Source organism: Chryseobacterium sp. MFBS3-17, from assembly GCF_020687745.1.
Lineage (GTDB): Bacteria > Bacteroidota > Bacteroidia > Flavobacteriales > Weeksellaceae > Marnyiella.
The window spans coordinates 115,343-230,685 of record NZ_JAJEWK010000010.1; the positions used below are offsets into that span (position 1 = coordinate 115,343).

At 43.3% G+C, this 115,343-nt stretch carries 105 protein-coding genes and 5 tRNA genes (2 of these 110 running past the window's edge); 66 read left to right on the forward strand and 44 right to left on the reverse strand.

Annotated elements, in window-relative coordinates; translation table 11 throughout:
- From LKO26_RS08280 to dapA, 4 genes are all read right to left on the reverse strand, one after another.
- Positions 1-255 carry the 5' portion of a response regulator gene (locus tag LKO26_RS08280; RefSeq protein ID WP_227587387.1) on the reverse strand. It extends 192 nt beyond the left edge of the window, so only the first 255 of its 447 coding nucleotides appear in the window; the start codon lies at positions 253-255; its stop codon lies beyond the left edge, outside the window.
- A 14-nt stretch (positions 256-269) separates the two neighbouring features.
- Complete coding sequence (locus tag LKO26_RS08285) at positions 270-827, reverse strand: helix-turn-helix domain-containing protein (RefSeq protein WP_227587388.1); 558 nt, start codon at positions 825-827, stop codon at positions 270-272.
- 129 nt (positions 828-956) lie between these two features.
- On the reverse strand, positions 957-1,466 hold the full coding sequence (locus LKO26_RS08290; protein ID WP_227587389.1) for a GNAT family N-acetyltransferase: 510 nt from the start codon (positions 1,464-1,466) through the stop codon (positions 957-959).
- Between the two features lie 7 nt (positions 1,467-1,473).
- Positions 1,474-2,346 (reverse strand): 4-hydroxy-tetrahydrodipicolinate synthase, encoded by an 873-nt coding sequence (gene dapA, locus LKO26_RS08295; RefSeq protein WP_227587390.1) that lies wholly within the window; start codon positions 2,344-2,346, stop codon positions 1,474-1,476.
- A gap of 106 nt (positions 2,347-2,452) precedes the next feature.
- On the opposite strand from dapA, the gene LKO26_RS08300 reads away from it, so the two are divergent.
- The 4 genes from LKO26_RS08300 to recO are packed head-to-tail and all read left to right on the forward strand — an operon-like array spanning position 2,453 to position 7,147.
- Positions 2,453-3,214 (forward strand): 5'-nucleotidase C-terminal domain-containing protein, encoded by a 762-nt coding sequence (locus LKO26_RS08300; protein WP_227587391.1) that lies wholly within the window; start codon positions 2,453-2,455, stop codon positions 3,212-3,214.
- Positions 3,215-3,217: 3 nt separating this feature from the next.
- Positions 3,218-4,168, forward strand: a complete 951-nt coding sequence (locus LKO26_RS08305) for a bifunctional metallophosphatase/5'-nucleotidase (protein WP_227587392.1) — start codon at positions 3,218-3,220, stop codon at positions 4,166-4,168.
- 10 nt (positions 4,169-4,178) lie between these two features.
- On the forward strand, positions 4,179-6,458 hold the full coding sequence (locus LKO26_RS08310; protein WP_227587393.1) for a T9SS type A sorting domain-containing protein: 2,280 nt from the start codon (positions 4,179-4,181) through the stop codon (positions 6,456-6,458).
- Positions 6,459-6,460: 2 nt separating this feature from the next.
- The gene (recO, locus tag LKO26_RS08315; protein ID WP_227587394.1) at positions 6,461-7,147 is read left to right on the forward strand and encodes a DNA repair protein RecO; all 687 of its coding nucleotides are present in this window, start codon (positions 6,461-6,463) and stop codon (positions 7,145-7,147) included.
- Here the strand turns inward: recO and LKO26_RS08320 are convergent.
- The 3 genes from LKO26_RS08320 to LKO26_RS08330 are packed head-to-tail and all read right to left on the reverse strand — an operon-like array spanning position 7,144 to position 9,865.
- Positions 7,144-8,379 (reverse strand): glycosyltransferase family 39 protein, encoded by a 1,236-nt coding sequence (locus LKO26_RS08320; RefSeq protein WP_227587395.1) that lies wholly within the window; start codon positions 8,377-8,379, stop codon positions 7,144-7,146. The genes recO and LKO26_RS08320 overlap by 4 nt on opposite strands.
- 31 nt (positions 8,380-8,410) lie before the next feature.
- Positions 8,411-8,803, reverse strand: a complete 393-nt coding sequence (locus LKO26_RS08325) for a hypothetical protein (protein ID WP_227587396.1) — start codon at positions 8,801-8,803, stop codon at positions 8,411-8,413.
- Positions 8,804-8,824: 21 nt separating this feature from the next.
- Positions 8,825-9,865 (reverse strand): NAD(P)H-dependent glycerol-3-phosphate dehydrogenase, encoded by a 1,041-nt coding sequence (locus tag LKO26_RS08330; protein WP_227587397.1) that lies wholly within the window; start codon positions 9,863-9,865, stop codon positions 8,825-8,827.
- 210 nt (positions 9,866-10,075) lie between these two features.
- On the opposite strand from LKO26_RS08330, the gene LKO26_RS08335 reads away from it, so the two are divergent.
- From LKO26_RS08335 to LKO26_RS08360, 6 genes are all read left to right on the forward strand, one after another.
- Positions 10,076-11,095, forward strand: coding sequence for a M23 family metallopeptidase (locus tag LKO26_RS08335; RefSeq protein WP_227587398.1), 1,020 nt, complete (start codon positions 10,076-10,078; stop codon positions 11,093-11,095).
- 1,795 nt (positions 11,096-12,890) lie between these two features.
- Positions 12,891-13,289, forward strand: a complete 399-nt coding sequence (locus LKO26_RS08340; RefSeq protein ID WP_227587399.1) for a hypothetical protein — start codon at positions 12,891-12,893, stop codon at positions 13,287-13,289.
- Between the two features lie 241 nt (positions 13,290-13,530).
- Positions 13,531-16,398, forward strand: a complete 2,868-nt coding sequence (locus LKO26_RS08345; RefSeq protein WP_317206378.1) for an Eco57I restriction-modification methylase domain-containing protein — start codon at positions 13,531-13,533, stop codon at positions 16,396-16,398.
- 4 nt (positions 16,399-16,402) lie between these two features.
- Positions 16,403-17,164, forward strand: coding sequence for a DUF2971 domain-containing protein (locus LKO26_RS08350; RefSeq protein ID WP_227587401.1), 762 nt, complete (start codon positions 16,403-16,405; stop codon positions 17,162-17,164).
- A 114-nt stretch (positions 17,165-17,278) separates the two neighbouring features.
- The gene (locus LKO26_RS08355; RefSeq protein WP_227587402.1) at positions 17,279-20,362 is read left to right on the forward strand and encodes an McrB family protein; all 3,084 of its coding nucleotides are present in this window, start codon (positions 17,279-17,281) and stop codon (positions 20,360-20,362) included.
- On the forward strand, positions 20,352-21,611 hold the full coding sequence (locus tag LKO26_RS08360) for an McrC family protein (RefSeq protein WP_227587403.1): 1,260 nt from the start codon (positions 20,352-20,354) through the stop codon (positions 21,609-21,611). Before LKO26_RS08355 ends, LKO26_RS08360 begins: the two co-directional genes overlap by 11 nt.
- A gap of 222 nt (positions 21,612-21,833) precedes the next feature.
- On the opposite strand, the gene LKO26_RS08365 is transcribed toward LKO26_RS08360, so the two are convergent.
- Together LKO26_RS08365 and mce are read right to left on the reverse strand one after the other, a co-directional pair.
- Positions 21,834-21,907: transfer RNA gene (locus LKO26_RS08365), tRNA-Ile, on the reverse strand.
- A gap of 75 nt (positions 21,908-21,982) precedes the next feature.
- Entirely contained in the window at positions 21,983-22,381 is a 399-nt protein-coding gene (gene mce / locus LKO26_RS08370) for a methylmalonyl-CoA epimerase (protein WP_227587404.1), read from the reverse strand.
- Positions 22,382-22,474: 93 nt separating this feature from the next.
- Between mce and rbfA the strand changes: the two genes are divergently transcribed.
- From rbfA to LKO26_RS08410, 8 genes are all read left to right on the forward strand, one after another.
- Positions 22,475-22,837: a 30S ribosome-binding factor RbfA gene (rbfA, locus tag LKO26_RS08375; protein WP_227587405.1), complete on the forward strand. Its 363-nt coding sequence runs from the start codon at positions 22,475-22,477 to the stop codon at positions 22,835-22,837.
- A gap of 7 nt (positions 22,838-22,844) precedes the next feature.
- Complete coding sequence (locus LKO26_RS08380; RefSeq protein ID WP_227587406.1) at positions 22,845-24,056, forward strand: ABC transporter permease; 1,212 nt, start codon at positions 22,845-22,847, stop codon at positions 24,054-24,056.
- Between the two features lie 86 nt (positions 24,057-24,142).
- Positions 24,143-25,915, forward strand: a complete 1,773-nt coding sequence (locus LKO26_RS08385) for an endonuclease (protein ID WP_317206379.1) — start codon at positions 24,143-24,145, stop codon at positions 25,913-25,915.
- 64 nt (positions 25,916-25,979) lie between these two features.
- Entirely contained in the window at positions 25,980-26,708 is a 729-nt protein-coding gene (locus tag LKO26_RS08390) for a shikimate dehydrogenase family protein (RefSeq protein ID WP_227587408.1), read from the forward strand.
- Between the two features lie 148 nt (positions 26,709-26,856).
- Positions 26,857-28,824: a DUF349 domain-containing protein gene (locus tag LKO26_RS08395; RefSeq protein ID WP_227587409.1), complete on the forward strand. Its 1,968-nt coding sequence runs from the start codon at positions 26,857-26,859 to the stop codon at positions 28,822-28,824.
- Between the two features lie 17 nt (positions 28,825-28,841).
- Positions 28,842-29,375, forward strand: coding sequence for a hypothetical protein (locus LKO26_RS08400; protein WP_227587410.1), 534 nt, complete (start codon positions 28,842-28,844; stop codon positions 29,373-29,375).
- Positions 29,376-29,431: 56 nt separating this feature from the next.
- Complete coding sequence (ribD, locus tag LKO26_RS08405; protein ID WP_227587411.1) at positions 29,432-30,460, forward strand: bifunctional diaminohydroxyphosphoribosylaminopyrimidine deaminase/5-amino-6-(5-phosphoribosylamino)uracil reductase RibD; 1,029 nt, start codon at positions 29,432-29,434, stop codon at positions 30,458-30,460.
- 54 nt (positions 30,461-30,514) lie between these two features.
- Positions 30,515-31,123, forward strand: coding sequence for an IMPACT family protein (locus LKO26_RS08410; protein ID WP_227587412.1), 609 nt, complete (start codon positions 30,515-30,517; stop codon positions 31,121-31,123).
- A gap of 56 nt (positions 31,124-31,179) precedes the next feature.
- Here the strand turns inward: LKO26_RS08410 and LKO26_RS08415 are convergent, their stop codons facing one another.
- Entirely contained in the window at positions 31,180-31,887 is a 708-nt protein-coding gene (locus tag LKO26_RS08415) for a zinc metallopeptidase (RefSeq protein WP_227587413.1), read from the reverse strand.
- 120 nt (positions 31,888-32,007) lie between these two features.
- Between LKO26_RS08415 and LKO26_RS08420 the strand changes: the two genes are divergently transcribed.
- The 20 genes from LKO26_RS08420 to LKO26_RS08515 all read left to right on the forward strand — a co-directional run bounded on the left by LKO26_RS08420 (position 32,008) and on the right by LKO26_RS08515 (position 50,464).
- Complete coding sequence (locus LKO26_RS08420) at positions 32,008-33,138, forward strand: GNAT family N-acetyltransferase (RefSeq protein WP_227587414.1); 1,131 nt, start codon at positions 32,008-32,010, stop codon at positions 33,136-33,138.
- A gap of 381 nt (positions 33,139-33,519) precedes the next feature.
- Complete coding sequence (locus LKO26_RS08425) at positions 33,520-33,891, forward strand: NADH-quinone oxidoreductase subunit A (RefSeq protein WP_227587415.1); 372 nt, start codon at positions 33,520-33,522, stop codon at positions 33,889-33,891.
- 50 nt (positions 33,892-33,941) lie between these two features.
- Entirely contained in the window at positions 33,942-34,499 is a 558-nt protein-coding gene (locus LKO26_RS08430; RefSeq protein ID WP_227587416.1) for an NADH-quinone oxidoreductase subunit B, read from the forward strand.
- 60 nt (positions 34,500-34,559) lie between these two features.
- Complete coding sequence (locus LKO26_RS08435) at positions 34,560-35,054, forward strand: NADH-quinone oxidoreductase subunit C (protein ID WP_227587417.1); 495 nt, start codon at positions 34,560-34,562, stop codon at positions 35,052-35,054.
- 36 nt (positions 35,055-35,090) lie between these two features.
- On the forward strand, positions 35,091-36,314 hold the full coding sequence (locus LKO26_RS08440; protein ID WP_227587418.1) for an NADH-quinone oxidoreductase subunit D: 1,224 nt from the start codon (positions 35,091-35,093) through the stop codon (positions 36,312-36,314).
- 65 nt (positions 36,315-36,379) lie between these two features.
- Positions 36,380-36,889 (forward strand): NADH-quinone oxidoreductase subunit NuoE, encoded by a 510-nt coding sequence (gene nuoE, locus LKO26_RS08445; protein WP_227587419.1) that lies wholly within the window; start codon positions 36,380-36,382, stop codon positions 36,887-36,889.
- 83 nt (positions 36,890-36,972) lie between these two features.
- On the forward strand, positions 36,973-38,328 hold the full coding sequence (gene nuoF, locus LKO26_RS08450; protein WP_227587420.1) for an NADH-quinone oxidoreductase subunit NuoF: 1,356 nt from the start codon (positions 36,973-36,975) through the stop codon (positions 38,326-38,328).
- A gap of 73 nt (positions 38,329-38,401) precedes the next feature.
- Complete coding sequence (locus tag LKO26_RS08455; protein WP_227587421.1) at positions 38,402-39,415, forward strand: 2Fe-2S iron-sulfur cluster-binding protein; 1,014 nt, start codon at positions 38,402-38,404, stop codon at positions 39,413-39,415.
- A 47-nt stretch (positions 39,416-39,462) separates the two neighbouring features.
- Positions 39,463-40,524: an NADH-quinone oxidoreductase subunit NuoH gene (gene nuoH, locus LKO26_RS08460; RefSeq protein ID WP_227587422.1), complete on the forward strand. Its 1,062-nt coding sequence runs from the start codon at positions 39,463-39,465 to the stop codon at positions 40,522-40,524.
- Positions 40,525-40,568: 44 nt separating this feature from the next.
- Positions 40,569-41,117, forward strand: a complete 549-nt coding sequence (locus LKO26_RS08465; protein ID WP_227587423.1) for a NuoI/complex I 23 kDa subunit family protein — start codon at positions 40,569-40,571, stop codon at positions 41,115-41,117.
- A gap of 1 nt (position 41,118) precedes the next feature.
- Complete coding sequence (locus tag LKO26_RS08470) at positions 41,119-41,616, forward strand: NADH-quinone oxidoreductase subunit J (protein ID WP_227587424.1); 498 nt, start codon at positions 41,119-41,121, stop codon at positions 41,614-41,616.
- Between the two features lie 4 nt (positions 41,617-41,620).
- Positions 41,621-41,950 (forward strand): NADH-quinone oxidoreductase subunit NuoK, encoded by a 330-nt coding sequence (gene nuoK, locus LKO26_RS08475; protein ID WP_227587425.1) that lies wholly within the window; start codon positions 41,621-41,623, stop codon positions 41,948-41,950.
- 5 nt (positions 41,951-41,955) lie between these two features.
- On the forward strand, positions 41,956-43,869 hold the full coding sequence (gene nuoL, locus LKO26_RS08480) for an NADH-quinone oxidoreductase subunit L (RefSeq protein WP_227587426.1): 1,914 nt from the start codon (positions 41,956-41,958) through the stop codon (positions 43,867-43,869).
- Between the two features lie 2 nt (positions 43,870-43,871).
- Complete coding sequence (locus LKO26_RS08485; protein ID WP_227587427.1) at positions 43,872-45,365, forward strand: NuoM family protein; 1,494 nt, start codon at positions 43,872-43,874, stop codon at positions 45,363-45,365.
- Between the two features lie 15 nt (positions 45,366-45,380).
- The gene (locus LKO26_RS08490) at positions 45,381-46,760 is read left to right on the forward strand and encodes an NADH-quinone oxidoreductase subunit N (protein WP_227587428.1); all 1,380 of its coding nucleotides are present in this window, start codon (positions 45,381-45,383) and stop codon (positions 46,758-46,760) included.
- A 97-nt stretch (positions 46,761-46,857) separates the two neighbouring features.
- Positions 46,858-47,481: a Crp/Fnr family transcriptional regulator gene (locus tag LKO26_RS08495; protein ID WP_227587429.1), complete on the forward strand. Its 624-nt coding sequence runs from the start codon at positions 46,858-46,860 to the stop codon at positions 47,479-47,481.
- A 66-nt stretch (positions 47,482-47,547) separates the two neighbouring features.
- Positions 47,548-47,781 carry a DUF6132 family protein gene (locus LKO26_RS08500; protein WP_227587430.1) on the forward strand — a complete coding sequence of 78 codons (234 nt, stop codon included), beginning with the start codon at positions 47,548-47,550 and terminating at the stop codon, positions 47,779-47,781.
- Positions 47,750-48,043, forward strand: a complete 294-nt coding sequence (gene trxA / locus LKO26_RS08505) for a thioredoxin (protein WP_227587431.1) — start codon at positions 47,750-47,752, stop codon at positions 48,041-48,043. Before LKO26_RS08500 ends, trxA begins: the two co-directional genes overlap by 32 nt.
- Before the next feature lie 239 nt (positions 48,044-48,282).
- Positions 48,283-49,791 (forward strand): aldehyde dehydrogenase family protein, encoded by a 1,509-nt coding sequence (locus LKO26_RS08510; protein ID WP_227587432.1) that lies wholly within the window; start codon positions 48,283-48,285, stop codon positions 49,789-49,791.
- Between the two features lie 253 nt (positions 49,792-50,044).
- Positions 50,045-50,464 carry a DUF779 domain-containing protein gene (locus LKO26_RS08515; RefSeq protein WP_227587433.1) on the forward strand — a complete coding sequence of 140 codons (420 nt, stop codon included), beginning with the start codon at positions 50,045-50,047 and terminating at the stop codon, positions 50,462-50,464.
- 99 nt (positions 50,465-50,563) lie between these two features.
- Here LKO26_RS08515 and LKO26_RS08520 read toward each other — a convergent pair whose 3' ends face one another.
- From LKO26_RS08520 to LKO26_RS08535, 4 genes are all read right to left on the reverse strand, one after another.
- On the reverse strand, positions 50,564-51,460 hold the full coding sequence (locus LKO26_RS08520) for an FUSC family protein (RefSeq protein ID WP_227587434.1): 897 nt from the start codon (positions 51,458-51,460) through the stop codon (positions 50,564-50,566).
- Between the two features lie 236 nt (positions 51,461-51,696).
- Positions 51,697-52,464 carry a nucleoside triphosphate pyrophosphohydrolase gene (gene mazG / locus LKO26_RS08525; RefSeq protein WP_227587435.1) on the reverse strand — a complete coding sequence of 256 codons (768 nt, stop codon included), beginning with the start codon at positions 52,462-52,464 and terminating at the stop codon, positions 51,697-51,699.
- Positions 52,465-52,470: 6 nt separating this feature from the next.
- On the reverse strand, positions 52,471-53,595 hold the full coding sequence (ribB, locus tag LKO26_RS08530; RefSeq protein WP_227587436.1) for a 3,4-dihydroxy-2-butanone-4-phosphate synthase: 1,125 nt from the start codon (positions 53,593-53,595) through the stop codon (positions 52,471-52,473).
- 98 nt (positions 53,596-53,693) lie between these two features.
- On the reverse strand, positions 53,694-55,334 hold the full coding sequence (locus tag LKO26_RS08535; RefSeq protein WP_227587437.1) for an alpha-amylase family glycosyl hydrolase: 1,641 nt from the start codon (positions 55,332-55,334) through the stop codon (positions 53,694-53,696).
- Positions 55,335-55,533: 199 nt separating this feature from the next.
- On the opposite strand from LKO26_RS08535, the gene LKO26_RS08540 reads away from it, so the two are divergent.
- A complete protein-coding gene (locus LKO26_RS08540; protein ID WP_227587438.1) occupies positions 55,534-57,018 on the forward strand; it encodes a lipopolysaccharide biosynthesis protein in 1,485 nt (494 codons plus the stop codon).
- Between the two features lie 12 nt (positions 57,019-57,030).
- Here the strand turns inward: LKO26_RS08540 and LKO26_RS08545 are convergent, their stop codons facing one another.
- The 5 genes from LKO26_RS08545 to LKO26_RS08565 all read right to left on the reverse strand — a co-directional run bounded on the left by LKO26_RS08545 (position 57,031) and on the right by LKO26_RS08565 (position 63,205).
- The gene (locus tag LKO26_RS08545; RefSeq protein WP_227587439.1) at positions 57,031-58,080 is read right to left on the reverse strand and encodes a hypothetical protein; all 1,050 of its coding nucleotides are present in this window, start codon (positions 58,078-58,080) and stop codon (positions 57,031-57,033) included.
- Positions 58,081-58,091: 11 nt separating this feature from the next.
- Positions 58,092-59,780 carry an amidohydrolase gene (locus LKO26_RS08550; protein ID WP_227587440.1) on the reverse strand — a complete coding sequence of 563 codons (1,689 nt, stop codon included), beginning with the start codon at positions 59,778-59,780 and terminating at the stop codon, positions 58,092-58,094.
- Positions 59,781-59,784: 4 nt separating this feature from the next.
- Positions 59,785-60,663, reverse strand: a complete 879-nt coding sequence (locus tag LKO26_RS08555; RefSeq protein ID WP_227587441.1) for a glycosyltransferase family 2 protein — start codon at positions 60,661-60,663, stop codon at positions 59,785-59,787.
- Positions 60,664-60,676: 13 nt separating this feature from the next.
- The gene (gene aspA, locus LKO26_RS08560) at positions 60,677-62,071 is read right to left on the reverse strand and encodes an aspartate ammonia-lyase (protein WP_227587442.1); all 1,395 of its coding nucleotides are present in this window, start codon (positions 62,069-62,071) and stop codon (positions 60,677-60,679) included.
- A 102-nt stretch (positions 62,072-62,173) separates the two neighbouring features.
- Positions 62,174-63,205 carry an N-acetylmuramoyl-L-alanine amidase gene (locus tag LKO26_RS08565; RefSeq protein WP_227587443.1) on the reverse strand — a complete coding sequence of 344 codons (1,032 nt, stop codon included), beginning with the start codon at positions 63,203-63,205 and terminating at the stop codon, positions 62,174-62,176.
- A gap of 133 nt (positions 63,206-63,338) precedes the next feature.
- On the opposite strand from LKO26_RS08565, the gene LKO26_RS08570 reads away from it, so the two are divergent.
- The 5 genes from LKO26_RS08570 (at position 63,339) to LKO26_RS08590 (ending at position 65,296) form a co-directional block, all read left to right on the forward strand.
- Positions 63,339-63,423, forward strand: a tRNA-Ser gene (locus LKO26_RS08570).
- Positions 63,424-63,442: 19 nt separating this feature from the next.
- Positions 63,443-63,517: transfer RNA gene (locus LKO26_RS08575), tRNA-Pro, on the forward strand.
- A 103-nt stretch (positions 63,518-63,620) separates the two neighbouring features.
- Positions 63,621-63,694: transfer RNA gene (locus LKO26_RS08580), tRNA-Arg, on the forward strand.
- A gap of 93 nt (positions 63,695-63,787) precedes the next feature.
- A complete protein-coding gene (locus LKO26_RS08585) occupies positions 63,788-64,078 on the forward strand; it encodes an SHOCT domain-containing protein (protein ID WP_227587444.1) in 291 nt (96 codons plus the stop codon).
- Positions 64,079-64,081: 3 nt separating this feature from the next.
- On the forward strand, positions 64,082-65,296 hold the full coding sequence (locus tag LKO26_RS08590) for a glycosyltransferase (protein WP_227587445.1): 1,215 nt from the start codon (positions 64,082-64,084) through the stop codon (positions 65,294-65,296).
- A 26-nt stretch (positions 65,297-65,322) separates the two neighbouring features.
- On the opposite strand, the gene prmA is transcribed toward LKO26_RS08590, so the two are convergent.
- The gene (prmA, locus tag LKO26_RS08595; protein ID WP_227587446.1) at positions 65,323-66,159 is read right to left on the reverse strand and encodes a 50S ribosomal protein L11 methyltransferase; all 837 of its coding nucleotides are present in this window, start codon (positions 66,157-66,159) and stop codon (positions 65,323-65,325) included.
- A 116-nt stretch (positions 66,160-66,275) separates the two neighbouring features.
- On the opposite strand from prmA, the gene ligA reads away from it, so the two are divergent.
- The 6 genes from ligA to LKO26_RS08625 all read left to right on the forward strand — a co-directional run bounded on the left by ligA (position 66,276) and on the right by LKO26_RS08625 (position 73,623).
- Positions 66,276-68,285: an NAD-dependent DNA ligase LigA gene (gene ligA, locus LKO26_RS08600; RefSeq protein ID WP_227587447.1), complete on the forward strand. Its 2,010-nt coding sequence runs from the start codon at positions 66,276-66,278 to the stop codon at positions 68,283-68,285.
- A gap of 162 nt (positions 68,286-68,447) precedes the next feature.
- Positions 68,448-69,239, forward strand: coding sequence for a carboxypeptidase-like regulatory domain-containing protein (locus LKO26_RS08605; RefSeq protein ID WP_227587448.1), 792 nt, complete (start codon positions 68,448-68,450; stop codon positions 69,237-69,239).
- Positions 69,240-69,324: 85 nt separating this feature from the next.
- Positions 69,325-71,469, forward strand: coding sequence for a S46 family peptidase (locus LKO26_RS08610; RefSeq protein ID WP_227587449.1), 2,145 nt, complete (start codon positions 69,325-69,327; stop codon positions 71,467-71,469).
- A 113-nt stretch (positions 71,470-71,582) separates the two neighbouring features.
- The gene (locus tag LKO26_RS08615) at positions 71,583-72,080 is read left to right on the forward strand and encodes a hypothetical protein (RefSeq protein WP_227587450.1); all 498 of its coding nucleotides are present in this window, start codon (positions 71,583-71,585) and stop codon (positions 72,078-72,080) included.
- Positions 72,070-72,540, forward strand: coding sequence for a hypothetical protein (locus LKO26_RS08620; RefSeq protein ID WP_227587451.1), 471 nt, complete (start codon positions 72,070-72,072; stop codon positions 72,538-72,540). The genes LKO26_RS08615 and LKO26_RS08620 overlap by 11 nt, the downstream gene beginning before the upstream one ends.
- Before the next feature lie 81 nt (positions 72,541-72,621).
- The gene (locus LKO26_RS08625) at positions 72,622-73,623 is read left to right on the forward strand and encodes a polysaccharide deacetylase family protein (protein ID WP_227587452.1); all 1,002 of its coding nucleotides are present in this window, start codon (positions 72,622-72,624) and stop codon (positions 73,621-73,623) included.
- A 32-nt stretch (positions 73,624-73,655) separates the two neighbouring features.
- On the opposite strand, the gene LKO26_RS08630 is transcribed toward LKO26_RS08625, so the two are convergent.
- The 3 genes from LKO26_RS08630 to polA all read right to left on the reverse strand — a co-directional run bounded on the left by LKO26_RS08630 (position 73,656) and on the right by polA (position 80,206).
- Positions 73,656-76,529 (reverse strand): M16 family metallopeptidase, encoded by a 2,874-nt coding sequence (locus tag LKO26_RS08630; RefSeq protein WP_227587453.1) that lies wholly within the window; start codon positions 76,527-76,529, stop codon positions 73,656-73,658.
- Between the two features lie 560 nt (positions 76,530-77,089).
- Complete coding sequence (locus tag LKO26_RS08635) at positions 77,090-77,368, reverse strand: YciI family protein (protein ID WP_227587454.1); 279 nt, start codon at positions 77,366-77,368, stop codon at positions 77,090-77,092.
- Positions 77,369-77,392: 24 nt separating this feature from the next.
- A complete protein-coding gene (polA, locus tag LKO26_RS08640; RefSeq protein WP_227587455.1) occupies positions 77,393-80,206 on the reverse strand; it encodes a DNA polymerase I in 2,814 nt (937 codons plus the stop codon).
- A 172-nt stretch (positions 80,207-80,378) separates the two neighbouring features.
- Between polA and LKO26_RS08645 the strand changes: the two genes are divergently transcribed.
- Entirely contained in the window at positions 80,379-81,158 is a 780-nt protein-coding gene (locus tag LKO26_RS08645; protein ID WP_227587456.1) for a HipA family kinase, read from the forward strand.
- Entirely contained in the window at positions 81,145-81,528 is a 384-nt protein-coding gene (locus LKO26_RS08650) for a DUF3037 domain-containing protein (protein WP_227587457.1), read from the forward strand. Before LKO26_RS08645 ends, LKO26_RS08650 begins: the two co-directional genes overlap by 14 nt.
- Before the next feature lie 113 nt (positions 81,529-81,641).
- Here LKO26_RS08650 and LKO26_RS08655 read toward each other — a convergent pair whose 3' ends face one another.
- The 3 genes from LKO26_RS08655 to uvrC all read right to left on the reverse strand — a co-directional run bounded on the left by LKO26_RS08655 (position 81,642) and on the right by uvrC (position 86,699).
- Entirely contained in the window at positions 81,642-83,972 is a 2,331-nt protein-coding gene (locus LKO26_RS08655) for an ATP-dependent helicase (RefSeq protein WP_227587458.1), read from the reverse strand.
- A gap of 192 nt (positions 83,973-84,164) precedes the next feature.
- On the reverse strand, positions 84,165-84,599 hold the full coding sequence (locus LKO26_RS08660) for a cold shock domain-containing protein (RefSeq protein ID WP_227587459.1): 435 nt from the start codon (positions 84,597-84,599) through the stop codon (positions 84,165-84,167).
- 276 nt (positions 84,600-84,875) lie between these two features.
- The gene (gene uvrC, locus LKO26_RS08665) at positions 84,876-86,699 is read right to left on the reverse strand and encodes an excinuclease ABC subunit UvrC (RefSeq protein WP_227587460.1); all 1,824 of its coding nucleotides are present in this window, start codon (positions 86,697-86,699) and stop codon (positions 84,876-84,878) included.
- 81 nt (positions 86,700-86,780) lie between these two features.
- Between uvrC and hutH the strand changes: the two genes are divergently transcribed.
- The 4 genes from hutH (at position 86,781) to secG (ending at position 92,210) form a co-directional block, all read left to right on the forward strand.
- The gene (gene hutH, locus LKO26_RS08670) at positions 86,781-88,274 is read left to right on the forward strand and encodes a histidine ammonia-lyase (protein WP_227587461.1); all 1,494 of its coding nucleotides are present in this window, start codon (positions 86,781-86,783) and stop codon (positions 88,272-88,274) included.
- 84 nt (positions 88,275-88,358) lie between these two features.
- Positions 88,359-89,672, forward strand: a complete 1,314-nt coding sequence (locus LKO26_RS08675) for a M16 family metallopeptidase (protein WP_227587462.1) — start codon at positions 88,359-88,361, stop codon at positions 89,670-89,672.
- Between the two features lie 7 nt (positions 89,673-89,679).
- The gene (locus tag LKO26_RS08680) at positions 89,680-91,713 is read left to right on the forward strand and encodes a M16 family metallopeptidase (protein WP_227587463.1); all 2,034 of its coding nucleotides are present in this window, start codon (positions 89,680-89,682) and stop codon (positions 91,711-91,713) included.
- A 152-nt stretch (positions 91,714-91,865) separates the two neighbouring features.
- Entirely contained in the window at positions 91,866-92,210 is a 345-nt protein-coding gene (gene secG / locus LKO26_RS08685; RefSeq protein ID WP_227587464.1) for a preprotein translocase subunit SecG, read from the forward strand.
- A gap of 32 nt (positions 92,211-92,242) precedes the next feature.
- Here the strand turns inward: secG and LKO26_RS08690 are convergent, their stop codons facing one another.
- The 5 genes from LKO26_RS08690 to recR all read right to left on the reverse strand — a co-directional run bounded on the left by LKO26_RS08690 (position 92,243) and on the right by recR (position 96,385).
- Positions 92,243-93,280 carry a hypothetical protein gene (locus tag LKO26_RS08690; RefSeq protein ID WP_227587465.1) on the reverse strand — a complete coding sequence of 346 codons (1,038 nt, stop codon included), beginning with the start codon at positions 93,278-93,280 and terminating at the stop codon, positions 92,243-92,245.
- Between the two features lie 5 nt (positions 93,281-93,285).
- Positions 93,286-94,434 carry an NAD-dependent epimerase/dehydratase family protein gene (locus LKO26_RS08695; protein ID WP_227587466.1) on the reverse strand — a complete coding sequence of 383 codons (1,149 nt, stop codon included), beginning with the start codon at positions 94,432-94,434 and terminating at the stop codon, positions 93,286-93,288.
- Positions 94,422-94,820 carry an acyltransferase gene (locus tag LKO26_RS08700; protein WP_227587467.1) on the reverse strand — a complete coding sequence of 133 codons (399 nt, stop codon included), beginning with the start codon at positions 94,818-94,820 and terminating at the stop codon, positions 94,422-94,424. Before LKO26_RS08700 ends, LKO26_RS08695 begins: the two co-directional genes overlap by 13 nt.
- Before the next feature lie 156 nt (positions 94,821-94,976).
- Entirely contained in the window at positions 94,977-95,765 is a 789-nt protein-coding gene (locus LKO26_RS08705; protein WP_227587468.1) for a glycosyltransferase family 2 protein, read from the reverse strand.
- 8 nt (positions 95,766-95,773) lie between these two features.
- On the reverse strand, positions 95,774-96,385 hold the full coding sequence (gene recR / locus LKO26_RS08710; RefSeq protein WP_227587570.1) for a recombination mediator RecR: 612 nt from the start codon (positions 96,383-96,385) through the stop codon (positions 95,774-95,776).
- Positions 96,386-96,519: 134 nt separating this feature from the next.
- On the opposite strand from recR, the gene LKO26_RS08715 reads away from it, so the two are divergent.
- Together LKO26_RS08715 and LKO26_RS08720 are read left to right on the forward strand one after the other, a co-directional pair.
- On the forward strand, positions 96,520-97,962 hold the full coding sequence (locus LKO26_RS08715) for an aminoacyl-histidine dipeptidase (RefSeq protein ID WP_227587469.1): 1,443 nt from the start codon (positions 96,520-96,522) through the stop codon (positions 97,960-97,962).
- A 139-nt stretch (positions 97,963-98,101) separates the two neighbouring features.
- Positions 98,102-98,878: a copper resistance protein NlpE N-terminal domain-containing protein gene (locus LKO26_RS08720; RefSeq protein ID WP_227587470.1), complete on the forward strand. Its 777-nt coding sequence runs from the start codon at positions 98,102-98,104 to the stop codon at positions 98,876-98,878.
- A gap of 81 nt (positions 98,879-98,959) precedes the next feature.
- Here the strand turns inward: LKO26_RS08720 and der are convergent, their stop codons facing one another.
- Positions 98,960-100,267, reverse strand: coding sequence for a ribosome biogenesis GTPase Der (der, locus tag LKO26_RS08725; RefSeq protein ID WP_227587471.1), 1,308 nt, complete (start codon positions 100,265-100,267; stop codon positions 98,960-98,962).
- A 248-nt stretch (positions 100,268-100,515) separates the two neighbouring features.
- Between der and LKO26_RS08730 the strand changes: the two genes are divergently transcribed.
- From LKO26_RS08730 to LKO26_RS08765, 8 genes are read left to right on the forward strand one after another with little or no spacing between them, the layout of a single operon-like run.
- The gene (locus tag LKO26_RS08730; RefSeq protein ID WP_227587472.1) at positions 100,516-100,989 is read left to right on the forward strand and encodes a heme-binding domain-containing protein; all 474 of its coding nucleotides are present in this window, start codon (positions 100,516-100,518) and stop codon (positions 100,987-100,989) included.
- 1 nt (position 100,990) lies between these two features.
- A complete protein-coding gene (locus LKO26_RS08735; RefSeq protein ID WP_227587473.1) occupies positions 100,991-101,404 on the forward strand; it encodes a thiol-disulfide oxidoreductase DCC family protein in 414 nt (137 codons plus the stop codon).
- A gap of 58 nt (positions 101,405-101,462) precedes the next feature.
- Positions 101,463-102,101, forward strand: a complete 639-nt coding sequence (locus tag LKO26_RS08740) for a DUF4290 domain-containing protein (protein WP_227587474.1) — start codon at positions 101,463-101,465, stop codon at positions 102,099-102,101.
- Positions 102,101-103,408, forward strand: coding sequence for a UDP-N-acetylglucosamine 1-carboxyvinyltransferase (murA, locus tag LKO26_RS08745; protein ID WP_227587475.1), 1,308 nt, complete (start codon positions 102,101-102,103; stop codon positions 103,406-103,408). Before LKO26_RS08740 ends, murA begins: the two co-directional genes overlap by 1 nt.
- 45 nt (positions 103,409-103,453) lie before the next feature.
- Positions 103,454-104,485, forward strand: coding sequence for a hypothetical protein (locus tag LKO26_RS08750; RefSeq protein WP_227587476.1), 1,032 nt, complete (start codon positions 103,454-103,456; stop codon positions 104,483-104,485).
- 32 nt (positions 104,486-104,517) lie between these two features.
- Positions 104,518-105,582 carry an NTP transferase domain-containing protein gene (locus LKO26_RS08755; RefSeq protein ID WP_227587477.1) on the forward strand — a complete coding sequence of 355 codons (1,065 nt, stop codon included), beginning with the start codon at positions 104,518-104,520 and terminating at the stop codon, positions 105,580-105,582.
- Between the two features lie 17 nt (positions 105,583-105,599).
- Positions 105,600-106,415 carry a formate dehydrogenase accessory sulfurtransferase FdhD gene (fdhD, locus tag LKO26_RS08760; protein ID WP_227587478.1) on the forward strand — a complete coding sequence of 272 codons (816 nt, stop codon included), beginning with the start codon at positions 105,600-105,602 and terminating at the stop codon, positions 106,413-106,415.
- Positions 106,416-106,430: 15 nt separating this feature from the next.
- A complete protein-coding gene (locus LKO26_RS08765; RefSeq protein WP_227587479.1) occupies positions 106,431-106,802 on the forward strand; it encodes a DUF7009 family protein in 372 nt (123 codons plus the stop codon).
- Positions 106,803-106,809: 7 nt separating this feature from the next.
- On the opposite strand, the gene LKO26_RS08770 is transcribed toward LKO26_RS08765, so the two are convergent.
- From LKO26_RS08770 to nadA, 12 genes are all read right to left on the reverse strand, one after another.
- Positions 106,810-107,265: a DUF1801 domain-containing protein gene (locus LKO26_RS08770; RefSeq protein ID WP_227587480.1), complete on the reverse strand. Its 456-nt coding sequence runs from the start codon at positions 107,263-107,265 to the stop codon at positions 106,810-106,812.
- 82 nt (positions 107,266-107,347) lie between these two features.
- Positions 107,348-107,689, reverse strand: coding sequence for a YkvA family protein (locus LKO26_RS08775; protein WP_227587481.1), 342 nt, complete (start codon positions 107,687-107,689; stop codon positions 107,348-107,350).
- Positions 107,690-107,775: 86 nt separating this feature from the next.
- Complete coding sequence (locus LKO26_RS08780) at positions 107,776-108,327, reverse strand: TlpA family protein disulfide reductase (RefSeq protein WP_227587482.1); 552 nt, start codon at positions 108,325-108,327, stop codon at positions 107,776-107,778.
- A gap of 2 nt (positions 108,328-108,329) precedes the next feature.
- Positions 108,330-108,893, reverse strand: coding sequence for a thioredoxin family protein (locus LKO26_RS08785; RefSeq protein ID WP_227587483.1), 564 nt, complete (start codon positions 108,891-108,893; stop codon positions 108,330-108,332).
- 30 nt (positions 108,894-108,923) lie between these two features.
- A complete protein-coding gene (gene aroC, locus LKO26_RS08790; RefSeq protein ID WP_227587484.1) occupies positions 108,924-109,994 on the reverse strand; it encodes a chorismate synthase in 1,071 nt (356 codons plus the stop codon).
- Positions 109,995-110,045: 51 nt separating this feature from the next.
- A complete protein-coding gene (locus tag LKO26_RS08795; RefSeq protein WP_227587485.1) occupies positions 110,046-111,677 on the reverse strand; it encodes an LIC_10190 family membrane protein in 1,632 nt (543 codons plus the stop codon).
- Between the two features lie 59 nt (positions 111,678-111,736).
- A complete protein-coding gene (locus tag LKO26_RS08800; protein WP_227587486.1) occupies positions 111,737-112,261 on the reverse strand; it encodes a glycine zipper domain-containing protein in 525 nt (174 codons plus the stop codon).
- A 157-nt stretch (positions 112,262-112,418) separates the two neighbouring features.
- Positions 112,419-112,492: transfer RNA gene (locus tag LKO26_RS08805), tRNA-Cys, on the reverse strand.
- Positions 112,493-112,548: 56 nt separating this feature from the next.
- Positions 112,549-113,049 (reverse strand): RDD family protein, encoded by a 501-nt coding sequence (locus LKO26_RS08810; protein ID WP_227587487.1) that lies wholly within the window; start codon positions 113,047-113,049, stop codon positions 112,549-112,551.
- A gap of 14 nt (positions 113,050-113,063) precedes the next feature.
- Positions 113,064-114,428: a DUF4403 family protein gene (locus LKO26_RS08815; protein WP_227587488.1), complete on the reverse strand. Its 1,365-nt coding sequence runs from the start codon at positions 114,426-114,428 to the stop codon at positions 113,064-113,066.
- Between the two features lie 15 nt (positions 114,429-114,443).
- Positions 114,444-114,806 carry a dihydroneopterin aldolase gene (gene folB, locus LKO26_RS08820; RefSeq protein WP_227587489.1) on the reverse strand — a complete coding sequence of 121 codons (363 nt, stop codon included), beginning with the start codon at positions 114,804-114,806 and terminating at the stop codon, positions 114,444-114,446.
- Between the two features lie 61 nt (positions 114,807-114,867).
- Positions 114,868-115,343, reverse strand: partial view of a quinolinate synthase NadA gene (gene nadA, locus LKO26_RS08825; protein WP_227587490.1) — the final stretch only. 544 nt of this gene lie beyond the right edge of the window; 476 of the gene's 1,020 nt are visible here — the last part of the coding sequence; its start codon lies beyond the right edge, outside the window — the gene reads right to left on this strand; it ends in the stop codon at positions 114,868-114,870.

The window sequence follows — 115,343 nt, forward strand, 5'->3', positions numbered from 1 at the left end:
AATATCAGACAGTTTGGGATTGTTTTTAATCTCATGCAGACACTCCAGACCATTTTTCTTGGGCATATTCAAATCCAGAAACAGGATTTCGGGCAAAATGGCCTCGTCACTGTTCAGATAATCCATGAGTGCCGCACCATCGTTATAGGTTTTTACTTTCGTGCTGATTTTTAGTTCATCAAAGGCATCTGTAAAAAATAGTCTGTCATCTTCATCATCATCTGCCAGTATGATATTCATATATTCTTTGGTCATAAACTTCTTGTTTTTTATTTCATATTAGCGATTTCCCTTCTTTTGGCCACAATTTTCTGAAATTGTGAAGGGGTAATGCCGGTCGTATTTTTAAACTGGGTACTGAGGTGTGCCACGCTGGAATAATTGAGGCGGTAAGCAATTTCGGTGAGGGTGAGCTTATCATTGACAATTAATTGTTTGGCATGTTCAATTTTTTGCAGGATAATATAATTTTCTATGGACGTATAGGTCACTTCAGAAAAAAGATTGGAGAGGTATCCGTAGCTGTGATTCAGTTGTTCTGCCAGGTACACCGAAGCTTTCACATTGACATCCTTTTCAGAAGACACCATGTCAAAAATCACGTCTTTTACCTTCTGCACCAGTGCCGATTTTTGATTTTCTATGATTTCTATACCATATGTACCCAGTGATGCCGTAATTTCTTCCATTTCTTTTTTGGATACCGCATCCAGAAATTCTACCTCACCGAAACTGGCAATGCGGTAGCGGATATTTCTGCCACCCAGCAGATCATCCAGAATGGCCTTACCCAGCGTATTAAAATCAAATTTTAGATATAGTTTCATAAGAACAATGATAATGTTTTAAGAAGTAAAGATACAGAAAAGATCCATAAACTATTATGTTTAAAATTTCATTAACCAAAAAAAGGCATTCCAACAAATATTTCTGAATAAATCCGGTAAGTGTAGAGATTATTTATTTCCAGCAGAAATATGAAACTCCATCAGATAATCATCCATAACAAACCCACTGCCAATGTCAAACACCCCTTCATCATATACCTGAAATCCCTGGGATTGGTAAAACGCGAGGGCCGGATTCCCCTTATTGACATTCAGGATAATTCTCTGATCTCCCAGTTGGGCAACTTCTTTCTTCAGAAAATCCATAGTTTGTTTTCCAAAACCCCGGCCTTTGCATTCCTTCAGCAGATAAATGCGGTGCAGCTTGGTAGTCCCCGGCTCGTAATGATGCTCAAAACCCAGCAACCCCACATTTTTACCATCTTCCGGCTGTATGATATAATATTCATAATCCGGATTACTGAAATGTGCTGTAAGTGCTGCATTACCATACATCTGCGCCAGCATATAATCCATTTGTGCTGTACTCAGAATCCCCTCATAATTGGCACGCCAGGACTCTTCTGCAATTTTCTGCAACAAGGGAATATCGGCTTCAGATGCTTTTATCAGAACCATCTGTGCCTTAAATGTTTTTCATTTCTGCCTTAATTTTATCATGCAGACCTGCTGAGGCCGGAATGAGTGGCAAACGCAGATAATTCTTCACAATACCCATTTCTGCCAGTACTGCTTTGATTCCGCATGGATTTCCTTCCACAAAAATAAGCCTCGTAATCTCTACCAACTTATTATGAATTTCATACGCTTCCTTTACCTTGCCCTGCATAGCGAGTTGCACCATAGATGAAAATTCTTTGGGATAAGCCTGCCCGATTACAGAAATCACGCCGTCACCACCCGCCAGGGTTACCGGCAGCGTGAACTCATCATCACCGGACAAGAGTGAAAAACCTTCCGGTTTCTTGCGGATAATGTCAAAATATTGAAGAATATTGGGTGCAGCCTCCTTTATAATGCATAAGTTCGGAAATTCTGAAGCCAGCCTCAGCGTGGTTGCTGCTTCCAGATTCTGCCCGGTACGGGACGGCACGTTATAAATGATAATTTTTCTACCGGTAGCGGCCAATGCTTTATAGTGCTGATAAAGCCCCTCCTGATTAGGCTTGTTATAATACGGAGAAACAGAGAGAACGGCATCGAAGGCAGAAAGATCTGTTGTTTCAATCTGCTGCTTCACTTCCAGCGTATTATTTCCGCCGATTCCCAGTACGAGTGGCAGTCTTCCATTATTCACCTTCACCACATGATCTACCACTTCCTGTTTTTCCGCCGCTGTGAGGGTGGCTGCTTCTGCAGTGGTTCCCAGCACCACTAAAAAATTGATCCCATTGTCAATATTAAACTCAATCAGCCTGGACAGCGAATTGAAATCTACTGATAAATCTTCATTAAAAGGTGTGATTAATGCCACACCTACCCCTTTTAGTTTGCTCATTATAATTCTTTTAAGTTTCAAATGTACACCTTTTCGGGAATAATTTTTGTTAAAAAAAGTGAAAATTTGCTTTCAAATCTTATATTTGTAGGTAATATCAAGACGTATGAAATACAGAAGCATCAGCACCCTGCTGTTATTGGTTTTTCTGGCCTCGTGCAGAGCTCCCCTCGCCATGAACCGTGTAGAGACCGGGAAGAATATTTCCCTGACTCAGGATTTGCCGGAAGACCAGAATTTCCTGCAGATTATTGCGCCTTATAAAAAGGAACTGGAAAGCATTATGAACACCAAAATCTCTTATACAGACACAGATCTGAATAAGCAGGGAGACAACAGTAATCTAGGCAACCTGCTGGCAGATTTTGTGTATGAAGGAGCCAATGAGTGGGCCGCACAGAACAAGATGCCCGAAGTAGACGGCGCAGTCATTAATATCGGCGGAATCCGCACCAGTATTGGCGTAGGCGACATTCTCACCAAACACATTTATCAGGTGATGCCTTTTGAAAATGAAGTAGTCATTGTAAAACTGACCGGTGAACAGATGCAGGGTCTGTTTGATTACTACCTGAGCACCCAGAAAAACAACCCGGTTTCCCATCTGCTGATTGAAACCGAACGCGGACAAACCCTTACACGCATGCTCATTAACGGCAAGCCTGCAGACAAGACCAAAACCTACCACATAGCCACCTCAGACTATCTGGCACTGGGTGGCGACAGCATGAATTTCTTTTCGAAAGGTGAAATGACCGCTACCGGAATCAAAATGCGCGATTTATTCCTGGAAAAATTTAAAGCCAATCCGGTGATTAAGGCACCCTCAGATTTACGTTTGATTTTCAAAAACAAACCCAACAAGTAAGCAATGGACAGAAAAAAATTCATACAAACAGCAGGTGCAGGTTCACTGGCCATGACGCTGATGCCATCCGGACTCTGGGCAGCAGGACAATCCCTAACCGCCGGCAGCAAAGCCCGGAAACTCACCATCTTGCACACCAATGATCAACACAGCCAGATTGAACCCTTTGACGCCAGCAATGCCCGGAATCCGAACCAGGGCGGATTTGCACGCCGGGCATCACTCATAGAAAGCATCAGAAAAACAGAAAACAATGTATTGCTACTGGATTCGGGGGATATTTTTCAGGGAACCCCTTACTTTAACTTTTTCGGTGGCGAGCTGGAATTCAAACTGATGTCCATGATGCGTTATGATGCCGCAACTATGGGCAATCACGATTTCGACAATGGCTTGGAAGGATTCAAAAAGGCTCTTCCCCAGGCAAAATTTCCCTTTATCTGCTCCAATTACGATTTCAGCAACACTATGCTGGACGGTCTTACCATTCCCTATAAAATATTCAACAAAAACGGAATCCGGGTCGGCATTTTCGGGCTCGGCGTACAGCTGAAGGGACTGGTGGGCAAAAAGCAATATCAGGAAACAGAATACCTGAATCCCATAGAAATGGCACAACACTATTCTACAATTCTGAAAACAGATCAAAAATGTGATCTGGTCATTTGCCTTTCTCACCTGGGCTATGATTATACCGGTGAACCCGATAAAATTTCGGACAAAGACCTCGTAAAAAACACCGAAAATATAGATCTTGTTCTGGGCGGGCACACCCACACTTTCCTGAAAGAGCCACAAACTTTAGCCAACCGTGCAGGCAAAAATGTACTGATTAATCAGGTAGGTTTTGCCGGACTCCTGCTGGGACGCATTGAATACTACTTCAGCAAGGACAAAAAAATTGAGAACATCGCCTGGAAAAACCAGTGGATTGATGACCAAATCATTGCATAACCCGAAACTCATGAAAAAATTACTGCAATTTTCCTTTATCATACTAAGCGGCGCTCTGGCGTTCGGACAAAATATTTCCTCTAAAAAGTGGACCGATCTTTTTTCTTACAACAATGTGCTGGCTATTAAAGAAAATAACGGAAAACTGATGGCTGCCACAGAAAACGGAATATTCTATTACAATCTCAGCGGTGGCGAAATTACCAAACTTTCTAAAGCCAACGGGCTGCACGAAGTGAAAATATCTGCCTTCGATTATAATGAGCAGACCCAGACCGGACTCGTAGGATACGTAAACGGTTCCATGGATATCATTACCCCGCAGGGCATTACATACGTGGTAGACATCCCCATAGCCACAGGTTTCAACGGGGATAAATCCATTAACCATATTTCCATTAACGGAGACCGTGCTGTGATTTCCGTGGATTACGGAGTGTCCATTTTTGATCTGACCCGTAAAGAGTTTGCCCAGTCTGCTTTTTTCGTAAACGGCTCCACATTTGAAGCCGCTAATGAAGCGGCCATTCTGGACAATAAAGTCTATGCAGCCACCGCGACCGGGCTGAAAATGCACGAGATTGACGTGACCTTTCCTGTGTATTCCACATGGAGCACCGTGGCTTCCGGGGATTTTATCCATGCCGACTCCGAAGGGACGATAGCGGTAGCTACCGCCAATAACGTATATTACGGTACCGGAGGCACGTTCAGTCAGTTACCCCAGGCCTTCGGAAGCATTACCGATGTGGTGGTTACAGCACAGCACATTACAGTGACCGATACTGAACGGATCTATGTTTTCAATACCGGCGGCTCATCTGTAACCAGCGGCGGAATGGGACAACATTGTAATACGGGAACGTATATTGGCGGAGCCATTTACGCTGGTACCATAACCTCAGGAATAATAGATGTAGCTAAAAATGTGATAAAACCCGATGGGCCCTACAATAACCGTTCTTACAAACTGCAATTGCTTAATGGGCAGATATGGGTATCCAGCGGAGCAAGGAAAGACCGGTATAACGGTGGTTTACCGGATCCTCAAAATCTGGGCTTCTACTATTTTAACGGGATGGAATGGATTTATCCCATGATGTTTCAGGAAAATACCACGACCACTTTTAATGTGCTGGATGTGGTAGCCAATCCTTCTGACCCCGCAGAAGTATTTTTCACGAATTATACAGAGCAGGCAGGACAAGGAATTTACAAAATGCGTTATGATGGTGGAAATAAAAATTTCGCGCTCGAAAAATTTTACAACTCCAATGACGCAGGCGAGCACCCCGCTTTCAACAGACCTACAGGCCTTACATTTGATTCGCAAAATAATTTAATGGGAACCATCAGTGCTTTACTGAGTCCCACTGGCACTTTTTCTGCAGGAGTGATGGCCTACGACCGCAACGCAGATAAGTTTCTGTACCGCAATTTACCTTTGGGACAGACCGCCCAGAAACCCGTGATGTACGAGGGTAAAATGTGGGTTCCGATCCCCAGATCATCCCATTTAATTGCTTACGATTATAAAAACTCACCTACCAACCTTTCAGATGATGTATCGTACACCCTTTCCAAACAAAATGGTTTTCCTTCCAATTCAGAAGGGGTCATATCTGTAGCTTTTGATAAAAATGACGACGCTTGGATTGGCACCGATACCGGACTGCGAATTTTACCATCTGCGTCTTCAGAAGTCATGATGGATCCCCAGGTAGAATCTGTAGTCATTACCCAAAGCGGAATTCCAGAAGAACTCTTCAGAGACAGTTCCATCCTCCAGATTGAGGTAGATACCGGAAACTTTAAGTGGGTATCTGTAGAAGGCGGAGGTGCTTATATGATGAGCGCCAATGGTGAGCAGACCCTCAAACATTTCACCCGAGAAAACTCACCGCTTCCCACCAACAGTGTGACCGATATTAAAGTAGATCACAAAACAGGAAAAGTCTATTTTTCCACCTTTGACGGGATTGTAGTATACCAGGGAGACGTGGCCGATGTAACTTCCAATTTCGGAAATGTACTGGTTTACCCTAATCCTGTAGTCTATGCCAACTTCAAAGGTGTGGTCACCATCCGCGGTCTGGCCGAGAAAACCAACATCCGCATTGCAGATGCCGCTGGAAACCTGGTACATCAGGCTGTAGCCAGAGGCGGTTATTATGAATGGAACCTCAATAATCAGCGGGGCAAACGTGTAGCATCCGGCGTGTATTTTGTCCTGATGACCAATGAAGACGGAACCGATAAAGCTACTGCAAAAATTGCTGTAGTGAACTAGAAATGCGGTTGCTGAACGGGTTTTTACTCTCATATCTGAAATACGGAGATCAGGACTGCATCCTGCACTGCTTCACTCTGGAGCAGGGTTTCCAGAGTTTCTTTGTGCACAGAATCTACGCCAAAAGCAATAAAAGCAAAGCTTTTCTGACGCCGCTGAACGCATTATCCTTCACGGTTTCACCCAAGATAAAAACCGGGGGCATACTGACATGCAGCAAAATAGAGCTACTGAACAGATCATCTGCTCCAGACAGCATGAAGTACAACGCCGTGGTATTTTTTGTGGCAGATTTTCTGAACCAGGTACTCCGGAATGAGTCTGAAAATCATAAAATTTACAATGAAATTACAGGTTTTCTAGCAGAATTAGAACAGGAGAATTACAGGGCTCATCTTATATTTCTGATGAGATTTCTCGACATTTCTGGGGTACTGCCTTTAGCTGAACAAGGATTATTTCTGGATCCGGAAACAGGAAATTTTGGCGCAACACAAGTCCATTCCATTTTTGATGAAACCCTGTCTGCTCTCTGGAAAGAAATCATTTGCAGTACCCGACCTTACGACACCCCTGTTCCTGCGGCATTACGAAAACCATTCCTGGACAGTCTGATGGTGTACTATTATTATCATTTCACAGACTTCCGGATACCGGGATCACTGGAGGTGGTTCAGGAACTGTTTTAAGACCGAGGAGATTCAATTCTTTGTTTGATAAACCGTTCATAGATGAACAATGAAATCAGCGCATACTGCACCCATTCAAAATCAAGTTTGAAGCGCATATTGGCTGCATGCCCAATCATGTATGGTGCGGTGAATCCAGCAAAAAGCAGCAGAGACACCCAAAACAACCTGCGATATGACCGGTAGAGTCCAGAAAGTGCCCACAGCGTCAGCACATTGATTAACAATACATATAATTTTCTGCCAAAAACAGCAGTTAGTGGGTCATGAAAATAGCGAGAAGGCACATACCACAGCAGTACAGCATTCTGCAAAGCTTTCTTTATATAAACCTCTTCATTGCCGTCCAGCACCCGCTGTACCTCCGCCTGATAGACCTTTTCCATTTCAAATTCTGAAATGCTTTTTTTCAGTTGAAACGTATATCGTTCATGCTCATTAGAAATCAGCATTACCTCTGGGCAGACATTCACGCCCGGAACGAAACTAAAATAAATATTCTGCCAGAAAGGTGTTTTTGTCAGGATTATTTTATCAAAAACCACATAATTCCGGATAATCCATGGTGAGTACACCAAAGCACCCACAGCAATCAGCAATACAAGGCCTGAAAATCTGATTTTCTTCAGAATAAATAAGGTCAGCAGCAATATCCCGACCAGCGGAACCACAATCACTTGTGTCAAAAACAAAACGCCGGTAACCACTGCCAGAACAATCAGATCTTTTCTATGAATGACATTTGCTGTAAATATCCTGAGATACTGATAAATCCAAAAAAGAAATACAGGCACAAATACATTGGTAATCTCCAGCACATTGGAATAATAAAAATAAGCAGGCGAGAAAATCAGCATGTAACCGGCCAGAATACCAGCCTTTTGTTTCCCGAAAAGACTGAAAATTTTAATGAGCAGAAAGGGACAGACAAAAAATAACAGATGCTGTGCGAGCACAGTTGCCTCCCGGGCATACTCCGGGAAAAACTTCACAAAAAAACTGATAAAGACCGGATATATAGGTAACTTGTAAGCAGTGGGTCCCACGTCCATATACTGAGCATATACCCCGTGCTGTGCAAGGTTTACTGCTATTTGCCAATCCTCAAAAACGCCACCCGGAAACCCGGTGATGAAACTGTACGTTACTTTGGCTGCAAAAATAAAGATGCAAAAAACCGAAAAGATCCGGATATTCAGTAATTTGCCCACAAATTTTATGATTTTTTCCATTTCTGGTCTGATTTGGTAATACTTACCGCGTTTATACTCTTACGCGGTATACATCCGTCTGATTGCGCCGGATGTTCTGTACGAAAAATCCACCTTCCTCTGCAATCATCTCCTGCAAATCAAATTGCTTGCAATCTGCAGGAAGTCCCTCAAAAATCAAGGTAAACCAATAATCCCGGAAGGGCGGCACTTCTGTCCACATGGGTGTAAAGGAAATATTTTCGGCATGCACCAGCCGGCTTCTGCTTCCGGATACTTCATCAACAAGAAAAGTGGACGGCCAGATTCTGATCAGGCTGCCCAGTGCCGCTTCTGCAGGGAAACAGCAATGAATGATGACCTGTTTTTCCTCCACCGGAAGTATCCGAAGTTCTTCCACAATTTCGGGGGCAATTACCGGAGCGGGTTTTTGAATAGTGCTCATGGCCGGGAGATTCAATAAGGATTAGTTAAGTTTTGCGGTGAGTTTTGAAAACTGATTTTCGGCACTTTTTTCTTCGTACAGGATATTGTAAATGGTGTCAATAATCGGCGTTTTAATTTTTTTGTCCTTTGCAGTGGCATACACAGAAGCCGCAGCATAATACCCCTCTGCCACCATGTTCATAGACTGAATAGCAGATTTCACGGTGTATCCTTTTCCAATTAAATTGCCCAGATTCCGGTTCCGGGAGAACAGTGAATAGGCCGTTACCAGCAAATCGCCCAGATAGGCACTCTCATTGACATCCCGCGGCGCCTCGTAGATGGCTTCCAGGAAAGTTTCCATTTCCCGGATGGCATTAGACACAAAAACAGCAATGAAGTTATCTCCATACCCCAGCCCACTGGCAATCCCAGCACCGATGGCGTAGATGTTTTTCAGAATAGCACTGTACTCATTCCCCAATATATCTGTACTGGGATTTACTTTGATGAAAGATGAAGAAAATATCTGATCCAGCTGCTTCGCCACATCCTCTTCTACCGTGGCAATGGTCAGGTAGGAAAGTCTTTCCATACCCACTTCTTCTGCATGGCAGGGTCCGGCAATGACCGCCTGATTGCGGAAGCCTATTTCAAAATCGTTGCGTAAATAATGGGCTACCACGTCATTGGCTTTGGGCACAATTCCCTTAATGGCAGAAACAAAAATTTTATTCCTGTAATCTACGGTGAGCCGGTCCATGGCATCAGACAAATAAATAGACGGCGTGGCCAGCACCACAATATCACTGGCGGCCACCATTTCATTAATATCTGTAGTAATATTAAGACTGCGCAGGTTAAAACTCACAGAAGTAAGGTAAGTGGGATTGTGACCCCTTAATTCTATGGCCCCTTTTACAAACTCGTTCCGTACGCACCAGTTTACCACTTCACAGTTTTCTACCAGCATCTTCACAATAGCGGTAGCGAAACTTCCGCTTCCCAGTACACCTACTTTAATTTCTGATTTCACTTTCTTTGCTGTGCCTTTTTTGTCCTTCGTCGTTTTCTTTATCATTTCTTAACATCAATGTGCAAAGATAGCGAAATATGCACAGCCCCGAATTGCGAAGTTCACATAAAAAGAATCATGAAATGGCACAATTTTACTGTAAAATCTCCGTTATTTCATTTTATTATTAAAATTTTGTTAATTTTTCTCTTTCAGCACGGTTTTTTATATAAATTTGCCGACTTCTGATATAATAGAGAGAAAGTTTGGATTATTATGAAAAAGAAATTAAGAAATAAGAAAAAAGTAAATGTACTCTTAGGCGGCTTTCTGGCTGTAATTTTCGGACAAGGTATTCTGATTTCCAAATTGTGGAATGAGCGGGATGACAAAACTTACGAAGTAAATCTCGTGAAAATCAATACGCAAAAAGACAGCATAGACTATGCGAAAATGAAAAATGATTTGCTGGTGATGGACAAAACGATACGGGACATCAACTCATTTTTGAGCATAAAAAAAATCTCCAATACCAAAATTGAAGCATTAGAGAAAGACAGTCTTTCCAGTGCTGTTTATCTGGCCCGGCAGTCCAACCGCTACAGCCAGTACCTGATGGATTTGCAGAACAAACTGATGCAGGTACCACTGGGACTGCCCAGCGACGGATACATTTCATCTAATTTTGGCAAAAGAACCAACCCGATTCCCTACAGAACCATGCTGGCGTCTGTAAGAAGCACTCCGGCCGCCAAAACATCTGCCATAGCTTCAGCTCCGGCCACCAATACCATCAGAAAAGTGGTTTCGGTAAAAGTAGTGGAAGAAAAAGACAGTACCGGAGCGGTGGTCAAGAAAACCATTCCGGTGTATGAAACCGTCACCGTTCCTGCCACTGCGCAGCAAGCAAACATCAGTACCCCTGGAGGCACTACAAAAGTAGCGGTAAGAGAGATGAACAATCCGCCGGCAGAGCCGGATCAGATTCAGTTTCATAAAGGCATGGACATTGCGGTTGCACCGGGCACCGATGTGAGAACGACCGCTGAAGGCAGGGTGATTTTTTCCGGACAGAAAGGAGGCTACGGAAACTGTGTCATTGTATCTCATGGCAACGGCCTCGCCACGCTCTACGCACACTTGTCCAAACTATTAGTGAAAACAAATGATCAGGTGAAGGTCAATCAGGTCATCGCCAAATCGGGCAATACAGGAAGATCTACCGGTCCGCACCTTCATTACGAAGTACACCAGAACAATACACCGGTGAATCCGAAGTTATTTATGAATTTTTAAGGGAAACCCCTCCTCAATGATCAAAGCCGTCTCATACCAAAAAGGAGACGGCTTTTTTATATCAGTACCTTACATTTGATAATACCGAAAATAATATAAACGTAATGATCCATTGCCAAAAACACTAAATGATCATCATATTGTTCACAGCAAAAAAAAACTGGGCTTGTTTTCAGATAAGAAAATCGATATTACGAGCACACCATTATAAAAAAACCACTTACAATTCTGCAAGTGGTTGATTTCCAATGTGGCCCAGCCTGGGCTCGAACCAGGGACTTGCTGATTATGAGTCTACATTATTTTATCCTTAATATTTTGAATTTCAAAGTGTTATATAATTTCAATTTATTTCTTTTTTTATGATTTGTGCTAAGTTTATCTCTCTATGGAAAATAATCGTGCAATAATATTTCTACAAAATAAGGCTTTGACAACAATAGATTAACAGGATTACGAGATATAGGACAAAATAAAGAACAGTTGTGTATTTTGTACTTTTCCAAAACCTTTTGATCTAGGAAATAAACTGAAATTTGAAATTTATCTTCAAGATTTAAACCGTGTTTTCTTAAATTCTTTTTCGCGTGTTCTCTACCATAATTTTTTTTGATCCGAAGAAAGCCTTGATACAAAACCCCAAAAAAAATGCAAAAAATCCCATTAGGATAATGCATAATTTTCTAACATCATCAATTAGAACACCAATATGTTTTTTATCTCCTATAAAGATATTATAAGTATTAATAGTAGTGGAGAGGTTTCACTTTCAGAACATTATGAAGACAACCAAAAACTTTTAATTGAATCTCCTTCCGAAGCTCATTTATTTTGGGTTTCGTAGGGAATCGTTGTGGAAAACCTATTAAAATCAATTTTCATAAAACACCAAGTTTTAAGAATCGAAAAAAATGAAGCCATTATCAAAGTAGAACCATCAGCGCCAAAAAAATTTCAAGACATTTATTCCTACGTAACTTCAATTGGTATTTCGGCATCTTCGAACTTATGGCTTCAAACAGAATTTGATAGATTGGACATTAATAATCCGTTAGAAATCAAAACTAACACATTATGGAATTTATGTACAATTGAACTCAAAGACATGTTGAATCTTTCTAAAATTACTCAGACGTAATATGACGAAATATATAACTCTATGAATGTTTTGAGGTTAATGCGTCGTAATATTGACGCACACTCATTTTTAAAAAGTCGTGTAGTGGGTAGTATAAATGGAGATTTGGAAAACATTTATGTCCCAATGATAGATTTATTGATAAAAATTTACAATAGATGAAAGTTGTAAAAATTCTTCAGGAACAAAGTGGAAGACTTCAGATTGAAAGTAATTGCTCGACTAATAACGAACTTTTAGAATTATTATCATCTTGCATCACAAGTCTAAAAAACATTTCTCATCAATTAGGATTTGTTGAATTCAAGATGAAAACTGCGAGGGATTGTTACGCCACTACTCTAAGGAGAAATGCGATACCGTTAGAAACTATTTCAGAGTTGTTAGGACATTCCAACACAATGGTGACAAGACATTACATTGGTTCAATGGACTTGGAAACTATAACTAAAGCAAATGAATGCTTGATCTAATTTAATAAGAATACGACCTAAAACAAAGGTCACTACAAACGGTACTCCCGTTTCCAAAACCAAACTGTAATCCATATGAAATCAAGAAATTTAAAACGTAGTCTGAGATTTGGCGTGCCTTGATGAGTTTTTTTCTAAAAAAACTAATGCCAATAATTTAATTTTTAATAACAAAATAATTTTTATGAAACATTTTCATATAATCGCGCAGCTTAATGCGCTTGATACACAAAAAATAAAAGAAAATCAACACCTATTAGACAATGTGCAATACGAAAGGTGGGAAGCAGAACGTATTCTACCAATAAATGAAAATGATCTACCTTACGGTTATAACGGTCTCTTAGGTTTTACCGCAGATGTAGTTCCTGTATACCATATACTTACAATTATTGATCTTATGCATACTTCAGGTATTAATGGAGACCCTCAGTTCAGGAAATGGCCAATATTGGAAAGATATAAAGATGTATGGGAAGGGTTTGCTGAAATGAAAGAAGATGGCTTCTATGATAACATTAGGATAGTTTATGATCCTGAACAGGAACAGCAGAGGCAAGAGTATTTTCGAAGTCAATTTTAATAACTAACAGGTCAATTGACCTGTTTTTTTATTAACATTTCTTGCCTCGCAGGTTGAAATTTATTATTTTTAAGGTTTGCATTGATTTATGTTTCAAAAAACTATTGTTTCCAAATATTTAAAAACTCAAAACCAAGAAGAACTCCATCAGAAATGGACTTTGTTCTGCAATCATTTCAAAAATCCTACGGTTCAGGAAAACATCAGAAACTCCAAGGAGGAACAGTATCAGGAAGGATTTTTGAGGGATCTGTTTGTTGATGTTTTTGGTTATACGCTCAATCCAACTGTTGGTTTCAACCTTACCACAGAACTTCGGAATATCAAAGACACCAAAAAAGCGGATGGCGGAATCATTATTGATGAAAAAGTGGTTGGAGTAATAGAACTGAAGGGAACGAATACCACTGATCTTGGAAAAATTGAACAACAGGCATTCAACTATAAGAACAATCAGATTGGTTGCATTTATGTGATAACATCCAACTTTGAGAAACTGAGGTTCTATGTGGAAGATACTATTCATTTTCAGGAGTTTAATCTGTTTGATCTTTCTCAGGAAGATTTCAACCTGTTATACCTCTTTCTGAATTTCGATAATCTGCAAAATAATGTTCCTAAGAAAATCAAAGACGAATCAGTTTCTCAGGAAGATGTGATCACTAAAAAACTGTACAAGGATTATTCAGTTTTCAAAAGGGAACTTTTTCAGAATTTTGTACAGCAAAACCCCGATCACAACCAACTTGAACTTTTCAAGAAGACACAGAAATTACTTGACAGACTCCTGTTCCTGTTCTTTGGCGAAGACCGTGGACTTTTGCCTCCCAACTCAGTAAGACAAATTCTTGAACAGTGGAATAAACTCAACGATTTGGATGAATATGTTCCACTTTATAACCGATTCAAAAAATATTTCGGATATCTGAATACAGGATTCAAGGGGAAAAATCATGATGTTTTTGCATACAACGGTGGTCTCTTCAAACCTGATGAGATTTTGGATGTGATTTATATTGATGATGATTTACTGTACAAACACACCCTGAAACTTTCCGAATACGATTTTGCTTCGGAAGTGGATGTGAATATTCTCGGTCACATTTTTGAAAATTCCCTGAATGAGATTGACGAAATAAAATCTCAGTTGGAAGGGAAAGAGGTTGATAAATCCAAAACCAAACGCAAGAAGGACGGTGTTTTTTATACTCCAAAATACATTACCAAGTATATTGTAGAAAATACGGTGGGTAAGTTATGTGAAGAGAAAAAGACCGAATTCGGAATTGTGGAAGAGGATTATTCCAATGATAAAAAAAGGCAACAGAAGACCAAGGAAAATCTTTTGCAGAAACTTGACGAGTACCGCAAATGGTTATTGCAGATCACCATTGTGGATCCTGCCTGCGGAAGTGGGGCGTTCCTGAATGAAGCACTCAATTTCCTGATCGAAGAACACCGTTACATTGATGAAATGGAATCCAAATTAACAGGATCTTCCATTTCTTTCAGTTATCATTCTGAAAGTATTTTGGAAAATAACCTCTTTGGGGTTGATTTGAACGAGGAATCGGTAGAAATCGCCAAACTTTCTTTATGGTTAAGAACCGCAGAACCCAACCGAAAACTTAATAACCTGAATAACAACATCAAATGTGGCAATTCATTAATTGACGATCGTGAAGTGGCGGGCGACAAAGCGTTCAGTTGGGAAAAGGAATTTCCTCAAGTGTTTGAAAAAGGCGGTTTTGATGTGGTGATTGGGAATCCGCCGTACGGCGTTAAATTTAGTGATCAGGAAAAAAAATATTTGGGAAATTTTGATGTTTTAGTCCCTGATTTCGAAATATATATATTCTTCATTTCACTACATAAAAAGATATTAAGAAAAGGTGGAGTTTTGTCTTATATTTTTCCAAATACATTTTTATCAATTATGTACGGACAGAAATATAGAGAAGAAATATTTAGCACCACTGTAGTTTATGAGATTGTAGATTTGTCTACAGATGTAACTTTTGTTGACGCAAATGTCAGAACTTGTATATTTTCTTTTTCCAAAAACGACAATGATTATCAATGTGTTCTCTCAAGGTTGAATAATAAAGAATTCTCATTCATTGAAGTTTGTTCACGTTCGCAATTAATTGAAAATTCAGAGAATATACTCAGTCTTTTCTCCCAAAATTCAGAAGAAAAAAAAATAATTACAAAAGTTCTAAAATTTCCGAAGTTAAAGTCATTTCTCACCGTATCGCAAGGATACATACCTTATAGAAGAAGTGATTTAATAAAGAAATATGGTGAAGAGGAGGGGAACAAAATTGTTGATAACCGACTATGGCATTCCACTATGAAGTTTGACGAAACATGGAAAAGAGAAATTCTTGGTAAAGATCTTAAAAGATATCATTACGAAATATCTGATGGTTTTATTAAATATGGTAAAGATGTGGCATCTTATGTCGATCCCAAATTTTTTGAAACAGAAAGGATCATAGTGAGAGAAATAACGTCAGATAAATTGTATTGTAGTATTATTGAGGAAGAAGCGTACAATAATCCCTCCATCATAAATATTATTGATGAACAAAATGTTCTTAATTTAAGATATGTTCTATCATTACTAAATTCAAGTTTGATAGGATGGTTTCACAAAAAAATGTCACCAAAAGCAAACAAGGGATTGTTTCCAAAAATTTTGATCAATGATATAAGAAATCTACCCTTAATTGATTTAGAAAAACAAGACCAACAGACATACGTGCTTAAATCTAATGAAATGATTTCTTTGAACAAAGATTTACACGAAGTTTCCAACAGGTTTCAAAGAACACTCACACGCAAATTTGAAGGAATTTCTTTATCCAAAAAAATGCAGGATTGGTACAGTTTATCCTATCCCGAATTCATCAAAGAACTTTCAAAACAGAAAATAAAACTTTCTCTTTCAGAAGAAGCAGAATGGGAAGATTATTTTTCTCAGGAGAAACAAAAGGCCTTGGACATTAAAAACACCATTGACGCAACCGATAAAGAAATAGACCAAATGGTTTATGAACTGTATGGTTTGACGGAGGAAGAGATTGAGATTGTTGAAAATAGTTGATATTATGGCTAAATTTTATAAATACAAGGGTAATGTTAATATCAGTGATGACAATGGGAGAAAGTTATTTGAAAGAGATTTAGATTTTATCGAAAATAACAAAATTTGGTTGTCAAACATAAATCAACTCAACGATCAAAATGAGGGAATTCACAACCTTGATAATTTTAAAACAAGTTTAAAGGCAGGAATGAAAATGGCGGGTTTTCTTGGTTTGAAAAAATATGATGAAAAAACCAATTTGAATTACGCCAATTCCATATATAATTTTATCAGAGTTATGAAAGAAAATGTAGGTATATACTCGTTAACTACAGATTTTTCTAATAGATTAATGTGGTCACACTATGGAAATAGTAATATGGGATACTGTATCGAATATGATTTTGATTCCATTACTGATTTACAATTGCAGCATATCAATGGATGGCATCCGAGCCATAATGACAGGTTTGAGCAAGTTAAATATCAAAAGCAGGTATATTCCCCTGTGAGTTTAAATTTTAAAATTGAAGATTTCTTCAAAATTGTCTCTCATAAGACAGAAGAATGGAATTATGAAAAAGAATGGAGGATCTTAACAAGTATTTCAGGTGGTTACTCGCATAAAAATAACATTGTAACATCAATTATTTTTGGAAGTAGGGCTGCAAGTGAAGTGAAGGAGGAAATAATAAATGCGTTGCAGAAGAAGAATATCAAGTTTTATCAACTTGAAAGAGTTAAGGAAAATAAATTAGTATTTGCTAAAAAATTGATCAGATAAGCAAAAAAAATTTGCAACACATCCCCTCAATTTATATTTTAAAGAAATGATACCTTACCAACAATCAACAATAAAACAAAAATAACATTCCCTAAAATTTGAATGCAAAAATATATGAATTTTAAAGAATTTGTTGAATCTACTCCTGTTCAGGAAGTAAACGACTTTTGGAACAGCATAGATGATGTTCCGCAAACCGCAATAGACCGTAATTGGAAATACTCTTTCAAAAGAGACGGAAATTTAGTACCCGTAAAATGGTTTATAAAAGAGTTGGCAAAAAGTAAGAATATCGAAGTAGATTTCAGTTCAGATGACAATAACAGGGATCTCTTTTCTGAAAAGTTTGGTTTTGAGATTCACGAAGACTTGAAGTTCGACCAACAGGATCTAAAACGTTTTAAGAAATTTTACGAAACCTATGTACAGGATAAGTCGTTATTCCAATTTTTTGTAAATCATTCATTTAACGTACTGAAAGAATGTAATATTGATCCTTACCGTGTAAGAATGGCAATTACGCAAAGTAATGAAGCGATGATTATTGTTGGGATGAGGGCGGTAATATCGTATAAAAATGACAGACTTGGTTTCATCATCAGATCAGAAGATTTACCTGAGATTCAGGAACGTTATAATGTTGAAAAGGATTATGATTTTAAAGGTGGAGATGATGTGTCGTATGTGTATACTCCAAATTTTAAAGTCCCTGATAATTCTCTCAATTATCTGCTTCAAGTTAATCTCGAAACAATTAAGGCTGAATATAAAAAAATCTATAATCAGAAAATTTCAAGGTGGAATGCAGGTGCAAATACCACAAGTCAGACCTTACACAAAATTTTATTTGAAGGGGATAATGTGGAGGAATTTTTTAAAAATAATAATGAATTTAGAATGGAATACTTTGATTTGAATGGTTTGAAAAGGTATCCGCAATTGATAAATGAAAATTACGATCCCAATTCAGATGCGGCAAAGATTTTCAATGATACCAAAACAAAACTCAACTATCTTGCTGAACTATTTTCCGAGAGATTTGGAATAAAATTAAAAAATAACTATAACGAGAAGATTAATAAACAGGCAGGAAGAGGCGCAAATTTTCAAAGATTTAAAGACTATGTCTTAGTAGGTTACATTCCAAGTCAGTTTTCCGATGTTGGAAATAATATTTTCATCAAACTATCTTTCGGATTTTGGGATGGTGTACCTAAATTTCACTATCAAATTGATGTTAATTTTAAAAAGGACAATAACCCTTACAACTCAGATCGGGACTATCTTTTGAAGTTAGATCCATATTGGTTAACTGTAAATGAAAATTTCCCTCAAAGTTGGGATGAATTATTGCAGAGAACGGGAAACCAATTTAAGAAGGTTTTGGAGAAATTAGAGGCATACTTACACCATAAATATGACTTTGATTATAATTTTTTGAAAAATTTTGAAAAATGGTATAATCAGAAATATGGTGAACTCTCCGAAGTCAAGCGAGTGATGTGTTTTGGGTTTTTGTATCAGATAGAAACCCAAAAAAAAGTATTGACGAAGGAGCAAATTGACAAATATGACCAAGAATCTTTATTAATAATTAAAAGTGAGATTCCGAATTTTAACTATGAAGGAATAGATGTTTTTGGATTATATGTAGATGAACTACTAAATAAATTAACTACCATGAATAAAAAATCTCCATTAAACCAAATCCTTTTCGGAGCACCCGGCACGGGAAAAACCTTTTCAACCAAGAAACTTTCTGTTGAAATTATTGACGGGAAACCATATGGTAATTCAAAGGAAGAACGAGCAGAAATCATCCGTAAGTACGAAGATTACACCAAACAACAACTGATCAAGTTTACTACTTTCCATCAAAGTTTGAGTTATGAGGATTTTATTGAAGGGATAAAACCGATTATGAGTGATGAAGAGTCTTCATCAAGTAAGATTGATTATAAAATTGTCTCAGGAATTTTCAAGAATGCGTGTGCCGTTGCATCTTATTATTGTTACAGGGAGCAACCCAAAGAAAAAACTATTGAAAAACAATACGATTTTGATGAATTGTACGATTCATTTTTGGACTATAACCGAAATCTGCCCGAACCCAAAGTGTATTACTCCATTTCAGGAAAACCCATGGAGATATTCGAAATCAATAAGAATGATTCCATACGTGCAAGGTCTCAAGGTTCAAACTCCATTCATGTTGCACCTCTAACAAGGGAAAATTTGTTGAAATTATATGATGAATTTTCTGATCCAAAAGAGATCATTAATCTTCAACAAATAAAAGATGTGGTTGGAATTACGCCAAGGCTAACAGAATTTTATGGAATTTTTAAGGGTCTGAAAGAATTTGAAAAAGACTATTTTAAACCCACTGATAAAGAAGAATCTGAAAAAACGGAAATAAATTTCGGTCAGGATGAAATTATTAAAAAGTTTGAAGCAGGCGTTTTCAAAAATGCGGTGAAAAATACGGTGGAACAGGGAGTCACTCCCGTTGTATTGATTTGCGATGAAATAAATAGAGGAAATGTTTCTTCAATATTTGGTGAACTGATTACGCTATTAGAAGAAGATAAACGAATGGGTAACAATGAAGCGATTGAAGTTACTTTACCTTACAGTAAATCAGAATTTTCTGTTCCCCACAACCTGTATATCATCGGAACAATGAATACTGCCGATCGAAGTGTAGAAGCCTTGGATACCGCATTAAGAAGGAGATTTTCATTTACAGAAATGAAATCTGATCCACATGTTTTGGAAAATTATCATTTGACAGGAGGACAAATTGAGGGCGGAATTGATTTAATTAAATTGCTTACATCCATAAATCAGAGAATAGAAATCCTGATCGATAAGGACCATCAGATTGGCCATTCCTATTTTATCAATGTAAATGACCTTTCACAACTCCAACACACTTTCAAAAACAAGATCATTCCACTGTTGGAAGAGTATTTTTATGGTGATTTTGGTAAAATTGGTTTGGTGTTGGGTGATAATTTTGTGGGATACAATGAACCGAAGCAAAATAAAGATATCCTCTTTAAATTCAAAGGTTACGATGATGTGGAGTTCCTCACAGACAAAAAAATATTCTTTGTGAAAGATATGAGTGAAGTTTCCGCATCAGACTTCATTTCTATTTATAGCGGTTCATTATTGAATTCAAATGAGTCATAAAAATTTCATACAGGTTTTTGAATATCAGAAACTGAGGATTGGTGAAGATGGTTTCAAAGAAAATCATCTCAATTCACTCGTGAAATTCAATGAAAAGAACGGAAATAAGTATTTTACCCCGATTTACAATGGCGTTCAGTTCGGTTCATATGTTGGAGTAATACAGGTTGGTGGTTTAACCATTGAAATCCTTCCCAAAGCAGACAGGGATACTTCAAATTCTAAAGAAAACAAAAATCTTTGGCAGGGAGTCCTCCTGAATATGCTGAGAGTATGCAAACATATTCAAGTAGACAATGTTTCAGAGACAGGTTTAAAAAAGAAATACAATTCCATCCTCGAAGTTTATTATGAGATCTTCCTGAATGAGGTAGAACAGTTGGTAAAGAAAGGACTGATTAAGAAATACCGCAGGATCGAAAACAACCAACTTTCTCTAAAAGGGAAATTGGTTTTTTCAAGGGATATTGAGAGGAATTTAGTTCATAAGGAGCGGTTTTTTTGCGAACATCAGGTTTATGATAAAGACCATGTAATTCATCAGATTCTATTTCAGGCACTGAGAATTCTTGATGATTTGGTTTCCAATAATCTTCGCGATAAAGTAAAAAGACTCCTGTTTGAGTTCAACGATTTCACCTGTTCAGATTTCAATGCCAAACATTTTGAAAAACTGAAACTCGACCGAAAGTCTCAGCCGTATCAAAAATCATTGGACATTGCAAAAATGTTGATCCTAAATTATTCTCCAAATCTCAATTCGGGACAGGATCAAATGTTGACGCTCTTGTTCGATATGAATAAACTTTGGGAAGAATACATTTACAGGGTTTTGCAAAGGCACGCAGATAATTCTGATTACAGTGTTTCGGCACAGGAAACTCAGAATTTTTGGGAGCATAAGACGATACGACCCGATATCGTTGTAACCAATAACCATAATCAGGAAAAGATCATCATAGATACCAAGTGGAAAATTGTTGATAACAATAATCCTTCGGACGATGATTTGAAACAGATGTTTACGTATAACCTGCATTGGGGCGCAAGTAAATCTATTCTCCTGTATCCGCAAATCGAGCAAAAAGACTCCGCATTTGGACGATATCGTCATGAGCCATACAGGAACATGGGCGAAGAGTGGAAGTCCGTAAAGAACACCTGCAAAATAGGTTTCATATCAATATTAAATGAAAATATGATCAGGAATAGTAACGAGATATGGCAGGAAATAATTGCTAAAATGTAAATCCTTTCTTACAGTTGAGGAAATTGTAAATATAAAATTGACTTTTTTATCCTCTTCATATTTGTGCAAACCTTATCTTTTTATAGAATTACATGGGAAATGTTGGGAAAAGATTATTAATGAAACGAACTATCGGGCGAAAATCGGGCAAAAATTGGGCAAGTGTTTTATCCCATAAATAAAAATCGCCACCTACATTCCGTAAGTGGCTGATTTTAAGAGTGGCCCAGCCTGGGCTCGAACCAGGGACTTGCTGATTATGAGTCAGCTACTCTAACCAACTGAGTTACAAGGCCTGCTTTTATCAAATGAATATAAGTTTCAATTGGGTTTGCAAAAATAACGTTTTTTTGAAGATTTCAAAACTTTATTTAAGATTTTTCCATGCAAAGTTCTACCAGAACCCCATTCGTAGATTTGGGATGCAGAAAAACCACCAGCTTATTGTCTGCCCCTTCCCTGGGTTCTTCGGAGATAAACATAAAACCCTCGCCCTTCAAACGCTCTATTTCTGCATAAATATCCACTACCCCGAAAGCAATATGGTGAATGCCCTCGCCTTTCTTTTCTATAAATTTGGCAATGGGACTCTCAGCATTACTGGCTTCCAAAAGCTCTATCTTGCTCTCACCAGCTTTATAGAAAGAGGTAGTCACCCCCTCCCGCTCCACAGATTCTCGTTTGTAGGAAGCTTTTCCCATGAGCCTGGCAAACAAATTATCCGACGTTTCCAAAGATCTTACGGCGATACCCAAATGTTCAATTTTCATAGTGATATTTAAAATTTCATTACTGTTTCTGCCTTGTTTACAGATGCTTTCGCAGGCAGGGTTTATTTCAAACAAAAGTAGTAAATTTGCGCCATGAACGAAAGCAACAGACAAAGAAAAGTTTCTCAGATTATACAGGAAGATTTCGCCGAACTTTTCCGCAAGCAGTCTTCAGAAAGTAATCAGAATTTTCTGGTTACGGTTTCAGATGTAAAAGTGACTGCCGATCTGAGTATTGCTAAAATTTACCTGAGCATCTTTCCACAGGAGTTCAGAAAGCCGATAATGAAAGAAATAGAGGAAAACAAATCCCAGTACCGCAACTTCCTCGGCCAGAAAATGGCAAAACAGGTGCGCATCATCCCCGAACTGCAATTCTACCTGGACACGACCCTGGATGATGTAGAAAAAATTGAAAAAGAACTTCGCGGTGAAGGCGACAACCCTGTTCTCTGATTAATCTGTGGCTCATACTGCTTTTTATATTGCCAAACGATACCTGATTGCCAAAAAAGGCAGTACAGCGGTAACCTTTATTACCTGGCTGGCCGCCATTGCCATGATGGTAGCGGTAGCTGCCATGTTCATCATCATCTCTGTATTTTCCGGCCTTGAAGACATGAACCGTACCCTCATTGCGAATCTGCATGCAGATATCACCATTAAAAGCAACCAGGGAAAAGCCCTGAAAAATGTAGGTAAAATTCAGAGTACCTTATCTGCTCATCAGGAAATCAGCAGTTTTTCCAAAGCCATAGAAGAAAAAGTGTATATAGAATATGGCGGCAAAGGAGATATCGCGTTCCTGCGTGCCGTAGATTCTTCCTATATTTCTGTGAACCCCATTAACAACAGTGTTTTCTACGGAACCTACCCCACTTTTGAGTTTCACAATGAAGTCATTATGGAAAACCAACTGGGCAACCGTTTATCTATGCCGGTGGGCAACGATGCTGAATTCGGTACCATTTTCATGCCCCGGGCCGGTACAGGACTCATTAACAAAGAAGAAGACATCTTTAATAAAGAAGCCATTTATGTAACCGGGGTTTTCTCGGGAAATGACCAACTGAACAACTACATTATTGCTCCTATAGAACTGGGTCAGCAACTGCTGAATCTGCCTGAAGGTTCGGCATATCAGATTTTGATTAAACTCAAAAATACAGAAAATACTGAATCAGTGCGTGCAAATCTGCGTTCTGTATTGGGCAAAGACTATGTACTGACTACCAAAAAGGAAGAAAATGCTGCGTTCTGGAAGATGATCAATATCGAAAAACTCTTCATTTATTTCATCTTCGTACTGGTGATTTTAATCACCACCTTTAATCTGGCCGGAGCCATCATTATTTTGCAGCTGGATAAAAAAGAACAGGCCCGTGCACTGCTGGCACTGGGACTGCCCATTGCGACCCTGCGCAGAACATACTTCTACACCGGAATTCTGATTGTAACCACCGGCATTGTAGTGGGTCTGATTATTGGCACCGCCGTTTGTCTGCTCCAGCTGGAAACCGGCTTTTTCAAGGCAAATGCCGCTATAGACCTGCCCTTCCCGGTGCGGATTCTACCGGAAAATTATCTGATAACGGCTGCCACTGCCGCTGTATTCGGTTTTCTGATCTCGTGGATTTTCTCCAAGGTCAACAAAAACCATCTGATTAAGAGTTAATTCGTCAATACAATATTTTGTTGTAATTTTACACCCTTGAATTTTATTGTTTTCCGAACATGAAAAAAACATCTATATTGCTCATTTTGAGCTTATTTACCTCAATGCTTTCGGCTCAGTATGACCCGCCGGCCAATTATTATAACGCCGCAGCCGGTCTTACCGGGGCTCCGCTGAAGTCTGCACTGAAAACCATCATCACAAACGGACACAGTGATCAGGGTTATGGCGGATTGTGGACCGCATACGGAACCACAGACCGTGATTATTTTTATGATAATGACGGGAAAATACTGGATATCTATTCCGAAAACCCGACCGGTCCGGATCCGTATAATTTCAACTACGGTACCAATGACCAGTGCGGAAATTATTCTAATGAAGGCGACTGCTATAACCGGGAGCATATTGTGCCACAAAGCCTCTTTAACGAAGCTTCACCCATGAAAAATGATGTGCACCATGTACGTGCCACAGATGGCAAGGTAAACGGTATGCGCGGCAACTTCCCGTTCGGGATGGTGGGTTCGGCAAGTTATACTTCGGCCAATGGTTCTAAAGTAGGAAGCTCGGTATCTGCGGGTTATTCCGGAACTGTATTTGAGCCTATTGATGAATTTAAAGGAGATGTAGCGCGCATGATTTTTTACTTCGTGACCCGCTACGAAACACAACTGAGCGGTTTCTCTTCGGGCAATATGCTGGGAAATACCGCCTACCCTGGACTTCAGCCATGGATGCTTCAGCAATTGCTGTTGTGGCACGCCCAGGATCCGGTTTCCACCGCAGAGCTGGCAAGAAACCAGGCATCCTACGCCTTTCAGGGAAACAGAAACCCATTCATTGACAATCCTTCATACGTCAACTCTATCTGGGGACCCCAGGATACAATTGCGCCTACTGCACCTTCTAATCTGACAGCTTCTGCGCCCACAACCAATTCAGTACAACTGGACTGGACTGCAGCAACAGACAATACCGGTGTGGTGGCTTATCAGATTTACGTAAACGGTGTACTGCACAGTACGGTAAGCGGCACAACCCTGAGCACCGTAGTGGGCGGACTGAACCCTAATACGACCTATAATTTTTATGTGATTGCCAAAGATCAGGCCGGCAACAGCTCGCCTGCAAGCAATACCGTATCTGAAACCACACTGGACGGAGGCGGAACTCCCGGCGGAAGTTGCGGAACCGAAGATTTCGAAAACATTCCAGCCGGAAGCAGTGGCAGCTACACAAACAGAACGTGGACCAACAACGGAATTACCTGGAATGCCACAGATGCCCGTACAGACCAGACCATCACCAACAAAGCGATTACCATCAGAAACGGTTCGCTTACTTCTTCTACAGTGAGCGGCGGCATCAGCAGTCTAACCGTTACCACACAACTGAAATTCAGCGGAAGTGCAGGAAGTTTCAACCTACGTGTAAACGGGAATATTGTGGGAACCATTCCGTACAGTGGCACTGCGAACACCTCGATAACCACCACCATCAACAATATTAATGTCACGGGCAATGCCATCATCAGCATTACAGACAACACCTCTACCGGAAACAGAGTAGCTTTTGATGACCTTACCTGGACCTGCTACACGCTGGACACCCGCGAAACTGCGGAAATACAGACCATTTCCATATACCCAAATCCGGTGGTAAACGGCGAACTGTTTGTAAAAGGTAATGATCTGAAGAAAATTCAGAAGGCAGAAATCTACACCACAGAAGGCAGAATGATTCAGAAAGAGCAACAGCCATTCAAAAATTCAAATAAAATCAATTTGAAACCCATGAAAACGGGCATGTATATCCTGAAACTGGATCAGCAATCTTTTAAATTTCTGGTTCGCTGATCGCCCTACAAATAAATCATACACCGACCGGAGTTCGCTCCGGTCTTTTTTGTAATTTTGACAGATGAATGCTGCATTAAAATTTGGCTTAATCGGTAAAGATATCGCCTACTCTTTCTCCAAAAAATATTTTCAGGACAAATTTCAGAGGCTCATGCTTCATGATCATTCTTATGAAATCTACGACCTGAAAAACATAGAAAAGGTGCTGCCGATTTTGCAAACCCCAGATCTCCGGGGACTAAATGTGACCATTCCCTATAAAGAAGCAATCATTCCTTACCTGGATGCGCTGAGTTCAGAAGCTGAAAAAATTGGTGCGGTGAACACCATTGTCATAAAAGACGGAAAAAAAACCGGCTACAATACGGATGCACCCGGATTTGAAAAGTGTTTTCTGAAATTCCGGAAGCAGAGGCATCAGTCGGCACTTATTTTAGGCAACGGCGGCGCTGCAAAAGCGGTACAATATGTTTTTCAACAATCAGGCATTCCCTATAAAACCGTATACCGCAAAGGCGAAATCACCTTTGAAAATCTGAGCCCGGAAGACGTTTCCAAACATTTAGTTGTGATTCAATGTACACCTGTAGGAACATTTCCCGGCGTTACAGACTGCGTACCTTTTCCGTTTGAAGCGCTGACTCCGGAGCATCTCGTTATTGATTTGATTTACAATCCTGCGGAAACACAATTCATCAAAAACGCCTACAGCCGCGGTGCAAAGACCTATAACGGCCTGTTCATGCTGGAAAATCAGGCGGAAAAAGCCTGGGAACTCTGGCAAAAATAAACCGGAAGCCTTGCCATAATGAGATATGCCAGCGAATTTTTCAGCTCAATTTTCTGTTAAAAAAATTTTTGATTATATTTAATGCGAAATTTACGGGCTTCACCGCGAATCCCGCTAACCAGGAACTATCATCTAAAAAAGATTGGCTATGACACCGGATCATCACAACACGGAGCACGAAAATGTAAACCCTTCAGCAGAAGAAATTACAAACGGTACAGAACAAAACCCGCACACGGAAGATGTAAAATCTGAAAGCATTTTGCAGGAACAGGATGCACCCGTGAAAGACAGTGGTCCGCAGATAACCGAACCTGAAACAGACCACACTTCCTCTGAAGTTGCAGCAACTCCGGACACAACAGCTGACGCAGCCACCACTGAACCTGCTGATGATGCAGGTAAACATGAGGACGATGCCGATGCAGAACATCATTCCCTGGAAGAGGAACTGAAAGGCCTGAGTCTGCCGCAGTTGTTTGACAGAATGGAGAAAATCATCAACAGCAAAAATGCCGGTGCAGAATACCGCATGTTCAATCTTTTGCGCGATGAAGCATCCAGACATATTACGGACGAAACAGAAGAGAAGAAGCAGGAATTTACCGATGCCGGAAACCCCGCAGAAGATTTCAGCTATGAACACCCTTCCAAAGCCAAACTGTCTGGTCTGCTTTCCATTTATAAGGAAAAACATGACGAATACCACAAAGCGCAGGAACTGGAGCACAGTAAAAATCTGGAAGAGCGTCAGTCCATTATAGAACGACTGAAAAATCTGTACACCAATTCTGAAGCCGGCACCAATTTCTTCAGGGAAATCCGCGAAATAAAGGAAGCATGGACCCATGCCGGACAAGTAGCGAAAGCAGAATTCAAACTTTTAAACAACAATTATTTCCACCATCTGAATCAGTTTTACCAGATGCTGGATATGAATAAAGAGTACCTGGAGCAGGAATATTCCCATAATCTGGAAAAAAGAGAACACATTATAGCCAGAGCCCGCGAGCTGGAAAATGAACCTTCTGTACAGAAAGCCCTGAACGAACTGCAGTATCTGCACAAACTATGGCGCGAGGAAGCAGAACCTGTGGCTGAAGAATTCCGTGAGAAAACATGGCAGGAGTTCCGGGAAATCTCCAATAAAATACACGAAAGAAAAGCCGAACTCAATGCGCAGATAGAAGCAGAACAAGCCGTAAATCTGGAAAAGAAAAATACCATCATTGAGGAAATTAAGAAACTGACGACACCGGATAAAGATCCTAACCATAATTACTGGCAAAACGCCATTAAAAAAGTAGAAGAACTGCGTCTGGATTTTCTGAAAACCGGAAGCGTTCCGCGCAAAATATCCAATCAGAACTGGAATGAGTTCAAGCAGATCCTGAAAGCCTTTAACAATAAGAAAAATGAGTTTTACAAAGGACTGAAAAACAGTCACCAGCATAATCTGGAAGAAAAAATGAAACTCATTGCAACGGCTAAAGACAATATGCTTTCTGAAGACTGGGAAACCGCCGTGCCGCTCTTCAAAAAAATGCAGGAGGACTGGAAAAAAATCGGACATGTACCCAGAAGCATGACCAACAAAATATGGGATGAATTCCGTGAAGCATGCAATACTTTTTTCAACAATTACCGCCAGAAAAATGACGTCGCTACAGATAACTGGAAAGAGAATTACAAACAAAAAAGAGCATTGCTTGATGAGCTGAACCAGGTAACAGACGAAGCCGGAAGCGTAGAAAAAATAGAACAGATCAAAACCGCATGGAACAACATTGGTAAAGTTCCGAGGGATAAAATCAGCATCAATTCAGAATTCAACAAATCTCTGAGAGAAAAAATGAAACTGAATAAAATCCATGATTATGAACTGAAGGAAGAAGGACTTTCTGAAGACCAGATTACCGATAAAGCCAGAAAAATCAAAAATCAGATCAGCGATCTAGAGGCCGAAATCGTGAAGCTGGAAAATAATTTAGGCTTCTTCCACAATCCTACGCGCGAAAATCCGTTATTGAAAGATACCTATACCACCATAGATGATAAAAAAGCACAGCTGGATGCTATGAAACAAAGCCTGCACAAAATCATCGCCGGTGAATAAACATCAAAATATAAAATATGATTAAGAAAATAGCAACTACCGTTTTATTGTCTGCAGCGTTTTTTGCGTTTGCACAAGATGTGGAAAACCGCATTGAATACCCTCAGGAATTTGAACTTGCCGGCAAATCATTCAAACTGACAAAATCTGATATATCTTCGCAGGAAATTGTCGTACAAGAATACGTGGCCAAAGATGAGAGCACTGCAAAATCCGGCTCAAAGCATAAAGCACAAAGCAAAATTACCATTACCCGCTATCCCAAAGTGATGGAAAAAGAGATCATAGAGCATCAAATGGCGGAGCTGCAAGAGCATAATAAAGCAAAAAACATGGAAGCCTCAGAAGTTGGAGATCATTTGTACATGGTAAGTTATGACGCTCCGAACGCTTCCGGAAAGACTGAAAAGCAAGAAATTTATTTTAAAATCGTCAGCGCACCGGATGGTGATGTATCAAGCGCATATAAATTTGTACAAACCGGTGCAGCGCAGGATGAGGAATTCAGAACCCAATTTAGAAAATTTGCAGAAGTATTCCCGAATCAATAAGCAGTTAAACATACCGAACACACACGCTCAACCCCGGTTGAGTGTTTTTTTTAACAATGAATCACGAAATCTACATCAGGAGATGCATTGAACTGGCTCAAAATGCCCTGGGACAGACCTACCCCAACCCTATGGTGGGAAGCGTAATCGTTCATAATGGGAAAATCATAGGCGAAGGTTACCACCGCAACGCCGGCGGCCCTCATGCAGAAATCAATGCCATCAATTCGGTGGAAAATCCGGAACTGCTGCCGGAGTCTACTATTTACGTGTCACTGGAGCCTTGTGCTCACTTTGGCAGAACGCCACCATGCGCCCACAAAATCATCGAAACAGGCTTCAAAAAAGTGGTGATTGGTGCACGGGATTCCCATGAAAAAGTGAACGGCAGGGGAATACAACTGCTTCAGGATGCTGGCATAGAAGTCATGTCGGGAGTTCTGGAAGAAGAATGCAAAGCGCTGAATAAAAGATTTTTTACTTTTCATCAAAAGAAAAGACCCTATATCGTTTTGAAATGGGCGGAATCTGCAGACGGATTTATTGACCATGATTTCAAACCGGTATCCATCGGAAATTCCCTTAGCAAACAATTGGTACATACAATGCGCCGGCAGGAACACGCCATCATGGTAGGTACCCAAACAGCACTGAATGACAATCCGTCCCTTACCACCCGGGAAATCTACGGAAGAAACCCCGTGAGAATCCTCACAGATTTTGATTTAAAGGTACCCTCAACCTTCAGCATATTCAATGACCAAGCCGAAACGCTCATCATCAACAGCATTAAGAATTCATCGGAGGGCAACCTGCACTGGATTCAAACCGGTAAAAATGATTTTCTGACCCATCTTATGCAGGCACTTTATGAGAGACAAATCCAGTCTGTGCTGGTAGAAGGCGGAAGTTTCACGCTACAACAATTCATAGATGCCGGTCTTTGGGATGAGATACTGGTCATTAAAAACCCGGAGCTGACCCTGAAAAACGGAACCCGTGCACCACAATTGTCTGCAGAAGTTTCAGAAATTCAGCAACTCAGAGCTAATATTTTACATTTTTACCGGCGTCATGAAGCTTAAATGAGTTCAAAAAATTGATCATATTCATTTCTATTATTAATTTTGACCTCAGATATGAATTCCATCTATTCACTCCAAACCATAAAGGCACCGGTAGAAGACACCTTACTGAAGGAAAAAGGCAGCAAGTTCCTTGGATTTGCATTTCCGCTGGAGCAAGAACAAGACATCCGCCGGTTTTTGGATCAGGTACGGGAGGCGCATCCCAAGGCTACCCATCACTGTTACGCTTTCCGGTATGGCCTTCAGGGTGAAAACTACCGTGCGAACGATGACGGAGAACCCTCCGGAAGTGCAGGACTGCCCATTTACAACCAATTGCTGGCACATGATCTCACCAATATCCTGCTGATTGTGGTCCGTTATTACGGCGGCACAAAACTGGGCGTTTCCGGACTGGTAAAAGCCTATAAAGAATCTGCAAAAATAACGCTGGAAGCATCAGTAATCATCACCCGTGAACTGGAATCATCTCTCCGGGTACAGTTTAATTTTGAACAACAAAATGTCATCTTTACCATACTCAATAAATACAACGGCAAAATTCAGGACTTTTTGACCGATGAACAATGTACCATTCTGGCAAAAGTAAAAACAGCAGACCGCGAAATAATCGCGGAACAACTTTCAGAAATGCAGCATGTCACATTTGAGTTTGACTAAAACGCATCAAAAAAAACCCCGGAAAAACCGGGGCTGTCATATCATCAGTTCGTCATTTAATCTCTTCTTCCCATCAGCAGTGATGCCCAATACAGCAACTGTGCCAGGGAGCCGATGGCGGCCACCACATAGGTTCTGGCTGCCCATTTCAGAGAATCCTTCACACCCACAAACTCTTCTGCAGTCACGGTTCCGGTATCTTTCAGCCATTTCATAGCTCTGTTACTGGCGTCATACTCCACAGGCAGAGTCACAAATGCAAACAATGTAGTCATGGCAAACATGGCCACGCCTATGGCTAAAACCGTAGTATTTCCGTTTGGATTTTCGATGGTCTGGGTTGCCCCCATCAGCACAATACCTGCAATCAGCACAAACTGCATCAGATTGGAACTGATCTGTACCACAGGGACCAGCTTGGAGCGCATCTGCAGCATGGAATACCCCACTGCATGCTGTACCGCGTGCCCGCACTCATGAGCAGCCACCGCAGCCGCAGCCGCATTTCTCTGCATATAAACCGCTTCAGAAAGATTCACTGTTTTATTCACAGGATTGTAGTGGTCTGTCAACTGACCCGGCACAGAAATCACCTGTACATCATGAATTCCACTGTCGCGCAGCATTTTTTCTGCGACTTCTTTTCCGGACATTCCGTTTCGCAGGTGAACTTTTGAATAGTGAGCAAATTTAGACTTCAGTCTTGCAGACACAAGCCAACTCACCAACATGGATAAACCAATAATTAAATAATAACCTCCCATTATAACTTGTTAATTTTATTTTTCTTGATCAAGACTATAGAAGCTATAAAAAGTATGCCAAATACTCCCTTCTATTCCGCTTTTTACCCTATATTTGCCCCACTAGAAACAGCGCATTCCATGTCTGAAATTACTGTTATTGAAGTTAAAACACCAAAGCAAATGATGGATTTCATTCGGTTTCCGATGTGGCTTTACAAAAATAACAAAAATTTCGTTCCGCCTCTCATCAGAAATGAAAAAGACTATTGGAATCCCTCCTTAAACCCCGCTCTTTCACATGCAGAGACACAATTATTTCTGGCCTTTAAAAACAACAAAATTGTCGGCAGGATTGCCGTCATGCTGAACCATCTGGAACTGAAAGAAACCGGAGAAAGTAAAGTACGGTTCGGGTGGATTGATTTTATTGATGACAAAGCCGTCTCTGCTGCACTCATGGAAACTGCAGAAAATTTCGCACGGAGGCACGGCATTTCCAAAATTGAGGGCCCCATGGGATTTACCAACCTGGATAAAGCAGGCGTGCTGACACTGGGATTTGACAAACCGGCTACCATGATTGGTATTTACAATGCAGAATACTATGCTGTCCATTTTGAAAATCTGGGTCTGACAAAGGAAAAAGAGTGGGTGGAATACGAGTTGATTTTCCCGGATGAACTTCCGGAGAAAGTCACCAGATTCAACACTCTCATTAAAGAAAAATATGGTTTGAAGGTTATGAATTTTAAATCTAAAAAAGATTTTCTGCAGCTGGCAGATGCCATGTTTATTCTGCTGGATGAAACTTACAAACACCTGTCTACCTATACGCCGCTTACCGAGGCGCAGATTAAAACTTACAAAGAGAAATATTTCCCGCTTCTGGACAAGGACTTTGTGATTTGCATTGCCGATGCCCAAAATCAGCTCATTGCCTTTGCCGTAACCATGCCATCTTACTCTGATGCCCTGCGGAAAGCCAATGGTAAACTGTTTCCTCTTGGGTGGTGGCACCTGCTGAATGCCGCTAAAAATAACGACCGGGCCAATTTTTATCTCATCGGCATCCATCCGGAATATCAGAAACGAGGCGTGACTTCCATCATTTTCAAAGAAATGTTTGAGGTCTTCAAAAAGAAAGGAATCCGGTACCTGGAAACCAATCCGGAACTGGAAGACAACAAGGCCATACAATTGCTGTGGCAAGACTACCACCCGGTGAATCACAAACGAAGAAGAACTTACTCCAAAACTCTTACCCTATGAAAAATCAACTCCTGATTTACGCTTTTTTGGTCAGCATCTTCGTTATCTACAATTTATTTTTCGCGGTTGCAGATGAACGTACACATAATCTGATCAACATCCTTTTTTCCAGCTTTCTTTTTCTATACATTGCCTATCTTGCTTTTTTAGCCATCAGAAAAATAAAAAAAGTATCAAAAAAGCAATAAATTCACAACAATTTGGAATTATTCTAAATTACCAGCAATACAATTCCTGACAGGGGTATTTTCGGCTGATAAATTTCGTCTGTTACCTATAATTACCTAAATTTGCACATTAAGTGTATTTTGAACACTGTAGTGCATGGTGACGCCATTTGAAAACGGCTGATGTCACAACATAGTTAAATAAATAATTGACATGAATTTACCTGAAAATTACATACCGATATTGATACAGGCTGCTGTGGGAATTGGTTTTGTACTGTTATCCCTGGCGGGAACCCACCTGTTGGGTCCCAAACAAAAAAAGGGAGACCATATTAAAAATCAAAGTTTTGAGTGTGGTGTGGAAGTAGAGGGCAATGCCCGTACACCATTTTCTGTAAAATATTTCCTTACCGCTGTTCTCTTTGTACTTTTTGATATAGAAATTGTTTTCTTTTATCCGTATGCTGTGAACTTCCGCGAATTTGGCATGGAAGGATTCCTGGCAGTGCTGGCATTTGTATCCGTATTCTTTCTGGCATTTATGTATGTCTGGAAACGCGGTGCCCTGGACTGGGACCGGTAGGGTAAACTGAACTCGCAAATCACTATTCAAATTTTAAAAAACAAAAAATTATGTCAGATAATAAACCGGTTGTAAGAATGGATGCCCAGCCACCGGCCGGGTACGAAGGTGAAGGTTTTTTTGCTACCAAACTGAGCAGTGTCATTGGTTTGGCAAGAAGCTACTCCCTTTGGCCATTACCGTTCGCAACCTCATGCTGTGGAATTGAATACATGGCATTTCTGAACCCGACGTATGACGGCTCCCGCTTCGGCATGGAGCGTAATTCCTTCTCACCGCGCCATGCAGATATGCTGATGGTATGCGGAACTATTTCCAAAAAACTGGGACCTGTGCTGAAACAGGTCTATACCCAGATGGCAGAACCCAGATGGGTGGTTGCCGTAGGTGCATGTGCTTCCAGCGGAGGTATTTTTGATACCTATTCTGTACTTCAGGGAATAGACAGAATCATCCCTGTAGATGTGTACGTGCCGGGATGTCCGCCAAGACCGGAACAGATTATAGAAGGCGTGATGCAGGTGCAGGCTCTGGCGCAGAGCGAAAGCATTCGCCGGAGAGACACTCCGGAATATCAGCAATTACTGGAATCTTACGGAATAAAATAATTTTTAGCTTCGTGCAGAAGACCAAAAAAACCTGCACCAGAAGCCTGAAATAAAAATACTATGACAAACGAATTTGTTTTGGACGCCATAAAACGGGAATTTCCGGACAGTGTGATTGCTGCCGCTGAACCGTACGGCATGCTGACGCTGGAAGTAAAAAAAGATGACGTAAAGAAAGTCATTCATCACCTCAGAGATTCGTCTCTGGGATTTAATTTCCTTACAGATGTGTGTGGAATTCACTATCCGGATGATGCCGAAAAAGAACTGGGTGTGATTTATCACCTTCAGAATATGGAAGCCAACATCCGCATCCGCCTGAAAGCTTTCACACAAAAGGAAGGTGCAGAATTTGACACTTTGACCGATCTTTTTGCAGGTGCCAACTGGATGGAAAGAGAAACCTTTGATTTTTACGGAATAAAATTTAAAGGGCATCCGGATCTGAGGGTCATTCTGAATATGGAAGATCTGGGCTATCACCCTATGCTGAAGGAATACCGACTGGAAGATGGTACCCGCGAAGACAAAGATGACACCATGTTCGGAAGATAAACAGCGATTACTGCTTATTGCCTAACGCAAATAATTATGAAAGACAACGCATTATCCAATCTTATCAATCAATACGGATCTCAGGAACAGATAGACGGGCAACTGTATACCCTGAACCTGGGGCCCACCCACCCTGCCACGCATGGAATTTTCGAAAACGTTCTGACTATGGACGGCGAGAGAATTCTGCACTCAGAGCAAACAGTGGGTTATATACACCGTGCCTTCGAGAAAATTTCTGAAAGAAGAAATTTCGCACAGATTACTACCCTTACGGACCGGATGAACTATTGCTCTGCTCCTATCAACAACATAGGGTGGCATATGACGGTAGAAAAACTCATCGGGTGTGAAGTACCGAAAAGAGTAGATTATATGAGGGTCATCATGATGGAACTTGCCCGTATTGCAGACCATATGGTGTGTAATGGGGTCACCGCCATGGATGCAGGAGCCATTACAGGACTCACCTATCTTTTCAGAGAAAGAGAAGCCATCTATGAAATATATGAGCAGATCTGCGGAGCCAGAATGACCACCAATATGGGCCGGATTGGCGGTTTTGAACGGGATTTTACTCCCAAATTTCATGAACTGCTGCAAACCTGGCTGAAGAAATTCCCTAAAATATGGGGTGAATTCTGCGCGCTGAATGAGCGAAACAGAATCTTCATGGACCGTACCATTAAAGTGGGTGGGATTTCTGCAGAACGTGCGCTGAGCTACGGATTCACCGGTCCCAATCTGCGGGCTGCAGGTGTGGACTATGATGTGCGCGTAGCCAATCCTTATTCTTCCTATAATGATTTTGACTTCATTATCCCCATCGGAACTTCCGGGGACACCTATGACCGGTTCATGGTACGCCAGCAGGAAGTGTGGGAAAGTCTGAAAATCATAGAACAAGCTTATAAAAATCTGCCGGAAGGACCTTTCCATGCAGATGTTCCGGAGTTTTATCTTCCGGAGAAAGCTGATGTCTATAATAATATGGAAGCCCTGATTTATCATTTCAAAATTGTAATGGGCGAAACAGAAGTACCGAAAGGTGAAGTATACCATGCCGTGGAAGGAGGAAACGGGGAACTCGGATTCTATTTGGTAAGCGACGGCGGCAGAAGCCCGTACAGGCTTCATTTCAGAAGACCATGTTTCATCTATTACCAGGCCTATCCGGAAATGATTAAGGGATCCATGATATCAGATGCCATTGTCACCATGTGTTCCATGAACGTGATTGCCGGCGAACTGGACGCATAAGATTAAATAACAAAATTGAATCGTGTACACCGGTACACCTTTTAAGAATTAAAAAAGTTAATAAAGTGAGCGAAAATATTGCTTTTAAACCTGAAACATTAGAACAGGTTCACAAAATAATCGCAAGATATCCGGCCGGACGTCAGAAATCTGCACTCATTCCCGTTCTGCATATTGCGCAGAAAGAATTTGGGGGCTGGCTGGATGTTCCGGTAATGGACTATGTAGCCACCGTTCTGGAAATTAAACCCATAGAAGTTTACGAAGTAGCCACGTTCTATACCATGTTCAATATGCAGCCTGTAGGAAAATACGTACTGGAAGTATGCCGTACAGGACCCTGCATGACCCGTGGCAGTGAGCATATTCTGAACCACATTCGTAAAACACTGAATATAAAAGATGGTGAAACTACGGAAGACGGGATGTTCACCCTGAAACCTGCCGAATGTCTGGGTGCCTGTGGTTATGCACCTATGATGCAGATTGGCAAATTTTATCACGAGCACCTCACCACAGAAAAAGTAGATGAAATCCTGGAACTTTGTCGCCAGGGAGCGCTCGCACTGGACTAAAACTAATTTTGGAATTCAGAAAAAATTGTAATTTCAAATCATGTATAATGACTGCAAGCCATTTGCAATAAGTATATTAAAAAATGAGTAAAAAACTTTTACTTAAAGACGCCCATATAGAAGGAATCCGCTATTTTGATGTGTACAGAAAGCAGGGCGGATATGCCGCTGTGGAAAAAGCACTGAAGATGCAACCCGAAGAAATCGTGGAAGAAGTAAAAACTTCCGGACTCAGAGGGCGCGGAGGAGCCGGATTCCCTACGGGCATGAAGTGGAGCTTCCTGGCTAAACCAGAAGGAGTGCCCAGATATCTGGTCGTGAATGCGGATGAATCTGAACCGGGAACATTCAAAGACCGGTATTTAATGGAATTTCTTCCCCATCTGCTGATAGAAGGGATGATTGTTTCCTCCTTTGCACTGGGGGCAAACACTTCCTACATCTATATCCGCGGAGAATATTCCTGGATTCCGGACATTCTGGAAGAAGCGATAGAAGAAGCCAAAAAGAACGGTTTCCTCGGTAAAAATATTCTGGGTACAGGCTATGACCTGGAAATATATGTGCAGCGTGGTGCCGGAGCCTATATCTGTGGTGAAGAAACAGCCCTGCTGGAATCCCTGGAAGGCAAAAGAGGAAACCCACGTCTGAAACCACCGTTCCCTGCGGTAAAAGGATTGTGGGAATGTCCAACTGTGGTGAATAATGTAGAAACCATCGCTGCGGTGGTTCCTATTATGAATATTACAGGTGCCGAATACGCCAAAATCGGCGTGGGCCGTTCTACCGGAACCAAACTGATTTCTGCCTGCGGAAACATTAACAAACCCGGCGTGTATGAAATAGACATGACCATTACCGTAGAAGAATTTATATATTCTGATGAATACTGTGGCGGAATTCCCAATGGCAAGCGACTGAAAGCCTGTATTCCGGGCGGAAGCTCTGTACCGGTGGTACCGGCAAATCTGCTGCTGAAAACCATCAACGGCGAACCCAGACTCATGAACTACGAATCCCTGGCGGACGGTGGTTTTGCTACCGGAACCATGATGGGATCCGGAGGTTTCGAAGTACTGGATGAAGATCAGTGTATCGTAGAGCATACCATGTCACTGGCCAGATTCTATGCACACGAAAGTTGCGGACAATGTACGCCGTGCCGCGAGGGAACTCCATGGATGTACAAAATCCTGAAAAAAATAAATGACGGCGAAGGGACTATGGCAGACATCGATTTACTGTGGGACATCCAAAGAAAAATTGAAGGAAACACCATATGCCCTCTGGGAGATGCTGCGGCATGGCCTGTGGCAGCCGCCATCCGCCATTTCCGGGATGAATTTGAATGGCATATCAATAATCCGGAAGCACTGACGCGGAATTATGGCCTGGCCAATTATGCAGATCCCATTCCGGTTCCTCAGGAAAATGCCTGATGCCGGCAGATGTAACCTGTATTTGCATCTGACAAAATAAGTTTTTAATAATTCATTTTTGAATTTACAGATAATGAGCGACGAGATTAAAAAATTTAAAGTAACCATAGACGGACAGACCACAGAGGTCCTGCCCGGAACTTCCATACTGGAAGCAGCCAGACAAATTGGCGGCAAATCCGTGCCACCGGCCATGTGTTACTACAAGCCTCTGGAAACCAGCGGAGGACGATGCAGAACCTGCCTGGTAGAAGTATCCAAAGGATCTGAAGCAGATCCGAGACCTATGCCAAAACTGGTAGCAAGCTGCAGAACAGGCGTAATGGACGGTATGGAAATTAAAAACCTGACCTCCGAAAGAACCCAGGAAGCCCGAAAAGCGGTGACCGAATTCCTGCTGGTAAACCACCCGCTGGATTGTCCCATCTGTGACCAGGCCGGGGAATGCCACCTGCAGGATCTGGGTTACGAACACGGTGTGGAACAAACCAGAACCGAGTTTGAAAGAAGAACCTTCGAGCCGGAAGATATCGGTCCGTACATCAAACTGCATATGAACAGATGTATTCTGTGTGCCCGCTGTGTACTGGCGGCCAATCAGCTTACCGAAAAAAGAGAACACGGAATTCTGTTCCGCGGAGATCATGCAGAAATTTCAACTTATCTGAACAAAGCGCTGGACAATGACTTCATCGGGAATGTAATAGACGTTTGTCCGGTAGGAGCATTAACAGACAGAACCTCCCGTTTTGCTAGCCGCGTATGGTTTACCAAACCCATGGATGCCACCTGCTCCTGTGACAAATGCTCCGGGAAAGCTGTACTGTGGATGAAGGGCGAAGAAATCATCCGCGTGACGGCCCGCAAAGATCAGTATGACGAAGTGCAGGACTGGATTTGCAACACCTGCCGTTTTGAGCGCAAAGAATTGAAACACTGGACCATAGAAGGTCCAAGACATATAGACAGACATTCGGTAATCTCTCTGAACCACTATCAGAAAGCGGCAGATGAACATACTTTGCTTGACAATGCCGGTGCCAAAGAAATCAGTCACCAGGACGAGCAGCAGGCAGAACAACTGTAAAACCTGAATAAAAATAAGATTATTGTCTTTTCTTTTGAACATTATTTATGGAACTTATTACATTTAAAATCATTCTGGTAGTAGCCCTTTTTGCGGTTTCTCTGGGCATTGCTGCCTACTCTACCTGGGGCGAGCGCAAGCTGGCTGCAGTCCTGCAGGACAGAATCGGACCCAACCGTGCGGGACCTTTCGGGTTACTGCAACCCCTGGCAGACGGCGGTAAACTTTTCTTTAAAGAAGGATTTATTCCGGCCAATGCAGAAAAATTCTTGTTCATTCTGGGGCCGTCTATTACCATGTTTATTGCCCTGGTTACCGGTGCGGTTATTCCCTGGGGACAAACTTTAAATATCGGCGGTGAATCCTTCAGCCTTCAGGTGGCCAATATTGATGTGGGCGTTTTATTCCTGATTGGTATGGTATCCATAGGCGTGTACGGAATGATGATCGGAGGTTGGGCTTCCAACAATAAATATTCACTCATTGGTGCCATCCGTGCCTCCTCACAAATGATTTCCTATGAACTGGCCATGGGTCTCTCTCTGCTGTCCATCATCATGATGAGCGGAAGTCTGGATCTGAACAAAATTGTGACCGATCAGGGTTCCGGTATGCTGTGGGGTCTGATTCCGGCAGATGGCTTTAACTGGAATATTTTTTATCAGCCACTGGCATTCATTATATTTCTGGTAGCGGCAATGGCAGAAACCAACCGTCACCCGTTTGATTTGCCGGAGTGTGAGTCTGAACTGGTAAACGGATATATGACCGAATATTCATCTATGAATTTTGGGATGTATATGTTCGGCGAGTATGTGAATATGTTCATCTCTAATGCACTGATTGCTACCTTGTTTTTCGGTGGATTTAGCTATCCGGGAATCGGATGGGTTACCGAGAACTGGGGAGAAAACATCGCCGGAATTCTGAGCATTGTGTCCATTTTGGCCAAATCCATCATCGGAATTATGATTTTCATGTGGATTCGCTGGACAATACCAAGATTCAGATATGACCAGCTGATGCACCTGGGATGGAAAACCCTGATCCCGCTTGCATTACTGAACCTGGTGATTACCGGTGCTGTAATCCTGCTATTTGGAAACTAATGTGAAAATTTGATTTTCAGCTATTAATAAAGAAATTTAGTTAAATGAAACTTACAAACAGGTCAAAAGTTGTCTCAAATAAGGAAATGACCTTTATGGAAAAGCTTTACCTTCCGGAGATTGTGAAGGGTATGGCCATTACCTTAAGACATGCGCTGGAAGGTCCGAAAGGAAAAGTGTTTTCTTATCCGGAAGTACAAAAACCCCGGGCCAAAGTATGGCGCGGACACCACGTACTAAAGCGGGATGAAGAAGGACGCGAAAGATGTACTGCCTGTGGCCTTTGTGCCGTGGCGTGCCCTGCAGAAGCCATTACCATGACCGCTGCCGAGAGAACCAAAGAAGAAAAACACCTTTACAGAGAAGAAAAATATGCTTCCGTATATGAAATCAATATGCTGAGATGTATTTTCTGCGGCATGTGTGAAGAAGCTTGTCCGAAATCTGCCATTTACCTGACCGACCGTCTGGTAGATGTAGAAGAAAACAGAGGTTCTTTTATCTATGGAAAAGATAAACTGGTAGAGGATGTGAATAACCGCATAGACATTACAGACAGACAGTCTGAGAAACAAAAAAAAGCAGTGAAATAATATGGAACAGTTTTTATTTTTCTTCGTCGCTTTTTTAGCTATCGTAAGTGCTGCATATTTTGTTTTTTCCAGAAATCCGATGTATGCCCTGCTTTCCCTCATTGTCACCATGTTTTCCATAGCGGGCATGTACATTCTGCTCAATGCTCAGTTTCTGGGCATCGTTCAGATTATTGTGTACGCCGGTGCCATTATGGTCCTCTTCCTGTATATTTTGATGATGCTGAACCTGAACAAGGCAGATGAAAGTAAAAAGCAAAATACGCTGAAATTCATCGGGGTGTTCAGTGCCGGTATTTTACTCATCGGGATGCTGGGTGCCTTCCGCGGAGTAAAGCAGAATATTCTGGCAGAAGACGGAATTGATTTTTCTGTGGGCCTTACCAAAAACCTGGGAAGACTTTTGTTTAACGAATATGTAGTGCCGTTTGAGCTGGCCTCCATCCTTATTTTAGCTGGGATTGTAGGCGCAGTACTCATCGGGAAGAAAGATTTATAGTATTATGGGAGAAGTAAATAGTTTTATACAGACTATACCGCTGAATTATTTTGTGATTCTGTGTACGGTTTTGTTCTGTCTGGGTGTATTGGGCGTGCTTTTGCGCAAAAATGCCATCATCATCCTGGGGTGTGTAGAGTTAATGCTGAATTCCGTAAATCTTTTGCTGGCCGCATTTGCAAGCTATATGGGCGATGGCCACGGACAGATTCTGGTATTCTTCATCATGGTAGTGGCAGCGGCAGAAGTAGCCGTGGGACTCGCCATCATCTCCATGATGTACCGAAATACCCGCTCGGTAGATGTCGGAATTTTTAACAAACTAAGAGGATAAGGAGCATGGAAAATTTAATATTTACAATTATACTTCTGCCATTGGTCGGGTTCCTTATCAATGGACTTTTCGGGAAAAAAATGCCGAAAAATCTGGTCGGGGGAATTGCCACTCTGGTCGTCTTTGCGGCATTCTGTATTACCTTTTACTTATTTCTGAATTTTGACAAAGATTCACAGCCGTACATCGTACGTGCCTTTGAGTGGTTCCGGGTAAACGGCATGCAGGTGAACTTCAGCTTCCATATCGATCAGCTTTCACTTATGATGATGATGATCATTACCGGAATCGGATCCCTGATTCATCTCTACTCCATCGGTTACATGCATACAGACTCCGGGTTTCACAGATTTTTCGCTTACCTGAACCTCTTCATCTTCATGATGTTGCTGCTGGTTATGGGAAGCAACTATGTGATTCTGTTTATCGGCTGGGAAGGTGTAGGACTTTGCTCCTATCTTCTTATCGGATTCTGGTATAAGAATAAAGAATACGGAAAAGCGGCAAGAAAAGCGTTCATCATGAACCGTATTGGTGACCTGGGTCTGCTGATGGGAATTTTCATGATTGCTTTTCATACCAATGCGCTGGATTATCTTTCTGTAGCGCAGAACGTAACCCGATTTGAAGCAGATGGTTCTACCATCATTTTCATCTGTGCCTCTTTATTCATAGGAGCTGTGGGAAAATCTGCTCAGGTTCCGCTTTATACCTGGTTACCGGATGCGATGGCCGGTCCTACTCCTGTATCGGCACTTATACACGCCGCTACCATGGTAACGGCCGGGGTGTATCTGGTTTTCCGTTCCAACTTTTTGTTCACGCTGGCTCCTACGGTGATGGACGGCATCTTGCTGGTAGGATTGCTTACCGCACTGCTGGCTGCATTCTATGCGCTGAGACAAAACGACATCAAAAAAGTGCTGGCCTACTCTACCGTGTCCCAACTGGGTTTTATGTTTGTGGCACTGGGCGTGGGCGCTTATACCGCAGCCATGTTCCATCTGATGACACATGCGTTCTTCAAGGCGTTGTTGTTCCTGGGCTCCGGATCTGTGATCCATGCCATGAGCGGTGAGCAGGATATGCGCATGATGGGTGGCCTGAAAGACAAAATTAAAATTACCCACATTACCTTCCTCATAGGTACCTTTGCCATTGCAGGCATGCCGTTTTTCTCCGGAATGATTTCCAAAGATGAAATACTGATTGCAGCCTGGGCAAAATCGCCGGTATTCTGGGTCATTCTGTTCATCATTGCAGCCATGACGGCTACTTATATGTTCAGACTGTATTACCTGACCTTCCACGGGACCTTCCGCGGAACCGAGGAGCAAAAACATCATCTGCATGAAAGTCCGTCAAATATGACCCTGCCTCTTGTTGTACTGGCAATTTTATCAGTCATTGGTGGATTCATCAATCTTCCGCACATCATAGCGCACGGAGATTATTCAAAACTTCAGCAGTGGCTCAGTCCGCTGCTTTCAGAGAATATTAAAAATGAAATGCAGGCCGGACTGTCGGGTATTTCACTCACCACAGAACTGATTTTGCTAGCCCTCACGGTGCTGATGTTCTTTGTAGTTTGGTTCATTTCCCGGAATAAATATGCGGTGAAAAAGGCCGTTCCCGTTGCCGAAGAACACTTTACCGGCTGGGAAAAACTATCTGCCAAAAAACTGTACATTGATGAACTGTACAATGCTCTTTTCGTGAAAACAGCAGAAGGCCTGGGCCGTGGCGGAAAAATGTTCGATACCAACATACTGGACAAAGCCGTGGACTTTATAGGCGAAGGCGCCGAAGACAGCGGCAAATCCATGAAACGCCTCCAAAACGGAAACGTAGAAAATTATGTTCTGGTGATGTCTCTGGCTATCGGAATTATATTGATTGTTAACTTTTTATTACAATAATAATGTCGTACCATTTATTAGCATTATTACTTTTACCTTTATTAGGATCGGGGTTGCTGTTTGCCATCAAAGGCAAGGCAGGTAAGCAACTGGCATTCGGTGTATCATTAATCCAGATGCTGATCACGTTCTGCATACTGTACGGATTCAACAGTGGTCCTACGGTAGACAGCGTACTGCAGCACGAAATTAATTATCCGTGGTCACAGTTTCTGAAGTCATCTCTGCACTTTGGGATTGACGGCATGAGCATGCTGATGCTTTTGCTGACCAATATTCTGGTGCCCCTCATTGTGTATTCATCTTTTAATGAAAAGGTACCGTACAGAAATTCGTTCTACGCACTGATTCTGCTGATGCAGTTTGGTCTTGTAGGTGTTTTCACTGCTCTGGACGGGCTTCTGTTCTACATTTTCTGGGAAATCACCCTGATTCCGATCTGGTTTATTGCCGGTCTGTGGGGCCAGGAAAATAAAAGATTTGAATTTACGACCAAGTTTTTTGTATACACCTTTGTAGGTTCACTCTTCATGCTGGCGGCATTTATCTATGTCTATAACTATTCTGCCTCTTTTGCAGTGACCGACATGTATAATGCAAACCTCAACCTCACCCAGCAAACGGTAGTGTTCTGGTTTATATTCTTTGCCTTTGCGGTAAAACTACCGGTGTTCCCGTTCCACACCTGGCAGCCGGACACCTATACCTATTCGCCTACACAGGGAAGTATGCTCCTTTCCGGCATCATGCTGAAAATGGCCGTTTACGGAATTCTGCGCTACCTGCTTCCGGTAACTCCGGATGCTATTGCCGGCGTATCCGGGTCCATCGTCATTATGCTGGCCATCATCGGGGTGCTGCATGGCGCACTGATTGCCCTGATTCAGAACGACGCCAAAAGAATCCTGGCGTACTCCTCTTTTTCGCACGTAGGACTGATGGTGGCGGGAATTTTTGCCTCGGCCATGCTTGTAATGAACGGAACCTTTACCATAGAAGGTGGAGAGGGGGCCATGGTACAGTCTTTCGCACACGGAATCAATATTGTAGCGTTGTTCTATTGTGCAGATATTCTGTATAAGAGATTCAAGAGCAGGGATATCCGTGAAATGGGCGGCCTGGCAAGAGTAGCTCCCCGTTTTGCAGTGCTTTTTATGATTGTTCTGCTTGGATCTGTAGGCTTGCCACTTACCAATGGATTCATTGGTGAATTTATTTTGCTGAAATCAGTATTTGATTATAATATCCTTGCAGCCATCATCGCCGGGATTACCATCATCCTTGCCGCCGCGTATCTGTTCAGGTTTTATGGCAAAGCCATGTTCAATACCGGAAAAGAAGAAGTTCTGGCCAGTGTTAATGACCTCACCCACGTAGAATTTGCGGTAATGGCAAGTTTAGCCGGTCTGGTGATTCTGTTTGGTGTTTTCCCGCAGCCTGTTATTGAGCTGGTGAGTAGTTCGTTGAAGTTCATCTACCAGTCTATGGTAAGTTAATTTGATATTAGAGAAATGAGTGTTATAGTTATCATATTCGTTACGGCGGTCCTGGCTTTATTTTCAGGAGTTTATAACCATGGAAGGTTTGCAAGATACATTGGTATTGCAGGACTTCTGGTAGCCTTGTATGCAGCCTTTCTGCCGGAACCGCAGTTCTTTCATCAGTATCATTCCATGCTGGAATTCGGCACCAACAGTGCGTTGTTTGCCAAAATATCCATCGTGACCACCCTGCTGATTTTCTTCATAGCCGGATTCGCATTCAGCAATCACAGAACTCATCAGTCTGAACTGTATGCGCTGATGCTCTTTGCGCTGTGCGGTGCAGTGGTTCTCTTCAGCTACCAGAATCTGGTGACGCTGTTTTTAGGAATCGAAATTCTGTCCATACCCTTATATGTAATGGCCGGAGCCAATAAAACCAATCTGAGATCCAATGAAGCCGCTGTAAAATATTTTCTGATGGGGTGTTTTGCCACCGGTTTCCTACTGTTTGGTATCGCACTGATTTACGGTACTGCGGGCTCGTTTGATCTGACTGCCATTCATGCCTATGCAGAAGAATTCCCGAAAGATCTGATGCTGATTATGGGCATGATTCTGATGGTAGCCGCCATGGCTTTTAAAGTGGCTCTGGCTCCGTTCCATATGTGGAGCCCCGATGTGTATCAGGGTTCACCGTCACTGATTACCACTTTTATGATGAGCGTGGTAAAAATTGCCGGTTTCTACGCATTCTTTAAGTTAATGACATTTGCATTCTCCGGTTTATATAGTGAATGGTTCAATATCGTAGGGGTGCTGGCCATCATTACTTTATTTCTGGCCAATGTGATGGGTCTGGCGCAGACCAATGCCAAAAGAATGCTCGCTTATTCATCCGTATCTCACGCAGGGTATATCACACTGATTTTTTACGGGATGAACAACCTTTCCACTTACAATCTGGCCTTCTATCTCTTCGCCTATGCACTGGCATCTGTGGGTGTGATGATGAGTCTGATCTGGGTAGAGAAACTGAAAAGGGAAACCTCCTACCAGGCCTTCAAAGGTCTGGCAAAATCTGAACCCCTTCTGGCTGCAGCCGCCTCTGTGTCAATGTTGTCCATGGCGGGAATTCCGCTAACAGCGGGTTTCATGGGTAAATTTGCGCTCTTTGCACAGGCTATGAACGGTGCCGCATTTCTGGTACTGATTGCCGTGCTGGGTTCTGCCATTTCCATTGCGTATTATCTGAGACTGATTATCGCGATGTTCTTCTTCAAAGAAAGCAGTTTTAAAACCTCGGAAAAAGTATCACTTACCTATAACATTGTCGCTGCATTCATTATTGTAGCCATCATAGCACTGGGGGTTTATCCGGATTTATTTGCAAAACAATTCGGCGTGTAACACCACAAGCATCATCAAAGCGCAACTTCCCGGTTGCGCTTTTTTCTTTGCTCAAAATCAGGTTTCTTATCGTCCGGCAAATGGTTAACTTTGTCTGATGGAAGAACTGCAACACCTTACCGATTTCCGTACTTCACCGGAACTGCTGGAACAACTGAATCAATATGGCGTACAGAAAGAATTTAAGGCCGGCGAAACCATTCTGGAAGAACATGCGTACATACGCTCTGTTCCCATCGTCATGAGCGGCAGCCTGAAGGTGATCCGTACAGAAGAAGACGGACGGGAAATCCTGCTGTACTACATCAAGGCCGGCGAAAGTTGCATCATGTCCTTTCTGGGAGGTTTGCATAACGAAACCAGCAAAGTACGGGCAGAAGTAGAAGATGATGCCTCCATTTTATTTCTTCCGGTAGAAAAGGTAAGCCTGTTCATAAAAGATTATCCGCAATGGCTGGACTATATCTTCCGGCTGTACCACAAACGCTTTGAGGAACTGCTGGATATGGTCAATGCCATCTCTTTTAAGAAGACAGATGAGCGACTGCTCACGCTGCTGGAGAAAAAACAAGCCCTTACCGGAAGTTCCGTTCTGAACATCACCCATGAGCAGCTGGCCAACGAACTGGGAACTGCACGCGTGGTGGTCTCACGGCTGCTGAAACAACTGGAAGAACTGGGAAAAGTACGGCTGGGGAGAAACAAAATTGAACTTTTGTAACAAAAGTAACGTGGGGACCGGAATTATTTGACCAACTTTACCCTATCAAATTGAAAATGAAAGCACATGAAAGCATTTATTCATAAGAACATCCTCACCATTACCGGTGTGCTGGTGGGTGCGCTGGCAGGATTTCTGTACTGGAAATTCGTGGGTTGCCACTCCGGCAACTGCGCTATTACGTCGGATCCCACAAACAGTACTGTGTACGGCGCCGTAATGGGCGGGTTATTTTTATCTGTATTCAAAAAAGAAAATACAAAAAGCAATGACATTTCAGGAAGTAATTCAGCAGAATAAGCCGGTGCTGGTAGATTTTTTTGCCGAATGGTGTGGTCCGTGCAAAATGATGGCTCCCATACTGGAGGAAGTAAAAGCCACCCTGCCAGACTCTGCCTCAATAATAAAAATTGATGTGGACAAAAACCCGCAGGCTGCATTGGTTTTTCAGGTGCGCAGTGTACCCACGCTTATCTTATTCAGAAATGGCAAGGCCATCTGGAGACACGGCGGGGTGGTGAGTGCCTCCGAACTGATTCAACTGATCCGGGAAAATCTCTGACAGACATTAAAAAAGACTCAGTTCCCCGTCCGCGCTGCGGCTGGGGAATCTTGTTTTCTATTCCGTGAACTGAGTCTTTTTTCTGCCTGATATAACAAAAATAATCCATCAAAAGAAGCAAAGCTAATAGATTAAATCAATATCAACCAAATGCGGTTTTAGCAATATTTAACACGGTTTATTTTTTATATACTCAAATAATATGGTAATTTTATACAAAATATTTAAACAGATACATTATGAGTTCAAAAGTTTATGACAGAGTACCATTAAAAGAAAAGTACGATAACTACATTAATGGGCAGTGGACACCCCCTGCCAACGGGAAATACTTTGATGTCATTACCCCGCTTGACGGGACCGTGATGGCCAAAGCAGCACACTCTAACGAGCAGGATCTGGATAAGGCCGTAAATGCTGCAGAAGAAGCTTTCAAAACATGGGGTAAAACCTCTGTAACCGAGCGGAGTATCATCCTGAACAAGATTGCAGACCGTATGGAAGCGAATCTTGAGAATATTGCCGTAGTAGAAACTATGGACAACGGTAAGCCGGTACGTGAAACCCTGAATGCAGATATTCCGCTGGCTATAGACCATTTCCGTTATTTTGCGGGTGTTATCCGCGCAGAAGAAGGATCCCTGATGGAACTGGACAATAATACCGTTTCGCTTATTGTAAATGAACCAATAGGTGTGGTAGCCCAGATTATTCCGTGGAACTTCCCTATTCTGATGGCCGTATGGAAACTGGCACCTGCTCTGGCAGCCGGTAACACTGTGATTCTGAAACCTGCAGAAAACACCCCCATTTCGATCCTTTATCTGGTAGAACTGATTGGCGACCTGCTGCCACCGGGCGTACTGAACGTAGTGAACGGATTTGGTGCTGAACTGGGACATGCCCTGGTCACCAACAAGAAAGTACAGAAAGCAGCCTTCACCGGTTCTACTGCAACAGGCCGTATGGTAATGCAATATGCTACGGAAAACATTATTCCGGTTACCCTGGAGCTGGGTGGTAAATCTCCGAACGTTTTCTTTGAAAGTGTGATGGATGAAGATGATGCATTCCTGGATAAAGCCATTGAAGGCGCCGTTCTCTTTGCTCTGAACCAGGGTGAAATTTGCACCTGTCCGTCCAGACTGCTGATTCAGGAAAGCATCTATGACCAATTTATAGAAAAGGTCGTAGAACGTGTAAACGCCATCAAACCGGGCAACCCACTGGATACTTCTACCATGATCGGTGCTCAGGCATCCAAAATTCAGTATGATAAAATTCTGAGCTACATTAACCTGGGCAAAGAAGAAGGTGCTGAAGTCCTTACCGGTGGCGATGCCAACAAACTGGAAGGTGACCTGGCTAACGGATACTATATACAGCCCACCCTGCTGAAAGGGCATAACAAAATGCGGGTGTTCCAAGAGGAAATTTTCGGGCCGGTACTTGCGGTGACTACCTTTAAGGATGAAGCAGAAGCGCTGGAGATTGCCAACGATACCATATACGGACTGGGTGCCGGAGTATGGACCAGAGATGCACACCAGCTGTATCAGATTCCGAGAGCGATACAGGCCGGCCGTGTTTGGGTAAACCAATACCACAGCTATCCTGCAGGCGCGCCTTTCGGAGGATATAAGCAATCCGGTATCGGCAGAGAGAACCACAAAATGATGTTGGATCACTACAGACAGACCAAAAACATGCTGATTTCTTATGACAAGAATAAATTAGGATTCTTCTAAGAAATACCGTAGTACAAAGGATGTTACGCAACTTTCGGATTAAAGGTTTTCCTGCCACCGGGATTTTGTCCGGTGCGGGAGAACCTTTTTCAATAAACAGACCTCACAAACTCTTAGCCCAGATCGCAGCGGTTACCCCGCACAGATGGAGCACGGTTTTAACCGTGGGGAATCTGGAGGAGTATGAGCGAAGAGCTGGTGAGACCCCTACTGAGCACTGACCGAACGTGATGCTCCTAAAAAAAAGAAAAAAATGGAAAAAATAAAAAGGCTTTCTGCCACAGACAAAGCGATGGAACTGATCCGGCAACTGCATGAGGAATATGGTGAACTGATGTTTTACCAGGCCGGCGGCTGCTGCGAGGGCACACAGCCCCAGTGTTTCAGGAAGGGACATTTCTACCCCAGAACCAAAGACGTAAGCATAGGAACGATCCTGGGATTTCATTTCTGGGTGGATCATGATTTATTTGAATACTGGCAATACAGCCATTTTGAACTGGATGTGACCGACGGATTCGGGGCGGGAGGTTTCTCACTGGAGACTCCGAAAAACAAAACCTTCAAAGTCAATTACCGGGTGTTCACAAAAGAGGAACTGGACCAGCTGGAAGAGACCCTGCCCTATCATCAGTACATGCAGCAGGAAAAGGAAAAACAGCAGACTGTTTAATACCACGGTGCTGTGAGGCGGTGTGTTTTTATGTGTCAAAATTTGAATTTTCTGCAGCTATCTGAGAATTTCCAGTTGAAGCAAGTCAATTTCAGCACGTTATGACCATCTGCGCAGGAATATGCCAGTGCTGCGAATACGTCTTTCCAGCCGGGCAATGATGTCCCTGTGATGCAAGAGCCAACCGGCAACAAGACCTATGAGACTCCCGATGATGGTATCTGCCAGACGGGCTTCCATCATGGTATTGATGTCAAAGTCCAGTCCGCCCGCAGTTTCTGCCAGGAGAATGGTGAGCGGCGAAATAAAAATGGCAGCGAGTCCATAATTCCGCACAATAAGCAACTCTATCACGAATTGTAAAAGGGTGATGACTACCACCAGCGCCAGGCCATGAATGCCCAGCCCGAAAATGATCCAGGTAAGTCCGATACCGATAAAAGTCCCGAATATTCTGTGGAAATTCCGCTGGCGGGTATGAATCAGATCCCGTCCCTGCAGCACTGCCAGAGCGGAAACTGCAATCCAGTACGGTGTATGGAGCTTAAAAACATAACCCACGGCCAGTGAAAGAGCCATGGCTGCTCCTATGATGATGCTCTCTACAATCTTGGTATATGCTTTAGGTCGAAAACTTGGTCTCACGGGGAGCGGCACCACCTTTTTGGCAATGAATACCGAATAGAAAAATGCCAGCAGCACCGAGAGCATGGCACCCATGCCTACCAATCCTACTCTGGACGGTAATAATTCCACATCAAACGGTACCGATCCGGCCACGGCAGCCAGCATCACGAAAAAGAAATTGCCCGGCGGCGGCACCTTAAAGTAAGAGGTGACCAGGTGCGCCAGAAATCCGATAAAACCCACTGATGCCGCACTGACCCAGGGATTAAAACTGAATACCAGCCCGAACATAAAGGAAAAAACCATTCCGAAGGCACAGACCATGAGGTGAATCATCCGGCTGGCCAGCGCAGAATGTGTAAAGTACAATATGGTAGTGCGCCCATGTTGGACAGATTGCCGTATAGCGGCCGGTCAAAAAACCAGCCCACAAGCAGACATAACCCCACACAAATCCCTGCCAGCAATGGAAAATGCCAGGTTCGCTCGGTCTTTCGTATTTCCAGGAAAGACTTGAAACCGTGTTGAAACTTATATTGCATATACTTTCTTTAGCGGCTTTTCAGCGGGAGCATGGTCTTATTGTTTAAAAAAATGCGGTAAGGTTAAGGCAACTTCTTTGCTTCTTCCCACAGCAGATCCATTTCTTCCAGAGAGAGGTCTTCCACTCTCAGGCTGCGGTCTGCGGCAAGTTGCTCCATTTTTTGAAATCGCGAAATAAATTTGGCATTGGTCCGCTCCAGTGCAGAATCGGGATTTATGCCGGAGATCCTTGCATAATTGATGAGCGAAAAAAACACGTCGCCCAGCTCTTCCTCCTTTTTCACGGGATCGGTTTCAGCATGAAATTCAGCAAGCTCTTCGTCCACTTTTTTCCAGGCATCTCCGGCATCGTGAAACTCAAACCCGATGCCGCGCACTTTATCCTGAATGCGGTAGGCCTTGATTATGCTGGGCGTTCCTTTGGCAACCCCTGACAGCACGGAGCGGTTTCCTTCTTTCAGTTTCAGTTTTTCCCAGTTCTGCTTCACCTCATCTTCACCGCTTACCTCGGTATCTCCATAAATGTGCGGGTGGCGGAAAATCAGTTTTTCATTAAGAGCATTGATGACGTCTGCGATATCAAAGCTTTGATTTTCGGAACCTATTTTGGCATAAAAAACCAGATGCAAAAGCACATCACCCAGTTCCTTTTTGATTTCGGGAAGATCCTCCTGCAGCAGAGCATCAGATAGCTCATAGACTTCCTCCAGCGTAAGATGCCGCAGGGATTGCAGCGTCTGCTTTTTATCCCACGGACATTTCTCCCGCAGATCATCCATGATATCGAGCAGCCTGCCGAATGCTTCCAGTTTTTCCTCTCTGCTGTTCATGGATTTTTATTTCAGTTCCACCATTTCGGTTACCTCTACGTCATAACCGCCTACTACAGGTTTTACATCCGGACTTTGGGTAATGACGCGGAATTTATTGATGCCTAAATTTTTCAGAATCTGCGTTCCGATGCCATAATCGCGGAAATTATAAGCCAGTGTAGGCCGCTGCTCGGCTCCGTCCTGGTAATCCAGAAACTGCTGAAGTTTTCTCTGGGTATTCTCGGTATTAGATACATTGTTAATAAAAATCAGCACTCCTTTTCCTTCTTCATTAATCATGCTGGTTACTTTTTCCAGCAAAGGTTTTTCGCCGGTAATAAAACGGCTGAGCACATCAAAATAGGAATTAGACGCCTGAACCCGGACCAGTACCGGTTCATCTTCGGTCCAGTTTCCTTTGGTAAAAGCAAAATGCATCTGCTCTGTACTGCTCTCTCTGAATGCATAAAAATCAAAATCACCATAGAAGGTCTTTACTTTACGCTCCTCTATGCGTTCAATGAGATCCCCTTTTTTCAGTTGATAATGAATCAGATCTTCAATGGACACAATTTTCAGGTCGAGTTTTTTTGCCAGTTCCATCAGCTGCGGAAGCCGCGCCATAGAACCGTCCTCATTCATAATTTCACAGATGACTCCACCTTCCTTCAGGCCGGCAAGTTTGGTAAGATCGGTAGCCGCCTCAGTATGACCGGCACGTTTCAGCACACCGCCTTTCTTCGCTCTGAGCGGGAATATATGTCCGGGACGCATGAAATCAGAAGGTTTGGTTTTTTCGTCCATCAGTGCCAGAATCGTCTTGGCACGGTCACTGGCAGAAATTCCGGTAGAAACCCCTTCGCCCAGCAAATCTACCGAAACCGTAAAAGCAGTTTCCTTGGGATCACTGCTGCGGGTCACCATAATATCCAGACCCAGTTCATCACATCTCTTTTCCGGAAGTGGCGTACAGATAAGCCCTCTGCCGTGTATGGTCATGAAATTGATAATTTCAGGGGTGGTCAGTTCTGCTGCCGAAAGAAAATCGCCTTCATTTTCGCGGTTTTCATCGTCTACAACTATGATTACTTTACCATTTCTCAGATCTTCTATCGCCTCCGGAATGGTATTGAGTTTTATATCGGACATTTTTTTGTTATTTGACGCAAAGGTAAGCATTTATCAAGCGAACAACAATTTTTGACTCCATTAACAGCCACCGGAATTCCACTGTAAATCTGTACCGATTACAGGTCTTTTTCCAGCAGAACAATGGAAAAACTACTGTCCAACACCACGGTATGATCTGTGCCCACCACTGTCCTAACGCCACTGTACGCATCTCTGATTCTGGTTCCCGGCGCAAAGTAGCCGCACACATCAACGCGTTTCTCACCTGCTGGCTGGTCCAGTCCGATTACTACTTTATCGTTCCTGTAGGTTCTGCCAAACCAGTAAGGTTCATTGGCAATCATTTGATGAATTCCCGCTCCCACAGCCGGATGATTTGCCCTGAACTTCCCGAGTTTCTGATAATGCTTCAGCAGATTTCGGGTAGCTTCATGGACTTCAAGATCGTCCCAGTTCATATTGCTTCGCAGCGTGGCATCTCCTTCTGCACCGTCTATAATAAGCGAACGTGCTGTTTCATCTCCGTAATAAATCTGTGAAATACCGGGGGCAAGCAGCAATTTTACGGCAGCTTCAAAGGTTCGCTTCCGGTATTTATCAAACGGTGAACCGTCATCATGTGAAGTCAGGTAATTCATGACGGTTTTCCCGTCCATTTCATTGGCCAACATACGGGAATAAGAGGAGAAAATTTCTTCATAAGATCTGTGTGCATCGCCTTTGAAGTCAAAATTAATGAGGGACTGAAACCCATTCTTGAAATAATTCACTTTTTTATCTCCAAAATCATAGAGTTGTTTTTGACTGATGCCGTATCCGTACACCTCGCCCACCATAAAAAATGGCTGATCATCCAGCACCTTTGCCTGATTATTCGCTTTATAACGGTCAAACGCTTCCTGACAGACCTTTTGAAAATCTGCCCAAACATCTTCATTGGTATGTTTTACGGTATCTACCCGGTAGCCGTCTATCCCGAATTGTTCCACATAATCTGCCAGCCATTTCATGATATAATATTTGGGCGCCCGGGGGTAGCCGGTACGGGTGAAGAATTCATCCAGCGATTTCATTTCCGCATCATATCGGCCTTCTTTCTTCCATTTTTCCACAAGAGATGCGGGGAGTGGTGCCGGCGCATCAGATTCGGTAAGGACATCCGGGAGATTGGCTACCAATGTGCATGCCGTGGTATTCAGATAGCTGTCATAAGTACACTGCGGTGAAGTGCGCACCCAACTGTGGGAGAAAACCGCATCTTTCGGGGTCACCGGACCGGTATGGTTAATGACAGCATCCAGCACAATCCGGATTCCTCTTTTGTGGGCTTTGTCTACCAGTTCACGAAGATCAGCCGCAGTGCCAAAATTCGGATCCAGAGCCGTCCAGTCTTTGGTCCAGTATCCATGAAAACCGTAGGTATTACCGGTTCCTTCATCAGTAGCACCGTGAATTTGCTCTACCACGGGAGTCATCCAGATGGCATTTACACCCAGTTCAGTGAAGTATCCACTGTCTATTTTCTGGATAATCCCGCGCAGGTCTCCTCCTTCAAAACCGCGGAGTACTGCAGTTTTTTCGGTTCGGTTAAAATTGACATCATTAGCAGCATCACCATTATGGAAACGGTCTGTGAGCAGGAAATATACATTGGCTCCTTCCCAGACAAACGGCTGCCCGGAGGTTTTCTGAAGTGAGGAACAGGAAACCGCACTCACAAGTAAAAATGCGGCCACGAAAAAGGCTATATTTTTCATTGGATCTATGACTAAAAACCTCAAATTTAGTAAAAATGGCGGAAGCACAGGATTTTTTAAAAAACTTTGACCCAAATATTGCTTTAACAAAACTTAACATATTTTTCTATCTTTGCTTTCCCATTAGAATCATCATGACCACCACTGCTGAAAACTCCGTCTATTTTTCGTACTTCACATCCGGTAAAGACCTGCTGTTATGAGTGTTGTTGCAAGACAAGGCTTTAAATATACCATCATAGGCTACCTGGGATTTGTGCTGGGCGCACTCTCCACCTATTTTGTGTTTCCGCATGATTTTACATTTTACGGAAAACTGAGTTATATTCTTTCTACAGCAGAAATTCTGGTTCCCATTGTAGTTTTCGGGCTGTCCTATGCCAATGTGAAATTTTTTCATCAGACACAGAAGGATTCCAAGCATCAGAATATTCTTTCATTATCTTTATTAGGAATCGCCATAAATTTTCTGGTTTTCACGGGTTTATTTTTGCTTATTCATTATCTGTTTCCCGACCTCAAAAACATGAAATGGTGGGAACTGAAATTCATTATTTTGCCTTTGGTGCTGGTGCTTTCTATTTCGCATTGTCTGAACCGCTACATTTCCAATTACAAAAGAATTGTAGTTCCCAATATTTTTGAGAACATCATGCCCAAACTGGCCAACGTGGGTGCATTTTGTCTTTTCATTTTCCTGGGCATTTCTCAGGTTACGGCATTTGGATTTTTCTTCGGTATGTTCACACTGTCCACTCTTGGATACTTTATCTATGCCAACCGGCTGGAGCCTTTGAAACCTGATTTCAGCACAGGTTACATTAAAAAAGATGCGTTGTGGAAAGACATTTTCAGTTACAGTCTGTTTAGTTTTCTGGGAAACATCGGAAATTATATTGCCATTAAGATTGATAAAATCATGATTGGTGATGCGCTGGGCGATGAGGAACTCGGAATTTACTCCGTGCTTTTTGCCATGATTTCTTTGATTTCCATTCCACAACTCGGGATTTTTAATATTTCGGCACCCATCATCAATAAAGCCATTGCAGAAAATGACCTGGAAGAACTGGACCGCTTTCATAAGAAAACTTCACTGAGTTTGTTTTTCATCGGGTCTGTGCTGTTTTCCTGTATTCTGGCGGGCTTTCCGTTTCTCATTGGTTTTATAAAAAACGGCACCATGCTCCTGGAATCGGAACCAGTGATCTGGATTCTGGGGTCTGCTATTTTGTTTGATCTGGCAACAGGTTTCAACGGCAATATCATTTCATTGTCCCGGTACTACCGCTATAACATTGTATTCATGCTGTTTCTGGCAGCGCTCACCATCCTGCTGAATTATTATTTCCTGGAAAATACCCGTCTCGGAATTGTGGGCGTGGCACTGGCTACCGCCATTTCGCTGTCCACCTATAACATCATTAAAATTACCTTTAACTATATCAAATTTAAGGTCAATCCATTGTCTATCGAGATGATTTTTGCGTCCATTATCTCTACGCTGGCCATCACTGTAGCCATTGTACTGCCCAATTTTTCAAATAATTTTCTGAATCTCCTGTACAAACCTGCCGTGGTTCTGATCCTGATTTATATCGGCAATCACTTCCTGAAAATTTTCCCGATGGAGGATTATATTTCGAAGAAATTCATCCGCAGCATATTCAGATTCGGCAAATAGAATTATGTTGTTTTAAGACTTAAGTAAAGAATTCAGTACATTTTCCAGTGCAGACCGCACCGAAGTGACTTCATATGAATCAGTTTTAAAATCCGAAAAAGCATCCGGATTCAGGATGAACTGACGCATATCTTCCGGCTCCCGAATGATAAACGAATGCAACTGCGCCGGATATTCGGCCGGAAACACTGCTGTTTTTCCATATTTAATGGCATCGCCTACATTTCCGCTCATTTTCGAGATGCCGTATATTTCTTTTTCGCTGAAAAATTCAGTTTCACTGCGCACCGGACACCAGAGAAAAGATGCTTTGCGCATCCATTTATCAAAAGTGTGCTGGTCGATTTTTTCTGTAAAATATTGCAGACTGATGTTTTCTGAAACGGAGTTTTCAAGCTTCCTCAATTGTGCCAGTTCCCGGCCTTCTGCTCTTCCGGCAAAAACAAACTGTACTTTGGAAGAGCCGGATTCCATATTTTGAATCACCTCAAAAACTCTGGCATAGTCGCGGCGGCTTTGAGAAACGGATCCGGGAATAACCACGGTTGGAATTTGCGGGACCTCATCTTTATATTTCCTGTAAAAAACCGGTAAAAACCGCATGGAAATTCGCTCCAGATACGAATCCAGAACAAGCCGGTGATTTACGCTGTTGTAAAAATCCGGTGCTGTGAGCAAACCTTCCTTCAGCAAAAGCTTCAGCCGGTACAACCGATCTTTGCACAGTACTTTTCGCAACAAATCAAATCTGGAAAGGAACGTAAAATTCTGATTATGTACAATCACCGCCGTATTATAACGCGCTGCGATGGCTTTAAAAACATTAAAATAACGGTGTGCAGTTCCGATGATGACCAGATCATACGATTTTTTTTGAAGCAACGGCAGCACATCTGCACTTTCCACCATAAATACCTGCTTTCTGTTGCCGCCCGTTTGCCTGTAAACTTTGCCGGACACGTAATAATCCGTATCAAATACGGCAGAATCCTGCATCAGCTCCATAAAGTTGAGTGCAATTTCCGCATGGGTATCCAGTTCTATGTAGGCGATTTTTTTCAAAAATTAAAAATTTAGTGGATGTATCCGGCTACTGGTGCAGCAAGCCGGCGTGCGAAATCCTCGTAATACTGCTGGTTATAATACACCCGATTGCCACTGCTGAAAGTCTCCAATACGACGGTTTCCGGAATCCTGGCCTCTTCTACAGCCATGATATTCTGACTAATGATGACAAAATCTGCAGATTTACCTACCTCCAGACTGCCCAGTTCATTTTCCTGAAAGGCTGCGCGCGCTGCCCAGATGGTTATTCCCCGAAGAGCCTGCTCTCGGGTGAGGGCATTCTCTTTCTGAAAGCCGCCGGCCGGATAAAGATGTTCATCCTGGCGGGCCACTGCTGCGAAAAAGGTTTTCAGGGGATTGATTTCTTCTACCGGGAAATCTGTTCCCAGTGGCAGCCACTTATTCTGCTGTAGCAAATCCTGATAAGCATAAGCGGTTTTCGTACGTGCAGCACCCAGCCGGCTTTCTGCCCAGTACATGTCTGATGTAGCGTGCGTAGGCTGTACAGACGGTATAATGGAATACAGTCCGAAAAGTTCCCGATCCTTTTCTGTAACAATTTGTGCATGTTCTATGCGCCATCTGCGGTCATTTTTACCGCCCAGAACTTCACCGTACACATTCAGAATGGTGCGGTTTGCGGAATCACCAATGGCATGCGTACACATTTGCAGGTCTGAATTTTTCAGTTTGCGGGCCAGTGTTCTGAAATGCTCCTCCTCACCGAGCAGGAACCCTCTTCTACCCGGCTGGTCTTCATAATCATGCAACAGGCACGCTCCACGTGAGCCCAGTGCCCCGTCTGAATACACTTTAAAACCACCTACGGTAATATTTCCATTCCGGTATCGGCCTTTCCGGATCCACTTCCCGTAGTAAGCAGGATCATCATTCAGCAGGGCGAATACTTTCATTTTTAAAGTTCCCTGCCGCTGGGACTGTTCAAGTTGTGAGAGGGTATGCTCCGAAATTCCGCAGTCGTGAACTGAGGTCAGTCCAAGAGAAAAGCAGGTTTCCTGTAGTTGAGTAAAGTACTTCAATGCAGTTTCGTCATTGATTTCGGGAATATGTTTTTCTATCAGGAATTTGGCATTGTCCAGCAGGATTCCGGTAAGTTGACCATTTTTCACTTCTATTTCGCCACCCTGCACTTTGGTATTCACCGTTATTCCTGCAATATCCAGAGCTTTCTGATTGGCTACTACCGCATGGCCATCTATTCTTTTCAGATAAACCGGGCGGTTTGGAAAGAGTTCATCCAGGCGCTGTTTATCCGGAAAATCTTTTACCGGCCAGTCATTCTGATCCCAGCTGCGGCCATAAAGCCACTCCTGAGGTGCTGTTTTGGAATAGATCACCATGCGCTGCACCACTTCTTCCCAGGATTGGGTTCCCCACAGTTCACATTTCCAGAGGTCTTTGGCATAACCGGTAAAATGACAATGGGCATCAATCAGACCCGGCAAAACAGTTCGGCCTGCCACATCCTGCTTGTTTTGGGATTGGTAAGATTTAAGAATCGCTTCATTATTGCCAATGGCTGCAATTTTACCTTTGGAAACTGCCATTGCCTCCGCGGTAGAAAACCGGGCGTCTGCTGTATAAATTTTTGCGTTGTAAATAATAAGATCTGCATCTTTTTTCTGACTGTATATTAAGCCACAACATAAAAGCAGCAGTGGAATCAATTTATTCATAGGTTTATTTTTTACCAAACATCTGTTGCCACCGCAGTTTCCTGATATAATTTATTTCTTCCCGGCTTAATTCACGCGCGCTGTTCTGCTTCAGGAAAGTGCGCATGGTGACGAAAAACTCTCCGGGAGACTTGCTCTTCCAGGAAGATTTGGCGGATGAGATTAATGCCAAAGGTAAACTGAGTCCGATATTATAAAAATACTCACCCAGCTTTTCTGCTTTCTGGCTTTTATATTTGAAGGCGGTGGGCCGCAAATGCTTGACCCAGATATTTTTAATGGTGAGCACCTCCCATCCGTGCATGCGCGCCAGCATGACATCAATATTATCCCAGCCCAGCACGGGTCGCAGACCGTTCATCTGTTCAAAACATTCCCGGCGGTATGACTTTATGGGACCCCGTACATGATTTTTAGACGAAAGATTCTCAAATATCCATTGTTTTTTTTCATCAGCAAAATCATAGGCCAGTGCTTTCTCAAATACCGTTTTGCGGATGCGGACCAATCCGGAAACCATCCCAGCTTTGGGATTTTCCCGGTACACCTGTGCCACTTTTTCCAGATAATCCTGCGGAAAGATAATGTCGGCATCAAATTTACAAATGACCTGGAATGCTGTAAGATCTTCTCCGTCCAGACCTTTATTGAACGTCCGGACTACTTTTGCTCCCGGCTCATGACCGGATTTTCCCAGATTTTTCACAGAAAATCTCCGGTCCTGATTTGCAAATTCTGCGGCAATCTGTGGCGTTCGGTCCTCAGATCCGTCATTCACTACCACCACCCGGAAATCCCCGAAGCTCTGCTGCTTCAGGGAACCCAGGGCGAAACCGATGTTTTTTTCCTCGTTATGAGCGGGGATAATGATGAGGAACTTCATGTTCCTGATATATTTAATGAGGTTGAATCATATTTTTGGGATCCAGAATATCATCCAGTTGTTCTTTGGTAAGAATTCCCTGCTCCAGCACCAGATTGTACACACTTTTTCCGGTTTCCAGCGCTTCTTTGGCAATCGCGGAAGAATTTTTGTATCCGATGTGCGGATTCAGAGCGGTCACAATCCCGATGCTGTGTTTCACCATATTCAGGCACACCTCTCTGTTAGCAGTGATTCCCACCACACATTTCTCGCGCAGCGTATCCAGCGCATTGCACAGAAACTGAATATTTTCCATGATGGAATGGGACAATACCGGCTCCATTACATTCAGCTGAAGTTGTCCTGCTTCTGCCGCGAAAGTTACGGTAAGGTCATTTCCGATGACTTTATAGCACACCTGATTGACCACTTCCGGAATTACCGGATTTACTTTGCCCGGCATAATGGATGAGCCCGGCTGCATGGGCGGAAGATTGATTTCAAAGAGTCCTGCGCGCGGCCCTGACGACAGCAAGCGGAGATCGTTACAGATTTTAGACAATTTCACAGCCAGTCTTTTCATGGCAGAGGAATAAATCACGTAAGAACCGGTATCCGGCGTAGCCTCTACCAGATTGGGAGCAGAAACCACCGGATATCCTGTTATTTGAGCCAGATTTTTTGCGCAGAGGGTGGCGTAGCCCAGTGGGGCATTCAGTCCGGTACCGATGGCAGTGGCTCCCATATTGACTTCCACAAAAAGTTTGGCATTATTGTTCAGTTTTTCCACATCCTCTTCCAGGTTTGCGGCAAAGGCTTCAAATTCCTGACCCAGCGTCATGGGCACGGCATCCTGAAGTTGCGTACGACCCATTTTCAAGACATCATGAAATTCAGCACCCTTTTCACGGAATGCATACACAATCTGCTGCAGTTTCTGCACCAGTTTATAATTCATCTGCAGGAGTGCCATTTTAATCCCGGTAGGGTATGCATCATTGGTAGACTGTGAAAGATTGACATGGTCATTTGGCGAACAATACTGATAATCGCCCCGTTCTTTACCTAATTTCTCCAGTGCACGGTTGGCAATCACTTCGTTCACATTCATATTCACAGATGTTCCCGCGCCTCCCTGTATCATATCAATGGGAAACTGATCATGTAAGTGCCCGGCCAGCAGTTCATCACACGCCTCTGCGATTTTAAAATAAATCTGCTCTTCCAGCAGACCCAGTTCATAGTTGGTTTTAGCGGCTGCTTTCTTCACAAAGGCCAGCCCGCGGATAAACTCGGGGTAGGAAGATAAAGTTTGTCCGGAGATTTTAAAATTCTCTACCGCACGCTGTGTCTGCACACCATAATATGCATTTGCCGGCACATTCAGTTCGCCCAACAAATCGCTTTCTTTTCTGTAACTATCCATGAAGAAATACTAAATTTTAATGGGGGAAAGTTAAGGCTTTTTTCAGAATAAAAAAACGCGTTTTCTTATGAAAAATGCGCTTCAGCTGATGTTGACAAAGGATTACTTCTGCGGGTATTTCTGGATGAGTGCCTGCAGAATGGCCCAGGTTTCCGCATCGATGATGCCATCGTAATTCTCTGGCCGGAAATGATATTGAAAAGCCTCAACTACCTTTGTGTTTTCCTTGGTCCATGCTCCGGTTGGGTTGATATCATACCCAAATTCTTTCAGGGCGCGCTGCACGGTATATATAAAGGTAGATGAATTGCGTTCGGTCATGAACAGTTCCGGATTCAACTGAGCGAGATACCGCTGCTTATCCGCATCATTATACCACATTCCGATCTGGTACTCATCATAAAGTTTTTTCCAGGGAAACAGTGGGCCGGGATCCTGCTTCCGGGTGGGCGCTACATCCGAATGGGCCAGAATATTGGTTGGCGGAATCTGATAGCGGTCTGCTATATCCTTCACCAGCGCAGCCACTTTCTGCATCTGCTTCGCATCAAACGGAGCAAAAACCTTTTTACCGATAGAGTCATTCACATATCCCGTGTTCACAATCTCAATTCCTATGGAAGTATCATTAAGGTTGATATCCTTTCTCCATGCACTGATTCCGGCGTGATAGGCTCTTTTATTTTCGTCTACAAGCTGGTAGATTTCGTTATCGCCCAGATTGTTTACCAGATAGTGTGCACTCACCGACTGCTCAGTAAGCACACGGAGAGAGCGGTCTTCATCCAGCGCTGTATAATGAAGAATAAGGTATTTCTGTCTGAAGTTCTGCCCTACGGCCGGGAAATAACGTTTGACCACCCTGAAACCCTGTGGGCTGGCGGTAACAATGGAACCATGGCTGATGGTATTGTCATTTTTTGAAATATCGCCGATGTTCTGCTTATAAAATTCAACGCCCTGAAATGTTACCAGACCGGTCTGCTGACTACCTGCCGGGACAGGGTTGGGATTCTGAGTTACGGCCTGTTTCGGAGGCTGGGCAGTACTTGCGGAGGATTTTGCTGGCGTATTCTGAGCAGCACAGGAAACCATAAGCGTGCTTAATCCTATGATATATAATATTTTAGACATAAATTCGAATTTAGACTGATTAGATATTTCAAAATTACAAAAATTTTTAAGTATTTTTTTTTGGTTCATAATGAAATCTGTGTTATATTTGCACTCGCAATTACGGAACAGAAGATCTTAAAAATATTGCAAAGGAGGGTTGCCGGAGTGGTTAACGGAGCAGTTTGCTAAACTGTCGACCCGCAAGGGTCGCGTGGGTTCGAATCCCACACCCTCCGCAACCTTTGGAAAAAAATTCGGGGCGTAGCGTAGTCCGGTCATCGCGCCTGGTTTGGGACCAGGAGGTCGCAGGTTCGAATCCTGCCGCCCCGACAATTTTTAAAATTCCTTCGGGAATTTTTTTTTTCGGCAAATCTTCGGAAATTTTTCTGAGCACCGCCGGAAAACACCGCTCAACAGTTCCAGAATTGCAAATGGGTGCGTAGCTCAGCTGGATAGAGCATCTGCCTTCTAAGCAGACGGTCCCAGGTTCGAATCCTGGCGCGCTCACTAAACCTCGCAGATTTGCGGGGTTTTTTTGTGCCCGGATGTTAAAAGGAGCATTATTTGCTGCAAATAAAATCAACATTAGATCCTTGAGTTATGGCTAATGACAATTATTCAAAAATAGAAAAACTGGAGGCATTGAAAAAACAGGGACAAATTTCGGAGGAAGAGTTTCAGCAGCGTAAAGCCAAAATTCTGGGCTACGAACCCCTGAACCTGAAAGCCCAGTCGCGCCGCGGACAAAATAAAGGTTGTGCCCGCACCATTGCCCTGCTCATCATTGCAGTCATCGTATTTTATTTTGCAGTCCTGAAGTGTGGCGCTGATGGCGAAAAACCCAGAGAAGAAACCGAAACAACCATTGGAATGCTTGCCGCACAACCATAATTCATGAAAAAATTAGCCATCATAGGAACGGTATTTCCGGAACCAAACTCTACCGCTGCAGGAAGCCGCATGCTGCAGCTCATTGGCCTCTTTCATTTACTAAATTATGAAATTTCCTTTCTGTCTACTGCCGAAAAAACCGGTTTCAGCGCTGATCTGAGCAACTGGCAGGTCCACTCACAGCAAATTATCCTGAACCACAGTTCTTTTGATGAATATATCTCGCAATTACAGCCGGATGTGGTGCTTTTTGACCGGTTCATGACCGAAGAACAGTTCGGGTGGCGTGTGGCAGAACAGTGCCCAAACGCCCTGCGCATCTTGGATACAGAAGATCTTCATTTCCTGAGAAAAGCCAGAGAAACCGCCTTTAAACAAAACCGGAAACCGGAAGAATCTGACCTGCACAACGATACTTTCAAGCGCGAAATGGCCGCCATCTTGCGCTCCGATCTATCACTGATTATTTCTGAATATGAATACCAACTCTTGACCGATACTTTTCAGACCGATGAAAGCCTCCTCCTCTACCTGCCTCTTTTCAGTGAACCCAACCTTCCGTTCACAGAATTCAGTGAAAGGAAAAACTTCATCAGCATCGGCAATTTCCTGCACGAACCCAACTGGCACACGGTTTTGAAGATCAAAAAGTTATGGCCCGATATCAAATCTCATATTCCGGAAGCTGAAATACATATTTATGGTGCTTACGCGTCTCAGAAAGCATTCCAGCTGCACCATGAAAAAGATGGCTTTCTGGTGAAAGGCCGTGCTGAAAGCGTACCTGTTGTTTTTGAACAGGCCAGAGTATTGCTGGCACCCATTCCTTTCGGAGCAGGAATTAAGGGCAAACTCCTCAACGCCATGGAACATGGCCTGCCCAGCGTGACCTCCTCCACAGGTGCAGAAGGCATGCACGGAGACCTCCCGTGGAACGGCTTCATATGCGATTCGGACAAGGATTTTATTGAAAAGGCAATCGCACTATATTCCAGTGAAACCCTCTGGAATAACGCACAGCAGAACGGGATTACCCTCATTAAAAACAGGTTTACAAAGGAAGCGTTTACCGCAACGTTTGCAAACCGGATAAGTGACAATCAAAACTCACTGACAGACCACCGCCGGCGGAATTTCCTGGGTCAAATCCTGCAGCATCATACGGTACAAAGCACCAAATACCTCAGCAAATGGATTGAGGAAAAAAATAAAAAATAAAATTGTATTGTATTTGTATTGCAGAGCTACGATACCGGTTTTTGCAACAGCAAGGACATCCACTCCTCGCGCTGCTGCCGGTTCTGCAGGACAAGCCCCTGCTCAGTGCAGACTTCCATAATATCGGCTTCATCAAAAAAGCACAATCCGGAAAGCAGCAGCAGACCTCCTTCATTCAGTACAGCAACATAGGCCGGAATATCTGAAATGAGAATATTCCGGTTGATATTCGCCAGAATAATGTCAAAATTCTCTGCGCCCAGATGCTCTGCAGTACCCTGTGAAATTTCCAGCTCTACATTATTCCGGCGGGCATTTTCAATGGAGTTTTCTACCGACCATTCATCAATGTCAATAGCCACCGTTTTTCCCGCACCTTGCTGTTTGGCAAAAATAGCCAGCACGGAGGTACCACAGCCCATATCCAGCACTGTTTTTTCTGCAAAATCCATCTCCAGCATCTGCTGAATCATCAGATGTGTGGTAGGATGATGTCCGGTCCCGAATGACATTTTGGGCTGGATTACAATTTCATGAAGTTGCGGATTGGGAGCGTGAAACTCGGCGCGGATCAGCACTTTACCGGCCACATGAATCGGGTCAAAATTCTTTTCCCATTCTTCATTCCAGTTGATATTGGGCATTTCCTGAAAGGTATAGGAAATTTTCACTTCATCATTATTCAGCACTGAAACCGATGAAAGTTCATTTTCATCAAAAACATCCTTCGGAATATAGCCTAAAATACCGTGAAGTTCTTCGGTAAAACTATCAAAACCAATCTCAATCAGTTCGGCCATCAAAATTTCGTTCCACGGCTGCAGAGGTTCTATGCTAAAGTTAAATTCCAGATAATTTTGCATGATGAAATATTTTTGCAAAAGTACATTTATTAAGATTGACCGCCAAGTTCCCGTAAATTTTCATAATCCTTCTTCCCTCTTTCCAAAATGATTATTTTTGCTCTAAATAATTCGCAATGTCCCACAATATTCAGGAAAAAATAGAGCACTTACGCAGGGAAATCAATCGTCACAATGATCAATACTATCTTCTGGATCAGCCGGATATCTCTGATATGGAATTTGATATGATGCTGAAGGAGCTGCAGGATCTGGAAGCACAGTATCCGGAATATTACGATGACAACTCCCCTACCATGCGGGTAGGCGGCGGAATCACGAAAATCTTCCCCACTACAGCGCATCAGTTCAGAATGTACTCACTGGATAACTCCTATGACTTTAATGATCTGGAGGACTGGGAAAAACGAATCATCAAAACCATCAGCGATCCGGTAGAATTTGTTGCAGAACTGAAATATGACGGCGCCTCCATCTCGCTGCTTTACGAAAACGGAAAGCTGGTTCAGGCAGTGACCCGTGGCGACGGATTTCAGGGTGACGAAATCACGGCAAATGTCCGCACCATTGCAGATGTACCGCTGACCCTGACCGGTGATTTCCCCAAGCGTTTTTTTATGCGCGGTGAAATATTCCTGACCCGGAAAAACTTTGACAAAATCAATAAAACGCGAACAGATGAAGGCCTGGATCCATTCATGAATCCGCGGAATACCGCCAGCGGCAGCCTGAAAATGCAGGACAGCAGCGAGGTGCGCAAAAGGAGACTCTCTGCAGTGCTGTATCAGTTTGTAGGTGAAGAAACCCCTGCCACATCGCACTGGGAATTGCTTCAGAAAGCAGCAGGCTGGGGTTTTAAAATCTCGGATCAAGCCGCATTGTGCAGAAATATAGACGAAGTAAAAGAATTCATCAATTACTGGGACACCCAGCGGCATCATCTGCCTTTTGAAATAGACGGTATTGTAGTGAAAGTCAATCATCTGCAGCAACAAAAGCAACTGGGCTATACCGCCAAATCTCCGCGCTGGGCCATGGCCTATAAATTCAAAGCGGAAAAAGCAGAAACCCGACTGGACAAGGTCACCTATCAGGTCGGCCGCACCGGCGCCATCACTCCCGTAGCCAATCTGCAACCGGTATTGCTGGCGGGCACCGTGGTGAAAAGAGCGAGTCTGCACAATGAAGACATCATCAAAAAACTGGGACTTCACGAAAACGACTATGTCTATGTGGAGAAAGGCGGTGAAATCATTCCCAAAATTGTAGGGGTAAACGAAGAAAAAAGGACTGCAGACAGCCGCGAAATTGAATACATCAAAACGTGCCCGGAATGCGGAACCGAACTGATAAAAACAGAAGATCAAGCCATTCATTTTTGCCCGAATGACCTTCATTGTCCGCCACAGGTTGTGGGACGCATGATTCATTATGTTTCCCGAAAAGCCCTGAATATTGAAAATCTGGGCAGTGAAACGATCGAGCAACTCTACCGGGAAAAACTGGTGGAAAATCCTGCCGATTTTTATGCATTAACCAAAGAACAACTCCTTCCGCTGGAGCGGATGGCCGAAAAATCTGCCCAAAACATTATAGACGGCATTAAAAAATCAAAGGAAATACCCTTTGAGAAAGTGCTGTTCGGGATCGGAATCAAACATGTGGGCGAAACTGTGGCAAAGAAACTGGTTAAAAACTTTGCAAGCATTGACGAACTGAAAATTGCCACAACCGAAGAACTGATACAGGTGGAGGACATTGGCGAAAAAATTGCCGAAAGCATTACAGAATTTTTCAACAACCCGGAAAATATACTGATGCTGGAGCGGCTGAAATCCTATGGCGTACAGTTGGAAAAAGGAGCCTCTGACAACGAAGTGCTCAGTACAGTACTGGAGGGAAAAACCTTCCTGTTTACCGGTAAACTTTCGCTCTTCACCCGCGATGCCGCCGAAGAAATGGTAGAAAAACACGGCGGCAAGAATATCTCGGCAGTATCCAAAAATCTGAATTATCTGGTGGTGGGAGAAAAAGCGGGCAGTAAACTGAAAAAAGCACAGGACATAGGCACCATAAACATTCTGGACGAACAGCAGTTTCTGGATTTGATTGGAGAACCGGTATAAGAAATTGTGCGGGGCAGACAACTTTCAGGGTGTTTTTTAATGTATGCTGATGGCGGATTGCGGAACGGGCTGAACCCGCCAATAATTCTTAAATCACGTTAAGTTTGGTTAAACTTATGCAGCTGAATCTCAAAGTTTGATACTTTTAACAAAAAATAATCCGTGAGAACATCATTTATCCTTTTGCTGTGCCTGTTTTTTACAGTGTACAGTCAGGCTCAGACCGCTTCCGGTACCGTGCATTCCGAATTTGGGAATGTCATGCCCGGTGTCATGGTCATCAACATGAAGACCCTGGAAAAAGTACTGACCAATAGCGCAGGAAACTTCAGCATCCCGGCTGCCCCATCAGACGAACTGCGGTTTCTGCGCGAGGGATATGACCGGCAGTCTGTGATTGTTTCTGATGCAAATGCATCATCCATTGAAATCATCATGAACAAGACCCCTTATCTGATTCCCGAGGTGGAAATCGCTTTTACCCCCACAGGAATCCTGGAAAAAGATGTAAAAGCACTGGCCCAACCGCAGAAAACAGAAGATTTGAACAAAGATATGCGGATATACGCCCGGACCTCACCTACCACAATGGCACCCAGTCTGCGCACACCCTCCGCCTTTGCACTCCCAGATTTCAGTGCCGGACAGGTAGATGTGATTAAACTGGGAATGGCAGCTGCAGGACTGATTGCCAAAGCAACTAAAAAACCACTCACCACAGCCAATTATGCGGAAACCCAGGAATTTTACCGTCGCATTAAATCTACCATGGACCTCAGTTTTTACACCAGCCAGGGTTGGGACGAGGAAGAAATAGACCGTTTTCTGGTATATGCGGATCAGACCCGGCAACTGGCCAGGAGATTTCGCAGGGAATTTGACGCCGGCCAGATTTCTTCTGAAATGAAAATGGCCTATATAGAATATATTAAAACCCATAAAATTAAATCATAAGACCTGTATTTTGCAGAAATATCCGTACTTTTAGGCAAATTTTTAAGAAAATCAACGATTTTGAAAATCAGTCTAATAACAACTTATGATTAACAGAAGAAAAATATGGCTGGCGGCGGTTTTGATTCCTGCTGCTATGGCATTCGGGCAACAGTACGGGGGAATGTGGATTCCTACCGAGCTGAATGAAAAGGAAATGAAAGAAATGGGGATGAAAATTTCTGCAAAGCAGATTTTTGACCCTTCCAAACCCAGCATCAAAGATGCCGTAGTTCAGTTTAACGGCGGGTGCACCGCAGAAATCATCTCACCACAGGGACTGTTGCTTACCAATCACCACTGTGGCTACGGACAGATTCAGAAGCACTCTTCTGTGCAGAATGATTACCTGAGCGAGGGATTCTGGGCGCAGAATACCAAAGGTGAACTGCCGAATCCGGGCGTTACCGTGGACTTCATTGCAGACATAAAAGAAGTGACCAAAGACGTGCTGGCCGGAACCCAGAACCAGGACGATGCCGCGGCACAAAACCTCATCGACAGAAATATAGAAACCGTAAAACAGGGATTCAAACTGGAGCCCTGGCAGAAAGTGGTCATCAAACCCGCCTATTACGGAAATAAATATTATGCCTACGTCATAGAAACCTATAAAGATGTACGTCTGGTAGGTGCACCTCCAAGTTCCATAGGAAAATTCGGTTCGGATACCGATAACTGGGTTTGGCCCAGACATACCGGCGACTTTGCCATGTTCAGAATCTATGCAGATAAAAACAATAAACCGGCAGAATATTCCGAAGACAACGTTCCTTACAAACCAAAATATTTCCTTCCGGTATCCATAAAAGACAAGCAGGAAGACGATTTCACGTTCGTGTTCGGATTCCCGGGCAGAACAACCGAATACCTGCCTGCCATTGCCGTGGAAAAGGTCATGAACGAAACAGATCCCGCTATGATTTCCGTACGTGAAGTTGCCCTGAAAACTTTGGACGAAAAAATGCGTGCAGATAATGAAACCCGCATTAAATATGCTTCCAAGTTCGCTTCTATAGCCAATTACTGGAAGAAATGGATCGGAGAAGTAGAAGGTCTGAAAAAATCTGATGCCGTGGGTAAGAAGCAGCAATATGAACAGATGCTGATTTCCAAAAACTCCCAGATTAAACCTACCATCGACGGCCTGAACCGGCTGTATACAGAACAAGGACCGTATGCGCTGAACAGAGCGTACTACACGGAAACTGTGAGAAATGCAGAGACTTTGACCCTGGCAAATCTGTTTACCAACTACATACAGTCTTATGAAGCCGGAAAAATAGACTCCAAAACCCTGGAAAGTCTGAAATCACGCCTGTCCGGATTCTATATGAACTATGATGCAGTGCTGGATGCAAAGGTAACGGCACAATTGATAGCCCTGTATGCAGACAAAACTGCTCCTCAGTTTCTGCCTAAAGGCTGGGAACAATATCAGGATGAAGCCAAAAACATCGCACTGATTGAAAACATGTCCAAAAACTCAGTCATTACAGGAAGAGCAGCACTGAAAGGCGCTACCGTGTACAGTGATATTGATAAGGTTTTTGAAGATCAGAATGCACTGGTTAAAAATCTGAAGAAAGATCCGCTGATGAAGCTGTTTTCTGAGTTGAGAGAAACGTACATCCGTACCACAGACGGAAAGGTGAATGCGCTGCAGTCTGAGATTGATGCGCTGCAGAAAAAATACATGGCTCAGCAAATGGAAACCGATAAGGACAGAAAATTCTTCCCGGATGCCAACTCTACCCTGCGGGTGACCTACGGTAAAGTAAAAGGTTCCAACCCCAGAGATGCGGTATATTATGGCTACCAGACGCACGTAGCGGGTATTATGGAAAAATATGTTCCCGGAGATTATGAATTTGATGTACCCAGAAAGCTGATTGATCTGTACAATAATAAAGATTTCGGAATTTATAAAGACAAAACCGGCGATGTTCCTGTAAACTTCACGGCAACCAATCACACCACAGGCGGAAACTCCGGAAGCCCGGCGCTGGACGCTCATGGAAACCTGATTGGTCTGAACTTCGACCGTCAGTGGGAAGGCACCATGAGTGACATTAACTTTGACCCGCGTTTCAGCCGGAACATTATGGTAGATACGAAGTATATTCTGTTTATCATCGATAAATATGCGGATGCCAAATGGCTGCTGAACGAAATGAAGATCGTAAAGTAGTCGCAATCGACCTTGATATAAAATCCTGCCAATGTGCAGGATTTTTTTTGCAAACATTTCAAATGTTTAAAAATTTCCGTACTTTTAAAATCAGTCATTTCGCATCAAATTAATTGGACGCTGTTTACATAAAGCCATCTGTAAAAATTCTGGTACGCACTTATCTGAAAGCATACCTCCTGTTCTCGCCACTGATTTTTCTGATGATATTTTTACCGGACGGACGGCAGACAATGGGCGTTTTGCTACTATTATACTACTTGCCGGTAACCGCACTTTTTTTGTGGGAACTGATTCAGAATGACAAAAAAATAATCCTGGAGCTCCATGATGAAGGCCTGCAGATTATGGCCAAAGACCGTTACCGCTGGGAGGAAATTCAGGAACTGCGTCTGGTAGAAAAGCGCATCCGGACCCGCACCGCCCGCCGCGGAACACAGGTCACCGTAAAAACACTTCTGCGCATAAATGGTCACGATTACGATTTCAACCACCGGTGTCTGCAGTTCTCTCCCGAAAACCTGATGGAAATTATTTCCATGTACCTGAACAGAACACCTGCTGGAAGAATAGAACACGGAAACGAAAATTCAGATTCCCATGAACACTAAAGGTTTTAGTATTATGGTCTTTATTCTGCTGCTGGGTTGCTCTCAGAAGGAAACTTCTCCCGCGCCGGAGTCACCGGTGTTCACCCGAAGCTGGAAGGTGGAACGCTATCCGTATTCCAACGCGATGCTTACGATTTCACCCGATTACCGGTTTACTTATTATGAAACCGGCCATACCTCGGAAAGTTTTTCAGGGGGAATTTGGAAGCAGACAGATGACACCCTTATTTTAACATCCACCAGACCGGCTGAATGCCTTATTGTAGATGATTTTGCATTGAAAGACAACATCTCACCGGATTCCCTGAAAACCACCATAAAAGATTGTGTGCCTGCTGTAAGCACCTCATTTTTCACTGATTTCAGAAGTTACCGGTTCATCATCCGGGGCGATTCACTTATTTTTCTGGACCTCAATCCGGAATACCAAAGGATGTACGGCAACTATAAAATTTACTGAAGCGGAGTGTACTGACGTCCTGCTTTGCATTTTTAAGCGGCTTAGGTCCGGAAATCGCCGGTGAAACCCTATCTTTGACTCATGAATTTCAGGCAACGGATTATGCGAAATATGGCATTGATTCTGGGCGGCGGATCGGTAAAAGATTTCCCCCTGCCTTACTGTATCCCGCTGTATCATACGGTATCTGATGAACATTTGCCCCACCTGAAGCACCTCTACGATTACCGCAACACGCAACAGTTCGAAAAAGACCTCGATTTCATGGCGCGGCATTTTAATTTCATATCCTACCGCGAATTTGCAGAGAGGCTGTCTCAGGATAAGAAAGGTGCTAAACCGGCTGCACTGCTTACTTTTGATGATGGTTTTTCTGAATTTAAAGACATTATTATCCCTATTCTGGAAAGAAAAGGCATCTATGCCATCAATTTCATCAATCCCGCCTTCACCGGTCAGACCGATCTGATGTTCCGGTGCAAGGCCAGCGTGATTCTGGATATGGTAATAAACAAGGGATTCAGTCTGAAAAAAATAAATGAAATGACCGGATTGCGGCTTGCCAACTCCGGGCAGCTGAAACAATACTTGCTCCATATCTCCTATGGCAAACGCTCTGTTCTGGACCGGCTGGCCACCGGACTGGGTATTGATTTTCGGGAATTCATCAGAAATCACCGGCCCTATATGGATTTAGACGACCTGAAATTGGCAGAAACCCGGGGATTTGGCATTGGCGCTCACAGTTGGGATCATCCTTATTATGCGTCACTCGGTCCGGAGCAACAATTTGAGACGACCGAAAAAAGCCTGCAGTATCTGAAAGAAAATCACATCGGCGAGGAAGCATTTGCTTTTCCCTTCACGGATTTTGGCGTGAAAAAGCAATTTTTTGAGCGTCTCTACTCCCGTAATCCGGAGCTCATCAGCTTTGGAACGGCAGGCATCAAGACCGACAGTTTCCCGCGCAATCTTCAGCGGATTCCCATGGAAAGAACAGATGCCGCATCCATCATCAAAGGAGAAATTGCCTATTACCAGTTCAAGGAACGCTTGGGTAAAAATAAAATAGAGCGGGGGTAAAACTTCCCGCTCAATTTTCATGGTTTATGCCATCAATACCCAAAAACCTCCTCCAGAGAAAGTTCAGTGAAGGTTCCCATTTTCGCTACAGCCTCCTGATCCACATTTTCCCGCTTACCCAACAGCGCCACATTAAACTGTACGTCCCGGATGCGTTGGTTGTAAAATGCTGCCAAATCTGCAAAGGTCAGTTCTGAAACTTCCTGGTACAAATCCTTACGCAAATCGTGGTGAACCCCAAGTTTTTTAAGCCGTAAATGGTTGAAGAAAATATTCGTGCGGGTAATCCTGCCCGATGCCAGCTGTTTCAGAGTATTATTCCGGGCATTTTCAAACTGAGCCTGATATTCCGGCAAATCGGTCATCAGTTCGTTCATTGACGCGATGGCCACATCCAGCTTGTCGGGCTGGGTTCCGATATAGGTTACCACATAATCGTGCCGGCTCAGCTCATTATTGGCCTGATAGGCCACATAAGCAGAATAGGCAAGACTCTTCGACTCCCGAAGTTCCTGGAAAACGATTGATGAGAGGCCACTGCCAAAGTATTCATTAAAGACATTAACCCTTCCGAAAATCTCCGTATCTACCAGTTTACCCTTCCCTATTTTGCTCATTTCCATCTGTACCATATCGTAATTCACAAAGTACACCATGCCATCTGTAGCCGGCTCTGGATATATTTTGCGGGGAGGAACAACTCCTGTTTCCGCTCTGAAATATTGGCTTACCGCAGCGGTAAGAGCCACACGTTCTTCGGCATAAATAAACACCTGATACGGAAAATCAAATAAAGTTTTAAGTTTATCGGTAAGTTCACCACAGGAAATTTCAGCCAGTCGCGCTGCAGAAATCACATCCCGGTGCTTGCTGTCGCGCCCAAATTTCGCATAACTCTGTAATGCCTGCATGATTCTTTGTTTGTCCTTTTTGGCAGCATTACGGCTTTCCAGAATTGTTTTCACATACTCATCATACACCTGCTGATCCGGCACCACCTGCTGCAGCCAGTGCTGCAGCAGCGCTATGCCCTCCGGCAGCATTTCCTTCAGCCCGGTAAGAGAAATCATATACTGATCCGGAGTGCTTTTGAAATCATGGGTAATGCCGAGTTTATAAAATTCCTTTTTCAGGTCGTCTGCAGAAAACCGGTCGGTTCCCAGATACTGTAAAACCTGTCCGGCCAGTGAAAGCTCCTTATCGTGGTCACTGCCAAACGGGAAAATATAGTGAATCTGCGCCAGCCTGTTATGCTTATTTTTAACAAAGCTCACCATTTTCCCATTAATATTCTCCGCGTGAATTTCTTTTTTATAGTCAATGAAATGTGGTGCTGCCGGCTCTGATTTTTCAGCCAATAAGGCGGTTAAAAATTCCGACTGTGCATCGCGGTTCAGCTTTACAGGTGTTATTCCGGGGTTTTCTACGCGGATCAGATTTTCATTTTCGCCCTGTTCCTTGTACACCGCCACGTAATTATCTTTAAAAAAGTTCCGGGCAAAACGAACCACATCTTCTTTCGTAAACTGACGGTACCGGTCCATTTCCTCCAGTTCATCCTGCCAGGTTTGCTTGCGGATGTAGGTCTGATATAGATTGGTTGCCAGACCGTCTGCGGTTTCCAGTCCGCGCAGCCGCTGCACTTCGAAATCATTCACAACTGCGGTAAGCATCCAGTCCGGGAAGTCACCTTCTTTTATTTTTTCTATTTCAGTCAGAATCAGATCCCGTGCTTCATCCAGCGTCTGATCTTCTTTGGGCACAATCACGGCAGAGCAATAGCCATAATGGTTAAATCCCATGGAGAAAGCGGACGAATAAAGGGCTTTCTGAGCATTGTTAATATTCAGATCCAGCAATCCGCATTCGCCGCGGTTGCTCAGAAGATTGGCAGTGAGATCCGCCAGCAGCGATTCATCAGTACCGTAACTGTCCGTGCGCCAGGCCATATGAAGTCTGGGAATAGAAGGACTTTTCACCGTTCTGACCTGAATGGTGCTCAATGGCTGTTCCTCTCTTTGGGTTTTGAGCGGAAGCTCCCGATAGGCAAAAGAACCAAAATAGCGGTTAACCAGTTCAATGGTTTCATCAAACTGCAAATCACCTACAAGAACCATTGCGTAATTATTTGGCACATAAAACTCATCAAAATACTGATGAATTGCCACCATAGACGGATTTTTCAGATGCTCAGCTTTTCCCAGGGTGGTTTGCTGGCCATTCTGGTGGGTGGGAAACAGCAGTTCCATAAGCGTGTTATTGACCAGGCGCCCATCGTTGTCCTGCGCCCGGTTGAACTCTTCGTACACCGACTCCAGTTCAGTGTGGAATAACCGAAGCGCCAGTTCAGAGAAGCGTTCTTTTTCGATCTTGAGCCACTTCTCCAGTTCGTGTGCCGGAATATTATTTTTGTACACGGTTTCATCCAGCCAGGTGTGCGCATTGGTACCAGTGGCGCCTAAAGAAGAAATACATTTGTCATATTCATTGGCAATAGCAAACTGACTTGCTTCCTGAGAAACACGGTCTATTTCTTTGTAGATTTCTTTCTTTTTTTGCGGATCATTTTCTGCCTTATGCTGTTCAAAAAGTTGCGATATCCGATCTAAAAGTTGCGACTCTTTTTCCCAGTCTGCAGTTCCGATTTTTGAGGTTCCCTTGAACATCATATGCTCCAGATAATGGGCAAGACCGGTGTTGTCTTCCGGGTCATTATTACTCCCGGTACGCACGGGTATATAGGTCTGAATTCTGGGGGCATCAAAGTTCTGCGCAAGGTACACTTTGAGGCCGTTTTTCAGGGTGTATATCCGCACCCCGTTTTCATCTCCGACAACTTCATCATAACGAAATCCATTTTGATCTGTAAGATTTTCTGTATGGTATTTTATATCTGTTTTTAACATCTGTTTAATTTTTTTTTATCATCTTCATCTTATTTCTTCAGTGAAGTTCTTCAATGGGCAGTAAAAATACGATCACTGTTGTGAAAATCTAAACAAAAAACAAGTAATTAAAGCATTGGTTTAAATGAACCCGTCTTTAACATTTGATTTTTAATGGAATATAATTATTATTTAAATTTAAATTGAACTCATTCAAAATAAGGTTTTGGGCATTTTCATGCGCTACTTTCTTATTTTGCAATTCAAAATGCTTCTTTTCATCAACCCTACATTTATATAGTCCTTATTTCAGAGCAATAGGAAAACCGACTTGTTTAATTTTTCAACCCTTAACAATTATCGTTAATAGGGTTCCCAATTGGCCTACCATTTTAAAACCTCTCCTCTTCCATTTCAGCTAAAATCAGCATGCTTCACCGTTGAAAACAAAGCAGTAAAAATAAGAAAAAATAACGCCAAATCCGCATAAAGGAACACCATAAAACCGATTACTTTCATTGACAAAATCAAACCAAAAAAATACCCGGAAAATCATCCGGGCACTGCAATAAAATCATTGGTTATATCTCATGGTTTTCCATATCGTCATGCCAGTCTTTGATGGTGTACCGAACCAACCCTTCCAGCACAAACGGATCCTGCTGAACGAATTGCTCTGCACTTTCCCGGTCTTTAAAAATACCCATAGCCCCTTCGCCGGGAATGGCAAACGGACCAATACCGATGACCCTGCCTGCGGCTACAAAAGTTCGTTCCACTTCTTCATGCTTTGGAAACACCAGCATTATTTCTTCCATGCCGATGCCTGGATTATTTTCATAAAAAACGACTGCTTTCATACGCTATTTTTTTGTCGGTTCATATTAATGTGCTTCCAGCCAGTTCTGTCCGGCACCCGCTTCCACCAGCAGCGGAACTCTGGTTTCCAGAGCAGATTCCATTTCGGTGCGGATGAGCTGTGTTGCGGCTTCCACTTCTTCGTCGGGTGCTTCAAAAAGCAATTCATCATGCACCTGCAGCAGCATTTTGGTGCTGAATGCCTGATCTTTGAGCTTACGGTCAATATTGATCATGGCTATTTTGATGATGTCTGCTGCTGAACCCTGAATGGGAGCATTCACCGCATTTCTTTCGGCATGAGCCTTCACTACAAAATTAGCAGAATTGATATCCTTTAAATGCCGTTTACGTTTCAGAATCGTTTCCACATAACCCAGATCCCGGGCTTTCTGCACCTGAGCAGCCATCCATTCCTTCAGCTTCGGATAGGTTTTATAATATTCGTCTATCATCTGCTTTGCTTCCGTTCTGGAGAGCCCTGTCTGCTCTGCCAACCCGAACGCTCCCTGGCCATAGATAATCCCGAAATTCACGGTTTTTGCCTGAGAACGCTGGGTTTTGGACACCTCTTCCAGCGGCACCTTAAATAATTTCGACGCCGTGGATGCATGGATATCTTCACCATTGAGGAATGCCTCAATCATATGATCCTCACCCGCAATATCGGCAATCAGTCTGAGTTCAATCTGGGAGTAATCCGCAGAGATGATTTTGTAACCTTCAGCCGCCACAAAAGCCCCACGGATCTGCTGCCCGCGCTCGGTACGGATGGGAATATTCTGCAGATTGGGATTCACAGATGCCAATCTTCCGGTGGCTGCCGTGGTCTGCGAGAATGTGGTGTGCACCCGGTTATCCGCAGGATCAATCTGAGACGGAAGCGCATCCACATAGGTGGATTTCAGTTTCTGCAGCGTGCGGTAGTCCAGAATAAGCGGAATAATTTCGTGTTTGGAAGCGAGTTTCTGCAGGACATCTTCTGAGGTAGCGTACTGGCCGGTTTTGGTCTTTTTGGCCTTGGGATCCAACTGAAGTTTCTCAAATAAAATTTCGCCCAGTTGCCGCGGTGAGTTCATATTAAATTCTGCATCTGCCAGTTCAAATATTCTGGTTTCCAGACCTCTCAGGTCATTTTCCAGATCCATACTCTCCTGCTTCAGCCAGTTTTCATCCAGCGAAACGCCGGCGAGTTCCATATTTGCCAGAACCTGAACCAGAGGCATTTCAACCTTGTAAAACAAGTCTTCCAGGTTTTCCTTAATGAGCTGAGGCGCAAAAATTTCATACAGACGGAAGGTCACATCTGCATCTTCGGCAGCATAATTGGTCTGGGTGAGCAAGTCTGCATCTCTGAAACTGCCCTGCTTTTTGCCCTTTTTGCCAATAATGGTCTCTATTGCTACCGGTTTATACTGCAGATACATTTCAGCCAGATAATCCATGCCGTGTCTGCCATCAGGATTCAGCAGATAATGCGCAATCATGGTATCAAACATATTCCCCTGAACAGAGATACCGTACCGGGTCAGAATTTTGTAGTCAAATTTCAGATTGTGCGCGATTTTCAGTATATCTTCTCTCTCAAAAAACGGCCGGAAAATTTCTAATGTCGCCAGAGCCGCCGTGCGGTCTTCAGACAGCGGAATATAGTAAGCCAGTCCGCTTCTGTAGGAAAAACTCATCCCCACCAGTTCAGCCTCCATCTCATTGAGGGACGTGGTTTCCGTATCGAAACTCACGGCACGCTGCTTCAGCAAATTTTCAACCAGAATCCGCTGCCCTTTCGGGGTGTCCACAAACTGGTACAGCTGATCATTTTCTGCAAAGGTAGCTTTGGTAGTGGTGGCCTGCTCCAACTCTTCGAAACTGGCAAATAAATCCAGTTGCATCGGTCCACTGGCAGGATTTGCACTTGTCATCGCACCTGTGCCGTTCGAAGTTTGTTCCGGAGCAAAGGCCCGGTATAAATTTTCATAAAGGCGGCGAAACTCGATTTCATCAAAGATTTCCTTAACTTTTTCAAAATCCGGGGTTTCCAGATTGTATTGTTCTTCATGAAACTCCACCGGTGCATCACAGATAATGGTGGCCAGTTTTTTAGATAAAATCCCCCGTTCGGCACTTGCTTCCACTTTTTCCTTCAGTTTACCTTTCAGATCGCCGGTATTGGCCAGCAGATTCTCAATACTTCCGTATTCCTTCAGAAATTTCATGGCCGTTTTCATTCCCACGCCTTCCAGTCCGGGAATATTATCCACCGCATCGCCCATCATCGCCAAAAAATCGATGACCTGTTTGGGGTCTTCAATTTCATATTTGGCTTTCACTTCTTCCACGCCAATGATTTCAAACTCGGCGCCCTTCAGTCCTGGTTTGTAGATTTTGATATTTTCTGTCACCAACTGTGCAAAATCTTTATCGGGTGTCACCATATAGGTGAGATACCCGGCTTTTTCTGCTTTGCAGGCAATCGTTCCGATGACGTCATCTGCTTCATAGCCTTCCACCCCCAGAATGGGAATATGCATGGCATTCAGAATACGGTGCAGGTAGGGAATTGCATTGGTGATGGCTTCCGGTGTTTCACTTCGGTTGGCTTTATAATCAGAAAAATCTGCCGTACGCACATTTTCCTTCCCCACATCAAAAACCACTGCCAGGTGGCTTGGTTTTTCCCGTCGGATGAGTTCTATAAGCGAGTTGGTAAATCCAAAAATTGCAGAAGTATCCAGCCCGGTGGAAGTACGTCGCGGACTGCGGATCAGCGCATAGTAGCCCCGGAAAATCATCGCATAGGCATCGATGAGGAAAAGTCTTTTATCGTTGTTTTGTGACATAGCCACAAAGATAGTTTTTTTACCTGTAAATTTTTCAGGTGGGTAACCTTCTCATTTTTGTTTCTCAGTGAGTTTACAATATTTATCTGGCGGTACTTTTCAAAATACTCAATGTAGCATGAACTCAGTGAAAGTACTGAATCAAAATAAAAAATACCTAATTTTGCCGGATATGAGTACCACGATTCCGCGCACGGTAACGGTGATGCGCTACATTCTGCCGCTTCGGGAAGGAGGCAGTTTGCCCGCCCTGGCAGAAGCTGATGATGATTTTAAATATGTCCTGAAATTCAGAGGTGCCGGCCATGGTGTCAAAATGCTGATTTCTGAACTGCTGGGCGGTAAGATTGCTGAAAAACTTGGACTGCAGATTCCGGAACTGGTTTTTGCACAACTGGATGTGGATTTTGGCCGCACGGAAGCCGATGAAGAAATTCAGGATCTGCTGAAATTTTCTGAAGGTCTGAATCTGGGCCTGCATTTCCTTTCCGGAGCCATCGCCTATGATTCCAGCATCAAAACAGACCCGCTGCTGGCTTCAAAAATTGTATGGCTGGATGCATTCATTACCAATATAGACCGCACCTTTAAAAATACCAATCTGCTCTGGTGGCACAAGGAATTGTGGGTCATAGACAACGGGGCTTCTTTTTACTTTCATCATTCCTGGCAAAATTTTGATACGGCAGCGAAGACGCCTTTTAAATATATTAAAGATCATGTACTCCTGGCCCAGGCCTCTGAACTGGATAAAGCCGATGCTTTTGCGAAAACCATCCTGAACGAGGACTTCTTCCGTGATATTGTGAATATGATTCCGGATGAATGGCTGCAGTGGCGCGATACCGAGGAAACTCCGGATGAAATCCGCCAGATTTACTTTAATTTTCTGAACACCAGATTAGCCCATTCTGAAATCTTTTTAAACGAAGCCAAAAATGCAAGAGGATAAAATTTACGAATACGCCGTCATCCGTCTGGTACCGAAAGTGGAGCGCGAGGAGTTCTTCAATATTGGTCTGGTGATGTTTTCAAAAAAAGAAAAATTCATCCGGGTAGAATTTCATCTGTGCCCGGACAAATTTGAGCTGATGCATTCTAAACTTGACTACGATGAAGTGCAAAAAAATCTGGAAAACTTCAGCCATGTAGCACACGGCCACAAAGAAGGCGGTGAAATAGCACAATACGATATTCCGGAACGATTCCGGTGGCTCACGGCAGTACGCAGCTCGGTGATTCAGACCTCCAGACCGCATCCGGGAAAAACCAAAGATCTGAATGCCACTTTTAACAGACTTTTTGAGGAACTGGTGAAGTAATGGGCGGGTGAATTCAGAGTGGCTGAAACCTAATGTGTGAAACCAGAGGTCACACGATAACCAACCCTGTCTCAAATCTCACGTCTCATGTCTCACATCTCACGTCTCCTGTCTCAAATCTTCGTGAGTTTGGCAAATTTCAGAATCAGATTTTTTTCGCCTTCGTGCTGAAATTTCACTTTGGCTTTAATATTTTGCGGGTCGGTACCATCCAGAAAAAGCACTTCGCCAATGCCGAAGCGGTCATGCCGAACCTGATCTCCCACTTCTATATCCTGTGATGAATTTCCACTGGGATTAATGATGCGGGCCGTAGCCACCGGCTTCAGATTCCTGGATACAGGCGCAAGAGGTTCACTTCGTTGCAAGGTTTTCTTGTCTTCTTTCTTCCGGAAACTTCTGGATTCCGAAGGTTCGTCATCAAAAATACTGGACTTCAGTCCGGAATGATTCACAAAACGGCGCTCCACTGCCGGGTTTACAAATTCCAGAAACTCAGCATCTACCTCACTTAAAAAACGGGAAGGCTCGGCATCGGTAATTTTGCCCCACTGAAAACGCGAAACGGCATACGAAAAAACAGCTTGTTTCTCAGCCCTCGTCAGTGCTACATAGAACAATCTTCGTTCTTCTTCCAGCTCCTCCCGGGTGGAAGAGCTCATGAAACTCGGAAAGAGATTCTCTTCCAATCCCACCAGATGGACCACCGGGAACTCCAGACCTTTGGAAAGGTGAATGGTCATGAGGGACACTTTATCGGTATCGTCATCATCTTTGGTCTGGGTATCTGCGGACAGGGCAATATTTTCCAGAAAGTTTGCCAGTGAAGGATCTCCCTCTTCCAACTGCTGCTGCTCTTCTATGAATCCCTGCATGGAATTCATGAGTTCCTGCACGTTTTCTACACGCGAAATACCTTCGGGGGTCTGATCGTCTTTCAGAAATTTAATCAATCCGCTGCGCTTGGCCACTTCCATGGATACATTGTACACATTTTCGGTTTTCAGCATGACCTGGAATGCCTTAATCATCGACCAGAAATCGGCCAGTTTGGTCAGAATTCCGTTATTCAGACCCAGCTCCGGTGCAAAATGTCCCAGATTACTGAGGACCTCTGCTACGGATATATTTTTTTTATCGGCAAAAACAATCAGTTTATTCTGGGTGGTTTCGCCAATACCCCGTGCCGGGTAATTGATGATGCGGGTCAAAGCCTCACCGTCATTTTCATTGATCAGCAAGCGCAAATAGGCCAGCAGATCTTTTACTTCTTTTCTCTGGTAAAAGCTGAGTCCGCCATACACCCGATAGGGAATATTTTTCTTGCGCAGCGCATCTTCAAAAGCTCGGGTCTGCGAATTGGTACGGTACAAAATAGCAAAATCGGTAAACCTGCGCTGTTCGGAGTTGTGCAGTTCCCAGATATTGCCTGCTACAAAACTCGCTTCATCTGCATCCGAAAGGGCGCGGTACACTTTAATTTTTTCGCCTTCCTCATTATCGCTGAACACATTTTTCTTAAACTGCTGTACGTTTTTAGAAATTACAACATTAGCCGCATTCACAATATTCTGGGTAGAGCGGTAATTCTGTTCCAGGGAAACCGTTTTGGCATCCGGATAATCCTTTTTAAAGTTGAGAATATTATAGATGTTGGCTCCGCGGAAGGAATAGATGGATTGTGCATCATCTCCCACCACACAAATATTTTCAAACTTGGAAGCCAGTGCTTTTACGATAAGGTACTGCGAATGATTGGTATCCTGATACTCATCTACCAGAATATACCGGAACCGGTCCTGATATTTGGCCAATACTTCCGGAAACCGTGTCAGTAATTCATTGGTCTTCAACAATAAATCATCAAAATCCATTGCGCCATTCCGGAAACACACTTCTACGTATTTCTGATAAATCATGCCCATATGCTTCATATTGGCACGTTCATCTGCCTCCATGAGTTCGGGATTATTATAATAAGCCTTTACCGTAATCAGGTTGTTCTTATAAGATGAAATTCTGGCCTGCACTTTTTTCGGTTTGTAAAGATCTGCATCAATATTCAGTTCTTTCAGCACCTTCCGGAGCACATTCAGGGAATCCTGAGCATCATAAATGGTAAAATTGGAGGGATACCCCAGATGTCCGGCTTCACTTCGCAGGATTCTGGCAAATACGGAGTGGAAAGTTCCCATCCACAAGGCGCGCGCTTCACTGTCGCCCACCACTTTGGCAATACGCTCTTTCATTTCCTTTGCCGCTTTGTTGGTAAAGGTAAGCGCGAGGATATTAAAAGGATCTACCAGATTATTAATGAGGTGCGCTATACGCATGGTAAGTACACGCGTCTTGCCGGAACCTGCTCCTGCAAGTACCATAAGAGGGCCTTCCAGAGTGGTTACGGCTTCGTATTGCGCTTCATTGAGTCCTTTCAGATAATCCATTTCATTGCTTGTTTTGGGGGAACAAATTTAGTGAAATATATACGGAAGTCAAAGCCAATGATTTTCTGAACAAAGGGGTACAAAAATCATCATCAGCCACCGGAAAAAGCCGTAATATTTCAGAATACACACTTCGGCAACCAAAAAAAACTCCGGAAAAAAACCGGAGCTGCTGTATTATTTTAATGGGATTTACTTTATCAGTTTAATATTGACTGCAGAAAATCCTTTTGGTGATTTTTCTTTTTCAAAAGATACCCGGTTTCCTTTTTTCAGTTCAATATCACAGTTGTTTTCGTGGAAAAAGATGCTTTCTTTGGTACTGTTTTCGGTGATAAAACCATAGCCTTTGTCACTCATAAATGAAACAATACCGGTTTTAATAACATCTTCTGCTTCTATAGGAGCTGCACCCAGTTGTATGTCATCAATGTCTATCTCCACCCGTTCCTGCTCGTCCGGCGGGGTTTCAGTCAGTTGCCCGTTGGCATCTACATAGAGGAACATTTCATCCAGTCCTTTTCCTTTGTTGTTATTGGTCTTCCGTTCCTCGCGCTTTTGCGCCTTTTCTTTTTGTTTCTGAAGTTTTTTCTTGAAATTTTCTTTTTTTGAGAAAGAATCTGCCATAAATTCGTTTGCTATTGTTTAGTTAATAATATTTACACTGAGACAGCCGGAAACTCTAAAAGGAAAACATTTGTCTTCCGGAGGTTCTGCTCAGAACACAATTCCGCTGTTCCATAAACAGGCAGCTGATCCGGCGAAAACTGAGAGAGAAGAATAATACGATTATAAAACTTTAGCAGAATAGGCAAGGGCTGTTACCCGTTTACATTTCTCGCAAAGATACGAAAATATTTTTAAGAATATTTTATTAATCATTCTGAAAAACAAATGCACTTTTTATTCAACCTCCAGAAAAGAGTCCTCTGCCTCACTCCCGTTGAAATAGCGCCACACTACTCCTCCTTTTGCTTTGCCCAGAATTTCTTCCAGTACCGGCCGGGGCGCCTCTTTGATGCGTTTCACAGATTTCAGACGGGCAAACAATAATTCTATGGATTTCTGTCCGACCCCGGGAATCTCTTCCAGTTCGCTTTTTATGGTGGAGTTTTTCCTGCGCGTGCGGTGGTGCTTCACGCCAAACCGGTGGGCCTCGTCCCGTACCCGCTGCAATATCTTCAGTGTTTCAGATTTTTTATCCAGATAAAGGGGAATTGGATCTTCGGGGAAAAATATTTCCTCCAGCCTTTTGGCAATTCCTACCACCGTAATTTTGCCGTACAGCCCCAGCAGCCTGAGGCTTTTCACTGCAGATGACAACTGCCCTTTCCCACCGTCTATCAGAATGAGTTGCGGAAGGTTTTCTCCCTCATCCAGAAGCCTTTTGTACCGCCGGTAGATCACTTCTTCCATGGTGGCAAAATCATTGGCTCCTTCCACCGTTTTCGGGTGAAAAATACGGTAATCTGCCTTGCTCGGCTTTCCATCTTTAAACACCACACAGGCGGATACCGGATTGGTTCCCTGTATATTGGAATTATCAAAACCTTCTATATGCCGCGGTTCTGCAGGCATGCGCAAAAGTTTTTGCATCTCTGCCATAATGCGGTTGGTATGCCGTTCCGGATCTACAATCTGTACCTGCTTCAACTTTTCTATGCGGTATTCTTTGGCATTTTTTTCAGAAAGTTCTACAATCCGTTTCTTATCTCCCACTTTCGGAACCATGAATTTCACGCCGGGAATCTCAAAATTCAAGTGGAAGGGTAAAAGTATTTCCCGGGACTCAGAACTGAATTTATTCCGGATTTCGATCAGGGCTTCTTCCAGAATTTCCTCATCACTTTCCTCCAGCATTTTTTTGATTTCTGTGGTATAACTCTGGATGATGTTGCCGTTCTGGATTTTAAAATAATTCACATAGGCCGCAGTTTCATCACTGGTCATTCCAAAAACATCCACATCATCAATATTGGGATTGACCACCGTATGTTTGGCCTGATAATCCTCCAGCATATCCAGTTTTTCTTTCACCATCTGCGCAGATTCAAATTCCAGATTCTCTGCAAAGGAAGTCATCTCTTCTATCAGAAAATCCTTGGCAAGCCGGAATTCGCCTTTAATAATGCCCCGAATCGCATTGATTTTCCGGTCATAATCTTCCATTGTTTCCAATCCTTCGCACGGACCTTTGCAGTTTTTGATGTGGTATTCCAGACATACTTTATATTTTCCGTCTGCAATTTTCTGCGGACTCAGATCCAGGTTGCAGGTTCGGATTTTGTAGATGTTTTTCACCGTATCCAGCAGTACTTTGGCGGGTCTTACCTTGGCATAGGGACCGAAATATTCGCTGCCGTCTTTAATAAGTGTTCTGGTAAGGAAAACCCTGGGGAAGTTTTCGTTTTTGATGCAAATCCAAGGATAGGTTTTATCATCCTTCATCATCACATTATAAAACGGCTGATGTTCTTTAATGAGATTATTTTCCAGCAAAAGCGCATCATACTCACTTGGGACGATGGTAGTTTCCAGCCTGTGAATTTTCCCCACCATAATTTTGGTGCGGTAGCCGGACAAGGTTTTATTAAAGTAAGAAAGGACTCTTTTTTTCAGATTTTTAGCCTTCCCCACGTACAGCAACTGCCCGTTTTTATCATAATAGCGGTACACTCCCGGATCGGAAGACAGCGTTTTGAGTTGTAATTCTAACTGCGGATTCACCCTCCAAAATTACGCAAAACAATTTCAAATTTGAGGAATGCTGAAATTTCCGTAATTTTAAGACCTAATTTTTTACGACTTATGATATATGGTGTAGACAGTTTTTCGTTCCACGATATTTTAACCATCGCCGGGAATCCGAAAGCTGCGCAACTCAATGAACAATCCAGAAAACAAATCCTGGCTTCACAGGAAAATGTTCAGAAAATAGTTTCCTCTAACCGCACGGTCTACGGTATTAATACCGGTTTCGGACCATTGTGTGATGTGAAGATTTCTGAGGAAGAAACGGCGCTGCTTCAGCACAATCTCATTATTTCTCATGCTGTTGGTGTGGGCAAAATGATTGATAAGGAATATTCTAAAATCATGATGATTGCCAAAGTACATGCACTCTCCCGCGGGTTTTCCGGGGTTACACTACAGGTGATAGAAAGGCTGATTCTGATGCTGGAAAAAGACATCATTCCCTGCGTTCCGGAACAAGGAAGCGTAGGCGCATCCGGAGATCTGGCACCGCTGGCGCACATGGTGCTACCGCTGCTGGGTCTGGGGCAGGTCTGGGAAAACGACAAACCTACTGCCACAGCAGAAGTATTGCAAAAACATGACCTACAACCGCTGAAACTGGGTCCGAAGGAAGGCCTGGGACTGATCAACGGCACCCAGTTTATCCTGGCACACGCCATCAAAGGTCTGGAGAAAATGGAATACCTGCTGGATTTGGCAGACCTTACTGCAGCTATGTCGCTGGAAGCGTACCGCGGGTCTGCAAGCCCCTTCAAAAAAGAACTTCATGAAATCCGCCCGTTTGCAGGCAGTAAAACAGTTGCTGCCCGAATGCTGAAATTTCTGGAAAATTCTGAAAACCTGAAAGCACATGAATTTTGTGACCGTGTACAGGACCCTTATTCCTTCCGGTGTGTCCCGCAGGTACATGGTGCCAGCCGAAATGCCTATGAACACCTGAAGGAACTTGCAGAAACCGAACTGAACTCGGTAACCGATAACCCCATTGTACTGAGTGCCGAAGAAACCATTTCCGGGGGCAACTTCCATGGACAATTAATGGCGCTTCCCATTGATTATGCAGCACTGGCGGCTGCTGAGCTGGGAAATATTTCGGACCGCCGGAGTTATCTGCTTCTGGAAGGAAAATTTGGCTTACCCAGACTGCTCGCAGAAAGTTCCGGGCTCAATTCCGGATTTATGATTCCACAGTACACTTCTGCGGCACTGGTATCAGAAAACAAGTCGCTTTGTTTCCCGGCATCTGCAGATTCTATCCCTACCAGTCTGGGGCAGGAAGACCATGTGTCTATGGGCAGCATTTCCGGGCGGAAACTGAACCGCATTCTGGACAACCTGGTGCATATTCTGGCTGTGGAACTGATGTTTGCCGCACAGGGTCTGGAATTTCGAAGACCGGCAAAATGCTCGGACATTATTGAAGAAAACTACCGCATCATACGCAGTAAAGTAGCCAAACTGGAAGATGACCGGCTGATTGGCGAAGACATGCTGGCCATCGCAGAAATGATTCAAAACCGACAGTTTGTTGTTTCCGGGTCTTAATCTTGTGTAAAAACCAGTCAATATTGTAACAATCTTTAACAAAATTATACCTATTACACATATAAATAAAATAACTTATTTTTCATGAAAAAAAGAATACTTTCCGCTGCTGCCGTGGCTTTTGTGAGCTTAATGCTTAATGCGCAGCAAATTAAATTTGAAGAATACAAGCTTCCGAACGGACTTCATGTGATTCTTCACCAGGATAACAGTGCTCCGGTAGTGACTACCGGCGTGATGTATCATGTAGGATCCAAGGATGAAGATCCTGGAAGATCCGGTTTCGCTCACTTCTTTGAGCACCTTCTTTTTGAGGGTACCAAGAACATCAACCGTGGCGACTGGTTCAAAATTGTATCTGCAAACGGTGGAACCAATAATGCGAACACTACCAGTGACAGAACGTATTACTACGAAACATTCCCGTCTAACAACGCTCAACTTGGACTGTGGATGGAAGCTGAAAGACTGCGCAGTGGTGTGGTAAACCAGATTGGCGTAGACACCCAGAGAGAAGTTGTGAAAGAAGAAAAGAGAATGAGAATGGACAACCAGCCTTATGGGAACCTGTTCAATTCCATTCTGGAAAACACCTTTACCAAGCATCCGTACCACTGGTCTGTAATCGGATCCATCGAAGATCTGAATGCTGCTAAACTGGATGAGTTTCAGGCCTTCTACAAAAAATATTATGTTCCTAATAATGCAGTACTGGTCGTAGCAGGAGACATAAACCCGGATCAGACCAAAAAATGGATTGAAGAATACTATGGTTCTATCCCGAAGGGAACGGTAACTCCGAAAAACTTCCCGATGGATCCGCCTATTACCCAGGAAAAAGAAGTGACGGTTACGGATCCGAACATTCAGATTCCTGCGTACATTTACTCGTACAGAACCCCTTCTAACAAGCACAGAGACTCCAAAATTCTGGATATGATCTCAGCATATCTGAGCGGTGGTAAATCCTCTGTACTGTACAAGAAACTCGTAGATGAGCAGAAAAAAGCGCTTCAGGTATCTGCCAACAGTATTGGTTTTGAAGATGCAGGGATTTTCGCATTCTTTGCTTTGCCTATGGGAACTACGCCGAAAGCTGATATGCAAAAGGTCATAGATGAGGAAATTAAAAAAATTCAGACGACACTGATTTCGGAAGAAGATTACCAAAAACTTCAGAATCAGTTTGAGAATCAGTTTGTCAATTCCAACTCCAGCATTCAGGGTATTGCCGGCTCACTGGCGACCAACTACATGCTGATGGGCGATACCAACCTCATTAACAAAGAAATAGATATTTACCGCTCTATCACCCGCCAGGACATTATGGATGCGGCAAAAAAATACCTGAACAGCAACCAAAGAGTAATCATCAACTACGTACCTGAAAAAAAGTAATCTTACAATGAAACATAATTTTAAATATATAGCAGCAGCATTTTTGATTTCGGGTGCTGTTCATGCCCAAAAAATTGACATCAACAAAATGCCGGTTCCGGGACCTACGCCTACCATTAATATTGCCACGCCGAAAACCTTCACCATGAAGAATGGTCTTACGGTGATGGTGGTAGAAAACCATAAGTTACCGCGCGTAAATGTAACGCTGAGCATGGACCGCCCGCCGTTTTACGAAGGTAATATTGTAGGGGTAAGCCAGGTAATGGCAGACCAGCTGGGGAACGGGACGACCAAAATGAGCAAAGATGATTTTAACAAAAGAGTAGACTATCTGGGCGCGAGCATCAACTTCTCCGCATCAGGTGCTTTTTCTAATTCGCTCTCTAAATATTTCCCTGAAGTACTGGGACTGATGTCTGATGCCATTATCAATCCTAAATTTACCGGCGAAGAAGTAGAGAAAACCAAAGACCGGATGATTGAAGGACTGAAGGCAAGTGAAAAAAGTGCAGACGCTATTGCCTCCAGAGTATCCAACGCCTTGATTTACGGCAAGAATACCTCCCGCGGGGAATTTGAAACAGAAGCCAGCATCAAAGCCATCAAACTGGCAGATGTGCAGAATCTGTACAGCAAGCATTTCATTCCGAACAATGCACACCTGGTCATTGTAGGTGATGTAAAATTCGACGAAGTAAAAAAACTGGTTGAAAAGAACCTGAATAACTGGAAAAAATCCAACACGACTTATGCTCCGCTGGAGCCGGCTGCAAATGTGGCCAAAACTGAAATCAACATCGTAGATGTTCCGAACGCCGTGCAATCTGTAATCAGCGTAGGAAACATTCACGACCTGAAAATGAATGACCCGAAATATTTTGCAGCCACTATGGCCAATTATATCCTGGGTGGCGGCGGAGAAGCCAGACTTTTCATGAACCTGAGAGAGAAAAACGCATTCACCTATGGTGCGTACTCTTCCCTCTCTACCTATAAATACGGACCTTCTTTTTCTGCAGAAGCCAGTGTAAGAAATGAAGTAACCGATAAGGCCGTACAGGAATTCATGAATGAACTGAAAGGTATTTCCACCGTAAAAACTGAAGAGCTTACAAATGCAAAAGCCAAACTGAAGGGAGATTTCATCCGTTCGCTGGAAAGACCTGAAACCATTGCCCGTTTTGCGGTGAACCAGAAAACACAGAATCTGCCGGCAGATTTTTATACCAATTATCTGAAATCTATAGACAAAGTAACGGCCGGAGATATCTCCAATGCGGTAAAAGCGACCATTATGCCGGAAAAATCCAGAATTTTCATTGCCGGTAAAGCATCTGAAATTGCAGATAACTTAGAGAAACTGGGTTATCCTGTGAAATATTATGACGACCAGGCAAATCCGGTTGCAAAACCAGTAGCCCAGAAAGCAGACGCCAGCGTAACGCCCTCTGCAGTGGCAGACAAGTATATTGCAGCCATAGGCGGTGCTGCCAATGTGCAAAAACTGAACTCCATCACCACGAACGCCACCGGAAAAATCCAGGGAATGGACATCAACATGAAACTCATTCAGCAAAAAGGCGGGAAAATGATGATGGATATGCAGATGATGGGACAAACCATGCAGAAGGTAGTATTTGACGGAAAGCAAGGCTATATGGAAGCACAGGGACAGAAAATGCCGCTTCCGGAGGATGCCGTAAAGGAACTGGCTGAAAACAAAGAACTGTTCCCTGAACTGGCATTCGGAAAATCCGAGGAGTTCAAAGTAACCGGTATTGAAAAGAATAACGGAGAAGATGCTTATGTGGTAAAAGGTAAGGACATTACTTATTTTTACAGCACCAAAACCGGGCTGAAGACCGGCGAAACTAGAAGCCAGGGCGGACAAACGGTACCTTCTACCTACTCTGATTACAAAGATGTATCCGGCGTGAAGATGCCCTACAAAATCACCCAGAATCTGGGCGGCATGGATGTAGAGTTCAACGTGACCGCTTATGAGGTAAACCAGGCAAAAGATACAGACTTTAAATAATTGATTCATGAATCATCTGATAAACGGCAGCGAAAGTTGCCGTTTATTTTTCTGATTTAAAGGGTGTAGAAACGGAAGTATTCCGCTCACTATTTTGTAGTTCGGCAAAAAAAAGTTAATTTTGCGAACTTAAAAAACTCTTAAAATACATAATGGGTACAATATTTACATTATTCATGGTGCTGATCATGATCGCTTGTGTTCTTCTGATTATTATTATTATGGCACAAAACCCTAAGGGCGGAGGTCTCTCTTCGACCTTCGGAGGGGCATCTTCTGCACAGTTTGGAGTGCAAAGAACCAATGACTTTATGGAGAAAGCCACCTGGACGATCGGAATCACGATTGTTGTGCTTTCCATTTTAAGCGTGGTGCTTACTGCAAAACCAAAAATGAAGATGGCTCCTCAGGCTCCGGCTGCTACCGAAGCTCCTGTACAGAGTGCTCCGGCCACACAACCTGCTCCTGCTCCACAACAGGTTCCTGCAGGACAATAAGAAATCAACAATTTAAAAAAATAAAGTACGGTTCAGGAATTCTGATCCGTATTTTTTTGTGAAAACCAATAGTTCCTCTGATCCTCAAAAAAAACACCGTTCAACCAGGAATCAAGCGACATCATTTGCAGGGTTTCCTCCGGAATACTGACCGTTTTTGAGGCTAAAAAGCTTTGCGGAATCTCGGGTTGCTCCCGGTTTGTAATAAGAATATTTTGCGGATGATAGAACGGATAATTTTTAATATCCTCATTGAAAGTAATCAGTTTCTTGCCCAATGCCATCACTTCAAAAGTCCTCATGGTAAGTCCGTTCTGAAAAGGTTTATTGATGTCCAGAACCGCTTTTGTCTTCTGGTAATATCGGGAAATTTCAGAATGGGAAAGCTTTTTGAAACTGGCTTTCCGGAGATCAAAATCTTTAAAATTTCTATCGAAAATTCTTTTCAGAACCAGCACAGTTTTCCCCGGCGCATAATAATAAAAAAAAGTACTCAACCCGGCTTTTTCACACGCTTTTCTTACTTTTTCGCCAATGCGATACCGGTCTGTATGTGCACTTCCAATAAAAGTAACGTCAACTTCCGGCCGAGAATGAGAATGCGACTTCCTGTATTGATCAAGGAAAAAAAGCGGCCTGAAACCCATGTTATTATTCAAAGCATCAGCTCTGTCGAACGTTATACTTTTATCAAAATACGGAATAAAATCTGCAAACCTGGGATGTTCATGAAGAGCGTCGTAGGTATAAGCGATCATTTTCATGCCGGGATTTTCCTTTTTTATTTTTTTGATGAAGGACAACGGAATCGCTTCGCCTTTGATCAACAAGAAATAATCATACTTTCTATTTTCCGTTTTTTTGAAAACAGAACGATAGTATTTTTGAATCTGAAAAGCCAAAACGCTACGAAACACCCGGATGATTCCCTTTTGCAAAACAGAATTGGAAGGACGGTCATCAAAAAAATCGACTGTAGCACCCAGTTCCTGCAACCGTTCGACAATGGCTTTTTCATACCCGAAAAAACGGACCGAGATCAACAGTATTTTTTTTCCTTTAACATCCATTCTGATCAGAAAAGCATTTTTCTGGAAGTCATTTCTGCCAGAGAACGTTCGAACTGATTATCCTTAATCTCCTGATTCTGCACCCACTTACAAAATCTTTTAAGTCCTTCTTCAAAGGATACCTTCGCTTTAAATCCCAACTGATGTTCCGCCTTAGTGGTGTCAGCAAAATTGTGGCGGATGTCTCCGATTCTGAACTGGCCTGTCACCTGAACCGGAACCTCAGAACGGTAATTTTTAATTAATTGTTGCGCCACTTCAAGCACCGTTACCGGAATTCCCGTACCGATATTTACCGCTTCATTTTTCAAAATAGTATTTTCAATGGCCAAAATAAAAGACCGAACAGCATCATCAATATGAATAAAATCGCGGGATTCTTTTCCGTCTTCAAATACGCGCACCGGTTTTCCGGAGAGAATCTGATTAGAAAAAACCGACAAAATACCGGTATACGGATTAATGAGCGACTGCCCTTCTCCGTACACATTCTGAAAGCGCAAAGCAACGGCAGGAATTCCCAGAACTTTGGTTACAGAAAGCAGCATTTCTTCCTGATATTGTTTGGTCATTCCGTACACGGAAACCGGATGAATGCGGGAAGATTCATCTGTCGGCAATACTTTCAGCGGCTCTAAATCTTCCAGAACGACCTCAAAATTTCCTTTCTTCATTTCTTCAGGATTCCGCTGCGATGGATAAACATTGCCCAAAACCGGATGAAGATATTTTCCTTCACCATACATCGCACGGGATGAGGCTACAATTACTTTTTTAACGCTGTGATCATCATTAACGAGAGCATCGAGAAGATGTGCGGTACCGGAAACATTTACTTCAGCATACCGGTGAATGCTGTACATAGACTGTCCTGTTCCCGTTTCGGCAGCAAGATGAACGACCACTTCCTGATCACGCAGCGCTTTATTCCAGTCGTTTCGTTGGGTAACATCTCCTTTTATAAATGTAACATGCGGAATAATGCTTTGGTACAGAAAAGAATCCTGTTCGGGATTATCACCATGAACCTGCGGCAAAAGATGATCCAGTACAGTAACCGTGCAACCCTGCTTTACCAAAGCCAGCGCGAGATGACTTCCTATGAAACCAGCACCGCCTGTAATAAGAATATTTTTAAAATTCATTCTTTCCATTTTTCCCATTTTTGGGTGTCCGGATTATACTTTTTAACAATTCTTGCCGGCGCACCTACGATGACGCAGAAATCCGGAAATGTTCCGCGCACCACTGCGTTGGCCCCTACAACACATTGTTTGCCCAGAATAGTACCCGCCATGATGGCTGCTCCCATTCCGATGTAACAGTTTTCGCCGATGGCCGTTTCTTTTACATGGTATTTTTGTTTCACCACATGCTGGCCAATGGTTTGGTAATCGTGGTCAATATTAGTAATAAATACGTTGGCAAGAATCAGTGAACTTTTTCCGATGCGCAGATTTCCGGCGGAAGTGATGTGCACATTCTGAGAAATGATGACATCATCCTCAATATAAATTGATCCTTTCTGATGTGTTTCCATTCTGAGATGCGGGAAAATCCTGACTTTTTTTCCAACGAAAACCCGCTTTAAACCCATTAAAAAAAGAGGTCTGCCTAAATAGGAAGGCATTCCCATTTTTCCGAAAAAAGGGCTGTACAATAATGCTCTGATGGTCCAAAAGAATTTCGTTAACATTTATCTGAAAGGTCTTATTGCATATTTTAACTTCGAAACTGTATAATAAAAAAGGAATTCTACGAATGTAATCCGGCCTGAGTGGTACATTTCCCTGTTATTTTTCTGAATTCCTCTTTCCATTTCTTTCAGGTTTGCGGACAAGCCGGAAACACCAAAGGATTTTTTCCCTCCGCCTGCCAACACCAAACGTTCGGGCAGCAGCATCATGTTATAATGTTCCGTAACCCGCATCCAGAAATTCGCATCTTCGGAATATTTCTGTTTTTCATCAAAATAGCCGGTTTTGCGGAGTACTTCTTTTCTAAAAATGGCCGTTGAGGTCTGTCCGGTAATTTTCAGCAACAGTTGTCTTAAACCCACTTTCACAAGGCCGGTTTTTCTGTCTTTAAAATAAGGAAAAGTTACCCGTTCATTATTCCATAACGACACCATGAAATCAATCTTCAGATCCGGATTCATTAAATATTTCATTTGTTTCTCCGTTTTTTCCGGCATCCATTCGTCATCCGCATCTAATAGCGCAATAAAATTTCCTCCGGCTTCTTTCATGCCCACATTTCTTGCTTTGGACACTCCGGAATTGACCTGTTCAATTAACCTGATATTCAAATTTTTATTCTCCTGAATATAGCTATTTACCATTTGAGCACTGTGATCCGTGGATCCGTCATTTACAATAATAATTTCAAAACCTCCTTTGTAAATCTGGTTCTTTACCGAATCCAGCGCACGACAGATGGTGGCTTCTGCATTATACATAGGAATGATTACCGAAATTGTTTCCATAGTTTGGATTAATCTGCTTCGTTATACGGCACGCGGTTCTGAATAGAACGCCCCAGTGAGATCTCATCTGCAAATTCCAGCTCATCTCCTACCGAGATGCCCCGCGAAATGGTAGAGAAGGTCACCCCCCGGTGGCGGAACTTTTTAAAAATGTAATACGCCGTGGTATCCCCTTCCATCGTAGCGCTGAGTGCAAAAATCAATTCCTTCACCACGCCTGTTTCCAGTTTTCTGTCTATGGAAGTAATATGGAGTTGGCCGGGACCAATGCCTTCCATAGGCGAAATTTTACCGCCCAGCACCAGATATTTCCCGTGAAATTTACCGGTATTTTCTATCGCCATCACATCCCGCACATCTTCTACAATGCACAACACTTCTTCATTGCGTTTCGCATTGGCACAGATATCACATACCTCCGTATCCGAAAAATTATGGCATTCTCTGCAATACTGAATAAGCTGAACCAGATTTTTCAGTGCATCACCCAATGCGATTGCCTGACTCTCCGGTTGTTTCAGAAGATGCAATGCCAGTCTCAGTGCAGATTTCTTACCGATTCCCGGCAACCCTGAAATTTCATCTACGGCTTTAGCCAAAACTTTACTTGGAAAATCCATCCCACAAAAATACAATATTTTCAGGAGCGGTGCATGCAGGGAAACCTGTCTCGTCATCAGCAAAACACATTTATTATCTGCCAATGGTTTTCTTAAGGCATTAATTATTCTTAAATTTGATCAAAATTTAATCTATGGATCTTACACAGATAGAACCCCGGGTACTCTGGAAAAACTTTTCGGCGCTGAATGCCGTTCCGAGACCTTCTAAGAAAGAAGAAAAAGTAATAGAATTTATTAAAACTTTTGGTGAAAATCTTAATCTGCCCACCACAGTAGATGAAGTGGGCAATGTCATCATCCGCAAACCGGCCACTTCGGGAATGGAAGACCGTAAAACGGTTGTTTTGCAGTCCCACCTGGACATGGTACATCAGAAAAACAGTGATGTACTCTTTGATTTTGAAACCCAGGGAATCCAGATGGAAATAGACGGCGACTGGGTAAAAGCCAAGGGAACTACCCTGGGTGCGGACAACGGCCTGGGCGTAGCTGCCATGATGAGCGTGCTGGAGAGCACCGATATAGCACACCCCGCCCTTGAAGCTTTATTCACCATTGATGAAGAAACAGGAATGACCGGAGCCATCGGACTGAAACCGGGCACCCTTACCGGTGACATTCTGCTGAACCTGGATACAGAAGAAGATGATGAAATAGACATAGGCTGCGCCGGCGGTATAGATGTCACTGCATCACAGACCTATAACCTGATCAAACCTGATGGCCAGATTATGATGATTTCTGTGAAGGGACTGCAGGGCGGTCACTCCGGAATGGATATTCATAAAGGCTTCGGCAATGCCAACATCATCTTGGGCAGACTGCTGTACACCGGTCTCCAAAATCAAAACCTGGAGTTGATTTCCATAGATGCAGGTGGCCTGCGAAATGCCATTCCGCGGGAAGCAACCGCCGTATTTTCCGTACGCCATTCAGCAGAATTCACCGCAGATGCCATTGCCCTGAAAAAGGAAATTATGGAAGAATTTGCGTCCGTGGAGAAAGACCTGAACATTTCTATAGAAAATTACAGCTCCCACGAAAAAGGAATCAGTGCAGAAGATTCAGCGAAAATTATTCTGGCGCTGAAAGCTGCTCACAATGGTGTCTACCGAATGAGTCCGGATGTTGCGGACCTGGTAGAAGCCTCCAATAATGTGGCAAGAGTAGAACTGAAAGATGGTTCACTGAAAATAATGAATCTGAGCCGTTCCTCTGTAGAATCCAGCAAATATGCGGTGGCAGAACAGCTGAAATCGGTTTTTGAGCTGGCAGGCATGAAGGTAGAGTTCAGCGGTTCCTATCCGGGCTGGAAACCAAAACCAGGTTCAGACATTGTAAAAGTAATGGAATCCATTTACGAAAAGGAATTTGGAAGCAAACCGGCAGTCGTGGCCTGTCACGCAGGACTGGAGTGTGGAATTATTGGATCCAATTACCCGGAAATGGATATGGTAAGTTTCGGACCCACCATCAGAGGGGCACATTCACCAGACGAAAGAGCTAATATTCCCTCCGCCCAGAAGTTCTGGAAATTCCTACAGGAAATTCTGAAAAACATCCCTAAAAAATAATCACACATTGATCCGGACTGAATTCCTTCGCTCCGGATTTTTTTTGCAATATGACCCAAATTCAGAAAAAAACAATTCACCAGTGTGTGTACATTTTATTATTGCGTACATTAGTAGAGCAAATTTTAAATCCTTAACAATGAGAAAACACAAACGCTTCCCGACTTTCGGCATGCTGGTCGCACTGACTGTTGCAGTATTGCTGATCCTGGCCTGTGATACGCAGAAAAATGCCGGCTCAGACCACAACGCAAAAACCTCACTGGATTACGACGGTATTTACCGTGGTACACTGCCCTGTGCAGACTGCGAAGGCATTAAAACTACCGTATATCTGAACCGCAACAACACTTACAAACAGGTACAGCAATATCTGGGTAAAGATGGAAACAGTTTTGAATCAGCCGGTACTTTTGAATGGTCCAAAGATGGCAGTACTGTGATACTGAGGGATAAAAAAGACAAAATACAATACTTTGTAGGAGAAAACACGCTGACCCTTCTGGATCAATCCGGGAATAAAATCACGGGCAATCTGGCCAGTCATTATATCTTATCCAAAGACAATTACAAAATTCTTCACCGGAAATGGAGACTCACAGAACTGATGCAAAAACCGGTACAGTATGGTGCAAATACCCCGGAAATGTACATTCAGTTTTCTGATGAAGACCAGACCTATGTAGCCACTGCCGGCTGTAATATTCTGCGGGGAAGTTTCAGTACAGAAGCTCACAACCGCCTGAAATTAAGCCAGGGAATCAGTACTATGAAAGCCTGTGCTGATATGCAGATGGAGGATCAACTGAAGCAGGTGCTGAATACCGCAGATTCTTTCATCATTAACGGAGATGAACTGCAGCTCATCAAAGCGCGCATGGCACCCCTTGCAAAATTTACAGCTCCGGTAAACTAGTACCTGATGCTTTTATACAAAAAACCTCTTTTAACGACTGATTAAAAGAGGTTTTTTTGTTTGGAGAGAATCCGGACAGATTTATTTCTGCCGGAAGTACACTTCAATAGGCACTCCCGTGAAACCAAACTGCTTACGCAACTGATTTTCGGTGAAACGCTTATAAGGCTCTTTCACATATTGCGGCAGGTTGCAGAAGAAAACAAACTGCGGACTCGGTGTGGGCAGCTGCACACAATATTTAATTTTAATGTATTTCCCTTTGATGGCCGGTGGCGGCGTTTGTTCAAAAACAGGGAGCATCACCTCATTCAGCTTAGACGTCTTTATTTTCTTCGCCCGGTTCTGGTAAACTTCCATGGCAACCTCCACAGCTTTCAGAATTCTTTGCTTGGTTAATGCCGACACAAAAAGGATCGGAATATCGGTAAACTGTCCGATTTTGGATTTAATCTGATTTTCAAAATCCCGGGTCGTATTGGTCTCTTTTTCCACCAAGTCCCATTTGTTCACCAGGATTACAATACCTTTTCTGTTTTTCTGAGCCAGGCCAAAGATGTTCATGTCCTGAGACTCCCAGCCCAGCGTGGCATCTACCATAATAATGACCACGTCTGAATATTCTATAGACCGTATGGAACGCATGACGGAATAGAATTCCAGGTCCTCTTTCACTTTGGCTTTACGACGCATACCGGCAGTATCTACCAGCACAAATTCGTGACCAAATTTATTGTACAGCGTTTCTATGGAATCCCTGGTAGTGCCTGCAATATCAGTCACAATATTTCTTTCCACATCCAGCAGTGCATTGGTCAGGGTTGATTTCCCTACGTTCGGTCTCCCGGCGATGGTAATTTTGGGAAGTCCTTCGAAGGGGTCTTGATAATCACTGGTAGGAAATTCATTCACCACATCATCCAGTAACTCACCGGTTCCGGATCCTGAAGCAGAAGAAATGGTATAATATTTTTCAATTCCCAGCTGGTAAAATTCTGTGGCGTGAAGTTCGTCTTTGGCAGAATCTACTTTATTAACCACAATATAGAATGGCTTATTGGCTCTGCGCAGCATTTCAAAAATTTCGCGGTCCGTATCGGTAAGACCTTCTGCCACATTCACCATAAAAATAATGGAGGTGGCTTCATCTATGGCCAGCTGTACCTGTTTGGAAATTTCTTCCTGAAAAACATCTTCGGTATTTACTTCATATCCGCCGGTATCAATCACGGTAAAGTCTACACCGTTCCAGTCAGATTTGCCGTAATGGCGGTCACGGGTTACTCCCGCAGTGGAATCTACAATGGCCTCCCTTCTCTCCAGCAAGCGGTTAAACAGAGTGGATTTGCCTACGTTGGGACGTCCAACGATTGCTACAATATTGCTCATAAAAATTTGTTTCTTTTGCGGGAAAAACTCGGATTATCCTTCCAAAAAATGTTTTTCTGCCCGCTGTTAAAAAAGAATGGGTTACTCCAACCTTTGAAGCCCAAAAATTTTTTGCAAAGATAACGTAAAATGTAAGAACCCAATACGATATACCTTTCTTTATTTGTGAAAGTGCTGGACATTTTGCAGCAGCTTGCACTCCATTCCGTCATTTTTTGTAAATTCACCTGCACAAAATTTGAAGAGCTATGAAAAAACTTCTGATTGTCCTGCTGGTTTGCTTCGTAATTATTCAGTTTTTCAGAATAGACCAGACCAATCCGCCGGTAAACAAAGGCATGGATTTTCTCCAGATTAAAGATACGCCTGAAAGCACTGCCACAATCATCCGCAACAGTTGCTACGATTGTCACAGTAATGAAACAAGATATCCCTGGTATACCCACATACAGCCTGTGGCCTGGTTTATGCAGTCGCATATAGAGGAAGGCAGAAAGAACCTGAACTTTTCACTGTTTTCCACCTATGAACCAAAGAGACAGATCCGGAAACTTCAGGAAGCTGCAGAACTTACTGAAACAGCAAAAATGCCACTCCAGTCTTATGTCCTGGGACATCCGGAAGCCCAGCTTTCTGATGAAGAAAGGCAAGAACTGGCTCAGTATTTCAGACAGATAGAAGAAGACACCAGAATGATGAATAATCTGCAAGATTATCAATAAAATGAATATACAGACAGACCCTGGAAAATATTACGTGTTGTACGACGGCGAATGCGGATTCTGCAACTACTGGGTACAGTGGATTCTGGCCCGGGACAGGAAGGATCAGTTTTTGTTTGCCTCCCTTCAGTCGGACTTCGGACAGCAATTTCTGTCCGAACGGGGACTGAACCAGAAACAGTTCAACACGCTTTACCTGTGGAAACCACAGGGATTTTATATGGTAAAATCAAAAGCAGTTATACACATCGCAAAAATACTGGGAGGCACCTACAGGCTGGCCACAATTTTAGGAATATTTCCAACGTTTTTTTCAGATAAAATTTATGATCTGGTTGCCGCAAACCGTCAGAAACTCTCTGGTGGAACCTGCGAAATCCCAAGTGAAGCACAAAGGCGTAAAATCATTTCATAACATGGATTTATTGTACCGCAATCACTTCAACTGAACGCAAAATCCTATATTTGCAATTATGGAATACAATACACAGAGAAACCCATTGCATATGCCGGAATATGGCCGCATGATCCAGCAACTGGTAGAGCGCTGCAAGGAAATTACAGATAAAACAGAACGCGATGAAATGGCCGCAGCCATCGTGGATTTCATGGGGCAGAGAAACCCGCAGCTCCGGGACGAGGATAATTATAAGCATAAACTGTGGGATCACTTATTCATCCTTTCCGGATATGATCTGGATGTAAGTTCACCCTACCCATTTCCCACCCGCGAACAGATTAAGGAAAAACCCATGAAAATGGAATACCCCAAACTGCAGGGCGAATTTAAATTCTATGGCAAAAGTATTCTTCAGCTTATAGAAAAAGCCATTGAACTGGAGGAAGGCGATGAAAAACTGGCGCTGATAGAAGTCATTGCCAATAACATGAAGAAGTCCTATAATATTTACAATAAAGAACACGTGACAGATGATGTCATCTTCCGCCACCTGAAAGAACTCAGTGAAGACCGCCTGGATCTGACCAATCTGGACAGTCTGGAAAAAAGCAAACTGTATTTCACCGGAAACCGGAATAAAAATCAAAAAAACCAACACCAAAAAAATCAGAACAGACACCGGAGTCAGCAAAACCAAAACAGAAGAAAATAATGAGCGGAACATTTGAGATTATTGGGGGTAAAGAATTGCGGGGAGATATTACACCGCAAGGTGCAAAGAATGAAGCTTTACAGATACTATGTGCCGTTTTGCTTACCGATGAAGAGGTCAGAATTAATAATATCCCCGATATACATGATGTAAACAGACTGATTGACATTCTGAAAGACCTGGGGGTAAAAGTGACCAGACACGCTCACGGAGATTTCAGTTTTAAAGCAGATGAAATCAATTTCGATTATTTCAAATCTGAAGAATTCAAAAAAGACGGCGCCAGACTGCGGGGTTCCGTAATGTTGCTGGGTCCCATGCTCACCCGGTTTGGTGAAGCATACATGCCCACACCCGGTGGTGATAAAATAGGCAGAAGACGTCTCGATACGCATTTTCAAGGTTTTGTGGAACTGGGCGCAGAATTCTTTTATGATGACAAAGAATATTTTTACAGCCTGAAAGCCAAAGAACTGACGGGAAAATTCATGTTGCTGGAGGAAGCCTCTGTTACCGGTACAGCCAATATCATTATGGCCGCTGTACTGGCTAAAGGCAAAACCAGAATTTACAACGCTGCCTGCGAACCTTATCTGCAGCAACTCTGCAAAATGCTGAACCGGATGGGCGCCCAAATCAGTGGTATAGGCTCCAATCTCCTCACTATAGAAGGCGTGAGCCGCTTGAATGGTACCGAACATACGCTGCTGCCGGACATGGTTGAAATTGGATCCTGGATTGGACTGGCCGCCATGACCCGGTCAGAAATCACCATTAAAAACGTACAGTGGAACCACCTGGGCGTTATTCCGCTTACCTTCCGGAAACTGGGCATACAATTGGAACAAAGAGGCGATGATATGATCATTCCGGCTCAGGAAAATTATAAAATCCAGAAATTTATAGACGGCTCCATCCTTACCATTTCAGACGCGCCGTGGCCCGGATTCACACCGGATCTGTTGTCCATCATTCTGGTAGTGGCCACACAGGCCAAAGGAACACTGCTCGTTCATCAGAAAATGTTTGAATCCCGTTTATTCTTCGTGGATAAACTGATTGACATGGGTGCACAGATTATACTGTGTGACCCCCACCGTGCTACAGTAGTTGGGATGAATCATGAATCGCCACTGCGCGGAACTACCATGATTTCCCCGGATATCCGTGCAGGAAATGCCCTGCTGATTGCCGCCCTCTCTGCCGAAGGAAAATCCACCATCCACAATATCGAGCAGATAGACCGCGGCTACGAAAACATAGACGGCCGCCTGAAGGCACTGGGAGCCGACATCAGAAGAATCTAACCCGAAGATGATGCAGCGGTTTCGCTGCATTTTTTTATACATGCGATGACTACTGACCAAGACAAATCCCTAAACACCGGAAACTCCGTACTGATTACCAAGCTGACCGCATTGTGGGCCGTAAGCGAAAGCGGCCTGGGCGGAATCTTTCACGCCATGAAACTCCCGTTTACCGGACTCATTCTGGGAAGCTTTGCGGTAATGATCGTCACCTTCATGGCTCTCAATACCAGAAATAAGTTCCGTACCATTCTGCAGGCTACCCTGATTGTGGTACTGGTGAAAGCCATTGCCAGTCCTCACTCACCATTCACCGCCTATATTGCCGTACTTTTTCAGGGTATGGTGGGTGCACTGATTTATGCGCTTTTTCCCACCAACAGGTTTTCAGCCATTCTTTACGGTGTTATTGCCTTAATGGAAAGTGCTTTGCAGAAATTATTGATGCTGGTTCTGATTTTCGGGCAAAACATCTGGGATGCTTTCCAGGAATTTTTCGAAGCGCTGTCTAAACAGTTCCATATAGAAAGTCTGGCCATGTTCCCCATGGCCGTAGTGGGCATTTATTGTTGCATGTACTTCATCGGTGGTATCCTGGCCGGTAATTTTGCCATTATGCTGCCGGAAGCCATTCGCAGAAAAGCAGATGCGCTGCCTTCACTGGCGGAGCCTTTAGAAAACGATACGGGTCCCCGCAAAAAAAAGGGAAAAACCACCAGACTGCTCACTTTGCTGATGATTTCCATGTTTATAGCATCGGTATTCCTGTTTACAGGATCGGTAAACAAAGCGCTTTGGTCACTGGCACGGACTTTTGCGGCCATCGGGCTTCTGTTCTTCATCATCAATCCGTTATTTAAATATTTCATGGAACGCTGGAAAAAATCGCGCCGGCATCATACTGCAGTCACCGCTGTTCTGGATTATGTACCCCAATTCCGGAGCCATGCCGCCCAAGCCCGGCTCCTAGCGGAACAGGAAAAATCTGCCTTTCGCAAATTCAGAACATTCCTGCTCACCTGGATGGCCCTTGCGCTTTATACCGGTGATGAAACCGGCAATCATCATCAAGACTGATCTTTTCTGCTCAGATTCTTTATCTTTAACCCATGAGCAGATCAGTACAAATTCACATTATTTCCGGGAAAATAGGCAGTGGCAAGACAACTTTGCTTCAAAACTGGCTGCCCCCGGGGGCATGCGGTATTCTTTCGCCTAAAATCAATGGCAAAAGAGTTTTTCAGAATATTGAATCCGGCGAACAAATGGCCATGGAAAACGCTGCGGGCACCCTGGAAACCGGTCGCTACCGCTTTGATGCAACGTCATTCGTATGGGCGCAGGATGTGGTGCTGAATGCATGGTTGCGCAAGCCGGAATGGCTGATCATTGACGAAATCGGTCCGCTGGAAATCCGGAAAAACCAGGGCTTCCACGAATTATTGGTGAAAATTTTCAGTGAACAATCTTCATCTGACACAAAAATTCTGATTGTTGTACGGGACTTTATGGTGCAGGAGTTTTGCGAAAAGTACGGACTTCAGCATGCTGTTATTCTGCCCGAAACCTATTTCAGAACCGGGAGTTTGCGTCCACTCACCGGTGTAGTCCTCTGTGGCGGTGAAAGTTCGCGCATGAAGCAGGATAAAGCATTGATCCGGTATGATGAGTTGCCACAATGGAAAAAAGTCCGCAACCTGCTGCAACCTTTTTGTGATGAGGTAGTAGTTTCGGTTAATGAGCATCAGTGGCATACGTGGGCAAATGAGGAAGAAGGCACATTCATCACTGACCATCCACAATTTGCCGGTAACGGACCGCTCACAGGGCTGCTTACGGTTGCCACACAGAAGGCTGGCCGTGGACTTTTTGTAATAGCCATTGATTATCCGATGCTGAAAATGGAAAACCTCATCTCCCTTTTCAATGAAAGAACTGAAACTGCGGAGGCGGTCTGTTTCCTGAACGGAGAACGTATGGAACCCCTGATTTCCATCATTGAAAAAGAGGCCCTGCACAAACTCACAGAATACCACAAAACTGGCGGAAATTCTGTAAACCGCTTTCTGCAAAGCATTCATACCATAAAAGTACCTGCAGATTCCGGCGATTTTTTAACCAACATCAATTCCCGGGAAGAATTTCTTAACTTTAATACGGATTTTGAGCACTGAAAGCCATCCGCTGAAACATGATAAAAAAAGTTGACATCCAAAAAATAAAAGAATCAGATCTGTTTACTACTGAGGATTTGCTCGCTGTGGAAGAACCGCTGGAGATTTCCCTGAAAACCGCATCCGGTACTTCTACCGTTTCTGTCACCATGCGTACCCCGGGGAATGATGAGGAGCTGGCTGTTGGGTTTTTATTTACCGAAGGGATTATTTTTTCGGCTAAAAATTTAGGAACACCTGCATCCTGGTCTGCATCAGAAAACCGGATTACTATCATCCTTCATCCTGATTTTGAGCCGGGACTGGAAAAGCTGAAAAGAAATTTCTATACCACCAGCAGTTGCGGCGTTTGTGGCAAAGACAGTATTGACGCCATCAAACAGGTGTGCCGGACGCCGGAAATCACCAAAGAAATCGCCGTAAAAATGGAAGAAATCTTTACATTTCCGGAAAAATTACGGCAGGCACAGCAGACCTTTGAAGCCACCGGTGGTATTCATGCTTCGGCATTTTTTGATGCCGCAGGCAATCTGCTGACTTTGCGCGAGGATGTAGGACGGCACAACGCCCTGGACAAACTCATCGGCGCGGCACTGCTGCAATCTGATGAAGAGCCTTTCTTTGTGCAGGAAAAAATTGTACTTTTGAGCGGAAGAGCAAGTTTTGAACTGATTCAAAAAGCTGCGATGGCCGGCGTGCAAATAGTTTGCGCCATAGGAGCACCCAGTTCGCTGGCTGTAGAGACCGCCGAGGATTTCGGCATGACTCTCATCGGTTTCCTGAAAAACGGAAAAGCCAATGTGTACTGCGGTGCAGACCGGATTAAATTTTAACTAAAAAACTGAACAATGAAAATCAGAATAAAGGGCAACAGCATCCGCCTGAGACTGACCAAAACTGACATTAAGAACCTGACCGAAATACAAAGCGTAGAAGAGACAACGGATCTGGGAAACGGAATAATCTTCAGGTACTCTCTTGCTCTGAATGCAGAAACTGAACATATCTACGCAAATTTCTCTGATGGCAAAATTTCTGTATTCCTGAACCAGTCTGCTTACGATACCCTTACTGCAACGGACGAAATCACCGTACACCATACTGCTGAGAATGGCACATCAGGCGGATTGTTTCTTCTGATTGAAAAAGATTTAAAATGTCTGGACACCACTTTTGAAGATCAGTCCGACATGTACGAAAATCCAAAAACCCACTGCTAAATGGTGGTCACTTTTTAAGTTGTAACTCGTAGAGTGAAATCCACTGCTGCGGCGTCATCTTCTGAACGAGTTCTGCCAGTAATAGGAACGGAATCTCTTCCGGTTTTTTAAAACGGATACAGGACTTTCCCATATCCGGCTTTCTTTTGGAATGCCCGGGAAACTCCGCCAAAAACCAGTTCAGCAAATTTTCATCAGCATAGATTCCCATGTGATAAAGTGCTATAAAGTTCTTTTGTGACGCCACAGACAGAAATGGAAGCGGACTACCGGGCGTACAGTGATACCCATCGGGATACATGCTTAAAGGCACCTGCCAGTGCAGCATTCCGGAGCTGAAACTTTCTTCAAAACCGGATGGCAGATTTTGCGAAATGGTATGGTATAACTTTTTTGCAGGCTCACGGCGGTCTTCCGGCATACCGGAAATAAAATCACTGATAAGGTCGGAATCCAGTTTCATTGCTCAAATATTAATTTCACTCAAAAGTAAAGAAAAACTCCGCAAAAAAGCGGAGTTCCTTATGATTTTTCAGCAGATTATTTTAATCTATAATTTCAGCATCAGACACATTTTGCATCCCGGCAACATGTCCGGCTTCCCAAAGCAGAAAACGGTCTACCTCTTTCAGTAATTTAGGCAAAGCCAGCGATAAAACAGCAAGGTCATCTGCTACCCCCAGGACGGGTATGGCTATCTCCGGAAGCAGGTCTATGGGTGAAATCACGTAGATTAAACCCAGCACCGGCAACAGAAGATCCAGGGTATTGACCGGATATTTGCCCTTTCGCCAGTAATTGAGCATGCGCACAATATCCGGAATTTTTTTGATGAATCCTTTGTGTTTAATGGCCTGTCTGGCCAGCTCCAGTTTAGAATATTTCATTTTTGTGTTTGATGTTTTTTGGTTTACGGATGTCTATAAAACAATTTACCTGCCAAAATCATTAACTTTAACCAAAAGCCTCTGCACTAAGGTTTTACGGTATCAATAAACTGATGTACGGCGGGCGTATTCCAGTCTTTGGTAGCAGTTTCCTTCATCAGGATGCGTCCGCCGGGATCCAGCACAAATGTGGTGGGGAACACTTTTGGCAAAATTTTGCCGTTGATGGGACTTTCAGCAATATAAACCGGTACCGTATAATTGTTCTCCTGCAGGAATTTGCGCACTGCTTCCTCCTCGTCCAGCATTGCAATCAGTACGAAATCCATATCATCTTTACGTTCATCATACAGACTTTGAATAGAGGGCCATTCCTCGCGGCATGGTTTGCACCAGGTACCCCAGAAATTCAGGAATACCAGATTTTTTCCTTTAAAATTTTTGAAATTGGTGCTGGTGGTATTGATTCCTTTCAGCTGAATATCGTAATCGGCATCATCCACCTGAACGGCTTGTTCTACCGTGGCTACCGGAAAGAATTGTTTCTGAAGATAAGTTCTGATATCCGGTACCAGTATCACTACAGCAATCAGTGCCAATACAATAAGATAAATAATGTTTTTCTTGATAAATTTCATTTTTAAATCAGATTTAAAATTTCGTCTATGGCGTCCCGGCCTTTATTTTTGGCATAATACACCTGCAAATCATTATAAAATTCCTCCTGAGTATAACTTTCAGGATTTTCTTTGTATTTCCTGAGCATTTCATTTCCAGCAGCAGGCCGTGGTCCCCATGTGGCACGCAGCGTAAAATCGTGATTCAGCACCAGCACCTTCGGAATGGATTGGGTACCGTTGGTCTGAAACTGATCTATTAATGATACGTCACTGTCGCGCAAAAATATCCGCACTTCATTGTCCGGCTCAAAGAATCTTACAAGCGCCGGTACGGTAGCACTGGCATCTCCGCACCACGCTTCAGAGATAATCAAAATTTTACCGTCAAAATTTTTCTTTTTCAGAACTTCTGCCTGCTGTTCATCTGTTTTAAAAGTTTTCAGTGCGCGTTCCATTCGCTGCAGTCCCAGTTCATAATAAGGTTTGAATTCCCGGTCAGCATCAGTGGCCGGATTTTGTACCCGTTGTTCTGCAATGCGCAGGTATTCGTCAAAAGTGATGGTATGATCCCAGTATTTTTTCATGATCAGTTTTATTTATGGTTACAATATGATTTACTTAATATCTAATTTTCTGATTTGGTTAATGAGCATTAAATCTGCCAGCACAAACGCAGCCAGATTTTCCACTACCGGCACTGCCCGCGGCAGCACACACGCATCATGTCTTCCTTTGCCCTCCAGAAGAATACGGTTTCCGTGGCGGTCTACACTTTCCTGCTTTTGAAGCAGTGTGGCCACCGGTTTGAAGGCGACCCGGAAATAAACATCCATTCCGTTACTGATTCCCCCCTGAATTCCGCCTGAGAGATTGGTACGGGTAGAAAAGTCTTCATTAAAAACATCGTTATGTTCACTACCGGTCATGCGTGCGCCACAAAATCCGCTCCCGTATTCAAATCCTTTGGCGGCATTAATATTCATCATGGCTTTGGCCAGTTCAGCCTGCAGTTTCCCAAATACGGGTTCGCCAATTCCGACCGGCAGATTTCTGATGACACAGGTGATGGTTCCGCCAATCGTATTGCCGGCCTTTTTAATTTCTTTGATTCTCAAGGCCATGCGTTCTGCAGTTTCCGGATCCGGGCAACGCACATCGCTGGCTTCGGTTAATGAAAAATCGAGATCCTGATAAGGTTTTTCACAAAAAACATCACCGACAGACGACACATACGCGTTAATCTGCACCTCATCAGGAAGCAACTGAGCGGCCAGTGCACCCGCAACGACCCAGTTTACGGTTTCTCTGGCCGATGACTTGCCACCACCACGGTAATCCCGGTGACCGAATTTCTGGTCATAGGTAAAATCTGCATGGCTGGGCCGGTACGCATCTTTCAGATGATCATAATCCCGTGATTTCTGATTTTCATTCTCTATAAAAAATCCGATGGGTGTGCCGGTAGTTATTCCTTCAAAAATCCCGGAAAGAAATTTCACAGTATCGCTTTCCTTTCTCTGGGTTACCAATGTACTCTGGCCGGGTTTGCGTCGATCCAGCTGCTGCTGAATACATTCTGCATCTACCTTAAGGCCTGCAGGGAAATTGGTCAGGATGCCTCCGTAGCCGACACCATGACTTTCGCCAAACGTAGAAAGTGTAAGAAAGTTTCCTAAAGTGAACATGTGACAAAGTTAGTGAAATTGTATGAGGTGAAAATATGATTTTGCAACGGCTTATTGGCGTATTGAGTCTTCATGCAGGCGGATGATTTCTTTTAAATATTGCTGTTCTTCGGCAGTCATTTTCCGCCAGACAAATCCTTCCCGGATTTCTTTACCTTTCAGTTGGGGAAAAATACCGGCTTCACTGTATTCTGCCAAAAAAGCGGGCGAAATGGCTGGCAAAGCGGTATCATAATTGAAGAGATAGCCATAAACCACGTTAAACTCCAGATTTCCGATTACGTAGGTTTTGTATTTGTTGAAGCGGTAATCTGCCGGTTTCAGCAGTTGCATGCGGTCCCAGCCCCGCATTGCCACGCCCAGTCTGAACGTGGGAATATACTGAGTGACAATTTTCGGGGTAATGAAAAATGCGCTTGTGATGATGGCCAATACCGCAAATCCCGACCAGGCAAGTTCTTTACGGATTAACCCACTGAACATCACAAAGATGATAACAAAAAATACATCGAGAAAGAATCGGTACTGCGCAGAAAAAACCATCACAAGAATTACTTTGACCATAACAGCCAAATAAATAAGCCACACCATCTTGTCTCTCCTAAAAACAGTGAAAAATGTGAAAGCAGCCAGGCCAACGAAAAAGGCAATATGCACACCGGACTTCATTCCGCTCAGCAAAAACCAATTGGCTATTCTTTCCGTAAAACTGAAGTTGCGGATTTCGTCATAACGGTACTGCATATCGTACGTCTTTTCTGTAGCAAGCCGGGCAGAAGTTTCCAGAATTTCAGCATTAGGTTTCCAGCTGAGGCCCAGGTCCGCAATCTGCACCGGAAAGACAGGAAAACCAAAAGTCCAGATATTTTTAACCAAAAAGAGACCCAAAATAAAAACTCCCGGCCACAATACGCTGACCCGTTGCTTCTGAATCATAAAAGCATACATGAATGCGAGCAGGGGCAGCCACAGCACGGTGGGTTTCATGGCAAAAATCCAGACTGAAAAAGCAAAGATCAACAAAATATTTTTGTTTCCGGACAGGATTTCATTCAGCAAAATCAAAGCAAATGCAATGACCGGAAGATCGGGAGCGGGCGATTGCAGAAACGGAAAAAGCAATGGAATAAACAGCAGATGCAGCCACGATTTCTTTTCGGTGGCATAAATCAGATAAATCAGTAAAGCCGGTAAATTGAGACGCAGATACGGATCACCGATTCCCGAAAACACAGCCTGCAACGCATGCCAGAACGACATCTGACCCAGAATCAGATCCAGACCGGCAATTCCTTTTACCAGACCTGCCTCGCGGAACCACTTTACGGTGGGCACATAATATCCGTAATGATCCAGAATAAACGGTGCAAAAGTGGCAAAAAACACCACCACCAGCGCTGCCGGAATCACCAAATGGTTATTTTTAAAAAAATCAAAAAAAGAACGGTACCCTTTCAGCAATAAAAAGGACAGCAAACCCAATCCCAGCACGATGACTTCCACCGGTGTACCCAGAGGCAACAGCCAGGAGGTTAATACCGCCATAATGCTGACAATAAAAATTCCCGATAAAAGTGTGCCCGAAACACCAGTAAAAATCTTGCCACCGAAAGTCTGAAACAGCCGTCCCCAGCCCCAGAAAACGGGCAACAGCAAGATACAGGTGAGGATTAAAAGTAACATAAAAAAAGACTGCTTAAAAATAAGCAATCTTTTTCAAGTATATTGATTATGATTGGGTGTTATTGTACTCTTCCTTGTTTTTTATCTACGGATCTACCGATGGTATAACCGGTAGCACCACCTATGATACCGCCTACTACCGCACCACCACCACGGTTTTTCTTATTCAGCAATGCACCTGCAGCTGCACCGGTGGCTGCACCTACGATGGTTCCTTTAGCCGTATGGCTCATCCCCTGTTTCTGAGGAGCTTGCTGCGCGACTCCGCTATTACTACCGGAGTTGGAACTGCTGGGCGTATTGTTTACATACACAGTACGCGTTTCACGAACCACGTTGCTTTTGGAGGAAGCAGCAGCCACACGTTTGGCTTCCTGAACCTCGGCGATACTGTCAGCTTTTTTCTGTGCTTCGTAGGCCATACGTTCTTTCTCTATGGCGAGCTTTTGCTTTTCAATTTCCAGTTGACGCTGCTGAAACTCTATTTTTTGTTGTTCCAGAGATTTCTCAGCAATTTTTTCTTCTTTGTTACAGGCTGTCAATAAAAAAACGGACAATGCACCTGCCATTACTATATTTTTCATAATTCTAATTTTATATTCAACATCATTTTTGTCACTGTCTATTCACAGTCACCATCATCATGCCAAAAATGAAACCAAACAAGTGTTAAAGAAACGTTAAAGTCACCGAGAGCAGTGGAATAAAAAAAGCAAGTTTCTGAAAATCAGAAACTTGCTATGGAGGTACCTAGCGGATTCGAACCGCTGTAGATGGTGTTGCAGACCACTGCCTAACCACTCGGCCAAAGTACCATTTGGGTGTGCAAATATAGCAATTTTTCTTTTTATCAAAAGTAAATCCGCTAAATTTATTTTGCACCTATGGTCTGGATATCGTTTTCAAGATTTCGGGCGTTCTCGTATGCTTTCTTTTTCACCACTCTGGTGTCTGACCAGGAGTCGTGCCAGCCATTAGTGCCGAGAAATGAAAGTCCGTCAAAAGGCACAATCCGGGAAAAGTTTCGCCGAAGCAAATCGGCAGTGGTCAATGCTGTACCATCTGTTTTAACCACAACAGTTCCGGTAATCAACTTTCCCGGACTTCTCCCATTGGTTAATTTTTCCATCCCAAAGAGAATAAGGACATAAAGCAAAGCAGTACCCAGCCGGTCCAGCAACGGATCTACATTTTCCAGCTCATATGCAGTAACCTCCATGGGGATGTCTGTCAAAACATATTTCAGGAAAACATACAGAAAGAGTAAAATATAAATGAGCAGCATTACCGCACAAAAATCAATAATGTAATTCAAAAACCTGAACAAGCGTTCTGCTTTATGCTGCTCTGCGAGTCTGAATTTTTTTTTCATATGTATGTGTTTAATCAAAGATTTTGTATCAACAATCTCAATTGCGCTTCTGTATCAATGATGGCCGTAATTCCGGAAGGTTGCAAAATAATTTTTGAAGGCTTGAGGCCTGTCAGCTTTCCGCTCAGTTTAAGTCCTTTATAATATTCTGTATTGAAGGCCTGTACAATGCTTTTGCGAGAAGAATCTTCAAGCTCTGCGGTGGGGATCCCATACTCGTCACGGATGATTTTCACAATTCTGCTTTCAAAAAGTGCTGCTGCTGTTTTGTGAAGTATATTTTTTGTTTTCAGTTTAAAATCTACATCTTCCAGCACAATTTTGCGCTGCTGTTCATCATAAAACGGAACACCGGAAATATAAGAGGTCCCGCTGACCATCCCTTCCGTCTGCGCTTCCAGCACAATTCTGTAATCATCACCATATACTTTTATCCCCGTGATTTTTATGCCCGGTTTACCCTCCCTAAAATCGAATTCCTTGCCCAAAAATTGTTGTTCTGCAAGGCGCGTGGCCTCCGTAAACGGAATATTAGCAGTAGTCTGAAGCAAAAACTTGTTGGGGGCGTTCTGAATAAAACGAAAATCCGGCACGTGCGAGGCCGGCCGTACGGCAGGCGGCTTTTTACCGGTGAAGGTTTCAGAATAGGTATCCACTGAAAGTTGTAAGTCGATGGCATTGGCATAAAAAACCAAAGGCGTAACCTGTACCGCTGTGGGCGTAATCTTCAGCCAGGTATTATACTCTTCTGAGATATGAAAAGGCTGCGCAAACTGATTCCACGCCATGACCGCATACGGACGAAGGTCCAGTTGCTTCTTCATCATTTCATCCATCGTAAGACTAAATTCGGCCTGTTGTTTCTTCAGACTTTTTTCTACAAGACCGGTTACCGGAATCTTCACCCGCCCGAAATCTAGGACAGGTTTTGTGACCCACCGGAATCCATTGGGTTTCGTCTCAGTAGAAATAGTCCAGTTGGGAGCCAGATTAATTTTGGTGCTGAAATACATGACGGTTTCAAAAGTAGTGCTCTGGTACGTATATACCCCCAAAGTCCCGATTCCTTTTTCTGCCCATATTTTCAGGGGAACTTCAATCAGCAGATTTTGCTCTGTGCCACCTATCAGACGGATGGGCCTTGTGCGCCAGACTTTTACTTTGAACTGATCATTATCATTATCCGTATAGGAATCATCTTCAAAGATTAAATCCTGAACCGAGCTGTTTACTACATTTGATATTTCAGACAGCGGTATCCGCACCGGCACCGTGACTGATGATTTAATTTTAGGAAAGTCATATGCTAAGGGCTGCTGACCGAGAAGCGTTTTCCCACAGCACAACAGTACGACCAACAAAAATAAGCATCTGTTCATCTGCGAAAAATCCGGTTAAGCGATTTTCTTCTCAACTTCCACACTTACGCCCCTCATTTCTCCGGGCATAGGCGGACTGGTTTTGGTGAGCTTGATTTTTGCCGCGGTAATCTGCGGAAATGTAGCCTCCAGCCGACTGATGATTCTGCCGATGACCCGCTCCAGCAATTTGGACGGAATTTCCATTTCTTCATGAATAATATCATTCACCAAAGCATAGTTAATGGTATCCTCCAGCAAATCGGACTCAGTAGCCCGGGAAAAATCTGCTGTAATCTCAGCATTTACAATATAAAAAGTTCCGATTATTTTTTCTTCGGGAAGAACGCCGTGGTAGGCAAAAATCCGGATATCTTCCAGCAAAATTTTAGTGGTCATAGCTCTGGATTATGGTGAAAAGAAACCTTGCCGTCAACAAACTGCGGCAAGGTTCAGTAATTTATTTGATGGTCTTGGAAAGTTCCAGCATCTCTTCGATGGGCTTCAGCGCTTTCAGCCTTAATTCTTCCTCAATGATGATTTCCGGGAGCTCATATTTCATACACAGATAAAGCTTTTCCATTGTATTGCGCTTCATATAGAAACATTCTGAACAGTTACAGGTATCATCAAACACCAGCGCGGGAATCAATTCTTTGTGCGGCGCCCGTTTTTTCATTTCGTGAAGAATCCCCTCTTCAGTGGCAATGATAAACTTCTGACTGTCGTCTTTTTCCACAAAATTCAGCAATGCCGAAGTAGATCCCACGAAATGTGCCAGATCCAGCACCGCTGACTCACTTTCAGGATGGGCAATCAGCTTCGCATCGGGATGCTCCGCAAGTTGCTGAGCAATACGCTCCATAGAGAAGGCCTCATGCACAATACAACTGCCGTCCCACAAAATCATATCGCGTCCTGTTTTTTTAGACAGGA

Bases quoted from the DNA above. Each gene is read 5' to 3' on its own strand.
- ligA (WP_227587447.1), top strand. From the start codon at position 66,276: ATGTCCCACAATATTCAGGAAAAAATAGAGCACTTACGCAGGGAAATC.
- LKO26_RS08510 (WP_227587432.1), top strand. From the start codon at position 48,283: ATGAGTTCAAAAGTTTATGACAGAGTACCATTAAAAGAAAAGTACGAT.
- LKO26_RS08775 (WP_227587481.1), bottom strand. From the start codon at position 107,689: ATGAAATATTCTAAACTGGAGCTGGCCAGACAGGCCATTAAACACAAA.
- LKO26_RS08800 (WP_227587486.1), bottom strand. From the start codon at position 112,261: ATGAAAAATATAGTAATGGCAGGTGCATTGTCCGTTTTTTTATTGACA.
- LKO26_RS08765 (WP_227587479.1), top strand. From the start codon at position 106,431: ATGAAAATCAGAATAAAGGGCAACAGCATCCGCCTGAGACTGACCAAA.
- LKO26_RS08550 (WP_227587440.1), bottom strand. From the start codon at position 59,780: ATGAATAAATTGATTCCACTGCTGCTTTTATGTTGTGGCTTAATATAC.
- LKO26_RS08555 (WP_227587441.1), bottom strand. From the start codon at position 60,663: ATGAAGTTCCTCATCATTATCCCCGCTCATAACGAGGAAAAAAACATC.
- LKO26_RS08390 (WP_227587408.1), top strand. From the start codon at position 25,980: ATGAATGCTGCATTAAAATTTGGCTTAATCGGTAAAGATATCGCCTAC.
- LKO26_RS08305 (WP_227587392.1), top strand. From the start codon at position 3,218: ATGGACAGAAAAAAATTCATACAAACAGCAGGTGCAGGTTCACTGGCC.
- LKO26_RS08645 (WP_227587456.1), top strand. From the start codon at position 80,379: ATGAGTACCACGATTCCGCGCACGGTAACGGTGATGCGCTACATTCTG.
- nuoL (WP_227587426.1), top strand. From the start codon at position 41,956: ATGGAAAATTTAATATTTACAATTATACTTCTGCCATTGGTCGGGTTC.
- aspA (WP_227587442.1), bottom strand. From the start codon at position 62,071: ATGGATAGTTACAGAAAAGAAAGCGATTTGTTGGGCGAACTGAATGTG.
- nuoH (WP_227587422.1), top strand. From the start codon at position 39,463: ATGGAACTTATTACATTTAAAATCATTCTGGTAGTAGCCCTTTTTGCG.
- LKO26_RS08290 (WP_227587389.1), bottom strand. From the start codon at position 1,466: ATGGTTCTGATAAAAGCATCTGAAGCCGATATTCCCTTGTTGCAGAAA.
- prmA (WP_227587446.1), bottom strand. From the start codon at position 66,159: ATGCAAAATTATCTGGAATTTAACTTTAGCATAGAACCTCTGCAGCCG.
- rbfA (WP_227587405.1), top strand. From the start codon at position 22,475: ATGAACGAAAGCAACAGACAAAGAAAAGTTTCTCAGATTATACAGGAA.
- LKO26_RS08410 (WP_227587412.1), top strand. From the start codon at position 30,515: ATGAATTCCATCTATTCACTCCAAACCATAAAGGCACCGGTAGAAGAC.
- LKO26_RS08815 (WP_227587488.1), bottom strand. From the start codon at position 114,428: ATGAACAGATGCTTATTTTTGTTGGTCGTACTGTTGTGCTGTGGGAAA.
- trxA (WP_227587431.1), top strand. From the start codon at position 47,750: ATGACATTTCAGGAAGTAATTCAGCAGAATAAGCCGGTGCTGGTAGAT.
- LKO26_RS08590 (WP_227587445.1), top strand. From the start codon at position 64,082: ATGAAAAAATTAGCCATCATAGGAACGGTATTTCCGGAACCAAACTCT.
- recO (WP_227587394.1), top strand. From the start codon at position 6,461: ATGCGGTTGCTGAACGGGTTTTTACTCTCATATCTGAAATACGGAGAT.
- secG (WP_227587464.1), top strand. From the start codon at position 91,866: ATGGGTACAATATTTACATTATTCATGGTGCTGATCATGATCGCTTGT.
- polA (WP_227587455.1), bottom strand. From the start codon at position 80,206: ATGTCACAAAACAACGATAAAAGACTTTTCCTCATCGATGCCTATGCG.
- recR (WP_227587570.1), bottom strand. From the start codon at position 96,385: ATGGATTTTCCAAGTAAAGTTTTGGCTAAAGCCGTAGATGAAATTTCA.
- LKO26_RS08470 (WP_227587424.1), top strand. From the start codon at position 41,119: ATGGAACAGTTTTTATTTTTCTTCGTCGCTTTTTTAGCTATCGTAAGT.
- LKO26_RS08565 (WP_227587443.1), bottom strand. From the start codon at position 63,205: ATGTCTAAAATATTATATATCATAGGATTAAGCACGCTTATGGTTTCC.
- dapA (WP_227587390.1), bottom strand. From the start codon at position 2,346: ATGAGCAAACTAAAAGGGGTAGGTGTGGCATTAATCACACCTTTTAAT.
- LKO26_RS08655 (WP_227587458.1), bottom strand. From the start codon at position 83,972: ATGGATTATCTGAAAGGACTCAATGAAGCGCAATACGAAGCCGTAACC.
- LKO26_RS08465 (WP_227587423.1), top strand. From the start codon at position 40,569: ATGAAACTTACAAACAGGTCAAAAGTTGTCTCAAATAAGGAAATGACC.
- LKO26_RS08810 (WP_227587487.1), bottom strand. From the start codon at position 113,049: ATGAAAAAAAAATTCAGACTCGCAGAGCAGCATAAAGCAGAACGCTTG.
- LKO26_RS08310 (WP_227587393.1), top strand. From the start codon at position 4,179: ATGAAAAAATTACTGCAATTTTCCTTTATCATACTAAGCGGCGCTCTG.
- nuoF (WP_227587420.1), top strand. From the start codon at position 36,973: ATGAGTAAAAAACTTTTACTTAAAGACGCCCATATAGAAGGAATCCGC.
- LKO26_RS08720 (WP_227587470.1), top strand. From the start codon at position 98,102: ATGAGAAAACACAAACGCTTCCCGACTTTCGGCATGCTGGTCGCACTG.
- LKO26_RS08730 (WP_227587472.1), top strand. From the start codon at position 100,516: ATGAAAAAACTTCTGATTGTCCTGCTGGTTTGCTTCGTAATTATTCAG.
- LKO26_RS08490 (WP_227587428.1), top strand. From the start codon at position 45,381: ATGAGTGTTATAGTTATCATATTCGTTACGGCGGTCCTGGCTTTATTT.
- LKO26_RS08440 (WP_227587418.1), top strand. From the start codon at position 35,091: ATGAAAGACAACGCATTATCCAATCTTATCAATCAATACGGATCTCAG.
- LKO26_RS08690 (WP_227587465.1), bottom strand. From the start codon at position 93,280: ATGGATGTTAAAGGAAAAAAAATACTGTTGATCTCGGTCCGTTTTTTC.
- LKO26_RS08395 (WP_227587409.1), top strand. From the start codon at position 26,857: ATGACACCGGATCATCACAACACGGAGCACGAAAATGTAAACCCTTCA.
- mazG (WP_227587435.1), bottom strand. From the start codon at position 52,464: ATGAACAGCAGAGAGGAAAAACTGGAAGCATTCGGCAGGCTGCTCGAT.
- LKO26_RS08700 (WP_227587467.1), bottom strand. From the start codon at position 94,820: ATGGAAACACATCAGAAAGGATCAATTTATATTGAGGATGATGTCATC.
- LKO26_RS08585 (WP_227587444.1), top strand. From the start codon at position 63,788: ATGGCTAATGACAATTATTCAAAAATAGAAAAACTGGAGGCATTGAAA.
- LKO26_RS08735 (WP_227587473.1), top strand. From the start codon at position 100,991: ATGAATATACAGACAGACCCTGGAAAATATTACGTGTTGTACGACGGC.
- LKO26_RS08420 (WP_227587414.1), top strand. From the start codon at position 32,008: ATGTCTGAAATTACTGTTATTGAAGTTAAAACACCAAAGCAAATGATG.
- LKO26_RS08495 (WP_227587429.1), top strand. From the start codon at position 46,858: ATGGAAGAACTGCAACACCTTACCGATTTCCGTACTTCACCGGAACTG.
- mce (WP_227587404.1), bottom strand. From the start codon at position 22,381: ATGAAAATTGAACATTTGGGTATCGCCGTAAGATCTTTGGAAACGTCG.
- LKO26_RS08540 (WP_227587438.1), top strand. From the start codon at position 55,534: ATGAGTGTTGTTGCAAGACAAGGCTTTAAATATACCATCATAGGCTAC.
- LKO26_RS08610 (WP_227587449.1), top strand. From the start codon at position 69,325: ATGATTAACAGAAGAAAAATATGGCTGGCGGCGGTTTTGATTCCTGCT.
- LKO26_RS08335 (WP_227587398.1), top strand. From the start codon at position 10,076: ATGAAAAAGAAATTAAGAAATAAGAAAAAAGTAAATGTACTCTTAGGC.
- ribB (WP_227587436.1), bottom strand. From the start codon at position 53,595: ATGTCCGATATAAAACTCAATACCATTCCGGAGGCGATAGAAGATCTG.
- LKO26_RS08500 (WP_227587430.1), top strand. From the start codon at position 47,548: ATGAAAGCATTTATTCATAAGAACATCCTCACCATTACCGGTGTGCTG.
- der (WP_227587471.1), bottom strand. From the start codon at position 100,267: ATGAGCAATATTGTAGCAATCGTTGGACGTCCCAACGTAGGCAAATCC.
- LKO26_RS08675 (WP_227587462.1), top strand. From the start codon at position 88,359: ATGAAAAAAAGAATACTTTCCGCTGCTGCCGTGGCTTTTGTGAGCTTA.
- aroC (WP_227587484.1), bottom strand. From the start codon at position 109,994: ATGTTCACTTTAGGAAACTTTCTTACACTTTCTACGTTTGGCGAAAGT.
- LKO26_RS08320 (WP_227587395.1), bottom strand. From the start codon at position 8,379: ATGGAAAAAATCATAAAATTTGTGGGCAAATTACTGAATATCCGGATC.
- LKO26_RS08695 (WP_227587466.1), bottom strand. From the start codon at position 94,434: ATGGAAAGAATGAATTTTAAAAATATTCTTATTACAGGCGGTGCTGGT.
- hutH (WP_227587461.1), top strand. From the start codon at position 86,781: ATGATATATGGTGTAGACAGTTTTTCGTTCCACGATATTTTAACCATC.
- LKO26_RS08755 (WP_227587477.1), top strand. From the start codon at position 104,518: ATGAGCAGATCAGTACAAATTCACATTATTTCCGGGAAAATAGGCAGT.
- LKO26_RS08325 (WP_227587396.1), bottom strand. From the start codon at position 8,803: ATGAGCACTATTCAAAAACCCGCTCCGGTAATTGCCCCCGAAATTGTG.
- LKO26_RS08350 (WP_227587401.1), top strand. From the start codon at position 16,403: ATGGCTAAATTTTATAAATACAAGGGTAATGTTAATATCAGTGATGAC.
- LKO26_RS08455 (WP_227587421.1), top strand. From the start codon at position 38,402: ATGAGCGACGAGATTAAAAAATTTAAAGTAACCATAGACGGACAGACC.
- LKO26_RS08630 (WP_227587453.1), bottom strand. From the start codon at position 76,529: ATGTTAAAAACAGATATAAAATACCATACAGAAAATCTTACAGATCAA.
- LKO26_RS08515 (WP_227587433.1), top strand. From the start codon at position 50,045: ATGGAAAAAATAAAAAGGCTTTCTGCCACAGACAAAGCGATGGAACTG.
- folB (WP_227587489.1), bottom strand. From the start codon at position 114,806: ATGACCACTAAAATTTTGCTGGAAGATATCCGGATTTTTGCCTACCAC.
- murA (WP_227587475.1), top strand. From the start codon at position 102,101: ATGAGCGGAACATTTGAGATTATTGGGGGTAAAGAATTGCGGGGAGAT.
- LKO26_RS08355 (WP_227587402.1), top strand. From the start codon at position 17,279: ATGAATTTTAAAGAATTTGTTGAATCTACTCCTGTTCAGGAAGTAAAC.
- LKO26_RS08300 (WP_227587391.1), top strand. From the start codon at position 2,453: ATGAAATACAGAAGCATCAGCACCCTGCTGTTATTGGTTTTTCTGGCC.
- LKO26_RS08330 (WP_227587397.1), bottom strand. From the start codon at position 9,865: ATGATAAAGAAAACGACGAAGGACAAAAAAGGCACAGCAAAGAAAGTG.
- LKO26_RS08435 (WP_227587417.1), top strand. From the start codon at position 34,560: ATGACAAACGAATTTGTTTTGGACGCCATAAAACGGGAATTTCCGGAC.
- LKO26_RS08340 (WP_227587399.1), top strand. From the start codon at position 12,891: ATGAAACATTTTCATATAATCGCGCAGCTTAATGCGCTTGATACACAA.
- LKO26_RS08535 (WP_227587437.1), bottom strand. From the start codon at position 55,334: ATGAAAAATATAGCCTTTTTCGTGGCCGCATTTTTACTTGTGAGTGCG.
- LKO26_RS08795 (WP_227587485.1), bottom strand. From the start codon at position 111,677: ATGTTACTTTTAATCCTCACCTGTATCTTGCTGTTGCCCGTTTTCTGG.
- LKO26_RS08430 (WP_227587416.1), top strand. From the start codon at position 33,942: ATGTCAGATAATAAACCGGTTGTAAGAATGGATGCCCAGCCACCGGCC.
- LKO26_RS08620 (WP_227587451.1), top strand. From the start codon at position 72,070: ATGAACACTAAAGGTTTTAGTATTATGGTCTTTATTCTGCTGCTGGGT.
- LKO26_RS08425 (WP_227587415.1), top strand. From the start codon at position 33,520: ATGAATTTACCTGAAAATTACATACCGATATTGATACAGGCTGCTGTG.
- LKO26_RS08400 (WP_227587410.1), top strand. From the start codon at position 28,842: ATGATTAAGAAAATAGCAACTACCGTTTTATTGTCTGCAGCGTTTTTT.
- LKO26_RS08660 (WP_227587459.1), bottom strand. From the start codon at position 84,599: ATGGCAGATTCTTTCTCAAAAAAAGAAAATTTCAAGAAAAAACTTCAG.
- LKO26_RS08785 (WP_227587483.1), bottom strand. From the start codon at position 108,893: ATGAAAAAATACTGGGATCATACCATCACTTTTGACGAATACCTGCGC.
- LKO26_RS08770 (WP_227587480.1), bottom strand. From the start codon at position 107,265: ATGAAACTGGATTCCGACCTTATCAGTGATTTTATTTCCGGTATGCCG.
- fdhD (WP_227587478.1), top strand. From the start codon at position 105,600: ATGATAAAAAAAGTTGACATCCAAAAAATAAAAGAATCAGATCTGTTT.
- LKO26_RS08360 (WP_227587403.1), top strand. From the start codon at position 20,352: ATGAGTCATAAAAATTTCATACAGGTTTTTGAATATCAGAAACTGAGG.
- LKO26_RS08285 (WP_227587388.1), bottom strand. From the start codon at position 827: ATGAAACTATATCTAAAATTTGATTTTAATACGCTGGGTAAGGCCATT.
- LKO26_RS08680 (WP_227587463.1), top strand. From the start codon at position 89,680: ATGAAACATAATTTTAAATATATAGCAGCAGCATTTTTGATTTCGGGT.
- LKO26_RS08650 (WP_227587457.1), top strand. From the start codon at position 81,145: ATGCAAGAGGATAAAATTTACGAATACGCCGTCATCCGTCTGGTACCG.
- LKO26_RS08715 (WP_227587469.1), top strand. From the start codon at position 96,520: ATGGATCTTACACAGATAGAACCCCGGGTACTCTGGAAAAACTTTTCG.
- LKO26_RS08635 (WP_227587454.1), bottom strand. From the start codon at position 77,368: ATGAAAGCAGTCGTTTTTTATGAAAATAATCCAGGCATCGGCATGGAA.
- LKO26_RS08750 (WP_227587476.1), top strand. From the start codon at position 103,454: ATGACTACTGACCAAGACAAATCCCTAAACACCGGAAACTCCGTACTG.
- LKO26_RS08415 (WP_227587413.1), bottom strand. From the start codon at position 31,887: ATGGGAGGTTATTATTTAATTATTGGTTTATCCATGTTGGTGAGTTGG.
- LKO26_RS08625 (WP_227587452.1), top strand. From the start codon at position 72,622: ATGAATTTCAGGCAACGGATTATGCGAAATATGGCATTGATTCTGGGC.
- LKO26_RS08740 (WP_227587474.1), top strand. From the start codon at position 101,463: ATGGAATACAATACACAGAGAAACCCATTGCATATGCCGGAATATGGC.
- ribD (WP_227587411.1), top strand. From the start codon at position 29,432: ATGAATCACGAAATCTACATCAGGAGATGCATTGAACTGGCTCAAAAT.
- LKO26_RS08780 (WP_227587482.1), bottom strand. From the start codon at position 108,327: ATGAAATTTATCAAGAAAAACATTATTTATCTTATTGTATTGGCACTG.
- LKO26_RS08705 (WP_227587468.1), bottom strand. From the start codon at position 95,765: ATGGAAACAATTTCGGTAATCATTCCTATGTATAATGCAGAAGCCACC.
- nuoK (WP_227587425.1), top strand. From the start codon at position 41,621: ATGGGAGAAGTAAATAGTTTTATACAGACTATACCGCTGAATTATTTT.
- LKO26_RS08485 (WP_227587427.1), top strand. From the start codon at position 43,872: ATGTCGTACCATTTATTAGCATTATTACTTTTACCTTTATTAGGATCG.